100 protein-coding genes (1 of these 100 cut by a window edge) are annotated in these 114539 nt (G+C 40.5%); 94 read left to right on the top strand and 6 right to left on the bottom strand.

Going from position 1 to position 114539, the window contains the following annotated elements; translation table 11 throughout:
* From CRN97_RS07525 to CRN97_RS07515, 3 genes are all read left to right on the top strand, one after another.
* Window positions 1-281 (top strand): IS3 family transposase (locus tag CRN97_RS07525; protein WP_143483228.1); only part of this gene is annotated, 281 nt, incomplete at its 5' end.
* Window positions 282-458: 177 nt separating this feature from the next.
* A complete protein-coding gene (locus tag CRN97_RS07520) occupies window positions 459-1271 on the top strand; it encodes a TraX family protein (RefSeq protein ID WP_097076441.1) in 813 nt (270 codons plus the stop codon).
* Between the two features lie 72 nt (window positions 1272-1343).
* Window positions 1344-1766 carry a hypothetical protein gene (locus tag CRN97_RS07515; RefSeq protein WP_097076440.1) on the top strand — a complete coding sequence of 141 codons (423 nt, stop codon included), beginning with the start codon at window positions 1344-1346 and terminating at the stop codon, window positions 1764-1766.
* Window positions 1767-1813: 47 nt separating this feature from the next.
* Here CRN97_RS07515 and ybaK read toward each other — a convergent pair whose 3' ends face one another.
* Window positions 1814-2293 (bottom strand): Cys-tRNA(Pro) deacylase, encoded by a 480-nt coding sequence (ybaK, locus tag CRN97_RS07510; protein WP_097076439.1) that lies wholly within the window; start codon window positions 2291-2293, stop codon window positions 1814-1816.
* Between the two features lie 103 nt (window positions 2294-2396).
* On the opposite strand from ybaK, the gene CRN97_RS07505 reads away from it, so the two are divergent.
* The 27 genes from CRN97_RS07505 to CRN97_RS07375 all read left to right on the top strand — a co-directional run bounded on the left by CRN97_RS07505 (window position 2397) and on the right by CRN97_RS07375 (window position 36275).
* A complete protein-coding gene (locus CRN97_RS07505) occupies window positions 2397-3950 on the top strand; it encodes a methyl-accepting chemotaxis protein (RefSeq protein ID WP_097076438.1) in 1554 nt (517 codons plus the stop codon).
* Between the two features lie 177 nt (window positions 3951-4127).
* Window positions 4128-5045: an ECF transporter S component gene (locus CRN97_RS07500; RefSeq protein ID WP_074789500.1), complete on the top strand. Its 918-nt coding sequence runs from the start codon at window positions 4128-4130 to the stop codon at window positions 5043-5045.
* A gap of 72 nt (window positions 5046-5117) precedes the next feature.
* Entirely contained in the window at window positions 5118-6308 is a 1191-nt protein-coding gene (gene coaBC, locus CRN97_RS07495; protein ID WP_097076437.1) for a bifunctional phosphopantothenoylcysteine decarboxylase/phosphopantothenate--cysteine ligase CoaBC, read from the top strand.
* Between the two features lie 111 nt (window positions 6309-6419).
* A complete protein-coding gene (locus CRN97_RS07490; protein WP_097076436.1) occupies window positions 6420-7046 on the top strand; it encodes a class I SAM-dependent methyltransferase in 627 nt (208 codons plus the stop codon).
* 29 nt (window positions 7047-7075) lie between these two features.
* Complete coding sequence (locus CRN97_RS07485) at window positions 7076-7528, top strand: hypothetical protein (protein ID WP_097076435.1); 453 nt, start codon at window positions 7076-7078, stop codon at window positions 7526-7528.
* Window positions 7529-7618: 90 nt separating this feature from the next.
* A complete protein-coding gene (locus CRN97_RS07480) occupies window positions 7619-8638 on the top strand; it encodes an SPFH domain-containing protein (RefSeq protein WP_097076434.1) in 1020 nt (339 codons plus the stop codon).
* Window positions 8639-8722: 84 nt separating this feature from the next.
* Complete coding sequence (locus CRN97_RS07475; RefSeq protein ID WP_097076433.1) at window positions 8723-10585, top strand: hypothetical protein; 1863 nt, start codon at window positions 8723-8725, stop codon at window positions 10583-10585.
* Window positions 10586-10705: 120 nt separating this feature from the next.
* Entirely contained in the window at window positions 10706-11635 is a 930-nt protein-coding gene (locus tag CRN97_RS07470; RefSeq protein WP_097076432.1) for a hypothetical protein, read from the top strand.
* A gap of 201 nt (window positions 11636-11836) precedes the next feature.
* Window positions 11837-12223 carry a GntR family transcriptional regulator gene (locus CRN97_RS07465; RefSeq protein ID WP_033152230.1) on the top strand — a complete coding sequence of 129 codons (387 nt, stop codon included), beginning with the start codon at window positions 11837-11839 and terminating at the stop codon, window positions 12221-12223.
* Complete coding sequence (locus CRN97_RS07460; RefSeq protein WP_074789530.1) at window positions 12207-13106, top strand: ABC transporter ATP-binding protein; 900 nt, start codon at window positions 12207-12209, stop codon at window positions 13104-13106. Before CRN97_RS07465 ends, CRN97_RS07460 begins: the two co-directional genes overlap by 17 nt.
* Entirely contained in the window at window positions 13081-15048 is a 1968-nt protein-coding gene (locus tag CRN97_RS07455) for a hypothetical protein (protein ID WP_097076431.1), read from the top strand. The genes CRN97_RS07460 and CRN97_RS07455 overlap by 26 nt, the downstream gene beginning before the upstream one ends.
* 940 nt (window positions 15049-15988) lie before the next feature.
* Window positions 15989-16270: a flagellar biosynthesis anti-sigma factor FlgM gene (gene flgM, locus CRN97_RS07450; protein ID WP_074789536.1), complete on the top strand. Its 282-nt coding sequence runs from the start codon at window positions 15989-15991 to the stop codon at window positions 16268-16270.
* A gap of 17 nt (window positions 16271-16287) precedes the next feature.
* A complete protein-coding gene (locus tag CRN97_RS07445) occupies window positions 16288-16800 on the top strand; it encodes a flagellar protein FlgN (RefSeq protein WP_083380608.1) in 513 nt (170 codons plus the stop codon).
* 46 nt (window positions 16801-16846) lie between these two features.
* On the top strand, window positions 16847-18664 hold the full coding sequence (gene flgK, locus CRN97_RS07440) for a flagellar hook-associated protein FlgK (RefSeq protein WP_097076430.1): 1818 nt from the start codon (window positions 16847-16849) through the stop codon (window positions 18662-18664).
* Window positions 18665-18687: 23 nt separating this feature from the next.
* On the top strand, window positions 18688-20574 hold the full coding sequence (gene flgK / locus CRN97_RS07435) for a flagellar hook-associated protein FlgK (RefSeq protein ID WP_074789541.1): 1887 nt from the start codon (window positions 18688-18690) through the stop codon (window positions 20572-20574).
* A gap of 17 nt (window positions 20575-20591) precedes the next feature.
* Window positions 20592-22223 carry a flagellin N-terminal helical domain-containing protein gene (locus CRN97_RS07430; protein WP_097076429.1) on the top strand — a complete coding sequence of 544 codons (1632 nt, stop codon included), beginning with the start codon at window positions 20592-20594 and terminating at the stop codon, window positions 22221-22223.
* Window positions 22224-22238: 15 nt separating this feature from the next.
* Complete coding sequence (locus CRN97_RS07425; protein WP_074789547.1) at window positions 22239-22691, top strand: flagellar assembly protein FliW; 453 nt, start codon at window positions 22239-22241, stop codon at window positions 22689-22691.
* Window positions 22692-22693: 2 nt separating this feature from the next.
* Window positions 22694-22915, top strand: coding sequence for a carbon storage regulator CsrA (csrA, locus tag CRN97_RS07420; RefSeq protein ID WP_033152215.1), 222 nt, complete (start codon window positions 22694-22696; stop codon window positions 22913-22915).
* 772 nt (window positions 22916-23687) lie between these two features.
* The gene (locus CRN97_RS07415) at window positions 23688-24113 is read left to right on the top strand and encodes a flagellar protein FlaG (protein WP_083380610.1); all 426 of its coding nucleotides are present in this window, start codon (window positions 23688-23690) and stop codon (window positions 24111-24113) included.
* A gap of 11 nt (window positions 24114-24124) precedes the next feature.
* Window positions 24125-26596: a flagellar filament capping protein FliD gene (fliD, locus tag CRN97_RS07410; protein WP_097076428.1), complete on the top strand. Its 2472-nt coding sequence runs from the start codon at window positions 24125-24127 to the stop codon at window positions 26594-26596.
* Window positions 26597-26636: 40 nt separating this feature from the next.
* Window positions 26637-27050, top strand: coding sequence for a flagellar export chaperone FliS (gene fliS, locus CRN97_RS07405; RefSeq protein ID WP_033152210.1), 414 nt, complete (start codon window positions 26637-26639; stop codon window positions 27048-27050).
* 45 nt (window positions 27051-27095) lie between these two features.
* Window positions 27096-27578, top strand: coding sequence for a hypothetical protein (locus CRN97_RS07400; RefSeq protein WP_049960431.1), 483 nt, complete (start codon window positions 27096-27098; stop codon window positions 27576-27578).
* Window positions 27579-28711: 1133 nt separating this feature from the next.
* Window positions 28712-30193 (top strand): flagellin N-terminal helical domain-containing protein, encoded by a 1482-nt coding sequence (locus CRN97_RS07395; protein ID WP_097076427.1) that lies wholly within the window; start codon window positions 28712-28714, stop codon window positions 30191-30193.
* A gap of 142 nt (window positions 30194-30335) precedes the next feature.
* Window positions 30336-30833 carry a hypothetical protein gene (locus tag CRN97_RS07390; protein ID WP_033152206.1) on the top strand — a complete coding sequence of 166 codons (498 nt, stop codon included), beginning with the start codon at window positions 30336-30338 and terminating at the stop codon, window positions 30831-30833.
* A gap of 62 nt (window positions 30834-30895) precedes the next feature.
* The gene (locus CRN97_RS07385; protein WP_097076426.1) at window positions 30896-32761 is read left to right on the top strand and encodes a glycosyltransferase; all 1866 of its coding nucleotides are present in this window, start codon (window positions 30896-30898) and stop codon (window positions 32759-32761) included.
* A gap of 147 nt (window positions 32762-32908) precedes the next feature.
* A complete protein-coding gene (locus tag CRN97_RS07380) occupies window positions 32909-34063 on the top strand; it encodes a CgeB family protein (RefSeq protein WP_097076425.1) in 1155 nt (384 codons plus the stop codon).
* 160 nt (window positions 34064-34223) lie between these two features.
* Window positions 34224-36275, top strand: a complete 2052-nt coding sequence (locus CRN97_RS07375) for a methyl-accepting chemotaxis protein (protein ID WP_097076424.1) — start codon at window positions 34224-34226, stop codon at window positions 36273-36275.
* Between the two features lie 120 nt (window positions 36276-36395).
* On the opposite strand, the gene CRN97_RS07370 is transcribed toward CRN97_RS07375, so the two are convergent.
* A complete protein-coding gene (locus CRN97_RS07370; RefSeq protein ID WP_097076423.1) occupies window positions 36396-37673 on the bottom strand; it encodes a flagellar capping protein in 1278 nt (425 codons plus the stop codon).
* Between the two features lie 509 nt (window positions 37674-38182).
* Between CRN97_RS07370 and CRN97_RS07365 the strand changes: the two genes are divergently transcribed.
* Window positions 38183-40183 carry a right-handed parallel beta-helix repeat-containing protein gene (locus CRN97_RS07365; protein WP_097076422.1) on the top strand — a complete coding sequence of 667 codons (2001 nt, stop codon included), beginning with the start codon at window positions 38183-38185 and terminating at the stop codon, window positions 40181-40183.
* Window positions 40184-41390: 1207 nt separating this feature from the next.
* On the opposite strand, the gene CRN97_RS07360 is transcribed toward CRN97_RS07365, so the two are convergent.
* Genes CRN97_RS07360 through CRN97_RS07350 form a run of 3 tightly spaced genes read right to left on the bottom strand, consistent with a single transcriptional unit; the run spans window position 41391 to window position 44444 of the window.
* Entirely contained in the window at window positions 41391-41918 is a 528-nt protein-coding gene (locus tag CRN97_RS07360; RefSeq protein WP_097076421.1) for a serine O-acetyltransferase, read from the bottom strand.
* Window positions 41919-41971: 53 nt separating this feature from the next.
* Window positions 41972-43060 carry a glycosyltransferase gene (locus CRN97_RS07355; protein WP_179670706.1) on the bottom strand — a complete coding sequence of 363 codons (1089 nt, stop codon included), beginning with the start codon at window positions 43058-43060 and terminating at the stop codon, window positions 41972-41974.
* A gap of 4 nt (window positions 43061-43064) precedes the next feature.
* Window positions 43065-44444, bottom strand: coding sequence for an ABC transporter substrate-binding protein (locus CRN97_RS07350; RefSeq protein ID WP_097076419.1), 1380 nt, complete (start codon window positions 44442-44444; stop codon window positions 43065-43067).
* A gap of 69 nt (window positions 44445-44513) precedes the next feature.
* Here CRN97_RS07350 and CRN97_RS07345 point away from each other — a divergent pair, with 69 nt between their 5' ends.
* From CRN97_RS07345 to CRN97_RS07040, 61 genes are all read left to right on the top strand, one after another.
* Window positions 44514-45251: a ComF family protein gene (locus tag CRN97_RS07345; protein ID WP_097076418.1), complete on the top strand. Its 738-nt coding sequence runs from the start codon at window positions 44514-44516 to the stop codon at window positions 45249-45251.
* Window positions 45252-45268: 17 nt separating this feature from the next.
* Window positions 45269-45679 (top strand): FeoC-like transcriptional regulator, encoded by a 411-nt coding sequence (locus CRN97_RS07340; RefSeq protein ID WP_044938876.1) that lies wholly within the window; start codon window positions 45269-45271, stop codon window positions 45677-45679.
* 108 nt (window positions 45680-45787) lie between these two features.
* Complete coding sequence (locus CRN97_RS07335; RefSeq protein WP_074789575.1) at window positions 45788-46225, top strand: hypothetical protein; 438 nt, start codon at window positions 45788-45790, stop codon at window positions 46223-46225.
* A gap of 14 nt (window positions 46226-46239) precedes the next feature.
* Window positions 46240-47151: a hypothetical protein gene (locus CRN97_RS07330; protein WP_074789577.1), complete on the top strand. Its 912-nt coding sequence runs from the start codon at window positions 46240-46242 to the stop codon at window positions 47149-47151.
* A 30-nt stretch (window positions 47152-47181) separates the two neighbouring features.
* Window positions 47182-48051 carry a diadenylate cyclase CdaA gene (gene cdaA, locus CRN97_RS07325; RefSeq protein WP_097076417.1) on the top strand — a complete coding sequence of 290 codons (870 nt, stop codon included), beginning with the start codon at window positions 47182-47184 and terminating at the stop codon, window positions 48049-48051.
* A complete protein-coding gene (locus CRN97_RS07320) occupies window positions 48048-49331 on the top strand; it encodes a CdaR family protein (RefSeq protein ID WP_097076416.1) in 1284 nt (427 codons plus the stop codon). Before cdaA ends, CRN97_RS07320 begins: the two co-directional genes overlap by 4 nt.
* A 1-nt stretch (window position 49332) precedes the next feature.
* Window positions 49333-50682, top strand: a complete 1350-nt coding sequence (gene glmM, locus CRN97_RS07315) for a phosphoglucosamine mutase (protein ID WP_033152188.1) — start codon at window positions 49333-49335, stop codon at window positions 50680-50682.
* Between the two features lie 14 nt (window positions 50683-50696).
* A complete protein-coding gene (locus CRN97_RS07310; protein ID WP_097076415.1) occupies window positions 50697-50963 on the top strand; it encodes an HPr family phosphocarrier protein in 267 nt (88 codons plus the stop codon).
* Between the two features lie 32 nt (window positions 50964-50995).
* Window positions 50996-52681, top strand: a complete 1686-nt coding sequence (gene leuA, locus CRN97_RS07305; RefSeq protein WP_074789583.1) for a 2-isopropylmalate synthase — start codon at window positions 50996-50998, stop codon at window positions 52679-52681.
* A gap of 39 nt (window positions 52682-52720) precedes the next feature.
* On the top strand, window positions 52721-53581 hold the full coding sequence (gene rfbD, locus CRN97_RS07300) for a dTDP-4-dehydrorhamnose reductase (protein ID WP_097076414.1): 861 nt from the start codon (window positions 52721-52723) through the stop codon (window positions 53579-53581).
* A 280-nt stretch (window positions 53582-53861) separates the two neighbouring features.
* Window positions 53862-54947: a dTDP-glucose 4,6-dehydratase gene (gene rfbB / locus CRN97_RS07295; RefSeq protein ID WP_097076413.1), complete on the top strand. Its 1086-nt coding sequence runs from the start codon at window positions 53862-53864 to the stop codon at window positions 54945-54947.
* Between the two features lies 1 nt (window position 54948).
* Window positions 54949-56094: a UDP-galactopyranose mutase gene (gene glf / locus CRN97_RS07290; protein WP_097076412.1), complete on the top strand. Its 1146-nt coding sequence runs from the start codon at window positions 54949-54951 to the stop codon at window positions 56092-56094.
* Window positions 56095-56973 (top strand): glucose-1-phosphate thymidylyltransferase RfbA, encoded by an 879-nt coding sequence (gene rfbA / locus CRN97_RS07285; RefSeq protein ID WP_097076411.1) that lies wholly within the window; start codon window positions 56095-56097, stop codon window positions 56971-56973.
* 53 nt (window positions 56974-57026) lie between these two features.
* Window positions 57027-57608 (top strand): dTDP-4-dehydrorhamnose 3,5-epimerase, encoded by a 582-nt coding sequence (gene rfbC, locus CRN97_RS07280; protein ID WP_074789944.1) that lies wholly within the window; start codon window positions 57027-57029, stop codon window positions 57606-57608.
* 21 nt (window positions 57609-57629) lie between these two features.
* On the top strand, window positions 57630-60485 hold the full coding sequence (locus tag CRN97_RS07275; RefSeq protein ID WP_097076410.1) for a GH25 family lysozyme: 2856 nt from the start codon (window positions 57630-57632) through the stop codon (window positions 60483-60485).
* A 10-nt stretch (window positions 60486-60495) separates the two neighbouring features.
* Window positions 60496-61887: an exopolysaccharide biosynthesis polyprenyl glycosylphosphotransferase gene (locus CRN97_RS07270; RefSeq protein ID WP_097076409.1), complete on the top strand. Its 1392-nt coding sequence runs from the start codon at window positions 60496-60498 to the stop codon at window positions 61885-61887.
* A gap of 101 nt (window positions 61888-61988) precedes the next feature.
* Window positions 61989-63155 (top strand): glycosyltransferase family 4 protein, encoded by a 1167-nt coding sequence (locus CRN97_RS07265; RefSeq protein ID WP_143483255.1) that lies wholly within the window; start codon window positions 61989-61991, stop codon window positions 63153-63155.
* A 29-nt stretch (window positions 63156-63184) separates the two neighbouring features.
* The gene (locus tag CRN97_RS07260) at window positions 63185-64279 is read left to right on the top strand and encodes a glycosyltransferase family 4 protein (protein WP_097076407.1); all 1095 of its coding nucleotides are present in this window, start codon (window positions 63185-63187) and stop codon (window positions 64277-64279) included.
* Window positions 64251-65693, top strand: coding sequence for an oligosaccharide flippase family protein (locus tag CRN97_RS07255; protein ID WP_179670705.1), 1443 nt, complete (start codon window positions 64251-64253; stop codon window positions 65691-65693). Before CRN97_RS07260 ends, CRN97_RS07255 begins: the two co-directional genes overlap by 29 nt.
* Before the next feature lie 2 nt (window positions 65694-65695).
* Window positions 65696-67123 carry a capsular polysaccharide export protein, LipB/KpsS family gene (locus tag CRN97_RS07250; protein WP_097076405.1) on the top strand — a complete coding sequence of 476 codons (1428 nt, stop codon included), beginning with the start codon at window positions 65696-65698 and terminating at the stop codon, window positions 67121-67123.
* Complete coding sequence (locus CRN97_RS07245; RefSeq protein ID WP_074789605.1) at window positions 67116-68096, top strand: NAD-dependent 4,6-dehydratase LegB; 981 nt, start codon at window positions 67116-67118, stop codon at window positions 68094-68096. Before CRN97_RS07250 ends, CRN97_RS07245 begins: the two co-directional genes overlap by 8 nt.
* Before the next feature lie 178 nt (window positions 68097-68274).
* Window positions 68275-69441, top strand: a complete 1167-nt coding sequence (locus CRN97_RS07240) for a LegC family aminotransferase (RefSeq protein ID WP_097076404.1) — start codon at window positions 68275-68277, stop codon at window positions 69439-69441.
* A gap of 5 nt (window positions 69442-69446) precedes the next feature.
* On the top strand, window positions 69447-70493 hold the full coding sequence (locus CRN97_RS07235; RefSeq protein ID WP_097076403.1) for a sugar phosphate nucleotidyltransferase: 1047 nt from the start codon (window positions 69447-69449) through the stop codon (window positions 70491-70493).
* A gap of 19 nt (window positions 70494-70512) precedes the next feature.
* Entirely contained in the window at window positions 70513-72198 is a 1686-nt protein-coding gene (locus CRN97_RS07230) for a DUF2142 domain-containing protein (protein ID WP_097076402.1), read from the top strand.
* A 23-nt stretch (window positions 72199-72221) separates the two neighbouring features.
* On the top strand, window positions 72222-72461 hold the full coding sequence (locus tag CRN97_RS07225) for an acyl carrier protein (RefSeq protein WP_074789613.1): 240 nt from the start codon (window positions 72222-72224) through the stop codon (window positions 72459-72461).
* Window positions 72461-72874 (top strand): MaoC family dehydratase, encoded by a 414-nt coding sequence (locus CRN97_RS07220; protein WP_097076401.1) that lies wholly within the window; start codon window positions 72461-72463, stop codon window positions 72872-72874. Before CRN97_RS07225 ends, CRN97_RS07220 begins: the two co-directional genes overlap by 1 nt.
* Window positions 72875-72885: 11 nt before the next feature.
* On the top strand, window positions 72886-73620 hold the full coding sequence (locus tag CRN97_RS07215; protein ID WP_033152144.1) for an SDR family NAD(P)-dependent oxidoreductase: 735 nt from the start codon (window positions 72886-72888) through the stop codon (window positions 73618-73620).
* Window positions 73621-73653: 33 nt separating this feature from the next.
* Entirely contained in the window at window positions 73654-74277 is a 624-nt protein-coding gene (locus CRN97_RS07210) for a NeuD/PglB/VioB family sugar acetyltransferase (RefSeq protein ID WP_097076400.1), read from the top strand.
* 12 nt (window positions 74278-74289) lie between these two features.
* On the top strand, window positions 74290-75486 hold the full coding sequence (locus tag CRN97_RS07205) for a glycosyltransferase family 4 protein (protein WP_179670704.1): 1197 nt from the start codon (window positions 74290-74292) through the stop codon (window positions 75484-75486).
* Between the two features lie 21 nt (window positions 75487-75507).
* Complete coding sequence (locus CRN97_RS07200) at window positions 75508-76371, top strand: glycosyltransferase family protein (RefSeq protein ID WP_097076398.1); 864 nt, start codon at window positions 75508-75510, stop codon at window positions 76369-76371.
* Complete coding sequence (locus CRN97_RS07195; protein ID WP_083380618.1) at window positions 76361-77410, top strand: N-acetylneuraminate synthase family protein; 1050 nt, start codon at window positions 76361-76363, stop codon at window positions 77408-77410. The genes CRN97_RS07200 and CRN97_RS07195 overlap by 11 nt, the downstream gene beginning before the upstream one ends.
* A gap of 1 nt (window position 77411) precedes the next feature.
* Window positions 77412-78113, top strand: coding sequence for an acylneuraminate cytidylyltransferase family protein (locus CRN97_RS07190; protein ID WP_033152137.1), 702 nt, complete (start codon window positions 77412-77414; stop codon window positions 78111-78113).
* Window positions 78113-79276, top strand: coding sequence for a DUF6077 domain-containing protein (locus tag CRN97_RS07185; protein WP_097076397.1), 1164 nt, complete (start codon window positions 78113-78115; stop codon window positions 79274-79276). The genes CRN97_RS07190 and CRN97_RS07185 overlap by 1 nt, the downstream gene beginning before the upstream one ends.
* Window positions 79255-80802, top strand: a complete 1548-nt coding sequence (locus CRN97_RS07180) for a ComEC/Rec2 family competence protein (RefSeq protein WP_097076396.1) — start codon at window positions 79255-79257, stop codon at window positions 80800-80802. Before CRN97_RS07185 ends, CRN97_RS07180 begins: the two co-directional genes overlap by 22 nt.
* A gap of 11 nt (window positions 80803-80813) precedes the next feature.
* Window positions 80814-82067 (top strand): O-antigen ligase family protein, encoded by a 1254-nt coding sequence (locus CRN97_RS07175; protein ID WP_179670703.1) that lies wholly within the window; start codon window positions 80814-80816, stop codon window positions 82065-82067.
* The gene (locus CRN97_RS07170; protein ID WP_097076394.1) at window positions 82067-83146 is read left to right on the top strand and encodes a Gfo/Idh/MocA family protein; all 1080 of its coding nucleotides are present in this window, start codon (window positions 82067-82069) and stop codon (window positions 83144-83146) included. The genes CRN97_RS07175 and CRN97_RS07170 overlap by 1 nt, the downstream gene beginning before the upstream one ends.
* A gap of 60 nt (window positions 83147-83206) precedes the next feature.
* Complete coding sequence (locus CRN97_RS07165; RefSeq protein ID WP_097076393.1) at window positions 83207-84175, top strand: hypothetical protein; 969 nt, start codon at window positions 83207-83209, stop codon at window positions 84173-84175.
* Between the two features lie 1238 nt (window positions 84176-85413).
* Window positions 85414-86772 (top strand): sugar transferase, encoded by a 1359-nt coding sequence (locus tag CRN97_RS07155; protein ID WP_097076391.1) that lies wholly within the window; start codon window positions 85414-85416, stop codon window positions 86770-86772.
* Between the two features lie 9 nt (window positions 86773-86781).
* Complete coding sequence (locus CRN97_RS07150; RefSeq protein ID WP_044935128.1) at window positions 86782-87939, top strand: N-acetyl sugar amidotransferase; 1158 nt, start codon at window positions 86782-86784, stop codon at window positions 87937-87939.
* A complete protein-coding gene (hisH, locus tag CRN97_RS07145) occupies window positions 87940-88551 on the top strand; it encodes an imidazole glycerol phosphate synthase subunit HisH (protein ID WP_097076390.1) in 612 nt (203 codons plus the stop codon).
* A 21-nt stretch (window positions 88552-88572) separates the two neighbouring features.
* On the top strand, window positions 88573-89343 hold the full coding sequence (locus CRN97_RS07140) for an AglZ/HisF2 family acetamidino modification protein (RefSeq protein ID WP_097076389.1): 771 nt from the start codon (window positions 88573-88575) through the stop codon (window positions 89341-89343).
* A 15-nt stretch (window positions 89344-89358) separates the two neighbouring features.
* Window positions 89359-90582: a glycosyltransferase gene (locus tag CRN97_RS07135; protein WP_097076388.1), complete on the top strand. Its 1224-nt coding sequence runs from the start codon at window positions 89359-89361 to the stop codon at window positions 90580-90582.
* A complete protein-coding gene (locus CRN97_RS07130; protein WP_097076387.1) occupies window positions 90579-91739 on the top strand; it encodes a glycosyltransferase in 1161 nt (386 codons plus the stop codon). The genes CRN97_RS07135 and CRN97_RS07130 overlap by 4 nt, the downstream gene beginning before the upstream one ends.
* 17 nt (window positions 91740-91756) lie before the next feature.
* Window positions 91757-92719 carry a GNAT family N-acetyltransferase gene (locus tag CRN97_RS07125; protein WP_033152086.1) on the top strand — a complete coding sequence of 321 codons (963 nt, stop codon included), beginning with the start codon at window positions 91757-91759 and terminating at the stop codon, window positions 92717-92719.
* Complete coding sequence (locus CRN97_RS07120) at window positions 92716-93798, top strand: hypothetical protein (RefSeq protein WP_097076386.1); 1083 nt, start codon at window positions 92716-92718, stop codon at window positions 93796-93798. The genes CRN97_RS07125 and CRN97_RS07120 overlap by 4 nt, the downstream gene beginning before the upstream one ends.
* A 4-nt stretch (window positions 93799-93802) precedes the next feature.
* The gene (locus CRN97_RS07115; protein WP_097076385.1) at window positions 93803-94630 is read left to right on the top strand and encodes an NAD-dependent epimerase/dehydratase family protein; all 828 of its coding nucleotides are present in this window, start codon (window positions 93803-93805) and stop codon (window positions 94628-94630) included.
* 11 nt (window positions 94631-94641) lie between these two features.
* Window positions 94642-95601: a glycosyltransferase family 2 protein gene (locus CRN97_RS07110; protein ID WP_097076384.1), complete on the top strand. Its 960-nt coding sequence runs from the start codon at window positions 94642-94644 to the stop codon at window positions 95599-95601.
* A 1-nt stretch (window position 95602) separates the two neighbouring features.
* Window positions 95603-96163 (top strand): acyltransferase, encoded by a 561-nt coding sequence (locus tag CRN97_RS07105; RefSeq protein ID WP_179670702.1) that lies wholly within the window; start codon window positions 95603-95605, stop codon window positions 96161-96163.
* A 5-nt stretch (window positions 96164-96168) separates the two neighbouring features.
* On the top strand, window positions 96169-97578 hold the full coding sequence (locus tag CRN97_RS07100; RefSeq protein WP_143483254.1) for a hypothetical protein: 1410 nt from the start codon (window positions 96169-96171) through the stop codon (window positions 97576-97578).
* Entirely contained in the window at window positions 97575-98246 is a 672-nt protein-coding gene (locus tag CRN97_RS07095) for an acylneuraminate cytidylyltransferase family protein (RefSeq protein WP_097076381.1), read from the top strand. The genes CRN97_RS07100 and CRN97_RS07095 overlap by 4 nt, the downstream gene beginning before the upstream one ends.
* Window positions 98247-98263: 17 nt before the next feature.
* Complete coding sequence (locus tag CRN97_RS07090; protein WP_097076380.1) at window positions 98264-99823, top strand: aldolase catalytic domain-containing protein; 1560 nt, start codon at window positions 98264-98266, stop codon at window positions 99821-99823.
* A 21-nt stretch (window positions 99824-99844) separates the two neighbouring features.
* Window positions 99845-100984 (top strand): FAD-dependent oxidoreductase, encoded by a 1140-nt coding sequence (locus CRN97_RS07085; RefSeq protein ID WP_097076379.1) that lies wholly within the window; start codon window positions 99845-99847, stop codon window positions 100982-100984.
* Window positions 100974-101912: a glycosyltransferase gene (locus CRN97_RS07080; RefSeq protein ID WP_097076378.1), complete on the top strand. Its 939-nt coding sequence runs from the start codon at window positions 100974-100976 to the stop codon at window positions 101910-101912. Before CRN97_RS07085 ends, CRN97_RS07080 begins: the two co-directional genes overlap by 11 nt.
* A gap of 19 nt (window positions 101913-101931) precedes the next feature.
* Window positions 101932-102855 (top strand): dTDP-4-dehydrorhamnose reductase family protein, encoded by a 924-nt coding sequence (locus tag CRN97_RS07075; RefSeq protein ID WP_097076377.1) that lies wholly within the window; start codon window positions 101932-101934, stop codon window positions 102853-102855.
* Window positions 102848-104968, top strand: a complete 2121-nt coding sequence (locus CRN97_RS07070; RefSeq protein WP_097076376.1) for a hypothetical protein — start codon at window positions 102848-102850, stop codon at window positions 104966-104968. The genes CRN97_RS07075 and CRN97_RS07070 overlap by 8 nt, the downstream gene beginning before the upstream one ends.
* Before the next feature lie 2 nt (window positions 104969-104970).
* Window positions 104971-105759: a sugar phosphate isomerase/epimerase family protein gene (locus tag CRN97_RS07065; RefSeq protein ID WP_097076375.1), complete on the top strand. Its 789-nt coding sequence runs from the start codon at window positions 104971-104973 to the stop codon at window positions 105757-105759.
* Window positions 105756-106808, top strand: a complete 1053-nt coding sequence (locus CRN97_RS07060; RefSeq protein WP_097076374.1) for an acyltransferase family protein — start codon at window positions 105756-105758, stop codon at window positions 106806-106808. Before CRN97_RS07065 ends, CRN97_RS07060 begins: the two co-directional genes overlap by 4 nt.
* 2 nt (window positions 106809-106810) lie before the next feature.
* A complete protein-coding gene (locus tag CRN97_RS07055) occupies window positions 106811-107605 on the top strand; it encodes a glycosyltransferase family 2 protein (protein ID WP_097076373.1) in 795 nt (264 codons plus the stop codon).
* Window positions 107606-107730: 125 nt separating this feature from the next.
* Entirely contained in the window at window positions 107731-108330 is a 600-nt protein-coding gene (locus tag CRN97_RS07050) for a hypothetical protein (protein ID WP_097076372.1), read from the top strand.
* A gap of 144 nt (window positions 108331-108474) precedes the next feature.
* Window positions 108475-110187, top strand: coding sequence for a hypothetical protein (locus CRN97_RS07045; protein ID WP_097076371.1), 1713 nt, complete (start codon window positions 108475-108477; stop codon window positions 110185-110187).
* On the top strand, window positions 110187-111890 hold the full coding sequence (locus CRN97_RS07040; protein ID WP_097076370.1) for a hypothetical protein: 1704 nt from the start codon (window positions 110187-110189) through the stop codon (window positions 111888-111890). Before CRN97_RS07045 ends, CRN97_RS07040 begins: the two co-directional genes overlap by 1 nt.
* Here the strand turns inward: CRN97_RS07040 and CRN97_RS07035 are convergent.
* Window positions 111887-113086: a glycosyltransferase 87 family protein gene (locus tag CRN97_RS07035; protein ID WP_097076369.1), complete on the bottom strand. Its 1200-nt coding sequence runs from the start codon at window positions 113084-113086 to the stop codon at window positions 111887-111889. The two genes, CRN97_RS07040 and CRN97_RS07035, sit on opposite strands and share 4 nt — an antisense overlap.
* A 92-nt stretch (window positions 113087-113178) precedes the next feature.
* On the opposite strand from CRN97_RS07035, the gene CRN97_RS07030 reads away from it, so the two are divergent.
* Together CRN97_RS07030 and CRN97_RS07025 are read left to right on the top strand one after the other, a co-directional pair.
* Window positions 113179-114255 (top strand): acyltransferase family protein, encoded by a 1077-nt coding sequence (locus CRN97_RS07030; protein WP_097076368.1) that lies wholly within the window; start codon window positions 113179-113181, stop codon window positions 114253-114255.
* Window positions 114256-114428: 173 nt separating this feature from the next.
* Window positions 114429-114539 carry the beginning of a hypothetical protein gene (locus CRN97_RS07025; RefSeq protein ID WP_143483253.1) on the top strand. 1296 nt of this gene lie beyond the right edge of the window, so only the first 111 of its 1407 coding nucleotides appear in the window; it begins with the start codon at window positions 114429-114431; its stop codon lies off the right edge, out of view.

The following is a 114539-nucleotide window of genomic DNA, read 5'->3' as shown; positions in this document are numbered from 1 at the left end:
AGTATCAACATACTTACTATAGAACTGCTTTAAAGGAGCATGGTATTATCCAATCCATGTCTCGTAAAGGTAACTGCTATGATAATTGTATTATGGAGACATTCTTTGGAAGATTAAAAAATGAGATGTATTATGGCTATGAGAAAGATTATTCTTCTTTTGAAGAATTCTCAAAAGCAGTTGAAGAATATATAGATTACTATAATAACAAAAGAATTCAGGCAAAAACAAAATGGATGCCACCTGTACAATACAGGGTAGCATCCATGTGTTTAGCCTAGTTCATAAATATGTGTCCAGGATTCTGGGTACATATCAGAAATCCACGATTTTGAATCCTTTTTTTGTAGGGATGAAAAGATTTAGTACGTTATAACTATAGCAATATAGGAGAACGATAATCGACATTATTATAAAATTGAGCTAAAATATACTAAAGTGAGGAAAGGTTTATTAAAATGTCTCAAAATCAGCTAAAAATAATCGCTTTAGTTACAATGGTATTTGATCATATAGGTGCATTCATTCCAAATGCACCTATATGGTTTTGTTATATTGGTAGAATTTCAGCACCTATATTTATGTTTTGTAGTATTCAAGCATATATACATACAAAGGATAAAATGAAATATATTTTTAGATTGGGTGTGGCAGCTGTAGTAATGACAATTGGAAATTCGCTTTTGTATCTATGGTTTAATATAAATAGTATTAGTTGCTATCCTATAGAGAATAATTTTTTCGCGACACTGTATATAGGGACAGTTATTGTTTATATATATGATAAATGTAAAAGCAAGGTAGGTTTTTTTATAATAGTTATTCTTTGGCAAGTGGCTGTAACAGTGGGAACTGATTTACTAGATATTAATGTTTTAAGCAATTTTAAACATTTCAATGGAACAATATATGACTTGTTGAATACAGTACTAGGCGTGATGATACGATGTGAAGGTGGTCCGTTAATTGTACTATTATACTTTTTGATGTATTTGGCTGTAATAAACAAGAACAAAAATATGTTATGGTTAGTTTATTTGGGATTTGTGATGTTATTACAGCTTACCTTACTTAAGTTTTATAATCGACAGGGAATCATATTTTGGAGTTTGTTACCATTTGTGAAATATCAAGGATTGATGATCTTGGCGCTTCCGGTATTCTATTGGTACAACGGTTTAAGAGGAAGTAGAATAAAAGCATTTTATTATATATTTTATCCATTACATATTTGGGTTTTATATAGCATAGGCATTTTTAGTAAGATTTAGTTACTATACTGGGTTAGATATAAAAAAGAAAATGGGCGAAAGACATATCAACTTTAAATGGAGGAAGCTGTTATGATTAAACCAAATAGAGTAATTGTTATAGTTGGAATAGTAATTATACTTATGTTTTTGTTTTGTATCAAAGCGCTGGTAGAAAAAAACTCTGATATAAATAGTGCAGAAGATTTATTTAGCAATGAGTTTGACCAATTGCCAGACGCAATAGTTATTTATGGATTTGACGAGAAGGAATATGAAATAGATAGCGAGGAAGATATAGAAAGTATAGTTAGTATATTGAAGAATTATACATATATTGAGATGGCTGATGATGAAACCGTAGAAGGGTTTTATATGTTGGAATTCAAATATAGTGATGAAACAAAATCTATTGGTGTTAATGATTCATATGTTTCTTATGAAGGAAAACAGTATAAGGTGGCTGATGGTGATTTAAAACAAGTAGTAGATTTAATAGTTACTTATATGGATTAGCAGATATTTAGTATTAAGAGGAGTAATACCATTATGATATTACTCCTCTATTTTATAATATCCTCATATTCAACTCTGATAATTTTAGCAATATCTTCTACTGCAATTTTAACTTGGTGGCCAACCTTGCCAGCTGAAAAATAGATTTCGTCGAAGTTTTTGGCGGAGGCATCGATGACTGTGGTGAAGAATTTCTTCATGCCGATAGGAGAGCAGCCTCCGTGTACATACCCAGTAAGTGGGAGTAAATCCTTCTGTTTAAGCATTTCGATAGATTTCTCAGAGACAGCGCTGGCCGCCTTTTTTAAATCAAGCTCAGCTGCTACAGGAACTACGAATACATAGTGATTGCCAGTTTTGCCTGTTGTCACAAGTGTTTTAAATGCCTGGGCTGGGTTTTCTGAAAGCTTATCAGCTATCTCTTCTCCAGAAAGTCCATCGGCATTCTCAAGGGAAAAATGTTCATAAGGAATTTTCTTCTGATCAAGTAATCTCATTACGTTTGTTTTGTCTTCTTTTTTAGCCATATATATGTAAACTCCTTTTATAAAAACAAAAAAATACAAAAAATATTTTAAATCATAGGAATAAAATTCACAAAATGAAAAAATTTATGAATTATACTCTAGTATGACAGTTATTTCATGTGGTACAGTTAATAATATATCACATATTAGTATGGAGGACACAATAATGGGTGAGGCAAATGAAAACATGAGCATCCAAACAAGACAGATGTTCGAAAAAAACAGACTAGCTAGATATTGTGGAACAATCACAGCCATGGCATTGATATTTTTCAATGTTAGAGCACTGGTTGTGACAGGCATCAATGTGCTGGATATTGTCAGATTGACAGTGGCAGTACTTGATATCATTTTGTTCCAGGTTTGCTTTAGTGCATTTGGGGAGAAGTATCGTTATAAATATTGTGTAACATTATCAATGGTAGCGCTTTTCTTAATGACGATTATCCGTCCTAACGATGAGCACATGTATGTTTTCATGTATGCCATCATCCTTATTGTAATGATATACGGTGAGGCTGGAACAGTTCGAATTGGTGTTATTATTGCAAACTTTGGACTGCTATTATCGGGAATAAATGAAATTTTAAGAGGTAATCTTGAAGTAAGAGAGCTTATCACACAGCTTGTATTCAGTTTGATTGCATGTACAATCGCAGTTATCGTTTGTAAGCAACAGCGCCGCCAGACAACAGAGACTCTTGATACTATTAAAGAGCATGCAGAGGATATAAAAGAGACATCAGAAATAATTGTTGATTTGGCCGAGCAGCTCAATAAGAAATTTGAGGAAGCTAATGAAGTTTCTACAAACCTCAACGATTCTATGAACACAGTTGATGATTCAGTAGCAGAAATCGTTGAAGGTACAAAGAATATTGCAGAGGCTATTGAGAATCAGACAAACAAGACTGCAATTATTCAGGAAAGCATTCAGACAGTTGGTGAGGAAGCTACCACAATCGATGAGGTTTCAAGCCGAGTAGAAGAATCTGTAAATGAAGGTGTTGACCTTATCAACCAGCTTAAGAGCCAGGCTGAAAAGGTTGCAAATATCAATATCGAAACAAGCACAACCACACAGGCTCTTAACGATAGCATTCAGGATATCCAGGGTATCACAGAGACAATCCTTGGTATTTCAAGCCAGACAAACTTGCTCGCTCTTAATGCTTCAATCGAGGCAGCCCGTGCAGGCGAGGCTGGTAAGGGATTTGCAGTAGTTGCTGATGAGATTCGTGCACTTTCAGAAAGCACTCGCGAGGCTACAGAAGAAATCGCAAAGATTATCGAGCGCCTTACATCCGATGCTCGTTCAGCTGCATCTGCAATGTCAAAGTCAGCAGAGTATGCTAACAAGCAGAACGAACTTATTTCTGAGACAGGCACAAAGCTTGATACTATCAAGGAAGGTACTGATGAGCTTCGTAACGGAGTTGTTCAGGTTAAGTCTTCTGTGGATGAAGTTATTTCAGCAAACTCACAGATTATGGACAACATTACAAATCTTTCTGCAACATCAGAAGAGGTTGCAGCAGCTACAGATACAGTTGGATCTGTCAGCGAAAACGCAATGGATGCCCTCCACGATATGAATGATACTCTTGATGTAATCAATCGCATCGCTCGTGAGATGGAAGAGATGGCACTCAAATAAGAAAAGATATTACAGACCAGCTCGTCAGTCAGGGCTGGTCTTTTTTTGCCAGAAAACAGACATTGTTAAAAATTTATTGTTCTTCTGAAAAAAAGATGGTAATATATGGTTGCTACGCTTTACGCAAGGTTTTACTAGGAGGAGACCCGTCGAGGCTTCTACCAAAAGGAGGAACAAATGCAAAGCAGAAATTCTAAGACCTATGAGCTTGTGCTCACAGCGTTATTCACAGCCATTATTGTAGTAATGGCTTCAACACCACTCGGATTTATTCCACTTGTAGTTATTAATGCAACAACACTTCATATTCCAGTTATCATTGGTTCTTTATTCTTAGGACCAAAGAAGGGCGCATTTCTTGGAGGCGTATTCGGACTCAGCAGTTTCATTAAGAGTTCAATCGCACCAGCAGCATCAGCATTCATCTTTTCGCCTGTAGCTGCGTTGACAATGCTTCCACATGATTCAGTTGGAGCAGCACTCTTAATCGTATTCAAGAGTACATTCATCGCTATCGTACCAAGAATTCTTATCGGTGTGGTACCTTACTTCGTATACGTTGGTATCAAGAAGGCAATCAGCTCTGATAAGAAGGCTGTAGTTGGTTCAATTATCAATGCAGTTGTGTCATTCATTCTTGGATTTGGCGTGTTTGCATTCTTTAATAAAATGATTTCAGAAGGCGTACTTGGAATGTCAGTTTCAGTTGCAAGAGTAATCGGTATCGTTGTTGGTATCGCAGCATTCGCTGGTATTGAATACCTTTTCATGAACAAGGATGCAAAGGCTCTTGGCTTTATCACAGCTGGTATTGCAGGCGCAATGACAAACACACTTCTTGTTATGGGAAGCATCTATCTTTTCTATAAGGTTCCATACGCTGAGCTTTTACAGATTGACCCAGATGCTCTTATGGCAGTAATCGCTGGTGTTATCAGCTTCAATGGTGTTATCGAAGCAATCGTTGGTGCCGTAATTGTTTATTTAGTAGGCATCGTACTTGATAAGATTCAGCCAGCAGGTGTATATTCAGATAAGGCAATGAAAATCAAAGCTGTAGCTTCTGATGATTCAGCAAAGCAGGCAGCACTTTAATATAAACAACTAGGGAGAAATAAGCGTAAAGTAGCAATCTAGTTAGTAGTTTTCGGAGGTATTAAAAGGATTATGTTAAAAGGTAAATGTGTAGTCCTTGGAGTAACAGGCTCCATCGCAGCATACAAAATTGCAAGTCTTGCTTCGGCACTTGTAAAATTGGGAGCGGATGTAAATGTCATCATGACAAAGAATGCCACCAATTTCATCAATCCAATTACCTTCGAGACACTTACTTCAAATAAATGTTTAGTAGACACATTCGATAGGAATTTTCAGTTCAACGTTGAACATGTGGCACTTGCCAAGAGAGCCGATATTTTTATGGTGGCACCCGCTAGCGCCAACGTAATTGGCAAGATGGCCCATGGTATAGCAGACGACATGCTTACTACAACAATTCTCGCAGCAAAATGTAAGAAGCTTGTCAGTCCAGCTATGAACACAAACATGTTTGAAAATCAGATCGTTCAGGACAATCTCGAAACACTTCGTAAATACGGATTCGAAATAATCGATCCAGCTAATGGATATTTAGCATGTGGAGATACAGGGGCAGGTAAGATGCCTGAACCAGAAGTACTTCTTCAGTACATCATTCGAGAGCTTGCCCACAATCACGATATGGTTGGCAAAAAGGTGCTTGTTACAGCAGGCCCTACAGAGGAGGCAATCGACCCAGTTCGCTACATCACAAATCACAGCACTGGCAAGATGGGATACGCCATCGCCAAGGCTGCCATGGAGCGCGGCGCCGATGTCACACTTGTGTCTGGTCCAGTTGCAATTGAGCCACCTATGTTTGTAAATGTTGTTCCCGTACGAAGCGCTGCTGAAATGGCTGAGGTAGTTAAAAACGCGGCCGGGGAGTGCGACATTATTATAAAGAGTGCAGCAGTTGCAGATTACAGACCTATCAATGTTGCAACGGAGAAGATAAAGAAAAAAGATGGTGAAGCTAGCTGTATAGAGCTTGAGAGAACGGAAGATATTTTGGCATACCTTGGTGCCCACAGAAAAGAAGGACAGTTTATTTGCGGATTCTCAATGGAGACGGAAAACATGCTTGAGAATTCCAGCGCTAAGCTGAAGAAAAAGAATGTGGACATGATCGTCGCCAACAATCTACGTACATCGGGGGCAGGCTTCGGCACAGACACCAATGTGGTAACTCTTATCACGGCTGATGGTGCCAAAGAGCTTCCAATCATGACAAAAGAAGAAGTGGCACACGCCATTTTTGACGAAATAGTAGGGAGATAATAAAATGGGCAACCCTTAAGCGGGTTGCTCATTTTTTTGGTTGTTTACTTTTACAGGGTAAATTGATAAAGTGAACAGGTGAGAAAATGACAGACATAGAGGAGGCAGAATATGTTAGACAACAAAGGTTTTGATTTATGGGCAGATGGATATGACGAGGCAGTTGGACTATCAGAGGAGAGCAATGTTTATCCATTTGCTGGCTATAAGAATGTGCTGGGCTACATCTATGAAGTGATTATGGAAAAGCCTGGTGCAGCAGTTCTTGATATTGGCTTTGGAACAGCCACACTTACTTCTAAGCTTTATGAGAATGGCTGTGAAGTATATGGTCAGGATTTCTCGGCTCGTATGATTGAGCTTGCCCAGGAGAAGATGCCAGAAGCAAAGCTTTATCAAGGAGATATCACTAAGGGATTAGTGCCAGAGTTACATGAGAAGAAATTTGATTTCATCGTTGGTACTTATTCAATTCACCATCTTAATGATGAGCAGAAGATAGAGTTCATCAAGGAACTCCTTGGCTTGTTAAATGACGGCGGAAAAATCCTATTTGGAGATGTTGCTTTTGATACTCGTGAAAAGCTTGAGCAGTGCAAGGTAGAAGAAGGCCAACGCTGGGATGACGATGAAATCTACTTTGTGTTGGATGAATTGCAGCAGCATTTCCCAGGAATCAAGTACGAACCAAAGAGCTACTGCTCTGGGGTAGTGGTGATTGAGAAGGCATTTTCATAGAAGTAGATTCCATAAATAAGGGGGAGAAAATGTTTGATTTATTTTTCATAGTGCCCGTTGTAATGGTGGCGGGAGTGTGGCTTTACATATTGGTAAATGTGGGAAGCAATAGCAAAAATATATTGAGGGATGATATAGCCTGCGCAGACAGAAACACAGAAGATGCTGCCAAAAGATCACTGCGAGTTGTGAGAATAATGGGTGCAGTCTGGGCTGTAGTGGTTGCAGCAATTGTCATTTATTTTATGAACTCACACTCTCTAATTTTTGAATTTGAGGAGGGTGATCTATTCCTGTTGCTTATGGGGCTTTTCTTTACAGTTCTGGGATTTGCCTTGGGAAGGGTTTTTTCAGTAGGCAAAAATAACCCGCAGTATAAAGATATGAAGTTGGTAGGAAATATTTTTATGATTTCCTTTATGGGGGCAGGAATTATAATGCTGGCGATAGTTGTGGTGAATTGTGTTCAGCTGCCAGCTTAAGTGAAAGTTAAGTTAAAAAACTTGATGCATTTCTAATTCTAATGGACTACAATAATGACAATAGATGTTTTACAAAAGGGAGGACATTTTATGGCATTTTTAATTGTTGTATTAGTCTTAGTTTTGATTGCAGTTGGATTTGGAATCCGCATTGTACCACAGGGATACGTATTTGTCATTGAAAGACTTGGTAAGTATCACAACACATTGGTACCAGGTTTCCATGTAATCATTCCATTCATTGATCGTGTTGCAAAGCGTGTTTCATTAAAGGAACAGGTTGCAGATTTTCCACCACAGGATGTTATCACAAAGGATAACGTTATCATGAAAATCGATACTGTAGTTTACTTCAAGGTACAGGATCCAAAGCTTTACGCTTATGGTGCTGAGCGCCCAATCCTTGCTCTTGAAAATCTTACAGCTACTACTCTTCGTAACTTGGTTGGTGAGTTAGAGCTTGACCAGACACTTACATCTCGTGACAACATCAACTCAAAGATGCGTGTTATCCTTGATGAGGCTACTGATCCTTGGGGTATCAAGGTAGGCCGTGTTGAGCTCAAGAACATCATCCCACCGGAAGAGATTCAGCGTTCAATGGAGAAGCAGATGAAGGCTGAGCGTGATCGTCGTGAGACTCTTCTTGAGGCAGAAGGTCACAAGCAGGCTTCAATCACTCGTGCAGAAGGTGATAAGCAGGCCCTCGTTCTTAAGGCAGAAGCCGAAAGAGATGCTGCTATCGCAAGAGCAACAGGTCAGGCTGAGTCAATCCGTCTTGTATACGAGGCAGAGGCTCGCGGTATTGAAATGCTCAAGGAAGCAAACATGGACGAGAGAGTTCTTCTTATCAAGAAGCTTGAGGCTCTTTCAAAGCTTGGTGATGGCCGTGCTACAAAGATTGTAGTTCCTACAGATCTTGCAGGCGCTGCATCAGATCTTACATTCAAAACAGAGATGCTTGGCTTTGGCAACAACACTCCAGTAGACAAGGCTCCAGCATCAAAGCCAGTTGAAAAGAAGGCTGACCCTTGCTGCAATGACGGTGAGAAGAGTGCAACAACACAGCACTTTGCAACAACACACACAGATTTTGATGGACAGAACTAATCCTATAAATCATAAATAGAATGCAAAAAGCCGCACAGCACCGCTATGTTGTGCGGCTTTACAAATGTTTAAATGGAGAAATATATGAAAAAGAGTTTTATATGCCTGATGCTGGCTACATCAATGGCGTTTGCAATCACAGGCTGTAAGAAGGATGAGACTAAACCAGAGGTTTCCACTCAGGAGAAACAGACAGAGGAAAAGACTGAAACCACAACTGAAGAAGACAAACAGCTTGATGACGAGTATTATTTTGAATCGGATTATTACACTGATATTTTTTATACTGTAGACGCCGATGGAAATAAGATGAACACCTATGACAGAAGCGTTATTAAGAAGATTTTAAAAGACAACGGCTGTGATGAAGATGCAACGATTGAAGCAATACATGATGGGAAGCTGTACTTAAGACAGTATGCCACTGATGATAATGGAAACAGCACATATGAATTTATCGCGCTAGATTTAAGCACAGAAAAGGCTGATGTGTTCTTTGAAATGGAATCAAGCTATTGGTCTAATTACTCAGATTTTTATGATGGAAAATTGTACATTGCTGGCATAAACAATGATGCTGAAAAGTTCAAGGAATTCTGCTTTGTTCCATCTGACGATGGCAAGATGACTGAGGATAAGGATTCTGAGACAGAGATTGACGGATATTCAGTGGACACAAATGATAACGGCAGAGGAGACTGCATTGCAAGAGAAATAGATATGTTCGGCTATGTTGAGTTGTCCTCATATGATTATGAAAATAAGCGGTTTGCCACAATGGATGCCGAAGGAAACATCACTGAGCTGGATGCCCTTAATAGCAATGCCTCATATGTGATGGCCTACAATGACAAAGTTATTATTTATGACATCGACGATGGTGACGATTACAAAAGCACGTCATATGTCTACAATATTGAAACTGGCGAAGCAAAGCAGTTTGGCGATGCTGAGTCTGTAATAGTAGTTGGCGTGACAGATGACAAGGTATATTACGCTACCACAATCGAAACTGACCAGTACAATGTAACTACAAAAAAGATTACAGAATACGATGCGGTAGCAGATACCTATAGTGAGATGTACGAAAGTGAGTTTGCGCCAGGAGCTTCATATGTTGACAATGTAATCTTTAGAGCAGGAAAACCATATGTAATGAAGTTGGAAGGGGCCGATGTAAAATGGTACAGAGTAGATGGAGTTGACAAGCTTACAGATATCGACATATTAAGTGATACAATTCAAGCATACGAATACGGCACCATAATCTACGGAACAAGCAATTTTGTCTGCCCATATTGCGGCACACCTTTATATTCATGCTATGCAGAAGCATTTGTTCTTGATGGCAAGTACTCACCAGTGGCAGACCAGATTAATGCAAAGCTGAAAGAGCATATGGATGGAGAGGTTTCTTATGAGCCAGTGTCAGTTGGGGAAGCAGCAGAAACAGACTGCGAGGACCACAAGGAATATCCAGACATATACCATGAGACAGACACATATGATGTTTCAGGTGTGAATATCATAAATGACAGATATCTCATTGTGGACTTCAGCGGATATTGGTATGGTGGCGGCGCCCACGGCATGCCTAGCATGTACGAGTACATCTTTGATTTGCAGACAGGCGAGGAGCTGACATTTGCTGATTTCTATAAAGGCACTGAGGAAGAGTTTAAGACCTTGGTCGCTGAGAAGGTTCGCCAGGATTACTTGGAAAACAGCACAGACGGCGATAATGGTGGATACTTTGCAGCCACAGACCAGGATGCCTATGACACTGCGTACGAATATGCATCTATTAATTCAGGAAATGTTGCATTTCAGGATGATAAGGTCCTTGTATATTTCTATCCTTATGATTTAGGTTCATACGCAGATGGCTTCAAGTTCTATGAGTTCTCATACCAGGAGCTATTTGGAACAGCTACAATGGTTAGATAATCAGTTAAGTAGTAAAATTGTACTTATTCAAATGCAATGAGAGTATTATTGTACTACCTATTGACAAGCAATATAATAATTATTATGATGAATACAGTTCTTAGATAAGGAGAGAAAAATATGAACAAAGGACTTAGAAAGATTTACGACGAAGTAGGTCAGGCAACAGGTTTACGAATAAACGAACAAACAGATACATTAATGGGCGAGGCCGGCGGTTTCCATCTCAAGGTGGATATGACAAATAATAATTATATGGTCTACGCTTCAGTTCGCAAGAACGGACAGCTTCCAGACAAGGAATTGTTAAAGAGCATTTGCAAAGCAAATAAGGGCATGATGTCTCTTGGTGTTCAAGGTAATTATGTAATCGCTACAGTCAGAGGCATGACAACTAAAAAGGTCATCGCTTACCTTATCAACGCAATTAAGGCTTTGACTGAAGCATTCAATATGTACGGTTTTGAGGATGTTTGCGAATCTTGCGGCAAGCCTCACACAAACTTAGGCAGCTATTGCGTATCAGGTAGCGTGTCATTCCTCTGCGATGAGTGTTACACACAGGTGACACAGTCATTGCAGCAGAGTGAAGTAGAAATGAGCAACACAAAAGAAAGTGTTGTTGCGGGAGTTGTAGGAGCTTTTCTTGGTTCAGTTATCGGCGTGATAACAATCATTATTCTTGGTCAGCTGGGTTATGTAGCAGTTATTTCTGGTCTCGTTATGGGTGTATGTACTGTAAAGGGATACGAAATGTTAGGTAAAAAGATGAGCACAAAGGGCATCATCATTTGTGCAATCGTTATGATCATCATGACATACTTCGGAGAGAAGCTTGATTGGATGATTACCATGATGACAGAGGCAGACTTCTCATTATCAGAAGCTTCCTTCTATTTCTGGGATATTTTGGAATACGCAGATGCAACATCATCATTCATTGCTGATCTTGCTCTTGTATACCTCTTCACAGCAGGTGGCGCAGTTCCAACAATCTTGAATGTTATCAAGGCTAGAAAGCAGGCATTCACTTCTTATCAGATTGGATAAAATATTTTAGTGAATAGAAATTCAGTGAAAAATTATTCAGTAAAACGTATTAACGAAAGAGTCTATCTACTTAGTTAGATAGGCTCTTTTTTTATTACAATTTTTTACTTAACCCTTGACGAAAAAATCCAATCGTGCTATAAGTGTATTAGAACACGTAATACAGTGTCATACACACATACCTAGTAGGGGAGGTATTAGATGATTCAGTTAAACTACCGAGATTCGAAGCCTATATATGAGCAGATAAAGGACGGGCTTCGGCGCCTAGTAGTATCTGGTGCGGTAAAGCAGGATGAAAAGTTGCCTAGTGTAAGGGAGCTAGCTACCAACCTGTCAATAAATCCAAATACTATTCAGAAGGCGTATCGAGAGCTAGAGCAAGAAGGTTACATCTACACGATTGCGGGCAAGGGAAGCTTCGCTGCACAGCGAGCTGACGTTGCATCAGGGAGGAATGAAGAATTGATGAAAGAATTCGATGAGATTGTAAAAGAACTTCTGTATCTGTGCGAGGATAAGGACATCCTTATCAAACGTATTGAAGAGCTTGCGAAGGGAGGGACTGAACATGATACAGGTAAATAACGTTACTAAAAAGTTTGGCGATTTTGCAGCCCTCGACGGGTTAAACATGCATGTTGAGCGCGGCGCCATCTACGGTCTTGTAGGTCCAAACGGAGCTGGTAAATCAACAATTATTCGCCATCTTTGTGGTGTATATAAACAGGATGCTGGTGAAATCACAATCGATGGCAAGCCAGTATATGAAAACACTGAGTTGAAAAAGATTTTCACTGTAATTCCAGATGATATTTTCTATTTCACTCAGGCCAACACCATGGATATGATGAAATTTTACAAGGACATGTATCCAAAGTTTGACGAAGTACTATTCAAGAAAATCATGGATTGCTTCCCAGCTATCAACCCAAAGAAAATGGTTCGTACACTTTCAAAGGGTATGCAAAAGCAGGTTGCATTCATGCTTTCCATTGCAGCACGTCCAGAGCTTATGATATTGGATGAGCCTGTTGACGGTCTTGATCCAGTTATGAGACGTCAGATTTGGAGCCTTATCATGTCTGATGTTTCTGAGAACGGCCTTACAGTTTTGGTCAGCTCACACAACCTTCGTGAGTTGGAGGATGTATGTGACCATGTGGGAATCATGAATAATGGAAAGATTCTCATCGAGCGTTCACTTGATGAGTTGCAGACATCTATCACAAAGATTCAAATCGCATTTGACGGTGATATGCCTGCCCTCCCACCAGAAATAGAAGTGCTTAAGAAGATTACAAATGGACGAGTACACACACTTATTGTTAAGGGCGAGCCTAGAGCTGCCGAGCGTGCAATCGGTGCACTCAATCCACTTTTGATGGATGTGCTTCCACTTACATTGGAAGAAATCTTTATTTATGAGTTGGGAGGTGAGAACTATGCAGTCAAAGACATCATTTTTTAACATGGCTTTGTTTAAGAAAAATCTTAGTAGGACTTGGATAGTGGGACTGTTATACTTCATCGCCTTATTACTCATGCTTCCTATATCATTTGTGCTTACCATGGCTGATTTTGATAATTCATGGTATGTAGAATCAGGATATACACGTGCTATTATGCTTTATCAGCATATGCAGTATGTGCCAAAGGCAGGCCTGGCACTTACAGTAGCCATTGTAGCCACTGGAATTACATTCTGGTTCTTATTTAACAAGCGCGACAACTACATGATGCACGCATTTCCTGTTAGCAGAAAGAGCTTGTTCTTCACAGGATTTACAACCGCTTCACTTGTGAGCCTTGTGCCACTTGTGTTAAACAGTATTGTCATGACAATCGTTGCCTTTGTTGAAAAGGCGCAAGCCATAGATGCTATCTGGTATTGGACATTGATAGTTGCAGTTGCAACAGAGCTGTTCATCTCAATAGCAGTTTTCTCAATGATGACATCAGGCCAGATTATTACAAGCGTAGTATTCTACTTCATCTTCTGTTATTTATACACACTGATGGAAGTTGCATTTAGGATTACAGCCTCATTCCTGATGTTTGGTATGTCATCATCAATGTCTGATTTAAATACAACAATGTTGACACCAGCATTCTTCATTAGTGCAAATTGCGGAATAAATGCTGTTGTTGACACAGACGATTATGGCAAACTTATAGGCTTCTCATATGAATTGACTGGAGCCAAATATCTTGCTATTTACGCAGTAGCAGCAGTAGTGATTACATTCATCGCTTACATGCTTTACAAATACAAGAAGCTTGAAACAGTACACGATTTCATTGCCGTACCATTTCTCAAGCCAGTATTTACTGTTGGAATGTCATTCTTCATTTCAATGGTTGCAGGTGGATTTGTTGCAGAAATGATTAATGCGGCAAAAACACTTACATACAGCGCAAAGTTTGCTATCGCTATTGTAGCGGCCATTATAATTGGATGCATACTTTTCTACGCGACACAGATGATGATAGAAAAGACTGTACGAGTATTCTCTGCAAAGAAGTTTTTCTATTGCGCAGGCTACTCCGCAGCAGCATTGGTGGTTCTCCTTTGCCTCAGATTTGATGCATTCAACGTGGAGAACAAGGTGCCAAATGCCAATGATGTAGAGTGGGTTGGCTTCAGCTGTGATTACACAATGGTATTTACTGATGAAGACGAAATAGGCACAATGATTGAGCTTCACAAGAACTTCCTTGAGGACAAAAAGGAGCTTCGTGATGTAAACGTGCTTTACTCAGATGTACCTGGCAACTCATTTACAATCAAATACAAGCTCAAGAATGGCAAGACAATCATTCGTGACTACTCAGTTGTAGACACAGAATCAGAAGAGGTTAGCGCACAGTATGTTGCAGCTACAGAACCAATCCTTGATTTTGTAAATTCACCAATCCAGATTAAAGAGCATATCATCGGAAATATTTACAATGATTGCACAATCACAGAGATGAGCTTCAGTGGCTACCTCTATGATGAAAGCCTTGAAGATTATTACTCTACATACGTAGATTTTGATTATCTTACAGACCGTGAGAAGAAGGAGAAATTCGAAAGAGTTTACGAAGCATTATTGAAGGACGTAGATGATGGCAAAGTATTCACTACAAGCTTTGGCACTGACTACTACAATAACGAAGACAAACTATACAACGACTTCAGCTTCACAATTCAGAATAAGAAAACTCCATACTTCTCAGATACAGACTTCTTCTGGGGCTACGAATACGCAAACTCATATGTCAGATATGAGCAAAGCATATACGTACAGCTCTCACGAGACTGCACAAACACATTGCAGGCCCTAAAAGAAGAAGGCTTCTACACCGATGATGAGGAAATCCTCACATACGGCGAGTATAACCAGCGTATGGGTTATGACTACTATTAAATTGCTTACATCTTAATTCTCTATCCGATACAATTCTCTAACAGCCCCAGGGACCTCTCACCCCTGGGGCACTTATTTTGCCCAAATCCCTCCGCCCTCCGCCCCGCCTGGGTAACTGTGGGGCCCTCATCCCTCCCTATGAAGTAGATTGTAATGCCACGCCCACTGATAGGAGGGGATCTACCTACTTATTTACGATGACAGCGCAAGGATTATAGTTTTTCTTAGCATCACAAGGGTGCATTAAGTGCGTGTCCTTTAATTGGTTTTGCACTTCGAAGCCACTGTGGGTAGAGGGCAGACACTTGAAGTCTACGTATTAGTCTCCACACAAGGCTTAGGATAATTGCGCTCATACTCCGTTTGCCAAGAAAATTATGAAAGGGGATTTTGGATGCTTAGGCGCTGCCCTTTAACTCAGTCCGTTTCGTTGTCGGGCTCTCGGCGCCGTCCGTGGCGCCTCACGCCTATTCATCGCAAAATACCCCTTTCTAATTTTCTAGGCTCACTTCAAATGTCGCGGCAATTATTCCTAAGCTTGCTGTGGAGATTAATACTTATAAATAGTGTGTGTCTGCCCACTCTACCAACAGCGGCGTTAGAAGTGCAAAGAATTTAAAGAACACGCACCATAAAAAATGCGACACGTGATGCTTAGAAAAACATAATCCGCAGACGATGCAAGTAAATAAGTAGGTAGATTCCTGACGTATTAGTGGGCGTGGCATATATAAAGTGTCCCATAGGGAGGGATGAGGGCCCAGCCAACTAGAGGGGGCGGCGGGCCAAGTGCGATTTTTTCAGAAAAATTTGAAAAAAATTTAAAAATGCTCTAAAGTTTTGATTGGGAGCACCGATAAATGAATTGTAAAGAAAAGTGTATCTAGATTTAATGTGACATAAAACGACGTAAACACAGGGAGGAAAGGAGTGTGGCGATATGCGTATAGAGGCTTACAACCAGGTAGCTCAGCTCTATCAGACATCAAACACTAAAAACACATCACAGGCTGCAAAGCAAAGCAGCATGGGTCGCGATGAGGTTCAGATTTCATCTACTGGTCGTGATTATAATGTTGCAAAGGCAGCAGTATCTGAGGCTTCAGATATCAGAGAGGATCTTGTAGCTGATATTAAGGCTAGAATTAAGGCCGGCACTTATGAAGTTAGCACAGAGGACTTTGCTGATAAGCTTATGTCTCAGTTTGGTTCTATTCTTTAGTTTTGTGAGGGAAAAGCGTGGCTAGTTTACTGGATGAATTGATCCTAACTATGGATGGTGAAAGGTCGAAATATGAAAAGTTAATTAATCTTAATGGAGAAAAGAAGGATTCTATTATCCATAAGAAGCTTGACGTACTTGAAGCTATTACCATTCAGGAGCAGGCCATCGCAGACTCCCTGCTTAAACTGGAGGATAAACGCGCCCATTTGTTGAAGAGTATTGCTTCGGTAATGGGGCATGATGGTGAGCAGGTTACTGTTTCATGGATGATAAATAATCTGGCTAACCAACCTGTAGAGCAGGAAAGGCTTACTGTAGCACGAGATCAATTGGTAAAGGCTGCAGATGAAGTTCAGGTGCTGAATTTTCAGACTCAGAACTTGTTAAAGCAGGCAATTGAAATGGTGGAGTTTGATATTACTCTTATTAAGAGTGTGAAGCAGGCACCACAGACAGCAAATTACGGAAAAGATGCTACAACTACAGGCGAAATATTAGGTAATATACGATTTGATGCTAAACAGTAGGAAAAGGATGTCCTTAAAGTTTTAGTAAGACTTTGGAGGATAGACTATGGCTAATAGTTTTGGAAGCTTATATGTTGGGGCATCAGGCCTACAGTCAGCATCACATGGATTAAATACAACTGCAAACAACCTTTCTAACGTAAATACTGAAGGGTATGTACGTGAGCAGGTTGTTTACGAAGACAGAGATTACAGAAAAATAGGAAATGCATCGGTCAGCACACAGTACGCTGGCCTTGGTGTGCAGGTAGGAACAATCGTCCACGCTCGCGATATCTTTTTAGATAAAGCTTATCGCTCAGAGAATGGACGATATTCTTTTTATAGCGCTAGTTCAGAAGCAGTGCAGGAGGTTCAGACACAGCTTCAGGAGACCCATGGCGAGGCTTTCAAGCAAGCAATTGCCGATTTTGAAGAGGCATTTGAGGAGTTCGCCAAGGATCCTTCTGATACAGTTTATCAGAATCTTGTATTGCAGAAGGCTAGTCTTTTTTTGTCTAGAGCTCAGGCTGTAGAGGATGGATTTGAAGATTATCAGACTATCATTAACTCAAAGATTACAGAAGATTTAAATACAATCAATGATATAGGAGAAAAGATAGTCGATTTAAATAAAAGAATACAGGCAATTGAAGCAGCTGGTGTTGAAAAGGCCATGGACCTTCGTGATACCAGAGATTTGCTTTTGGATAAGCTTTCCGGCTTAACAAAAATGAGCTATAGAGAAGATTACAACGGTATAGTTCATGTGGATATTGAGGGCGTTGAGTTTATCGATGAAAACAATTTCTATGAGGTTGGAATTTTAAGAGATAAAAAGACGGGATTTGTTACACCATATTGGCCTCAGCTTTCAGATATTGTTAGTAAGGAAGATGAGTCTCTTAACACATATTATCCTATTTTTAACTTAGGGAATATTAGTGCAGAAAGAGATACAGATAAGGGCGAAATTAAAGCGCTTCTTCTTGCAAGAGGAGATAGTTGGAGCAATTTCCTTGGCTATTGTGATTCCGAGGGAAATCAAATATCATCCGCTGATTATGAAGATGGGATCTCAAATTCTATCATGATGAATTCAGAAGCAGAGCTTGATACATTAATTCATAGATTGGTTACAGAAATCAATGATTTATATAGCCCACTTACATCGATGTCATCAGCACTTGGAAATGTTTCAAATGTTTCTTACTCATATGTAGATGAAAATGGTAACCAGGTTAACGTAAACCCTACTGCAGATGAATGGAAAAATGTAAGAGTTCTAGATGAAGCAAACTGTTCAGTTGGTTCTGATGGAGAGCTTCCACCACGTGAGCTTTTTGTTAGAAACGGTTGCTCTAGATATACAGTAGCGACAGTTACATACACTGACGAGAACAATGTAGCTCAGACTAAGCAGGTTTACCTTTACAATGAGGAAGATTTAACCGACACAGCAAAATGTTATACTCTTAAATCTTTGACAGTTAACGAAGATTTGATTAAGCAGGAATCATACATTCCAAATAAGGTATATAAGGATCAGACACAGGTAGATATGAAGCTTGGTCAGAATCTTAGTGCTATTTGGAATAGGACAGATTTCAACTTAAATCCTAGCGATACAACTCCATGTGGATACAACGGATTCTATGTGAAATGGATTGGTGAAATCGCAAATACAGGTAGCGTATACTCTACTACCGAAAAATCATTGGAAGGTACAAAAGAAGAAATCGAATTTAGCCGACAGGGTGTTATCGGCGTATCTTCAGATGAAGAACTAACAATAATGATTAAATATCAGTCAGCTTATAACGCAGCTAGCCGATATATAAATGTAGTAAATGAAATGATAGAACATCTGCTTACAACATTGTAATTGTAGCAGGAAAGGAATAGCTTATGTCATCAACATTCTTTGGATTGACAATTGCATCTTCTGGACTAAACACAGCTCAGGCTCAGATTAATACAACTGCAAACAATATCTCTAATGTAAACACTAATGGATATAGTAAGCAGGTTGTAAACACTGTTGCAGCATCAGCGCTTCGAGTTTACCAGGCATATGGTACAACTGGTACAGGTGTTGAGGTTGAGTCTGTAACTCAGAGCCGTGATGCGTACTATGATGAGAAATACTGGAATAATAGTACGGCCTTGGGATTTTACGAGAAAAAACAGTACTACATGAATCAAATTCAGGACTATTACAATGAGACTAACAAGGATTCAGGCTTTACTACTATCTATACAAAAATGTTTAATGCCATGAGTTCTCTTCAGGGAAGCCCTGGTGATGATACAGTTAGAAAGCAATTTATTTCTACTGCGAAGCAGCTTACAGAATACTTTAATCAGTTATCCACAAAGCTTAAGGATTTGCAGAACTCTATCAACGATGAAATAAAGACAGCAGTGGATGATATTAATGCAGTATCAGAAAAGGTCGCTATCCTTACAAAACAGATTAATGTAATCGAACAGGGCGGTGGACATGCAAATGAACTCCGTGACCAGAGAGCCCTTTTAATTGACAAGCTTTCTAAGATTGTTGATGTTTCAGTAAAAGAAACTCCTGTAACAAACAGTAATGATCCAGACATGTATACAGGTGCAACCTATTACCAGGTATATATCAATGGTCAGCAGCTTGTAGATACATACGAATACAACAGACTTAGTGTAGTATCCAGACAACCTGATGAAATGTTTAATCAGTCTGATATTGATGGTCTGTATGAAATTGTTTGGGAAGATGATGGTAATAAATTCAATGCCACACCTAGTTCAAGCGGCGGTGAGTTAAAGGCAATGTTTGAGGTTCGTGATGGAAATAATAATGAAAACTTGCATGCAAACGTTCAGTCTGCAACTGCAACCTCTATCACTGTAACAAACCTTAGCATTACAGATATAAATGAATTTAACATGCCAAATAAGGGCCAGATAAGCACAAACAATATGTTATTTAGCTATCAGAGCTTTGATTTTACTACAGATTCTAAAGGAAATGTAGTTTCAATTACTTTTAATTTGGATACTGAGGATGCTATTACAGCCGATGTAGCAGCTACATTAACAGGTCGTTCACTTCAGGTTGGAGATGATGTGGACTACATGGGTATTCCTTATTATCAAAACCAGATGAATCTGTTCCTTAGAAGTTTCTGTCAGAAATTCAATCAGATTGAGCAGAGCGGTGTTGATTTGGATGGAAATGACATGACAGCATTCTTTATTGCAAAGGATGATATAGATTCTATTATTGAACATCAGATGCGAGATGAATTGGTGGATAAAGTATTGGATGCAAATGGAAACGTTGTATCTTCTACAGGTAAAACATTTTCAAATTCTGATGAGACATATTATCTGATGACAGCGGGTAATGTATCTATCATTAAGGAAACAGATAAGGATGCAAGAAAATTTGCAACCACAGTTAAGGAGAATTACACATCAGGTGTTGATGCAGCTGATCTTGTTGTACAGCTTCAGAAGCTTCAAAGTAAGCAGACAATTTTCAGAGGAGGCGGTGGTGATGCCTTTCTTCGATGTATTTATGCAGACGTAACTATCGATACGCAGGAGTGCCAGATTTTTACAACAAACTTTACAAACATCCAGTCATCAATTTCTCAGCAGAGAATGTCAGTTTCTGGTGTTGATGAAGATGAAGAGGCTTTGGACTTAATCAAGTTCCAAAATGCATACAACCTAGCATCTAAATGTATTTCCGTATTTTCCGAAATATATGATAGGTTGATATTGAATACCGGAGTTTAATTAAAGAGGTAAGTATTATGAGAGTAACTAATAAGATGATAATGAACAATTCAGCTTCGAATATTAACAGTGCTAAAGAAGTTGTTAACACTAGAAACAAGCAGATGACATCTCAGAAGAGAATTGATAAGCCATCTGATGATCCTGTAATTGCTGTTCGTTCGCTGAGACTTGCAACTACATTATCACAGGTATCACAGTATTACTCAAAGAATATTCCTGATGCAAATCAGTGGCTTGATATTACTGAGACAGCTCTCATTAATATCAGCAATGTTGCCACAGACTGCAAGACAATCTGCGTAGGAGGTTCTACTGATTCATATAACAGTCAGAGCGATAGAAAGACTATGCTTACTCAGCTTGAATCGCTTCAGAAGGCTCTCTTTGCAGAAGGTAATGCAGACTATGCAAACCGTACTGTTTTCACAGGATACAGAACAAACTCAAATCTTACATTTACAGAGGATGAGACACAGACAAAATATCGAATCGACCAGACTCTTAGCATTGAGGATTTAATGGAAGAGCACAGATATTATTCTGGAAATGTAGTTGTTCCTACAACAGAGGCAGAGGTTATTGCACCAAAGGATAATGCAACTTTGATTTCGGATATTACTGAGACAGACTATTACAGACTTCGCCTTAACTACAAGGATATAGAATCTGTAAATAGTATTAATATAAAGTACGAGGGCAATACCACAGATACACCTGATATATCTTTTGCGTTTACAGCAACAAACGGAGTATACAATGACGATACTTCCGGTGGAGCGTTAACATCCAATGGTTTTTCATTGAGGGTATACGAGAATGAAACTGATTGGGCTAATGCAGATACAACCGATAAGGTAAAGAAGGTTGAAAATAACGAAATAGTTTTCATTAGAGAAACAGGCGATATTATTTTTGGCGATACTGTTGCATCTACTCTTAAGACTAACAAAGCTGAACTTGCAGTGCAGTATGATAAGACAGGATTCAAAGAGGGACAGCTTCGTCCAGAGTATTACTACAACTGCACCAAGATGACTGACAGCACGGGCGCAGCACTTACATCCAACAATGAATACACGAAATTTGATGCAAATGGTAATGTAATCCACTTTGACATCGAATATACAATAGCTGCAAATCAGACTATCGCAATTAATACAGAGGCTTCAGATGTGTTTGACAGCTCCCTTCAGCGTGATATTGATGAAATGATGAATGCGGTTCAAAGAGTTATCTCTGCATACGATAAATTAGATACAATTAAGAATATGAAGAGTGAAACTCAGTACGCTTCAGATGAGGATCAGGAGTGGCTAGACAAGTGGCAGGATGCCGCTCAGAAAGAATTTGATTACTATAATAACAATATGCGAAAACTTTTTGACACAGAAATAGGCAATATTAAGTCATATTGTGATAAAATAAGTTTAGCTATAACTGATTTGGGTTGTAAGGAGCAGTCTTTAGACCTCACAAAGGTTCGAGTAGGTGATCAAAGAGAGACTGTACAGCAGTTACAGACGGAGAATGATGATGTAGATCTATCCCAAATCATCATCGACTACACAGCAGCTTACACCGCATATCAGGCTTCGCTCACCGCAGCAGGAAAGCTGGGTGATTCGACATTACTAAATTACATCTAAAAAGGAGAAGGGATAATGCAGGTAAAAACTAGACTGTTCGGCGAAATTGAAATTGCAGAAGAAAAAATCATCAATCTCATCCATGGTCTTATTGGTTTCCCAGACATGAAGAGATACACACTCATTTTCGACGAGGAGAAGAAAGACAAAGGCAATATCATGTGGCTTCAGTCACTTGATGAGACAGACTTTGCAATGCCAGTAATGCTGCCTCACGTGGTTAAGCCAGACTATGCACCTGAGCTCAACGTTGATGCACTTGAGCAGCTTGGAGAGCTCACAGCAGACAATACTTACATGCTTGTCACAGTCAGAGTACCAAAGAACCCTAAGGAAGCATCGATTAATCTTAAGGCACCTATCATCATCAACACAGACACAAACATCGGTGACCAGATTATCATCGAAGGCTCTGAGCCAGTACGCTACCTTATTCATGACGCAATACATGGAAAGGATGGTGAGTAACGATGTTGGCATTAACAAGAAAAACAGGCGACGCTATCATGATCAACAACAACATCGAGATTACAGTCCTTGAGGTTCGTGGTGATCAGGTAAAGATCGGTATTTCAGCTCCAAAGGAAGTATCTATCTACAGAAAAGAAGTATACTTAGAAATTCAAAAAGAAAACGAGGAAGCACAGGCAATCAGCATGGACGACCTGGAAGCACTCAAGAATTTACTTTAGTAATAAGGATAAATCCAGCAACTGCGGTTGCTGGATTTTTTATTTAAGTAGGAAATTTCTCCTGCGGAGAAATCTTTATTCATTCAATCATTGATGAGAGTAATGTGTAATCTCTCAATATATGCCTGAATTGTTAAGTGAAAAATTATTATGGATGTTTTTCACTTAAAAAGTCGTAGTACGGTTAAGTTTATTCTAGAAAAATATAAATAAACTTAAAATAGGTTAAATAATTTGAATTAAAATTAAGTTTATTTTTGGCAAGTGTATTTTCACTTAAATAATCATGGGATTGAGTTAAGTGAATATGACATTCTTCAGAATAAACTTAAGTAGCCTAAGAATTGGGACTGAAAAGTTAAGTGAATTTATAAATAATTATAAATACACTTAACGGCAAGTTGGACTTTTAAGTGGAAATAATCCAAATAGAAAATCCACTTAACTTTCACCCGAGAATTATATAAGTGAAATTTGAAAATGATGAAATTCACTTAACTCACGCCCCATGTCGCTAGCAAAACATTAAAAAACTCATCAAAGAGCCACCCCCAAAGGCTATCAAAAAGCCCATCAATTAAAAACATACATAAGCACATCATCATTCTTTTCTAAGAAAAAAGAAAAATTTTTAAATTCTCTATAAACTTTAATATCCCACCGGTCGATATAGCAATTAGAAAACTAATAATTTCCCATAGTACAAGGATGTATATTGTCCAAATGGAGTTTAGAATGGGACTAAATTCCCTTGGGCGTAAGGAGGAAAACAATGAAAATAGGCGAAGTAAGTAGTGCAGTTAGCAACTACCAGGGACAGGGAAGTTCAGCAAAAGCGGCGCCAGCACAAGCAGTGCAAAAAGATAATGCTATAGTTGATTTTTCAGCTGCTGTAAAAGAAAGCAAAGCTGCTGAATTAGAGAATAGAAACTATTCTACAAACCCTGAAATCGAAGATGAGGAAAATTCTTCAAAGCAGGCATCTTCTTCTTTGAAAGAAGCTGTAGAAAAGATTAACTCTGCACAAGGAAATGCAGAGGCTGTATTTGGTATCCATGAGGGAACAAATCGCGTAATGATTAAGATGGTCGACAAAAGGACAAAGGAAGTCATTAAGGAATTCCCAGCAGAGCAGACACTTGACCTTATTGCAAAGGCATGGGAGCTTGCAGGAATCATGGTCGATGAGAAGAGATAGGAGGTAGGGTTATGCCTATTAGATTATCTGGTTTGGCTTCGGGCTTAGATACCGAGGCGATTGTAGGTGCCCTCGTATCTGCATACAGTTATAAGAAAGACAAATATGTAAAGGCGCAGACAAAGCTCTCATGGAAACAGGAAGCTTGGAGCACCCTTAATAGTAAAGTATATAGTTTGTACACTAGCGTTGGTACTATGCGCTATTCTTCAAACTATACAGCAAAAAAGACAACAGTTAGCGATACTTCTAAGGCGACAGCAACAGCCAGTGGTACCGCTATTAATGGTACCCAGTCACTTGAAATCACTCAGCTTGCAAAGACTGCTTTTATCACAGGTGGAGAGCTTGATGGATCAGTTACTGGCTCATCAACTATGGTTTCACTTGGAATAAAGAACAGCAATGCATTAGATAAAGCAAGTATCGCTGTAAGAACAGGTACTAAGACTACAAACATCGAGATCGATAGCTCTATGACTATCAATCAGTTTGTAAATAAGCTTAATGAAGCTGGAGTTATTGCCAATTTCGATGAGAAGAATCAGCGTTTCTTTATCAGTTCTAAAACGTCTGGTAAGGAAGGTGATTTCTCTATTTCTGCAAATAGTTCACAGGGGCTTAGCGTGTTAAATAAGCTGGGATTGATGTCTAACACTGAAATTGAAGATATCACTAAAAGCACCAGCAACACTTTGGCTAAGAAGCTCTTTGATTTTACAACTGCAAAAAATTACTATGACCTGTCAGATACAAAGAGTCTGTTAGCAAAAATCAAGGAATATAAAAATGATTCATCAGCTACAGCAAACACTGAGTATGATGAAATTGTTTCATATATCGCAAGCGATACTGATAAATTTGGCGCAGTAGATTGGTCGACTATTTCAGAGGACGATTTATCTACATTAGCTACAAAGCTTTATAACTCTGCAACATACGACACAACAGGAACAAAGAGTACGGCTATCACAAGAACTCTTAAGTTTTCGGTTGGCGAAGGGGACGATAAAAAAGAGTACACATTCCAGAAGAATCTTGATGGCTGGAAAGAGTTGCTTGCAGAAATAGGTGACAGTACAGATGAAGATGTTGTTGACCTCAGAGATTATCTGAACAAGACATTTGCAGGGGAAGTGTACAAGACAGAGACCACAGATGCTGGAATTCAAGTATTGAAGTTTGGTACTGATGGCGAAATAGATTGGTCTGAGATTGCTGGTGACTCTGATAAATTAGAAGCATTGGCAAAGCAGATTTATTCTAAATCAACATATGATATTTCTGATGATGCAACCTATCAGGAGATTTCAAAGTCTATCAATGAAATCAGAGATGGGTATGTGGCAGTAGCTGAGGCAAAAGCTCTTCCAGCTACTACATCAGAAGAAATTGCAATCAGATCTGCTAAAATGCAGGCTGCTCAGGAGCAACTTGATGCTGCATTAGCTGACCCAACAAACCAAAAGTGGAAGCAATATGTAGAAACTAATTTTGGTGTAAAGAATTCAGCTTATGATAGTAGCTACAGCGACTTCTGGATTCAGAGCGATAACCTTGAGTTAGTCCAGAGTGTATTCTACAGAGTAGATTTGGCTGCTAATGTTACAGCAGGAAATATTGAGCTTGATAACTCAAATACTGCAACAAAGGTAAATGGCGATGATGCAATAATAAAATTAAATGAGGTTACATATACATCAAACACTAATTCAATCACTGTCAATGGCCTTACAATTGAAGCTTTGGCAAAGACTACAAGTGCAATCTCAGTAAACGTTTCCAACGATACTGACGCTCTTTACGACAAAGTTAAGGATTTCCTTACATCATATAACAACTTGATGAACGAGATGCAGAAGCTTTACAATGCAGATTCTGCAAAGGACTACGAGCCACTTACAGATGATGAAAAGGCAGAGATGTCAGAAAAAGAAATCGAGAAGTGGGAGCAGAAGATTAAGGATTCGCTTCTTCGTAGAGATACAAGTTTGAACGGTATCATTTCTGCAATGACTATGTCAATGATGTCAGTGTATGAGGTAAATGGTGAGAAATTATCATGGTCTACATTCGGTATCCATACACTTGGAACATTAAATGCAGAAAAGAACGAAGGCTATGCATACCATATCGATGGCGACTCAGAAGATAGCAAGACATCTGGTAATGAAGAAAAGCTCCGCGCAGCGTTAGCGGAGGACCCAGATAGAGTTATCGAGTTCTTGAAGCAGGTAACATCCGGTCTGTATAAGTCATTGGATGAAAAGATGAAATCTACAGCGGTTAAATCTGTTTACACTGTTTATAATGACAAGGAAATGGCATCTGAGTATTCAAACTACAGCTCATTGATTAAAACATGGACTGACCGTGTTCAGGACATGGAAGACGCTTATTATAAGAAATTTGCCGCAATGGAGTCTGCGTTGGCTACATTACAAAGCAATTCTTCTTCAATATCATCACTATTAGGTGGTTGATAGTAAGTAGATACAATATTAGATTTTTGGAGGCGGTACTATGACACCAACAAATGGTTATGATGCATATGCAAAAAACAGAATACTCACAGCTAGCCCTGCTGAGTTAACATTGATGCTATATGAAGGAGCAATCAAGTTTTGTAACATAGCAATCGTAGCTTGCGAGAATCACGATATTGAGAAAGCACACATCAATATCAGAAAGACAGATAGAATTATCGAAGAGTTTGAATTGACTCTCGATGAGAAATATCCTGTGGCAAAGGATTTCCATGCAGTGTATACTTATCTTAGGAGCTGCTTGAGACATGCCATGATCACCAAGGACGCAGCACAGCTCGAGGAAGTGCTTAAGCATCTTCGAACAATGCGTGACACTTGGAAGGATGTAATGAAGCTTACAGCCAATGGCAAAAAGCTTGATGGATCTTCAACAAATATTGCAGGTTAACAAACGGCCCCTCACACGAGGGGCTGTCTTTATGTGGAGGGAACAATGGATAACAGAGATTACGTAATAATGCTTAGAGAGTCGCTGGAAAAGAAGGCAGATATTCTTAGAGTTCTTCTTATTAGAAACAAGGAACAGGAAGCCATTTTAAAAGATCCTAATTCCACTCCAGACGATTTAGAGAAAAACATGAACATGAAGGCTGAGCTCATCGATAGAATCGTTATGCTTGACGATGGTTTTCAGCAGCTGTTCAACAGAGTGAAGGCTATCCTGGACGAGGACCGCGCTTCATATGCAGATGAAATCAAGCTGATGCAGGAACTGATTAAAAAGGTTACAGACCTTACAGCAGATGTGGAGGCTACAGAATATCGCAACAAAGAGTATGCTAAAACTCGCTTCGCCAATGTAAAAAAAGAAGCCCGCGAAATCAAAAGATCCGGCGATGTAGTTTCATCATATTATAAGCATATGATGAGTCCACAGACCACCGCCGATCCAGCCTTTTTGGATAAGAAAAAATAAATAAAGATTTTTGTTTTTCATCAGAAAAACAGAAATCGTAAATACCAAGAAAATAGATTCATCTATTTTCTTGTCCTGCAAAGCAGGATTCTTGCTGACAATTTCATTTTTCTGTCAGCAAGAAGTCATGGGTGCGGGAGCTCTTGACCGATGGGCTTCTGGGATTTATGTGGATACTAAGACCTTGCAGCAGTGCAAGGTCTTTTTAATAGGCATAGATGCTTGGTTAAGACTATTCTGTCACCCTGGTGAGGGAAAAAGTTAAGTGAAAATCTCAAATTCTTAGGCTTCACTTAAAAACTGAGGGAGCTGTTAAGTTTATATGAGAAAAAATGAAATAAACTTAAAATTGATTAAATAATCTGAGATAAAGTTAAGTTTATTTTATAAGTATGAGTTTTCACTTAATAAAATGTGATGAGTGATTCAGTTTATTTCTAATTCTGTAGAATAAACTTAACTTGCTCTCAAATCAAAGCAAAAAAGTTAAGTGGAATTATATAAAACATAAATAAACTTAACTGCAAGTCGCACTTTTAAGTGGAGATTATATAGATTTGAAATTCACTTAACTTTTAGCAGGATTCTATATAAGTGAAAATGAGGAATCATTAAATTCACTTAACTCAGGCATTAATAATGATAATCAACTATTTATTAGAGCTATTAGTCATGCCAGTCTCTGTAAAACGTTAAGTGAATTTACAAGAATATAGTGAATCACTTACTAATATATATTTACCCATCCAACCCCGCCGATTAACCTGTAAATTATGAGAATATAATGGAATTTATAGCAAATTTTACAAAAATTTTGTTATAAATTTTAACAATAATAAAAGTCGCTGAAACCCAGTAAAATCAAGGGTTTGGCGACTTTTTTATATTGTGCAAACAATGAGATAATTGGAACAAAATTAAATTTTTTTTCTAAAAGGGGTAAAGTTTTTTCGCCCCAGAACGATAAATAAGGTGTAAGGAACAATTGAACACAAAAACTTTACCTTACAAATCGAATTCGAATCTTTTTAAAAATCAAATTTAATAACCAGGCCAGACACGGATGTTGGGCTATCACAAAAACGGATTTAAATGCTAAAAGGATTTAGCAGAATCTCATGGAGGAATTTATTATGGTAGTACAACACAACATGCAGGCAGCTAATGCTTCAAGAACATTGAACATTACAACTGATTCTCAGTCAAAGAGTACAGAGAAGCTTTCATCTGGATATAAAATCAACAGAGCAGCAGATGATGCAGCTGGACTTTCAATTTCTGAGAAAATGAGAAAACAGATTCGTGGTTTGACCCAGGCTTCTACAAACGCATCTGACGGTGTTTCATCAGTACAGACAGCTGAAGGTGCCCTCACAGAAGTTCACGACATGCTTCAGAGAATGAACGAGTTAGCAGTACAGGCAGCTAACGGAACAAACTCAGAGTCAGATCGTGATGATATCCAGAACGAAATTTCACAGCTTACACAGGAAATCGATCGTATCGCTTCTACAACAAAGTTCAATGAGACATTCTTATTAAAGGGTGATATCGGACTTAAGAAGATGTATATTTCAGCTCATGATGCAGGTCTTGAAGGTACATTAGTACAGAACACAACAAGAGCTACATTTACAATGGAATCTCTTGAAGCTGGTGAGAAATATACAATCGGTGGTACACAGTACACAATCGGCGCTAAGACAAAGGAAGAGGCAGCAAAGGCTCTTCACCTTGAAGATAAGCATGATGAAGGTGCAGAAGGTACAGCAAATGAGTGGAGCTTAACAGCTGGTGATACAATTTCAATCGATGGAAAGACATATACAATCGTTGATGGATCTACATCAGATGTAGCTAACTCAAAGGTAACAAACGGATACCTTAACAACCTTATCGTTCCGGGATCTACTCTTAAATATAATGGTAACGAAGTAACAATGTTTGCACAGCTTGCAACAGATGGTTCAGGTATTGATAAGGCTAATGCAACACTTATCACAGCATCAGCAGCTTACAACATGGTAGCTATCGAGCTTAAGGCAGCTTCTTCAGTAGGAGCAACAGATGGTGCAGCAGATGTAGATAAAGATGGTGATGCATACACATGGACACCTAGAACAGTTCAGCAGACAAATGGTGTTGATACCAATAATACAACAACAATTAGCTTCTCAATCACAAAGGGCTTCGTAAACGTACAGAACGCTCTTACACTTAACCTTCATGTTGGTGCTGACGCTGCAATGTCAAACAAGATTAACGTTAACATCGAAGCTATGAACTCTAAGTCAATCGGTATCAACGGACTTAACGTTTCCGATGCAACTGGTAAGGCAGCTACATACGCAATCGACGCTATCGCAGATGCAATCCAGAGAGTTTCAGCACAGCGTGCAGAACTTGGTGCTATCCAGAACAGATTAGAGCACTCTATCAAGAACCTCGACAACGTAGTTGAGAACACAGAAGCAGCAGAATCTCGTATCCGTGATACAGATATGGCTGACCAGATGGTTGAGTACTCAAAGAACAACATCCTTCAGCAGGCTGGACAGTCAATGCTTGCTCAGGCAAATCAGGCTACACAGGGTGTTATGAATCTTCTTCAGTAACCTAAGGTTGAAAACCATAAATAAAATGTCCCCACCTCTTTCACAGGGGTGGGGATGATTTTAAAAAGAAAAATTGAATAGTAACTTTAAAATCGACTGCAACTCCTTCGAAAGAGGGATTTATAGAATAGAGGTAAGGCGTATGGCATATTTCACAAGAAACAAGATGTTAACAATGGTATTAGAGCTTTACACAGCAAACCATAGATTTGCACAGGGAAGTACAGGCGATGACGCAGCAGATTTACAGGTGCTCATCGGATGTCAGCAAAAAGCCTTAGTATTGGGAGAGTACTTGGAATCCATGGGAATGGATTACTCGGACATCGTTGAAAAGTTTGAAAAGTACTGCAATATGATATACGATATAAGTGAGAACCTAAGAGATACAAATCTTATTATTAGTCATAAAATTGATATCGAAATGGTTCTTAGTGAGATTCTTAGAGAAATCGAAAACAGAATAATCGAAATTAGAAGTATCGATGTATATGACTTCAGAGGCTTGGTCGAAGCACCTGGCGAAAAACTCATTGTTAGCAAGGAAATCAATCGCTTGATTGATAGTTGCCTGGGCAAGGTTGAAGGCCTCGTGGAAGGAGAGGAAATGTACCGACCACTTGTAATTGGAACATATTAATATTAATAAAGTAAGGCTCGTCAAATGACGAGCCTTTTAGTGATTAAAGGGTGGAACAATATATGAACAATAAACCAAAAACTAAATTGCTTACAATATCCCTGCTTTGCTGTGGCAGACCAGATACAACTGAGCGCTGCCTCAAGTCTTTGATGCCAATCAGAGAGGTAATAGATTCAGAAATTCAGGTTGTGGACACAGGCTGCAGCCCTGAAACTAGAGCGGTTATTGAGAAATATGCAGATGAAGTTTTTGAATTTGAATGGTGCAATGATTTTGCTAAGGCCAGAAACTTCCAGTTGGATCAGGCTAACGGCAAAATGTTTTTGTATATCGATGATGATGAGTGGTTCCTAGACTGCAAATACATCATCGAATTTTTCCAACAGCCAGATTGCACAAATTACAATATCGGCGGATATTACCAGCACAATTATCTCGATTTTGATGGCAAGGAATACCAGGATATCGAGGTGTGTCGTATGTGTCTGGTAACACCGGAAACTCACTTTGAAGGGAAAATACATGAATATATTTTGCCGGCATCAGGAAATGCTATGTTTATGGAAGCCTATGCTGCTCATTTTGGCTATGTATATGAATCGGAAGAGGATAATATAAAGCATTCCATGCGAAACATTCCATTGATTAAAGAGATGATGGAGGAGAATCCGGATAATCTCCGCTGGCCATATCAACTTGCACAGGAACTGAAGGCTATCAAAAAATATGATGAGATGTTTGATGTATGTGAGAATGCGGTAAAACAATCATTTGAGAAAAATGACACCGAGGATTTGCGCTATAGAGGCAGTTTTGTGTGCGGAATGGCAATAGCTCTTCATCAGGATGAAAAAGATGATGAGATGATTGCTTTGTACGAAAAAGAGGCGGCAAATCCAACCATAATGGAAGTGCCATTAGCATGCTTGGCTTTTTATGCAGCAGCAGCTTATTTTAAAAAGCATGATAATGACAAGTGCCTGGTGGCCTGCAATTATTATTTGAAGATGTGTGAAAAGCTCGCTCATGATAAAGTGGCGATGTATATCCAAGGAGGATTATTCTCCTCTGATACATTTGATACCACAAAAAACAATATGATTTATTGTTATATCATGACCATAGGCCTTGATAACAATGATTACGGTCCACTGACCCACTATTATAGAAAAATAGCCTGGGATTCAAAGATTGTTCGTTTAAATCGTGGCTTTATTGTAATGCTGCTTAAGAAAAGTTCTGAAGTGGGTTATAAGAAGAAAATAAGAGACGTATTAAATAAATTCTTTTCTTCATCTGGCTTTAGGGATATGATTGAAAACCAGATTGATAAATTGGCACCAAGCCTTAGTGAGCAGGAGCTTGAAAACATTGCAGCAGCGTTTAAAACAACTGACGGCGAGAAAGAAATTCGCCTATATATCGACATTCGCATACTGGAAAAGCAGTTTGCAGGCATCGAATATTGGGACAGCTATGATGAGCTTATAGAAGCCTTGGCTAACTACGGCAACATGGCTTTAAACTGGCAGCAGATGCATGACAGCTGGCTTCTTGAAGAGGATGATGACAAGCCATTAAACCACTCTACAAAGCTTGGCCAGGGCTTGCAGCAGTTTATTGGTGAGGCGGATGTGGATGTGACTGCCAGCCTAAAGATTCTCAAAAATCTCTTTGGTTTTAGACCAGCCATGACTGGGGCCCTTGGGGAGCTGTCTCGCCTTTACACAATGCGTATAAAGATTCGCGATGCAAAGCGCAACGACCCAGATAAATTCAACGAAATGTATAAGCTCGAGGAGACCATTCTGGCTCAAATTGCCGAGCTTGACGCAGCCGGACGTAGCGACGAAGCCGTAGCTACCTATAAACAGCTGGTAGGCATATTACAGGGCTCATATGGGGTGGATACGTTACATATATAGGACGGGCTCGTAGGGTATTGAGAGTTTACATATTTAGATGAGCTAGTAGACAGCAAGCTCTACTATTTCTCAAGTGAGATATGTTATCGAACGGAGAAATCAGTAGGCTTGTAGGCGTAACTAGCGGATTAAAGGTATGAGAACAATATGAAGATTTTGATGTATCGCTGGAAAGCATACAATTACAAAGACATTAAGCACACATTCGAGACTCTAGGTTATGAAGTTGAGGAGGTTTATCAGGACCTCCTCAATTATGATGTAGATGAAGAGTTCGCAGAAAAGCTTCGAGACATGATTAAGGCTGGAAATTATGACTTTTTCTTCACAGTGAATTACTTCCCTCTGATTTCAAATGTTTGCCAGGAGCAGGGCCTACGCTACGTTTGCTGGAGCTGCGATAACCCGCTGATTTCTATGTATCATAAGTCAGTTTTTAACGACGTGAATCGCATTTTCCTGTTTGACCTGACAAATGTAGAGGAATTCCGTGGCATGGGAGTGGAGCACGTTTATCATCTCCCACTGGCCGTGGATTGCAACAGACTTGATTATCTGTTCGTCAACTCAACAGATTTGGAGGCCTACAAAAACGAAATCAGCTTCGTAGGCTCTCTATATGAAAAGAATTCTTACGACAAAATGGAGTATACTTTGCCAGAGTATCTCCGTGGATATTTCGAGGCAACCATGGAAGCTCAGCGTGATTTGATGGGAGTCAACATCATCGACAGGATGCTCACCCCGGAAATCCTCATGGAGCTTGAAAACTATTTTGAACTGGAAAAATCGGAAGACTCGCTTTCGGACCTAAACCTAATATTTTCAGTAACAACTTTGGGCTTCAAAATAGCTCAAAAGCAGCGCAGACGAATCTTAATCGACTTGTCAAAACATCATGATGTGAGCATCTACACCAACTCATTTACCAGGGATTTGCTCCGGGTAAACTACAAGGGCAGCGTTGATTATTGGAGCGAGATGCCAAAGGTATTTAACCAGTCCAAAATCAATCTAAACATGACCATTCCAAATATCAAAAGCGGAGTGCCACTTCGTGTTTACGATATTTTAGGAGCCGGAGGATTTTGTCTGACAAACTTTCAGGCGGAGCTACCAATGTTCTTTGAAAATGAAAAGCACTTGGTTTGGTACTACAATAATGAAGATCTATACGAAAAAGTGGATTTCTATCTAAAGCATGACGGAGAGCGAGAGCGCATTGCAGCAGCTGGACAGGAGTACGTCAGGGAAGCCTGCACTTACGAAGCCAGAATCAAGGAAATGCTAGAACAGATATAGACTAAGAGCACATCGATAAGATGTGCTTTTTTACACTCAATTTTTATAAAAATGTATTTTCACAAAAAATTTATAATTATTACACACAATTTAATTATGCACATAATAAAATCAATATAGAAATTTTTCTTTATTTTAATGACTGACTAAGGAGGTTTCTATGAGTAAGGTGCAAAAAAAGTCTAATAAAAATCTAGCTGGTGGCATTAACCCAAAGGATAGCATTAAAACGAAACTAATTCTTTTGATGGCTGCTTTGGTGGCTGTGCCATTATTAATTTCTATCATTATCAGCTACAACAGCTCTACCTCGAAAGCGGAGGCGGATGCGCTGGAACTTTTAAATTCTAATGCACGAGTTGTTGAGGCAAAATTTGCTGAAATTGTTGAGAAAAATACATCCATGTTGGAGGCAATTGCAACTTCTCCTAGTACGATAGTTTTTGTTGAATCCTATGGCACAGAAGGACAGGCAGTTCCGGATTCTTCTGTGATGGGACAGCTTGACGCGCTAAATGAGTACATGAACGATGGCAATGAGAATATCATCATTAGCAAGGTTTCTGGCGACCAGCTGGTTCGTAGTGATAGAGCAGAGCTTACAAACATATCAGACAGAGATTACTTTGTTCAGGCCGTTACAACTGGGAAGCCAGCTATATCTGATGTTGTTGTCAGCAAGAGTGTTGGAAATAGAATAACAATCATTTGCGTACCAATTTACAACGAAGCCCACACTCAGGTGATTGGTACAGTTCAGCGAAGCTTTGACTTAAATGTGCTTCATGAATTCCTTGCTGAAAATGTTGGCGACGGTTACATCGCTGATACAAAAGGTATGATGGTTGCACATGCTCAGTTCGAAATCAGCCCAGAGGATGAATATGATTTAAGCGGATATGAGTTTGTTTCTTCCACTGAAACAAGTGGCCTGATTACATCAACATTTGATGGTAAAATCACATATATGTCCTGGGAACAAGAACCTATCAGTGGATACTATGTTGTGGTTTCAAAAACTAGAAACGAAATCATGGCATCAGCAATTAGATCAGCATTTATCATAGTGATAATTGGAACAATAATGCTGATTCTTGGTATAGTTATTTCCCTCGTAGTTGCAACAAGCTTCACAAAACCAATCATGGCAGTAACTGATACCATCACAAAGCTTGCCGATGGTCGATTCAAGAAGATTGACGGATATGCAAAACGTAAAGACGAATTCGGTGAAATTGTTCGAAGCACCAATTCCGTTATCGAAAAATTGGGAAGCATAGTTGCCGCTATTAAGCAATCGGCTTCAACAGTTACAGTTTCTTCCGAGGATTTGGCGGACATGGCAAATCAGATTGCAGCCACAACAGATACGGTTGCAAATGCAGTCCAGGAAATCGCAACAGGTGCTGTACAGCAGGCTGAGGAGATTCAGGAAGCAGCAGAAAATGTTGGCAAGATTACAGATGCAGTTGGCGGTGTTCAGTCATCCACAGATAATGTTGAAAGCCTTGCTGGCAGAATGAAGAAAGCATCACAGACATCCAGTAAATCACTTGTTAGTCTTCAGAATTCTAGTAGCGACATGACAGCTAAAATCGAGGAGATTGCCAGAACAATTTCTGCTACCCAGAATGCTGTCGCAAATATTAACGAGCGAGTTGAAGGCATTTCAGGCATTGCTGCTCAGACAAACCTCCTTTCTTTGAATGCTTCTATTGAGGCAGCTCGTGCTGGTGAAGCAGGTAAGGGATTCGCCGTCGTTGCAGAGGAAATTAGAAAGCTTGCCGACGATTCTGATAGCATGGCGCAGGATATTCGTACAGAGATGGATGAGTTGTTGAAGCAGGCAGAAGCAGCCGTAGAGGCAGCAAATCTTGTTAAGCAGGGCAATCTTGAACAACAGGAAGCTATCGGCGGCACACTTGAATCTGTAAATGGAATGCTTGAAGATATTGATGGAACAGTTGATGGTATTAGAGATATCGCCGGCGGTGCATCTACATGCGTAACCTCCAACGATGTTGTATCAGACGCTATGTCATCACTTTCAGCAATCTCAGAAGAGAATGCTGCTTCATCTGAAACTACAGGCGCATCTGTACAGGAGCTTTCTGCTACAGTTGCAAGCCTTGCTAATTCAGCCGACGATTTGAAAGACATCGCAATCAAGCTGAACCAGGAGATGGAATTCTTCAAGGATGATGCAGAATAATGGATAATCAATAATGGAAAATCCCCTGTTACATTCACAAGCCTTAGTGTTTCTCAATTCGACAACACGTCTCATTTGAGAAACCTAAGAGCTTGTGAATTACAGGGGATTTTTAATATCCTATAATCCGTAGTTCATCATCATACCGGAGTAAGCACTTGACGCATATGGTGCGCTAAGAGTCTTACCAGGATTCTTGTACTCTACAATCGATTTATCAACATAGTTCATCGGATTGATAGAGGCCTTCGATGCAGCTTTTGAAATTGAATTCTTAAGGTTGTTAAGAGTTTCAAAAGCGCTTTCTTTATTTTCGCTGTTAATCACATCGGATAAAACATCTTTATCTAAGTAGAGGTGATTCATAGAATCACTTTGAATTCCTACAGCGGCAAGCTCGCTTGCATCATTCTTTGCAATGGAAGATATCTCATTGAAAAGTGTACGATTCTGATGAGCTTCGTTGTACTTCAATCCAATATCAAGCATACCATTGTAGCTATCCAACAGCTGTGTAATTCCTTTTGAAAGAGCTTCAGTATCGTTCATAAGACCGATGCTAACTTCACCGTTGGATGGCCTCTTCAGAATAAGCTCGTAGGTCTTGTTTACTGTAAAGGTATTGGATAATGACTGATGCGAAACTCCATTCAGCTTGAAATCTGAATTGGAAGGCTGCTGTGTAACATTGTCAATTCCAAGGATGTTTAGCTCTCTCCAAGAGATTGATGATGAGATATTAAACAATGTGTTTTCATCATCTGCAACACCAGTAGACTTGGAAACAATCTGTATAGCCTTGCTTCCGGCTCTGTCATTTGAAAGTAACTTTGCGCTTAAGCCTACATCTGAAGTATTAAGCAAACGTACAATCTTATTCTGAACGGTAAGATTGGTTTCGTTCTTATTTACATTGAACTGGAACTCATATGAATGATTTCGAATATCCAAATCAAATGAGTACTGGCCCTCTTCAAAATCATGTCCCTCTGAGAGAAGGAAGTTGCCAGTGTTCACCTGAGGCTTTGCAAGCGCATCAACCTGGATTGTGAAATCCTCAGCACCATCCGTGCTATCGCCGACGTAAAGCACATCAACAGAATTTGGATCTGATGAAGATGCAATGCGCTTCTCTAAAACAGAAGAAATATCCTCGCCGGTGGAAGTCAAATTTGATACCGAAAGAGTCATAGCATTGGCGTGCTCTTTAATATCAATTGCAAACTGACCGATGTCCTCAGAATCATTTATCTTGTACAGAGGAGCTTCTTTGTTCGCCTTAACTATTTTGTTGTAAGTGTCGCGTAGTTCGCTTTTCTTATGAGATTCGTAGCGTGATCCTATGTTATTACCATAGGTCGTCATGAAATAATTATACGCAGCATCAATGCGTGCCATAAGACGCCCCTCCTTTCTTCCTTGAAAATTGAGTCATCGACAATCCTTTGTCTACGCCAGGGCAAAGATTTCGATATTTATAGTTACTATCATAATACCACAAGTCAAACTATTTGAAAACCCCATAGATTTAGATTTATTTTCAGATTATTCACAATATGTAGACACTGGCTAGCCTAGTACGCCTGTTACGTTCACAAACCTGATGAATTCTTCGCTCGACGACATGTCTCGCTTAAGAATTATCAGAGTTTGTGAACTACAGGCTTATAGAATAATCTGAAAAATACCTAGATGACTCTTTGAAATTTGAATGATAGTAACATGACAATATCTTTTCGTAAAGATGTGTTCAGAAAGTTTCTAGTAATCATCACCTGATATTCACAATATGCACGGGAGAATTTTCACAATGCGGTGGTTAACTATAACACGTAACGCGCTGAGGTTGGAGCGCAGATAAATATTGACCATTGGGGAAACCCGATGCAGATAACGGAGGACATAAAATGAGGAAAAGACTTACTGCATTAATGATGACTGCAGCACTTGCTTGTGGCTCATTGATAGCTTGCGGATCAGATTCCACAACAGCTTATGCCAGTGAAACTATCTATGGCGAGGTGACAGCAGTCAGTGATACGGGATTTACAATCACCGTAGGAACTTATGAAAACAATGAACTTACATTGGGTGAGGAAACAGCAGACATCACAGTTAGCGACAGCACAACTTACTCTATGGCAATGGCAGGCGGCGGTGAAGCTCCATCAGGTGATGGCGAAGCTCCTACAAAGCCAGATGATGCGGCAACAGAAGAGTCTACAGAGGAGACAACAGAGGAAACAACAGAAGAAACTACAGATGAAGAGACAACAGAAGATACAGAGGCTACAGAGGATTCTTCAGATGATACAGCAATGACAGAAGCTACAGTAGAGGCAGGCGCTGAGGCACCAGCAGCTGGTGAGGCTCCAGCAGGAGATAAACCAGACGGTGAAGCTCCTTCAGGTGACAAGCCAGAGGGCGAAGCACCATCAGGCGATGGCGAAGCACCAGCAGACAGTGAGGCATCAGCAGAGGGCGAAGCTCCATCAGGTGACGGGGAAGCACCAGCAGATATGGGAAATGCTCAGGCTCAAATTTCATTCTCTGACATCGAAGTAGGCACACAGGTTGCAGTTACATTCGATGCAGACGGAAATGTAGAATCAGTAGAAATTCTTGGTGGTACTCAGTCAGCCATGGGTCAGCCAGGTGGAAACATGACATCAGCTGCAGACATTACATACTCAGCATTATATGAGTACAATGCAGATGAGACTGTAGAGGGCGAGACAATCGCCTCTACAGGCACTGATGAAAATGCAATCCTTGTAACAGATGGTGAAGTTACAGTTAAGGATTCAACAATTACAAGAACTTCAGATGACAGCACAGGTGGCGACAATTCTAGTTTTTACGGAGTTGGCGCTACTCTTTTAACTACAGGTGGAACACTTACAGTTGACAATGTGACTATTGACTCAGATGCAGCAGGTGGTGCTGGCGTATTCGCATATGGCGATGGTGTGGCTTATGTATCTAATTCAACAATCACAACACAGCAGAACACATCAGGTGGTATCCACGTTGCAGGCGGCGGAACACTTTACGCTAACGACAACACAATTGAAACAAACGGCGAATCTTCAGCTGCAATCCGTTCAGACAGAGGCGGCGGAACAATGGTAGTTGATGGTGGTACATACACATCAAACGGTACAGGCTCACCAGCAGTTTACTGTACAGCAGATATCACAATCTCAAATGCAACACTTACAGCAACAGGCGCTGAGGCCGTATGTATCGAAGGTCTCAACTCACTTACACTTACAGATTGCGACTTAACAGGTAACATTCCAACAAGTGAGCAGAACGACTGCGATTGGAACATCATCCTTTACCAGTCAATGTCAGGTGATTCAGAAGTAGGTAACTCTACATTCTCTATGACAGGCGGCAGCATCACTGCAAAGAATGGCGGTATGTTCTACACAACAAATACAGAGTCAACATTCGTTCTTGAAAACGTTGACATCACATACGCTGATGAAAATGACTTCTTCCTTAAGGTTACAGGAAACGCTAACCAGAGAGGTTGGGGAACAAGCGGAGAGAACGGAGCACAGTGCACATTCACAGCTATCAACCAGGAAATGGAAGGCGATATCATCTGGGATACAATCTCAACACTTGATATGGAAATGACAGATGGTTCAGTTCTTACAGGTGCATTCATCGATGATGAGTCAGCTGCAGGCAACGGCGGCGACGGCTACGCAAATCTTACAATCGATTCTTCATCTAAGTGGATCGTTACAGGCGACTCAGTTCTCACATCACTTACAAACAACGGAACTATCGTTGATGAAGACGGAAACACAGTTTCAATCGTTGGTGCAGACGGCACTGTATACGTAGAGGGCACAAGCTCATACACAATCACAGTATCTGAGTACGCAGACTAATATATTCCTTTAAGCACATTTGAATTCTCTTGTGCTTCGGCCAGCATACGGGCTGGCCTTTTGCTATATATAAGGGGCTTTTCCTGATTTTATAGTAGAAATAAGAGTGGGGTTGCTATAAGAATCAAGGAAGCCCTAAAGCTATAGCAGAAATAGAAGATGAAATGCTATAAGAATTGGGAAAAACTTAAATCTATAGCAGAAATAGAATCCGGGTTGCTATAAGAACTGGAAAAAGCTTAAATCTATAGCAGAAATAGAATTTGAGTTGCTATAAGAATTGGGAAAAACTTAAATCTATAGCAGAAATAGAAACCGAGTTGCTATATGATATGGAAAAAGCCTGAGATTATAGCAGAAAGCTGAGAAAATCTGCTATTAGATTAGAGAATTGCTCAAACTTATAGCAAACACTACTAAAAAACAGCTAAAAGATTACTGGATTGCTCAAACTTATAGCAAATCCCAAAAAGAAAATGCTATAAGATTGCAGATTAGCCGAATCTTATAGCAAATGACTATAGATTTTTGTTTTTCATCAGAAAAACAGAAATCGTAAATACCAAGAAAATAGATTCATCTATTTTCTTGTCCTGCAAAGCAGGATTCTTGCTGACAATTTCATTTTTCTGTCAGCAAGAAGTTATATTTCGCGCACGATAGAAAAATATATAGTCCCACACAGCAGCTTATGACTATATAAAACAAGAAAAGCTGAAGATATATAGTAAAAATCAGCCTTCATAACTATATAAATCTAAAGAGTTTAAAAAGATATAGTCGTAAACAGTCAGAACACAACAAAAATGACTATATTTCCCACACAATAGATAAATATATAGTATTACACAGCAATTTGTGACTATATAAACAAGAAAAGCTGAAGAGATATAGTCCAAAAGAGCAAGTATTACTATATAAATCTAAAGAATTTAAAAAGATATAGTCCAAAAGAGTCAAGATGACTATATATACTAAAACTAATAAAAAGATATAGTCAGAAACAGTCAGATTACAACAAAAATGACTATATATTCCCACTCAACACAGAAATATATAGTCATATCACTACTAAATGCACTATAAAATTCAATAACATGAATAATATATAGTCAGAACAAAAAAAGGAGACTATAAAAGCCGAAAGATATGAAAATATATAGTCATCCTATCGAACCACGACGAATAACAATCGTCCGAGGCGCCACTATTTGCTCACCACATGCCCTGGATTTCCCACGACAGTGGCTCCGGCAGGAACATCGTGAACAACTACAGCATTGGCTCCGATGCGGGCACCCTTGCCTACAGTGATAGGCCCGATGATTGCTGCCCCGGCGCCGATGTCTACGCCATCTTCAATGACTGGAACGCCGCGACCGTTTGTGCCTATTACACAGCCCTGGCGGATTGTGACGCCACTTCCGATGACAGCATCCACATGAATGACGATGCATGAAAAATGATCAATCATGAACCCCGCCCCAATCTGCTTGATGTGGCTTGGAATATCGATACCATATTTAACAGCAACACTATGAAAGCGAAGCCTGGTGATGAAGGCCAGAGGCTTCATCCAGCTATGTGAATTCTGGTAGCAGAGCTTTCTGTACCAGTAGCTCCAAGCATAGCCAGGCTTCATTTTATAGGCTTTGAAACGGCCGATAAAAGTATCATCATTTGAATATCTTAAAAAATCACTTCTGAGTAATTCCTTGTATTCTTTTTTTGTCATAAATTATCTCCAATAATGATTGTTAAACAGCATTGCGACTGCCATCATACCTTCTATTGAAATGATCTGTAAATGTCTAGCAGCTTTCCACAATACTCATCGATATTATTATATTCCATGGCACGCTTGGTTGCACCAGAAGATTTGCTAGCATATAAATCCGCATCAGTCAAAAGAGATGTGATAGCAGCAACAAATTCCTCCTTACTATCACAAACAAAGCCACAGCTGTCATCCATGATTTTGACAAGGCCGCCGTTATTTGTGCTGACAACGGGAACTCCAAGAGACATAGCTTCTAAAGCAACAAGGCCGAAACCTTCCCACTTAGAAGGCATCATTAAAACTTCTGTGCATGCCATATAGTCATAAGAATTCTTTTTGAATCTTTCCAATACAACCACATCAGAAAGCCCTGCATTAGCAACAAATTGCTGAAGCTCTGGCATCAACTCGCCATCACCTACAATTCGAACTCGCTTCACTAGTCCGGCTTCAGCTAACTCTTTAGCAACCTCGAGCACAAGCATAGGATTCTTTTGCTCAGTAAGACGTCCCACAAATAGTAAATCACTGTCGTAGCACTGGAACTCCGCACCAGCCTCGGCCGAAGCGCCACCCGAACCTACGCTGAAAAGCTCCTGCTTCACCTGAGCCTTCACCCCATCCACAGAAAAAGGATTTCCCACGATGGTGATAGGGCATTTAAGCTTGCTGGTGTAGCGATACTCATCTCTGACAGCATCGGAAACCATCAAAATATGGTCGATATACTTGCAGGCCATCAAATAAGAAATGGTCTTATAATGAAATTTTTGAATCCATGGTGGATTGTTGTGTAGATGGGAAATGATTGGCACGCTGCCCTTAAGCGCAAAAGCACAAAGAACGCTGGCTGTGAAATCGTGGGCATGAACCACTGTCGGATGAAACTTTTCAACAGCTGTCTTTATTGAAGCAACATCGAGCTTATCGATGCCGTAGTAATTGTCGTAAAGACCGATAGATTTGAGCTTGTCCTCTATAGGACCATGAGGAGCCATATAAATGAACTCCTCACAATCAGAAAGACCTTTTATAATTTGACAGACAACATTTTCTGCCCCTGAATATATTTTGGATTTGATTACATGTAAAATCATGAATTTATTCTCCTGCAATAGAATAGCGGGCGGTATTGCTGCCGTACACATATGTGCTTAAAAATTCGTCAATTTCGCTGAATGACTTAGGAAATTCCATTCCAAACTCCTCAGCGATTTTTCCATTGTATAGCTTAACTGAATCATCTGAGCTGCCGTAGCCGATTTTGATTGTTGTAATATCGTCGCCGTTGAAGACACGTACTGCTTTTTTACCGGCGGCATATCCAAGTGAATATGGGTCAGAGAAAAGAGTTACAAGTGCATTTTCACCGATTGTTGTGTCGCCAGCAACAACTGTGACCTTTTCGTCTGTAGCGATTTCTCCGATAATATCCATCTGGTCTGTAAGCATGCTGCCAAATGGGATGTAGATTGCTGAACATTCATCGCATGCTTCTTGGATGCGAGACTCTAGAGTGATTTCTTCTTCCGATTCCTCAGATGAAGCACTTGTCGAATCAGTCGATTCAGCAGATTCTTCCTCGTACTCCGAAGTCTCATCATCGACCTTGCTTGATGTACGAACTACCTTGCCACCAGTCCAGAAATCTGACTGAAGGGCAACTCGTGTAGATGATGGTGAATTCAAACCTAAAACAGAGTCTTCGTTAAGAGCAACTACATTATTATCCATTCCCTCTTTTGCAGAGAATGCAACGAATTTACTAGGAGTCAAAGCTGTGGAATTTTGTTCTTCTTCCTCCAATGCATAATCTGTTGCTGTATCAGATGCTGGAATCAAATATTCCTTCCAAGGAATTCCGGCCTGATCCAGATATGCTTCGAAAATCTCGTTCTGATAGATGGCATCGGTGTCCTCTGGTGAGAAGAAAATGCCGACAGTCTGTAAATCGTCAGTTGCTTCTATCATAAGAGATACCTGGTCAACGATGCTTGGCTTGCTGCTGATACCAGTAACATTTTTGCCTGTAGTTTTGTCCCAGGATTTACCATCAAGGCTGGCGATTCTAAGTGTGCCCTTGAAATCGATAATTCCAGTGGCGATGATTGGAATGGTATCTGTAGCGGATGTAGCTGATGAAAGTGTTTGCTTTCCAGCGGTGAAAATCATATCAGAACCATTTTTAACAGCTGTGTTTGCAATATTGTCACTGCTTGCATCCTCTGATACGGAAGATGTAGTGATTACAAAGTGCTCATCACCGAGATAATCTGAAAGGGCATCAGAAAAGCCCTTTAGTAGATTTTCATTGTAGGTATTGTCTTCGGATAGGAGTGCTGATATATTATATTGATATGAATCCTCGGTGGATTCTTCATTAACTTCTTTTTCAGACTCGGATTCGTTGTTGCTTCCACAGGCAACTGTTGAAAGACCGAGAGTAGCAGCTAATGCTATGCTTAAAAATCTTTTTTTCATATTATTCCTTTCAAAGATTCAGTTACTAAATAATAATTAGAAATCCCAAATTAGTCAAATAGGAGTCTTATGAAACAATTCGACAAAGGTATTATAGACTTTTGCCTAGAGTTATTATATCCAAAACGATGTGTGGCTTGCGATAAAGTTTTATTAAAAATAGAAAAAGATATGGGAATCTGTAAGGGATGCGCACCAAAAGTGAAACTGGTAGGTGGCACTTATTGCATAAAATGCGGAGGACCAATCAATAATCCATCAGAAGAATTTTGTAATAATTGTAAAGAGAATAAGCATCATTTTGATCAGGCAAAAGCAGTATTTAGGTACACAGGCGGAATGAAGGAGGCCATGTATCGTTTCAAGTATTCTAATAGGAGATGTTACGGCAAAGTTTTTGCAACTCACGCATTAAAAAATTATGGCAGCTGGCTAATGGCAAATAATGTAGAAGCAATAGTACCAGTGCCCATGTATGGACCTAAAGAAAATAAGCGCGGTTACAACCAGGCAGTGGTATTTGCAAAGGCGTTAAGCAACGTAACAGGAATTCCTGTAGCAGATAAAATTGTGAAACGAGAAAGAGATACTGTTGCGATGAAGGAGCTAAACGGTACAAAAAGAAAGAAAAATCTGTTAAAAGCTTTTATACTAACGGAAAATGTTGTACAATTTAGAAAAGTACTTATAGTTGATGATATTTACACAACTGGCACAACGATGGACGAAGTGGCCAGGGTGTTGAAGAGCGGGGGAGTAAAAGAGGTATTTGGTATGTGCGTCTGCATTGGCGAGTGCAGCGACTAAAGTAGGAGGAATCATCTATGGAGGTACGTAATTGTAGAACTTGTGGCAGATTGTTCAATTATATAGGAGGCAATCCTAACATGTGCCCTGCATGTCGCGACGATTTGGAGAAGAAGTTCCAGGAGGTAAAGAGTTATATCCAGGATAATCCACGTGCTAGCATTCAGCAGATTTCAGAAGATAATGAAGTTAGCACAAATCAGCTTCGTCAGTGGATTCGTGAGGAAAGATTACAGTTTACTGACGATTCACCAATCGGTATCGAGTGCGAAAACTGTGGCGCTAGTATCAAAACCGGTAGATTCTGCGAAAATTGTAAAAATACTATGGCAAATTCTCTAGCTCAATCTATTGAAAAACCAAAGCCAATTGAGGAGCCAAAGAAAAAACCAGATAATAAAAATAAGATGCGTTTCCTTGAAAAATAGTGCATTAATTCAAATACCTGCTAGCAAAAGCTAGTGGGTATTTCTTTTTCAGCCAATTTTATGCTATACTCATTCTGTATTACTAGGTAAAAAGATGAGAGGATTGTTATGATAAATGAAGAGCGCGTAAAGCACATGACATCCATGGCCATTTTCGAAAAGGAATTAGGCCCTGAATATCAGCCTATGCTTCGCTACTCCAAAAAAGAATACATAGCTCTACATGGCTGGGGAGGATTCCTCGCCGGCACAGTATTTTTTGCGGTTATTTACGTAGGAATTGTTCTGTATATCGCCGGCAATGTCCTTGAAAATATCACCACAATGTACATACTACTTATGATTTTAATCGGGCTGTTGGCATATGCTTTGTACATCATAGTGCATGTTCACAACACCCGTCGCAGGGCTGCAAAGCAATACAGAATGGGCAAACGCCTTATCAAAGAATTGGCAGCCAAATATTCAAAGCTCAACCTCATGTACGAGGATGAGGCTCAACAGACCAAACCATTACTTGCTAGAAATAAAGAAGAAATATTCTAAAGGATCAATATAAAATGAACGCATTTATCAGATTACGAGATGACATTAGAAGATTCATTCTCTCTAGAGAAATGATTTTTTTGAAAATATGGAGCGCACTTATTGCCTTCGTAGGTCTTATGTGCATCAAATCCAATTTTGGTTACAATGATACAGTTAGCCAACTTTGGGTTTCTATTATCATTGCCATTATAAGTGCATTTTTCCCAATTCAAGGTGTTTCCCTCATTTTATTGTTAGTTTTATTGATTGATTTGGCAGAGCTTGGCGCTCAAGTTGCTCTTGTTGCACTAGCTTTGGTGGTCATTGGCTATCTCGTTTGTGCATATTTTAGAAGCAAAAATACTTACAATATGGTAATGGTTCCGGTGTGCTATTCGTTCCATTCGCCATATGTTATGGCACTTGGCACTGGCCTTATGTCAAATATCAACGAGCTTTGCTCAGTTATTTGTGGTACGGTCACAGCATACTACTTACACGTAATTAAAATTAATGCGGCCGCTATCTTGGATGAGACTAGCGATGTTTCAGTTTTTTCTTTATTAAACGAGCAGCTTCTTAAGAGCAAGATGTTCTACTTCTTCCTAGCTGCTATGGTCGCAATGTTTTTAGTTGTTTATTTACTTCGCCAGGCTAGCATTAATATGTCATGGATAGTTGCAAACTTTGCAGGCGTAGCCGTAGAGTTCATTATCATGATTGCAGGCTTTTTGCTCACTAGCCAAAAGGGAGAAATACCAGGGCTTATCCTTGGCAATATTATCGTCTTAGTTGTAGGTTTCATTTTGAATTACTTCATTCTTGATTTGGACTACTCACGAATTGAAAAGGTTCAGTTCGAGGATGATGATTATTACTATTATGTTACTGCAGTACCAAAAATCAGAATTGTAGAAGAAGAAAAAGAGGTAAAGAAAATATAATTCCCGTCAGGGTAGTAAGGAAGTGGATCATTGGTTGATTTTGTCAATGCTGTAGATGCCTTCATCGATGATTATTTCAATGTAAATATTCCAGATGTTTCCATTACAGATGTAATTGAAATTTTCATAATTGCATATTTCGTATATCACTTATTGGTATGGGTGAAAAACAGCAGGGTTTGGATGCTTATTAGAGGCGTCATTTTTATCATGCTGTTTTTTCTGCTTGCAGCAATCTTCCAGATGAACACAATTCTTTGGTTAGGTGAAAGATTCGTCTCAGTTGCTGTTACAGTTTTGATTGTGGTGTTCCAGCCTGAGCTTCGTCGAGCATTGGAGCAAATTGGTCGACGCAAAATCACATCACTTTTCACTTGGAATTTGCTTAAGCCAGGTGCAAAGAAATTTGATGACTCAACCATTACCGGTATGGTTTCTGCTTGCTATGAAATGGGAGCAGTTAAAACGGGCGCTCTTATCGTTGTGGAAAATGATATGCAGCTTACAGAATTCGAAAGGACAGGAATCAGTCTGGATGCTCTCGTAACCAGACAGCTCCTTATCAATATATTCGAGAAAAACACACCACTTCATGATGGTGCTGTTATCGTCAGAGGAGACAGAGTTGTTTCTGCAACATGTTACCTTCCTCTTTCAGACAATATGGCTTTATCAAAGGATTTGGGAACTCGCCACAGAGCAGCTGTTGGTATCAGTGAGGTTTCTGATTCCCTTACAATCGTTGTTTCAGAAGAAACTGGAACAGTATCATACGCAAGAGAGGGACGCATCGTTCGCGACGTCAAGGAGGATGAGCTTATTGCAGAGCTTAAGCGCATTCAGAATCCTGACGTAGAAGAGGATGGCACAGCCCATACTTCGGAAGGAGGTATGGCATGAAGCAAAAGATTATTAATGCCCTTACAAAGGACGTAGGACTCAAGATTTTAGCAGTTGTATTTTCTTTCCTGCTGTGGTTGGTAGTTGTAAATATTGATGACCCAACTCAGACCAGGACATTCACAGCTGTTGTTACAGTTACCAACGAGGATGTTCTTAAGAGCGCAGGAAAGCTTTATGAGATAAAGGATGGAGTTAACACAGTTAGCTTCCGAGTTACTGCAAAACGTTCTATCATTGAAAAGCTTTCTCCTTCAGATTTCTCTGCCACAGCAGATATGAACAGTCTGGAAAATGAGGAGCGCATCCCTGTTACAATTGCAGCCAAATCATATGCAAACTACATCACTATTTCTAGCAAGCAAAACTATCTGTATGTAGTTCTTGAGGATGAGCAGACGGAAAGATTCGTTATCGAAGCACAGACTACAGGCACAATCGAAGCTGGCCTGACAGTAGACTCTGTTTCAAGCAGTCCTACTGTCATCACAGTTACCGGTCCTGAGGATGTGGTTTCCACAATTGATAAAGTAGTTGCTTCTGCAAACATCACAGGTGTTACAAGCAACTTTACAGAAAGTGTTATTCCTAAATTCTATGATTCCGAAGGAAATGAAGTAGATTCAAAGGAACTCACACTTTCAGTGTCTACAGTTAGTGTTAGTGTTAATTTCTCTAACATCAAAACAGTAGATTTAGTAGTTAAAACAAGTGGCACATTATCGCCACATCTTACACTTGATTCAATAAAAACTGATCCATCATCAGTTGGCATAAAAGGTGAAGTTACAGCACTCAATGATGTTACATCTATCACCATACCTGATACAGTTATTAACCTTTCAGATTTGACAGGTTCATTTACCACCACGGTAGACATTTCGTCTTACTTGCCAGAAGGCGTCACTTTGGCAGATGGCTCGTCATCAAAGGTTACAATATATGTGTTGATGTCTGGCGAAACGGCTTCTACTGCAACAGTCAGCGCGGACAACATCTCACTTATAAACATACCTGAAGGACTTGCAGTTTCACTGGATGTTACTTCGGTACAGGTTAACGTGTTTGGTACAACAGATATGTTAGCAGCTTTAGACGCAACAGCTATCAAGGGCACTATTGATTGCACCAACCTTACAGTTGGCGAATCACAGACAGTTGTTGTTCAGTTTGAAAATATTGAAGGAGTCACCATTCAAAATACATCGGTGACAGTTACCGTTATCGAAGATACAACTAATAGCGATTCAACAGCGGCAACAGAAGATTCAGAGGAGTAATATGGGAAGATTATTTGGAACAGACGGAGTCAGAGGCGTTGCTGGCTCAGAACTTACTATTGAGCTTGCAAAGGCTTTAGGTCAGGCAGGCGCTTATGTACTCACAAAAGAAGCATCACATCAGCCTACAATCATCGTAGGATGCGATACACGTATTTCAGGAACAATGCTTGCTTCAGCACTTATGAGTGGTATCTGCTCAGTTGGTGCAAATGCAGTATATGTAGGAGTTTTACCTACACCAGCAATCGCTTACTTAACACGTAAGCACAAGGTAGATGCAGGAGTTGTTATTTCTGCCAGCCACAACCCAATGGAATTCAACGGAATCAAGTTCTTCAATGGCGAAGGCTTCAAGCTTTCAGATGCACTTGAAGACGAAATCCAGGAGCTCATCGAAAGCGATATGAAGGGCATCAGCCTTCCAACTGGTGCAGAAATCGGTAAGGTAGATTTCAGATTCGACCTTGGCCGTGAGTACGTTGATTTCTTAAAGCAGACAGTACCTATCGATTTATCAGGATTAAAGATTGTTATCGACTGTGCAGAGGGCGCTTCTTACAGAACTAGCGTTGCTTGCCTTTCAGAGATGGGTGCAGAGCTTATCACAATCCACAACAATCCAGATGGAACAAACATCAACTCAAACTGCGGAAGTACACACATGGATGAACTTAAGGCACGTGTTGTTGCAGAAAACGCTCACATCGGTCTTGCATTCGATGGCGATGCCGACAGAATGCTTGCAGTAGATGAAAAGGGACGTCTTGTTGATGGCGACCAGGTAATGGCTATCTGTGCAAAGCACATGAAGGATAAGGGCACACTTAAGAAAAACACATGTGTAGTTACAGTAATGACAAACCTTGGATTCACTTTGATGGCAAAGGAACAGGGCATCAATGTTGAGTCGACAAAGGTTGGCGATAGATATGTTTTGGAAAATATGCTTGCAAACGGTTATAATATCGGCGGCGAGCAGAGTGGTCATGTTATTTTCTTAGATGACAACACCACAGGTGACGGACTCCTTTCAGCCCTTCACTTACTCAGAGTTCTTGTGGAGACAGGCAAGTCACTTTCTGAACTTGCTTCTATCATGGAAGTATTACCTCAGGCCCTTGTAAATGCCAAGGTACCAAACCACAAGAAGGAAAGCTACATGGAGTATCCTGAGATTGCAAAGGCAATCGGAGAGCTTGAGGCTAAGTTTGCTGGCGAAGGACGTGTACTCATCCGTCCATCAGGCACAGAGCCACTCGTTCGTGTTATGATTGAAGGCAAGAATCAGGAAGAAATCGATGCAGATGCACATGCACTCGCTGAATTGATTACAAACACAATGCTATAAACTAGGATATTTGTATGGTTTCAAGAAAAGTAAAAATAGTTAATGCGACAGGCTTGCACTTAAGACCGGCAGGGGTCTTGTGCGAGACTGCCATGAAATATAAAGCTAAGGTTACATTTACAACTGATAATCATTACGAGGCGAATGCAAAATCAGTACTTGGTGTGCTGGGAGCATGCGTCAAAGCCGGCGAAGAAATCACCATCATCTGCGATGGCGAGGACGAAGCCACAGCCTTGGAGGATATCGTCAATTCTATCGAATCGGGATTAGGAGAATAACAGACAATAATTAAAGACTAGGAGGAAGAATAATGTTGAACTACAAGCGTTACAAAGCAAACCCAGTGTTAGAGTTTCCACAGCGTACATGGCCTAACAAGCAGATCACCAAAGCTCCAATTTGGTGCTCAGTAGACCTACGTGACGGCAACCAAGCCCTCGTCGAGCCAATGAATGTCGACGAAAAAATGGAACTATTCGACCTCCTACTAAAACTTGGCTTCAAAGAAATCGAGATTGGCTTCCCTGCAGCAAGCCAAATCGAGTTCGACTTTTTAAGACAACTCGTTAAGGAAAATAAAATCCCTTCAGACGTTAAGGTGCAGGTGCTTTCTCAGTGCCGAGAGGAACTGATTGACCGCACATTTGAGGCTATTCAGGGAATACCAAATGTTATTTTCCACATTTACAATTCCACATCAACTCTCCAGAGAGATGTGGTTTTCAATGCAGACAAAGAAGAGATTATCGAAATTGCCAAAGCAGGCACACAGATGGTAAAGGACAGACTTGACCGTTATAACGGCAACCTTCAGCTTGAGTATTCGCCAGAATCATTTACAGGCACAGAGGTTGAGTTCGCCCTTGATATTTGTACAGCTGTTCAGGATACATGGGATCATGCAACAGATGCACCTATCATCTTCAACCTGCCAGCCACAGTGGAGATGAACACACCAAATGTTTATGCAGACCAGATTGAATGGATGAGCACTCACTTCAAAGATAGAGACAACATCATCCTCTCAATTCATCCTCATAACGATAGAGGTACAGGCGTTGCTATCACAGAACTTGGCCTTCTTGCCGGTGCAGACCGCGTGGAAGGTACACTTCTTGGAAATGGTGAGCGTACAGGTAATGTAGATATTCTTACAATCGCTTACAACATGTTCTCTCAGGGAGTAAATCCTGAGCTTGAGCTTGATGATATAAAAGAAATCGTGGAGGTATGTGAGAGAGTCACAAAGATGCCTACCGATGCAAGACATCCTTATGCAGGCGAGCTTGTATTTACAGCTTTCTCTGGTTCACATCAGGATGCTATCAATAAGGGCGTTGCAGCAATGCGCAATCGCCAAAATATGTATTGGGAGGTGCCATATCTTCCAATCGACCCAGCCGATATCGGAAGAAAGTACGAGCCAGTGGTTCGTATCAACAGCCAGTCTGGAAAGGGCGGCGTTGCTTTCGTTATGGATACAGTTTACGGCTTCAAGCTTCCAAAGAAGATGCAGCGTGAATTTGCTGATGTTGTTCAGTACATTTCAGAAAAGCAGGGCGGCGAGGTTACACCTCAGCGTATTATGGAGGCATTCAAGTCTCAGTACTTGGAAAACAAGGAGCCACTCACACTGGAATATGTTGTTATCAAGGACGACAAGGATACAGACGATACAGTTGCTATTCTTGACTTCAGCTACCACGGGGAGAAATTCCACTCAGAGGCTGAAGGAAATGGTCCAATCGATGCTGTTAAGCTTGCAATTAAGCAGTGCGTACCAGAGCTTGACTTCTCACTTATTGACTACACCGAGCATACACTTGCTCAAGCACAAGGTTCTGGAGCAAAGGCTGCAGCATACATCGAGATGCGCGACGAGCGTCATGGCAACACCACATTTGGCGTTGGCGTAAGCTCAAATATTACTCGTGCCTCAATTCGCAGTATGTTTAGTGCTTATAATCGTCTTATAGCAAAAGCTAAAGACATTTAAAATAGCAAATAATTTGCATATAGTTAAAGAGGAAATAAAATGAGAAAGATTTTAGTAACAGGATGCAACGGCCAGCTTGGTCGTGCCATTCAGAAAGAGTATGGAAATGAAGTAGAGTTCATACTCACAGACGTAGTAGAGGGAGAAAAGATTTTTCCACTCAACATTATGGATTTGGAAGAAGTTCTTAGCTTCGTAGAAGATAAGAAGCCAGATGTCATCATCAACTGCGCAGCAGCTACAAATGTAGATGGCTGTGAAAAGGACTGGGATTTTGCTTATAAGCTTAATGCACTTGGCCCTAGAAACTTGGCTATCGCAGCTTCAAAGGTTGGGGCAAAGCTTGTGCATGTAAGCACAGATTATGTTTTTTCAGGCAATGAAACAAAGCCTATCACAGAGTTTGATCAGCCTGCACCAATCAGTGCTTATGGCAAGACAAAATACGAAGGTGAAAAGTTCGTTCAGCAGTTCGCAGACAAGTGGTTTATCGTCCGTACAGCTTGGCTTTACGGCGATGGTAAGAACTTCGTTAAGACTATGCTTTCTCTTGCTGAGACACATGACGAGCTTTCAGTTGTTTGCGACCAGCTTGGTTCGCCAACATCTGCAGTTGAGCTCGCTCGCATGATTCACCACCTTGAGCCTACAGAAAACTATGGTATTTTCCATGGCACATGCGAAGGTGACACAAATTGGGCAGATTTCACAGAGGAAATCTTCAAGCTTAAGGGCATCAATGTAAAGGTCAACCACGTTACTAGTGAGGAATACAAAAAGATGAATCCAGCTAGTGCTGACAGACCTCACTACAGCATTCTCGACAACTTCATGCTTCGTCTTACAAGCGGCTACAAGATGGCCGACTGGAAGGACGCCCTCCGCGAATACCTCGCATAAACCGTTAATGGACGCATGAAACCTTTTTCACGCGTTTAATAAATATATTATTATTAATGTGATTTAAATCGGGCAAATATCATAGACTAAAATACTTTTGTAGTTTCCATATATTTTATCTGACAGGCATTACGAGGCCGTCGGCACTTAGTGAGGACAAGGTCCGAACTTAGTACCGCTACGAGACGAGAATAGCGAAAGCGTGCCTAAAGATAATATATATGGGAACTATAAAAGATAGAATAACTATGGGATTTGCCCGCCAAAAAAGGAGATTAAAATGAGAACATATTTAGTGACAGGTGGAGCTGGTTTCATCGGCTCAAATTACATTCATTACATGTTTAAGAAATATGATAATGAAATCCGTATCATCAACGTAGATAAGCTTACATACGCAGGAAACCTTGAGAACCTCAAGGACGTTGAAAACCGCGACAACTATACATTCGTAAAGGCTGATATCTGCGACAAGGAAGCTATCCGCAAGATTTTTGCTGAGAACGACATCGATAGAGTTGTTCACTTCGCAGCTGAGTCACACGTAGACCGTTCAATCAAGAACCCAGAAGTTTTCGTACAGACTAACGTACTTGGTACAGCTGTAATGCTTAACTGTGCAAAGGAAGCTTGGGAGCTTCCTGACGGCACATTCAAGGAAGGCAAGAAGTTCCTTCACGTTTCAACAGACGAAGTTTATGGATCACTTCCAGATGATGACAACGCTTTCTTCTATGAGACAAGCCCATACGATCCACATTCACCATATTCAGCTTCAAAGGCTTCATCAGACATGCTTGTAAAGGCTTACATGGATACATACAAGTTCCCTGCAAACATTACAAACTGCTCTAACAACTATGGCCCTTACCAGTTCCCAGAGAAGCTCATTCCACTTATCATCAACAATGCACTTCAGGGCAAGGACCTTCCAGTATACGGTGATGGAAAGAACGTACGTGACTGGTTATACGTAGAGGATCATGCTAAGGGAATCGATATGGTTCAGGAGCAGGGTGAGCTCTTCCAGACATACAACATCGGTGGACACAACGAGAAGCAGAACATCCAGATTATCCACATCATCCTTGATACACTTCAGGAGATGCTTCCAGAGGGAGACCCACGTAAGGAGCTCGTTTCTGAGAACCTTATCAAGTACGTTACAGACCGTAAGGGACATGATCGTCGTTACGCTATCGCTCCAGACAAGATTAAGGCTGCAGTAGGCTGGTATCCAGAGACATGCTTCGAAGAAGGCATCAAGAAGACAATCAAGTGGTTCTTCGAGCACGAGGAGTGGATGAAGAACGTAACAAGCGGTGATTACCAGAAATACTATACAGATATGTATTCAGGAAAATAATATGAAAAAATATGATTATTTAGTAGTAGGCGCAGGGTTGTTTGGTGCAACCTTCGCCTACGAAGCTATGAAGAGAGGTAAATCAGTTCTTGTAATTGATAAGAGATCTCACATAGCCGGAAATATTTATACAAAAGAAGAAGATGGAATCAATGTGCACGTTTATGGCGCACATATCTTCCACACTAGCGACAAAAAGATTTGGGAATACATGAACCAGTTCGCTGAGTTCAACAACTACATCAATTCCCCAGTTGCCGTTTATGGCGACGAGCTTTACAATCTTCCATTCAACATGAACACATTCTCAAAGATGTGGGGCATCAAGACTCCTTCAGAGGCAAAGGCCAAGATTGCTGATCAGATCAAGGAGCTTAACATTACAGAGCCAAAGAATTTGGAAGAGCAGGCACTTTCTCTTGTTGGAACAGATGTATACGAAAAGCTCATAAAGGGCTACACACAGAAGCAGTGGGGACGTCCATGTGACGAGCTTCCAGCTTTCATCATCAAGAGATTGCCACTTAGATTTACATACGACAATAACTACTTTAACGATAGATTCCAGGGAATCCCAATGGGAGGCTACACACAGATTGTTGAGAAGATGCTTCAGGGCGCAGATGTTGTGCTCGAGCAGGATTTCTTCGACATGGTTGGCGGCGTTGAAAACGCACCAAAGTCTACAGAGGGAACTCTCAACGACGGTAGCCAGGTTTCTTGGAATAAGCTTGTTTTCACAGGCCAGATTGATGAGTATTACAATAGCTGCTATGGCGATTTGGAATATCGCTCAGTTCGATTTGAGACAGAAAAAATCGATTGTGACAACTACCAGGGCAATGCAGTTGTAAACTACACTGCAGCCGATGTGCCATACACTCGTATCATCGAGCACAAGCACTTTGAGTTCGGTACACAGCCTACCACAATCATTTCAAAGGAATACTCAAGTGAGTGGCAGCCAGGCGTTGAGCCTTATTACCCAGTAAATAACGATAAGAATAATGCAGTTTACGAAGACTACGCAAAGCTTGCATCAAGCGAATCAGGCGTTATCTTTGGAGGCCGTCTTGGTCAGTACAAATACTATGACATGGACAAGGTGGTAATGGCTGCATTGGATTGCGTAAAGGAGGAGTTTTAAATGAAAGGAATTATTCTTGCAGGCGGTTCAGGCACACGCCTTTACCCACTTACAAAAGCTATTTCTAAGCAGATTATGCCTATTTATGATAAGCCAATGATTTATTATCCATTGTCTACACTTATGCTTGCAGGCATTCGTGAAGTACTTATCATCTCTACACCAAGAGATCTTCCAGTATTCGAAGAGCTTCTCGGCGATGGTAGTCAGCTTGGTATGGATATTCAGTATGCCGTTCAGGAGCAGCCTAACGGACTTGCTGAGGCATTTATCATCGGTGCAGATTTCATCGGTAAAGATGCCGTAGCTCTTGTACTTGGCGATAATATTTTCTATGGCCAGTCATTCTCTAGAGTACTTCAGACAGCAGCACACCGTACAGAGACAGAGCCAGGCGCAACAATCTTTGGTTACTATGTTCGTGACCCAAGAGAGTATGGCGTTGTTGAGTTCGATGAGAACGGCGTAGCTATTTCTATCGAGGAAAAGCCAGCTCAGCCAAAGAGCAACTACGCAGTTCCAGGTCTTTACTTCTATGACAACTCAGTTGTAGAAATCGCAAAGACAATCAAGCCATCAGCACGTGGTGAGCTTGAAATCACAGCTGTTAACAACGAATACTTAAATCGTGGCAATCTTCACGTTGAGACACTTGGTCGTGGATTTGCATGGCTTGATACAGGAAACCACGACATGCTTCTTGCAGCTGCTGAGTTCGTCAGCACATTCCAGAAGCGCCAGGGTATGTATGTATCATGCATCGAGGAAATCGCATTCAAGCGTGGCTTCATCAACAAGGAGCAGCTTCTTAAGCTTGCTGAGCCACTCATGAAGACAGAGTACGGTAAATATTTGGTAGACGTTAGCAATGGTTTATAAAGACTAGCTTGTAACTATCAAGCAAAAAATTAGAAAGAGTATAGATAAAGAAAATGGCAATTACAGTTGAAAAGAATGTAAATGGTATTGAGGGACTCTGCGTCATCACTCCTAAGGTTTTTGGTGATGAGCGCGGATACTTTATGGAGACATACAACGAAAATGATATGAAGGCTGAAGGACTTGATTATGTATTCGTACAGGACAATCAGTCTGCAAGCAAGAAAGGCGTACTTCGTGGTCTTCATTTCCAGAAGAACTTCCCACAGGACAAGCTTGTTCGTGTAATCAAAGGTGAAGTTTATGATGTAGCAGTTGACCTCCGCCAGGGATCAGCTACATTTGGAAAGCACTATGGAATTCTTCTTTCAGAGGAGAACAAAAAGCAGTTCATGATTCCAAAGGGATTTGCTCATGGATTCTTAGTAGTCAGTGACTATGCAGAGTTCTGCTACAAGGTTACTGATTTCTATCATCCAAACGATGAGGGCGGACTTATGTACAACGATCCAGATATCGCTGTTCAGTGGCCAATCCCAGAGGGGATGACTGAGGCAGATTTAATCCTTTCAGACAAAGATAAGGTAAACGCATCATTTAAGGATTACTGCGCAGAGAGAAATATTAACGCATAGATTTTATTGGGAGATAATAAAATGGAAGAAATATGGGAGAGTGTAAAACTCTTTATAGCATCGCATAAAGCAGCAAGTATTGCTGTTGCCAGTGCTGTTGGTGTTACAGCGGCAGGGGCTGGTGGATATGGCATTTACAATTTGGTATCTGAAGATGAGGAGCCAGTTGAGGTTGTAGAGGTCACAGAGGAAGCGTCCAACAACGATGTCTATATCCCAGAATTTGTTAATGTAAAAATTACAAGTGAATCATTAGAGAAGGATTTGACAATTTACATCTCAGATGAAAATGATAATCCTATCACAGGAATTCCTTTTAATGTAAAGCTTATAACAGAAGAAAACGCTGATGGACTTCAATCTTATGTAGATGCTATCAAGGACATTGATGCTCAGATTGCTGAATATACAAAAGACTATGATTTTTCTACTGAGGATAAAGAAGAAAGCACAGGAGAAGGCGAAGAACTTCCTACAGATGGAGAGGAAATAGACTTCTCTAAGGATGAGGAAAAATCTGAAGAAACAGGCCAACAGGCCGCTAGTAATGAGGCTACATTGAATATACCTAATAACTCATTCCAGGTGATGCAGGTTCTTCAGGATAGAAATGCAGCAGTCACTGTAACAGATGAAAACGGTGATGTGGTTGAGACACAGACAGGAGATATCAGCACAGATCCACTATATCTTTTGTATCTTGATAAAGAGACCGCTGTTCAGGCATATACAGTAGCTGTTAATGAAGCAGAGGGCACCGTCTATACGGACGATGATATGGATGGTGTAATCACTCAGACAGACATGGAGCCTGGTGACTATGTACTTTGCTTAGTAAACGACTTAGACACAGAAGTTAGTTATGAGCCAGCAACATACAATATTGCGGCTAATGTAAAGGACAAGGTAGAGTTCAAGGTTCAGAAGGAAATCACAAAACAGATTAAGAAGGATGTGGCTTCTGAAGATGGACAGAAAGCTGCCGCAGCTGATGTACCTGTAGAGAACAAGCTCACAGATACAGTAGAGTTTGTAGAATCAAAGAAAGTAGAAAATGGTTCAGGCCAGGTAAAGCAAGCTGAAGCAGTTGCACCAAAGAATACAACAAATGGAAGTAAAGCAACTGAAAAAACAGGTGGAGTAAAGAAGGTAACACACGATGTAATCAAATCAACATCCCGTTATCTGAAGACAAAAGGTTTTGTCGCTGCAGCAAATAAACTTGATTATTATGATGCTGTTATGACAAAAGCTATGCAGGTTGCTACAGTTGATGATACAGAACAGAATAATTCGTCAGGAACTGATAAAGCAAATAAAGATAATCAGTCCGAGCAAAAAAAGACTTACACTGTTACAGTTAATTATGTTGATACCGACGGAAAAAGCATTCAAGGTGCTTCTGTAGAGACTAAGGAAGAGGGCGCAAGCTATTCGGTCAGTGCTCCAAAGATAGATGGTTATACATACTCATCTGTATCAGGAGAGACATCCGGCGTAGTTACTGCAGATGTTACAATAACATTCAAGTATACTAAAGACGTACAAGAGCAAACTCCGGTAACTCCAAAAACACATACTATAACCGTTAAGTATGTAGATGAATCAGGAAATGCAATTTCTGGATACAATGCAATCACAGAAACAAAAGAAGAAGGTGCATCATATAAGTATGAAGCTCCAACTATCAATGGCTATACATTGACTTCAAAAACGCCTGTAGAGGGGAAAGTTGGTACAAGTGATGTAACTGTTACATTTACATACAAGAAAACAACAACTTCCACAACAAAAGAAGAAGCATCTCTTGATATGAGTTACTCTGCTGGTACATTCACAATTGTAGCTTCAGCTAATGTTAATTCAGTTACAGTTAATGGAACAGCAGTTACTTTGACAAGTGGAAAGGGTACATTTAAGGCTACTAAAGATGGTGATTATACACTTAAAGGTGTAGCAAAATTCTCTGATGGAGTTACAGATAATACTTTATCAGTTACTTATTCAGTATCCGGATTTGGAACAAGCAAAGGTGATTCAACAGAAAAGCTTAAGGATGCAGCTGGCAACCAGCTCTATGTTGATGAGCAGTGTACAAAAGAAGCAACTGCAGCTGATTACGAAAAAGGCAAAAAGTTCTATTACAAAGAAGCTAGCTATACATACTATGGTTGGCAGTCAATTGATGGAAATACATTCTACTTCGACAAGAACGGTAATAAGGTAACAGGCACTCAGGTAATCCAGGGTGTTAGCTACGATTTCGGAACAGATGGCGTTTTAGCAAACAAGGGAACAGGTATTGATGTTTCTAAGTATCAGACAAACATCGACTGGTCACAGGCTAAGTCAGCAGTTTCATTTGCTATCATTCGTTGCGGATACAGAGGAATGTATGATGGACAGCTCCACGAGGATCCATATTTCTACAAGAATATGTCTGGAGCAAAAGCAAATGGAGTAAGCGTAGGTGTTTACATTTACTCAACTGCTCTCAACGAGGCAGAGGCTGTTCAGGAAGCATCAATGGCAGTAGCTATGGCTCAGAAGGCAGGCGGATGTTCATACCCAATCTTCATTGATATGGAGGATAAGGTACGTGGACAGGGCTCACTTTCAACAGCTCAGCGAATGGCAATTCTTAACGCATTCGTTTCAACAGTTCAGTCATCTGGCTATAAAGCAGGTGTCTACTGCAGTAAGAACTGGATGGTTAGCCTAATGGATGCAAATTCAATTCCAGGCTCATGTAGCGTATGGATTGCACAATACAATACACAATGTACATATTCTGGCAGAAAGAATATCTGGCAGTACTCAAGCAAGGGTTCGGTTCCAGGTATCAAAGGATATGTAGACATGAATAAGAGTTTCTAGTAGGAGTATTATGAATCATAACGTAAGAAATATAGAAACTGGCAAAAGAATGTTTCGCTTCGTAAGTAGCGTGGTTTTAGTCGCAGTACTAGCCACGCTCTTTGGCGTTATGTGGTATATGCGTTTACAGATGCTTATGTCACAGCGATTCTTGAGTATCGGTAACTATTTAATGATTGGCCTTTATGTGGTTTTGACAGTTCTCATGATTAACACATTCAAAGGCTTCAATATCGGAAGTGGAAGAATATCAATCCTTACAATGTCTCAGGCTATCGCCATGGGACTTGTAAACATGCTTGAATTCATCATCGTAATTTTGATGACACGTATCAAGCAGTTGATGTGGATGACATTGGCATACATCATCGTGCTTACAATTGCAGATGCTGTAGCGGTGCTTGTTATCACATATGTCAGCACAAAGCTTTATAGAGCAGTGTTCCCACCATTCACAATTCTAAATATCTATGGTGATTATCAGAACGACCTGGTTCGTAAGATGAATCGTCGTGCAGATAAATATCGTATTACTGGTGAAATGAGTTGCATGGAGCCACTTGATAAGATCATTCGCGAGCTTGAAAACTACGATGCAGTTCTTGTAAACGATGTTCCATCGGAAATCCGAAACGACATTGTAAAGGCCTGCTTTGCAACAGATAAGCGTGTATATTTCACACCAAAGATTTCAGACATCCTTATCAAGGGCGCTGAGGAGGTTAACCTTTTCGATACACCTCTTTACCTTTGCAAGAATGTTGGAATGGATGGCATTTCAGCTACACTTAAGCGTCTTGGTGATATTTTTATTTCCCTTGTCGGAATCATTCTTTCTTCACCAGTTATGCTTGTGACAGCTATACTTATCCACAATTACGACGGCGGCCCAGTCTTTTATAAACAGACTCGCTGCACTATTGGTGGAAAAGAATACAAAATCATGAAGTTCCGTTCAATGATTATTGACGCAGAAAAGGATGGAAAGGCACGTCTTGCCAGCGAAAACGACGATAGAATCACTCCAATTGGACATTTTATCAGAGCTACTCGTATTGATGAGCTTCCACAGTTCTTCAACATCCTCAAAGGTGAGATGTCAGTTGTTGGTCCCCGTCCAGAACGTCCAGAAATCATTGCAGAATACATCAAGGATGTGCCTGAATTTGCCTTCCGTACACACGTAAAAGCTGGTCTTACAGGCTATGCTCAGGTATATGGAAAATACAATACCACATCCTACGACAAGCTTAAGCTTGATATGATTTACGTTGAAAAATGTTCAGTATTTTTGGACATCCAGCTCATCCTTATGACCCTTCGTGTAATCTTTACAAAGGATGCCACAGAGGGTGTTGCCGAAGGAGCCGTAGATGCCAATGTGCATCAAAAGAATAAATAGGATGTAACTAACAAGCTAATTCCTCTCTGAAAGGAACATTTTAGTGACTGAAAGAGAGTGTATTGCTTGTTAGTGTAACATCCGAGAGAAAGACTAGGATTATGAAAAAAGCTTTGATGCATGCACACACTGCATACATGGTGACTCAATTCAATATTGATAATATAAAGATTTTGCAGGACCTTGGCTACACAGTAGATGTGGCTTGCTGTTGGGCAGATGATGATAGCGCACTTTCACCGGAGGCTATGAAGGCTCGCAGAAAGATACTTGATGACCTTGGCTGTCGCGTGATTGAGACAGCCAGCCTTAGAAAGATTTTCAACATTTCAGAGCTTTCAAAGGCTTACAAACAGCTGAAGCATGAAGTGGAAACAAACAAGTACGAAATTGTCCACACCCAGTCCCCAATAGGGGGAGTTATTTGCCGTTTGGCATGCAGAAAGGCTAGAAAGCTTTATGGCACAAAAGTTATCTATGCCGCACACGGCTTTCACTTCTTCAAGGGAGCACCACTTAAGAACTGGTTGGTGTTTTACAATGTGGAAAAGTACTGTAGTAAATTTACCGACCTGTTGATAACCATCAATCAGGAAGATTATAAAAATGCTCAAAAGTTTAAGGCCAAGGAAGTGGTTTACGTACCAGGTGCTGGCGTTGATACAAACAAATTTGTAGCCAGTGCAGACGGTCGCGAAAGAATCAGAAAAGAGCTTGGCATCGACGATGAAACAACTGTTTTATTGTCAGTGGGAGAGTTGATTCCGCGTAAGAATCACATGGAAGTTTTTGAAGCCTTGAAGCAAATGAAGGATGCTGGCAAAGACTACAAGATTAAATATCTTATTGCCGGAAGAGGCAAAATCGCTGAGGAGCTTCAGAACAAGATTAACGAACTTGGTCTTCAGGAACAGATTCAGATGCTTGGCTTTAGAAGCGATGTTGCAGATGTATTTGCGGCCAGCGATATTTACGTGTTCCCATCTCATCAGGAAGGACTTCCTGTTGCACTGATGGAGGCTATGTCAGTTGGCATGCCAGTTGTCTGCAGCCGTATCCGCGGAAACGTTGATTTGATTGAAGAAGGCGTTGGTGGATATCTCTTCGACTCCAAGGATGCGTCCACACTTGTGACAGCACTTGACCGAATGATGGCCAAAGCTGAAATCGATCGCAGAGCCATGGGCTCACACAATGTAGCCGTGATGGAAAATTTCGATAAGAATCACGTAAATGCGGTAATGAAAGAAATATATAGTAACCTATAAACGTAACTTTTTGCGGGGGTAGAAGTACTATGAAAGTTTTACATGTATCTAAGTCATCAACTTATAGTGGCATGGAAAACGTTGCGATTAATATAATCAACGCCATGCCAGAAGATATTCACAGCGTGTATCTCACAGCCACAGGCTCTGTTGAGACAAAGCTGCTGGAGCATGACATCGAATACATCGGTGTTGAAAAGGTTGATGAAAATGCTATCAAAGAGGCAATTGATGAGGTAAAGCCAGATATTATTCATGCCTATGAGTATGACTGCAGCCTCATGTGCACAAAGGTGACTGACACCATTCCAATCATCAGCCACATTTATTCAGTGCCAAAATGGGTTCAGAAAATTGGTCCTAAATCCGTGATTTATGGCGGAGCATGTAAGAACTTTACAAAGATAATTATTCCAAACAAAATCGTGGAAGAGAAAGCCTGGTTCAAGGACAAGATGGCAGGTAAAACTGTGGTCCTTGGTACACCTTTCAACGCTGTAAAGATTTTTGAAAAGGGATATTTGCCAGGCACAGAGATGTCAAAAGACAAGCTGGAAAAGTATAAGTCTGACCTGCTTTTCGTAGGATATCTCACAGATGACAAGAACCCTTACGAGTTTGTAAGAATTGTAAAAGAGGTCAAGGAAACTCATCCTGATATCAAGGCCATCATTGTTGGTGGTGGCGATTTGGGCAGTGAGTGCCTTGAATTAATTGGAAAATACAATCTTTCCGAGAATATAATAATGGTCGGCATGCAGCACAATCCATACATCTACATGAACCAGACAAAGATTCTTGTAGCTCCTTCCAAGTTTGAAGGATTCGGAATGGCAGCTGTGGAGGCAATGGCCTTTGGCAAGCCTGTGCTTGTCAGCAAAGTTGGTGGATTTCTCACCACCGTAAACGATGATTGTGGAAAAATATGCGGCACAGACAAGAAGCCTGTGGATAGAGATGCATTTGTTTCCAATATCAATGAGCTCCTGGATAACCAGGAGATATACAGAATGAAGTCTGACGGCGCCAGAAGACATGCCAAGGACTTAAATAATTTTGAAACATACATGGAAGAAGTAAAGAAGATTTATGAGGATGCTTACCAAACTGCTAGAAAAAATTAAAAGTGCAGATTTTATATTAGTGACTATTTCCACAGTTATCTGCTCGGGAATATCATTTATATTTAGCGTATACTCAAAGTCACTTGTTCCAGTAAAACCACTGGGTATTTACAGCACCTGCTTACTTGCTCAGACATATATGAATTACGCCCAGTTTGGCGTGCTCAACGCCTACAACAGGGATTATCCTCAGGCCCTCGGCCGCAAGGATTATGAAACAGCAAACAAACTCAAAAACACAGCAGCCACATTCATGCTGATGGTTTATCTCATCATTTTTGTGGTATTTGAGGCATGGGTTTTCTTTTACTATCGCGGCCGCGTTGGTGCTGATCAGTATCAGGCCTATTATGCCTTTGGTTACGCCATGTGCCCAATCATGATTCTACTGAAAAGCTTTGACGATATGTCAAATGCCACAGTCAGAATGAATGGAAAATACAATTATTCAGCAGCCATCGGATTCCTTCGCACAATAATTGCCTTCGGAATTGGTGTTGCTGCACTAAACGTAGTAGGTTACTACGGCCTTTACGCCATGACAATGTCATCTGCGTTACTTGGAATTATTATGTTCCGTAAGAATGCACTTAAGGGAGTTCGCCTAAACTTTGACTTTTCATATATGAAGGTCATGATTATTGGCGGCATTCCACTTTTAATCAACAGTTTGATTTGGACATTGGTTCAAAGCGTGGATAAATTCGTTATTCTTGGATTTTTGACTACAGAAGACCTGGGAGTTTACTCAGTTCCTTTGATGGGCTTCACCACTATGGTGCTTGTTCCACAGACAATTTCCCAGGTGTTTTATATAAAGGTCTCACATTTGTATGGGGCCAACAAAGATGAAAAGCAGCTCCTTGAAAAAGCTAGCTATTTCACTAACATCACATCAGTTATTTCTGGAGCAGCATGTGTCTGTGTATTCTTTATCATGCCGATTTTTGTGCAGATGTTTATGCCAATGTACACAGATGGAACTCCTGCAACTCAGATTCTTATCATCGGCGTTGCAATCTATTCCACAACCATGCTTTTCGGAAACATTTTCAGCGTACTTAAGCTGAACAAATCATTGATTGCAAACTCAGTTGCACTTTGCATTTTCAATGTGATTTTCTCAACCGGTTTGGTTGTGTTTGTAGAGCGAAGCATCAATATGGTAGCTATCGGCACTGGAATGAGCTATGCACTTTACTCATTGCTTTTGATGATTAAGCTTTCAAGAAAGTTCAACTATTCATTCTTGAAGCTTTTCGCGAACAGCTGGTTGCCACTTTTAGCTATCGTCATTCCTGGCGTGCTTTACTACATGCTCATAGAAAACATCTATGTTGCCGCAGCTTTGGCTTTGTTTACCATAGTATTAGTGTGTGGTATACTTACTAAGTTAATTTTCTTTAGGAGATAAAAATGCTTAACTTATGTTTTATGGGGCGCGAGGCCTTCCTCGACTACACCCCATTGATATTTAAGGATATAAAAGAAAAACATGATAGCGAGGCCAATGGTGTAATTGTTGTGCTGGATTCCAGAGAGAAGCAGTACGTTGAAAGCAAATATGGTGATGCAGTTACTGTTGTTGTCCTTTCAGATTTCATGAACGCCCATTGGGATGAATTCACTTTGGAAAAGCTTTGCGAGTATGAGAAAAAGTACGACGCTGCTCCAATGTGGAAATACATCTATACAGATAGATTCTTAATTAATAGAGATTATGATTATTGCGTGCACACAGCCGCTGGCTTGTTCGCATTTTGGGAGTATGTGTTCACCACATACAAAATAGATTTTTACTTTGATGAGGTTATTGCTACATTATTCAGCTATGCAGGATACCTTGTAGGCAAGAAGCTAGGGGCACATTATTATTCGTTGCTTCTGATGCGTTCCGTTGGAATGGATTTGACTCATCACTATATCTTGAACGAACCATTCGAGATGATTTACAACATGCCAGATGATTATCTGGACAGAGAATACACTGACGAGCAGCTCAAGCAGGCAGAGGAATATCTAGATTCTTTCGAGGAAAAGCATTCAAAGCCAGCTTTCATGAACTTCTCAGGCAAGGTGCCAAAGTTCAAGCCAAGCTTTTTGATTTTGCCACTGTTTTGGATTCGTCAGAGATTCTTCAATCCGCACACATTGGACAAAGGCAACTACATGTACTACAAGGACTACGAGACAGCCTTTGATCCATGGAAATTTTATAGAAGATATAAAAAGAGTAGGAAGTATTACAACAAGGCAGATTTATCAAAGAAGTTTGTTTACTATCCTTTGCATCTTCAGCCAGAGGCATCCACAATTGTCTGCGCTCAGAAATATGAAAAGCAGCTTTTCTTCCTGGACAATTTGGCAAAGTCAGTTCCAGCTGACACATTGATTTACGCAAAGGAGCACTATTCATTCCTTGGAAGCAGGGACAATAGCTTCTACGAGGAGCTTAAGAAATATCCAAACATTGTCCTTATCGACCCATGGGAGGATTCATTTGCTCTTATTAAAAACTGCCAGTGTGTTGCAACACTTACTGGCACAGCTGGTCAGGAAGCCATGCTTCTTCGCAGACCAGTCATCATGGGTGGCGACATTCTCTACAAGAATGCACCAGGTGTCATGCGCTTGGAAGATATTTATGACAATTATCTTGAGGCCATGGCAAGCTGGAAGCAGCCATCTCGAGAGGACGTTATCAAATATTTGGCAGCCTATATGAGCTGCGCTAGAGTCGGCAACACATATGTGCTTAGCGCCGACCGCTTAAAGCCAGACAACATTTCACTTATAGCAAAGTCTATGTATGATTATTTTTTAGAGGTAAAAGAAAATGAGTAAAGTTTTAGTTACAGGTTCTGATGGATTCATCGGATCACATTTAGTAGAAGAGTTAGTAAAGAAGGGCTACGAAGTTCGTGCATTCGTTTACTACAATTCATTCAACAATTGGGGATGGCTCGACACACTTCCAAAGGATATTATGGATCACGTTGAGGTATTCGCCGGTGATGTTCGCGACCCTAATGGTGTTCGTGAAGCTATGAAGGGATGTGATGCAGTATTCCATCTTGCAGCCCTTATTGCAATTCCATTTAGTTATCACAGTCCTGATGCTTACGTTGACACAAACATCAAGGGAACTCTTAATATTTTACAGGCAGCCAGAGATCTTGGCACAGCTAGAGTATTAGTTACTTCTACATCAGAAGTTTACGGAACAGCACAGTACGTTCCAATCGACGAGAAGCACCCATACCAGGGCCAGTCTCCATACTCAGCTACAAAAATCGGTGCAGATAGACTTGCAGAGTCATTCTACCGTTCATTCGACTTGCCTGTTACAATCGTGCGTCCATTCAATACATTCGGACCACGTCAGTCAGCACGTGCCGTTATCCCTACAATTATCACACAGCTTCTTGCTGGCAAGGAGGAGATTAAGCTTGGTTCACTCACTCCAACACGTGATTTCAACTATGTAAAGGATACAGCTCACGGTTTCATTGCTATGTACGAAAGCGACAAGACAATTGGCCAAGAAATCAATATCGCAACACAGAAGGAAATCTCTATCGGACAGCTCGCTGAGGAGCTTATCCGTCAGATTAACCCTAATGCAAAAATCATTTGCGACGAAGATCGCCTTCGCCCAGAGAAGTCTGAGGTAAATCGTCTCCTTGGATGCAACAAGAAGATTCTTGAGCTCACAGACTGGAAGCCACAGTACACATTCGAGCAGGGTCTCGCGGAAACGGTAGCATTTTTGCGAGAGAACATGGATAAATATAAAGTTGATATATACAATATTTAAAAATTTTAGATGAGCCCGTTATGTGACATATGTACTTACACAAGACCTTATTTTTCACTCGTTACTTAGATGGTCCTGAAAGGAGCATCTTATGTAACGCAAGTAGAAAAATCTAGAGCGAAAGCGTGTCTGTGGAAGTGCATATGGCACATAGAAGGGCGGACTAGAGGTATTAGAAATGTCAGATGAATTTATAGCCCTTTCGGTTCCAAACCTTAAGGGTAACGAATTAAAGTATGTCACAGATGCAGTAGAGACTGAGTGGGTATCCACAGCGGGCCCATATGTTTCAGATTTTGAGAAGAAGATTGCAGAGTATGTAAAGGCTCCAGGTGCAGTCAGCACACAGAATGGTACATCAGCCCTTCACATCAGCTTGCTTTTAAGCGGAGTTACTCGTGAAGATGCAGTTATCGTTCCAACTCTTACATTTATTGCAGCAGTTAACCCTACAAAGTACATCGGCGCCGAGCCAGTATTCATGGATTGCGACGATAGCCTTTGCATGGACCCAGTGAAGCTTCAGAAGTTCTGCGAGACAGAGTGTGACTTCACAGATGGTAAGCTTATCGATAAGCAGACAGGCCGCCACATCAAGGCTATGGTAGTAGTACATGTCTTCGGAAATATGGCCGACATGGAAGCCATCATGCCAATCGCTGAAAAGTACAACATTACAGTTGTAGAGGATGCAACAGAGGCTCTTGGAACATACTACACAGAGGGCAAGTACGCTGGAAAGTTTGCCGGTACAATCGGTGATTTAGGCTGCTATTCATTTAACGGAAACAAAATCATCACCACAGGCGGTGGCGGAATGATTGTTTCAAATGATGAAGAGCTTCTTGCTCACGCAAAGCATTTGACAACTCAGGCCAAGGCAGACCAGGCCAACTTCATTCATGATGAAATCGGCTTCAACTACAGAATGACAAACCTTCAGGCAGCTCTTGGAATCGCTCAGTTAGAGCAGCTTGAAGATTTCATCAAGACAAAGACAACAAACTATCATTTATACAAGGATGCAATCGATAAGATGCCAGGACTTCACGTTCAGGACTTCAGAGAAGGCATCCGCAGTAACTACTGGTTCTATTCAGTAGTATTTGAAAATGACGAGAAGGGCCGCGACCAGCTTATCGAAGCATTAAAGGAAGCGCATATCCAGTCTCGTCCAATCTGGGGTCTTATCTCAGATCAGCTTCCATATCAGGGAGCTCGCACATACGAACTTGAAAAAGCACCATGGTACTGGAAACGCGTTGTAAACGTACCATGCTCAACAAACCTCGATGAGGCCGGCGTACGCCGCGTACTCGACGTGGTAAAGACTTTTGCGGAGTAAATTCTATGGAAAATGTATTTATACATGAGGAAGATTCTGTTCTTCAGGCTATGAGAACATTCGATGCCAGTGGAAGAAGAACAGCCTTCATTGTTGATGACAATAACAAATTGATTGCGGCCCTTTCAGAAGGTGATGTTCGCAGATTCATTCTCTCAGGCGGAGATTTAAATGATGAGGTGCGCACAATCGCAAACTACAAGCCTCGTAGCCTTAAGGCCGATGAAAAGGAGGAGGCAAGAGATTTCTTGCGCCGCCACAACATCGAAGGCTTGCCAATCGTAGATGAAAATGGCGTTGTTATCGACACAGTCTTCTGGAGTGAAAATCATTATAAAAAGCAGGGCGAGTTATCTTGTCCAGTTGTTATGATGGCTGGCGGCAAGGGCACTCGTCTATATCCATATACACGCATTTTGCCAAAGCCACTTATCCCAGTTGGGGAGAAGCCAATTGCAGAGCTCATCATGGATAGCTTCGCAGAGTATGGCATTGGCAGAATGATTCTTGTAGTTAACCACAAGAAAAATATGATTAAGTCATATTTTGGTGAAGTGGAGAAGCCTTACACAATCGAGTATGTGGATGAGGACAAGCCACTTGGTACAGGCGGCGGTCTTTCACTTCTTCGTGGTAAGGTTGACGAGACATTCATCCTTACAAACTGCGACATTCTCATCGAGGAAGATTATTCCAAGATTTACGCTCACCACAAAGCTGAGGGCAACATGATCACTATGGTTTGCTCACTTCGCAACTTCCAGGTTGCCTACGGCGTTGTTGAATTTGGCGAGCACGGTAACATCCTTGATATGAAGGAAAAGCCAGAGTTCAGCTTCTTCACAAATACTGGTATCTACATCGTAGAGCCAGAGGTTTTGAAGTATATTAATGACGACGAATTTATCGGTTTCCCTGATATCATCAACCGCTTGAAGGATGATGGTAAAAAGGTTGGCGTCTATCCAATCAATGAAAACACTTGGATGGACATGGGCCAGCTTGATGAGCTTGGCAAGATGGAAAATCGCTTACGTGGAATTAACAAATAATAGATAGAGAGGATTATCCTTGGAAAAAATAAAGAGTTTCTTTTATCCAATGACAATGGATAAGGCGTTTAAACTGGGGACAGTTTTAATCAGCGCATTTGGAATCATCTTTTCAATTGTGTTCTTCTGCCTCAACGCTTTCGACACTTCAAAGACAAAATTTTACAATGGTTATTTTGCCCTTATATTGATTGTGATGATAGCACTCACTATCTACTTGGCTAGGTTTTTGCTTCTAGATAAAGAGTGGAGTTACTCAAAAATCTACCTGGTATTGGCGATTGGGTGGAGTATCTGCATGCAGTTGGTAATGCCACCTATCTCCGGAGCAGATGAGGTTCAGCATTTCTACAGTGCGTACCATTGCTCCAATATTTATCTAGGAATGAAAGACCACGATTTTGACACTACTCCAGGTAGCTACGGCAACTGGATTGAAGGCACATCTTATTTCTACATGCGTGCAGAAGATTACTACAGATTGCCTTATATCGATGTCACATTCCCATATCAGTATCAGATTTTGTCTGATGGCAATTGGTTCCATACCGATGACGATATGAAGGAATTGGTACAGTGTTATACAAAGCCTACACAGGCTAGGCGTTATCTGCTTTCCGGACTTGGAATAGCTATCGCAAGATTATTAGGATTCGGATTATCAGGCCTTGTATTTATGGGCCGTTTCATGAACAGCCTTACACTCGTGCTGGCTGGTTGGGTTTGTATCAAGCTGCTTCCTGTTGGAAAGCTGCAGCTGCTGATGTTTTCATTATTCCCAACTACATTACAGCTTTGTGCATCCTATTCTTACGACAACATGAGCATACTGTTTTCATTCATTTTGTTGACAGTCTGCCTGTATTTAAGTCAGGAAAAGACAAAGGTTCATGCATGGCATGTATATTTAATTGGATTGATTGTTGTAATCCTGATTCCAAACAAAATGGTTTATACCCTTTTTGCAGTATGGTTTTTTGCTATTCCACTTAAGAAATGGTGGACAGATGTTGCAAAGAGCAAAAAATGGTATGAGTATGTTTTGGCAGGAGCATTTATAGCAGGAGCCCTTGTAGTAATCAAGAAGTTCGCTGGAAAGTATAAATACCAGTTATATGATATGTTTGTCCTTTCTCACAACCATGCAACTATAGAGCAGGATGCAAGCCGTGCAGCATACAGTATGTACGATGTTATGGCAGATCCTATCGGCACACTTAAGTTTGCCTGGGAGGGAATCAAAGTAGATTTCTGGTACAACATCAACCATGTTATTGGTTCTGAGCTTGGTCATATCAAGCTTAATGCACAGGTACCTATGGCTTGCATTATTGTGATGCTCGTAGTTTTAATTGTTGGTTTGATTATTAATAAAGGCAATCGCCTTAAAAAGTGGCAATACGTTATTATTGGACTTGGCCTATTGGCTTGCGTAGTTGCTATTTTCGCAGGCTGCCTGGTTCGATTCACACCAGCTGAGGGTAGTGAGCGTATTCAGATATCTTACCGCTATCTAATCCCGGTTTATATGTGCATGTGCATTGCTCTGGGTTCTGATGCCAAGGAAAATAAAAAAGCATTAGCATTGATTTTGATTCAAAATGTAGCCCTTATGGTTGGCTTGTGCGGCACCATCTACTTCTTAATGCATTTAAGAGATGGCATGGCAGCACCAGAAATTTTGAACTCAATTGGAATATACTAATCAATTGATTTGGAGGAAATAAAATGACAAGAGAAGAAGTATTTGCAACATTAACAGATATATTTAGAGATGTTTTTGACGATGATGATATCGAGCTTACAGATGCAACAACAGCTGACGATATCGAAGATTGGGATTCGCTTGAGCAGATCAACCTTGTAGTTGCATGCGAAAAGAAGTTCAACGTTAAGTTCGACATGAAGGAAATCCAGTCACTTAAGAACGTAGGCGAAATGGTTGACACAATCGTAGGTAAGCTTTAATGAATAACTATACTTTTGATGAATTAACTGTGGGGATGACAGAGAGCTTCAAGGTGAAAATCACTGAGGAGATGCTCGATGCTTTTAAGGGCATCACAGGGGATGTCAACCCACTTCATAATGATGAGGAGTTTGCGAAGGCAAAGGGGCATCCAGGCCGTGTGGCATATGGCATGCTTACAGCAAGCTTCCTCTCTACATTGGCTGGTGTCTACATTCCTGGTGAGCGCAGCCTCATCCAGCAGGTGGAGACAAAGTTCGCAAAGCCAGTTTATATCGGCGACGAGCTTACAGTTACAGGCGAAATCGTAGAGCTTGTGGAAAGTGTCCAGCGCCTTGAATTAAAAGTAACCATCACAAATCAGGATGGAAAAAAGGTACTGCGAGGAACCATGGGTATCCTCGTGGTATAGAGGGAGATTAGATGAGAGAAAACAAGACATTATTCGTGACCGGTGCGTCCTCAGAATTAGGAACTGCACTTATTGAATTGGTGGCTGACAATTACGATACCATCGTGGCTCACTATCGCAGCAGCGCATCACGTCTTCTTCCATTAGAGGAGAAGCTTGGAGATAAGCTTGTTATGGTACAGGCAGATTTTGCTGATGCAATGTCGGTGAGAAAGATGCTTGATTTTATGGCTGAAAGAGAACTCAAGCCTGATCACGTGGTACATCTTGCAGCAGCCCCAATGGAAAATGAAAAATTCAAAAAGCTCGGTTGGTGTGATTTTGCAGCAGCAACTGAGACAGACCTTCGTCCAATAGTTGATATACTGGGCGATTTTTTGCCCTTTATGACAAAGCAAAAATATGGCAAGGTTATCTTCATGCTTACATCATGCACAGTTGGCATGCCACCTAAGTACAAGAGCGTTTACACCACTACAAAATACGCTCTTTTAGGCCTTATGAAGTCACTTGCTGTAGAGTACGCAGATAAGGGGATTACAGTTAATGGCGTCAGCCCAGAGATGATAGAGACACGCTTCCTTGATAATCTTCCAGACCTCATCAAGGAAATGAATGCAGCTGATATGCCTATGGGCAAGAACCTTACAGTTGACCAGGTTGTGCCTACACTTGCATTCCTTCTTTCTGACGGCGCGGATATGATCAGCGGCCAGAATATTGCTATTACAGATAGCAAGCACTAATAAACATTCGTAGAGAATTGAATTGGAGAAAATATGAGAAACTTAGTTATTGCAGGAACAGGCGGTGCCGGTAAAGAGACAAAGTGGCTGGCAGAGCGCATCAATGCAGTAAATCCAACATGGAATATTTTAGGTTATATAGATGTTGAGCCAGGCGAAGGTGTAGTTGGCGATGATAGCTTCATTACTGAAACTACCGAGGATTTGGATGTAGTCATTGCTATGGGTTCAATGGAGCGCAGAAAGTTTTTGTATGAGCTTTATAAAAAGAATCCTCATGTACACTTTCCTAATCTCATCGACCCATCTGCAACTTTGTCAGATAGTGTCGAAATGGGAGAGGGCAATGTTATCTGCGCAGGCGCTATCCTTACAGTTGATGTAAAAATCGGCAACCAGAATCTTATCAACTTCAACTGTACAGTGGCCCACGATAGCACACTTGGTGATTTCAATACACTCAACCCTAACGCCAACATTTCAGGAGCTTGCACACTTGGCAACCTTATCGAAGTTGGCACCGGCTCACAAATCGTACAGGGCAAGACAATCGGAGACGAGACCCATATCTGGGCTGGCTCTTGCGTTATCAAAAACACGAAGGGAAGATGCGAAGTCGTTGGCGTCCCAGCAAAAACCGTACGCCGTTTCGACTAGCGGGAGATAAATTTGAAAAAACATATTTTGATAATTTGCCAGTACTTCTATCCTGAGCAATTTAGGATAAACGACATGGCCTTCGAGTGGGTAAAGCGCGGCTACAAAGTAACAGTAGTCACAGGCATTCCAAATTACCCGGAGGGTAAATTCTACCCAGACTATGGCTGGTTCAAAAATACAAAAGAAACAATAAATGGAGTGGAAGTCCACCGCATTCCTCTTATTGCTAGAGGAAAAGGAAAGTTTGGCTTGGTAATGAATTATTTTAGCTTTCCATTCTTTGGCTTTTGGTGGAGCTTGTTCACAAAGATAAAGGCTGACGAGGTGTTTATGTTTGAAACATCTCCTATGAATCAATGTAAGGTGGGAGTGAGATATGCGAGAATGCATCACATCCCATGTTATTTGTATGTTCAGGATTTATGGCCTGACAACGTGGAAATGATTACTGGAATCCACTCGCCACTTGTGCTTAAGCCAATTGAGCGAATGGTTAGAAAAATCTATAAAGGTTGCACTCACATCTGGGGAACCAGCCCAAGCTTCGTTACAGAGATTCGCAAGCTTGTGGATGAAGATGAGCAGGATAAGGTTTCCTTTTGGCCACAGTATGCCGAGGAATTTTATCAGCCACAGCCAAAGAAAGAGCATAAAGGCTTCAATGTGATCTTCACAGGAAACATTGGTCAGGCTCAGGGCTTGGAAATCCTTCCATATGCAGCAAAAAAGATTCGCGACGAGGGAATCAAAAATATCAGATTCACTATAGTTGGCGATGGCAGAGCTAGAAAGTCATTTGAACACTCCATCACACAAAATGGAGTTTGGGATATGTTTGAATTTGCTGGCCGTGTAAAGCCAGAGGAAGTGCCAGCACTTCTTGCAACAGGCGATGCAGCGTTCATTTCATTTGCAGATGACGAGCTTTTTGCTAAAACAATCCCTGCAAAGCTTCAGTCATACATGGCCTGTGCAATGCCAATCATTGCCTCAGCCCGCGGCGAAACAGCCCGTATTATAAACGAGGCTGATTGCGGTATGTGCTCAGATATCGGGGATGCAGAGGAGCTTGCTGTCAGCATTGTTGCTATGAGTAAGCTATCACCAGAGCGTCTTGCGCAGCTTGGCGAGAACTCTCGCAACTACAACAAAGCCCACTTCGACAAGAAGACTCTCATGGATGAGATGGATGCATTTGTAGGCTAAAAATAACAAGAGGTAAGCAGTATGAAAGCTGTTTTAGGAACAGTTATATACAAGCAGGCGGAAGTTTTCCTCCAGGATTTACTCACATCCGTGGATAACCAGCAGGATAAAGACTTCGACTTGTTGATAACTAACGACAATTACACAGATGAGGATTTGATTAGGCTTAATGTGATTAATGACCAGCAGGATGCAAATCAAAACTTGGTCCATCTCAATGGCAAAGTCAATTTCCTCAACCTGCGTCCGCTGGGCTGCACCATCGCCCAGACTCGTATAGAGATGATTAAGAAAGCTAAGGCTCTAGGCTATGATTTGCTGGTGGTTTGTGATGCAGATGACACATTCGTGCCAACCAGAATTAGGGCTTTCAAGGAGGCCTATCAATTAGACAAATCATATGCTTTCTACTATAATGAATTAGTTACAGAGGACGGCAAAACAGTCCTTGAAAACATGCCTAAAACAGTTGATAGTGCAAGGCTTATTTCCCAGTCCAACTTCATCGGAATGGGCACTACAGCAATCAATCTTCACATGCTGACCGACGATTTCATGGCCACACTTTCAGAGGGAGATTGCCCAGTGTTTGATTGGTATTTCTTCACAAGGCTTCTTATGGACATTGGCCCGGGAAAGCTTGTTGACAATGCCGACACCATCTATCGCATTCACGATAGCAATCAGGTTGGCACCTCTCACAATGTGGAGCAGGAGTACCAAGTAAAGCTGACACACTATAAAAACTTGGCAAAGAGATATCCTTACTTCGAGCACCTGTATCAGGATTTGCAGAAGCTGGATATTGATTCAATAGATACAAGCCATGACCGCAACGGTTATTGGTGGAGCAATATTTTAATGGAGGATTCCTATGAGATTTAATTATCAGGATATGGTAGCAGGTGGCAAAAAGCCATACGTAATTGCAGAGCTTGGAGCAAATCACAATGGTGATATGGAGCTTGCAAAGACAATGATTAAGACAGCAAAGGAGTGCGGTGCTGATTGCATCAAGCTTCAGTCTTTCACAAAGAGTAATGTATTCTCAAAGAAGAATTACGACGACAACTATTTCTTAGGCGATGACTATCGCAACAGAACAGACTATACACTTGAGTCAATCGTAGAAGCTTACGCCCTTTCAAAGGAGCAGCATCACGAGCTTAAGGCATATTGCGACGAGCTCGACATCGACTTTACATCAACACCTTTCGACAAGGCTGGCGTAGATCTTCTTGTTGATGAGCTTCACGTTCCATTCATCAAGGTAGCTTCTATGGACGTTGAAAACGTACCATTCCTTAAGTACATCGGAAGCAAGGGCGTGCCAGTAGTTATCTCTACAGGACTTACAGGCATGGATGATGTTGTTAACGCTATCGCAGCAATCGAGGCAGGCGGATGCAAGGAAATCTGCGTACTTCACTGCGTATCAATCTACCCACCAGCAGACGAGCAGGTTAACCTCAACAACATCGATATGTACCGCATGGCATTTGGATATCCTACAGGATACTCTGATCATACATTTGGTGTGGTTGCACCTATCATGTCTATTGCAAAGAATGTTTGCATCATCGAGAAGCACTTCACAATGGACAAGAACATGAAGGGATGGGATCACAAGATCTCAGCAAACCCAGAGGAAATGAAGATTATCTGCGACGCTGCAGAGCAGGGCTACAAGATGATGGGAAGTTTCCGCAAGGTTGTAAACGAAAGCAAGCACCAGCGTGAGGAGTACAAGCGCTCAATCGTAGCAGCATGCGACCTCAAGAAAGGCCACATCCTCACAGAGGAAGACCTTGACTACAAGCGCCCAGGTACAGCAATCTCACCTAAGTTCTACGAAATGCTTATCGGCAAAGAGCTTAAGCGCGATATCGAAGCAGACGAATTATTCCAGTGGGGAGATTTCTAAGATGATTGCATTTATTCCAGCTAGAGGGGGCTCTAAGGGAGTCCCAGGAAAAAATATTAAAGAAATCTGTGGCAAGCCTCTTATCGCATATACGATAGAAGCGGCCAAGAAAGCAAAGGGCGTAGATCGCGTCATCGTTACTACAGATGATGAGGCAATCGCCGCAGTTGCACGCGAGTACGGAGCTGAGGTTCCATTCATGCGTCCAGCAGAGCTTTCAAGCGATACAGCATCAGCTATCGATGTTTATCTTCATGCAACAGAGTTTGTTATGAATGAAACAGGAGAGCAGATTGAAAAGTTCATGGTGCTTCTTCCAACAGTGCCTCTCCGTACAGAGCAGCACATCGATGAAGCATTGGAGCAGTTCAAAAAGGATGGTGCCACTACACTTATTTCCTTTGCAGAGGCAGAGGTTCCAGCTAGCTGGTATCACAAGCTCAACGAGCAGGGCCGTGTTGAAAACGCAGGTTTTGGCCAGGGCATTACCATGACAAACCGCCAGAACAACGAGACATACATCGTGCCAAACGGAGCTATCTATATCTTGGACTACAAGCTTCTTAAGGAAAAGCGTACATACTACTGTGACAACACAGTTGCCTATATCATGAAGCGCGAGGATTCAATCGACATCGATTATCCAATCGACTTTGAATTCGCAAAATGCCTTTTACAAAAAAGATTAGATGAGAATAAATAATGATTTTAATTAGAGCTTTAGCCTTCCTGCTACACTTCACACTTGTGCCTGTAGCAGTGGGCAGACTAATTACATACAGAGCAAAGAGTCAAATATTGAAAAGCCCGATTGTTCGTTACATTGCAGGATTCTTTAGCCTTCAGGCAGTTTTCTATATGCTGAATTTTGGGTTCTGCTGGTACCAGAACAAAACTATGACCACAAAGCTTATTGTGGGAGGCTTTCATAGACTGTCTATCATCTATTCGTTGATAGTAGTAGCGCTTGTTATTCTTTGGATCGTAATCGATGGCAAGAAATTCAAAACGGATTTAGGAATCTACAGGATTGATTGCAGAGAAACATTTGGAGAAATAAAAACAAACAAGCTTAATATCGTATATGCGATAATTCTAGCGGTTCTCATGTTGCTTCAGATTTATGCAGCATACCGCTACGAGATTAACGAATGGTCTTATGATGATTATGATGTTGTAGTTACTTCTGTAGATGATATCAACAGCGATATGATTACCAATGTAAACTTCATCACGGGTGAGGCACCATACACATCACCAAAGCGAGTGGCACAATCTTGGACTACTTATGTAGCTTATCTTTTTGTTGTATCATCATTTGATGTCACAACAGTTTGCCATACAATTTTGCCTGTAATTATGCTTTTGGTAGCATATGGTATTTATTATTACATGGCTAGATTCCTATTTGCAAAAGCTGATGATAGGTTGATTTTTATGATTATCCTATCGGTAACATACATCATGGGAATGTTTTCCCACTATTCACCAACCTTCCGTTTGCTTTGTGCATTGTGGCAGGGCAAAGCGGTGCTCACAGCAGTTGTAGTTCCGTTTATGATTTGCTTTTTAGCTAGAGCATTTGCTGAAGAACTTGATAAGCGAGTAGCACTGACTATTTGCTTGGTGTCACTAGGCGCATGCTCTCTTACAGTCACATCAGCGTTGCTTGTCACTATTATGGTGGTGGGAATGTTCGTTTTGATGTCAGTATACAACCGTAGAATCTATGGTATACGCTATTTGCTTGCCGGCCTGTTTGGGCCTTTTGTTCAGGCAATCATTTATGTAAGCGTAGCACTGTTACTACAAAGACAATGGGAGCCAAATTTCTTTTATAATTTATGGAATGGATTAATGTCATAACAGGAATATCAGCCACATTTTGGGGCAAGCTTGCATATGCATTATTGTTTGTAGTTGCTCTAGGGCTGATTCTATTCTTTGAAAAAGAAAAAATAAAACGATACACATTTCTATGGTATACAGGACTTGTGTTAGTTTTCATATATAATCCGTTGACCTTGATAATCGGAAAATGGATTCTCAAGGAAAATGCATTTGAACAATATTACTTGCGCTTTTATAGTGTGATTCCAGTGTTGATTATTGTGGCATATGGCCTGACACTTTTTGTAATGAGATTTCAGGGTAAGCAAAAGCTTATAGCACTGGTTGCCAGTCTGGCAGTAGTGTGTATCTGTGGCAGATGCCTTTACACTGAGGATTGGTTTACAAAGGCTGAGAATCGCAATAAGGTTCCTCAGGATGTTATCACCATCAGCGATGTATTTGCTGATTATGAAGGCGATACAATCCGTATCATGGCACCATTGGATGTCACAATTTATCTACGTCAAATCGATAGCCGATTCTCTATGCCATATGGCAGAGAAATTGATGATATAGCATACGAGCTTACAAATCCAACACCTAATCCAGAATCAGTAGCGAATTATTGCGCTGACAACAACGTGGATTATGTTGTTGTATCTGCGGCAGAAGATATCTTAAATACATATTTGAATTATGGGTTTGAGCTTTACGGCCGCACACCATATTATGCAGTTCTCACTCCAATCTACGGCGATTGGATTTTGACAGAGTACGATGACGGTTCAGACTTGCAGTGCATGTGCTACACAATGTACAACCAAAAGGACGGCACACTTATCGTCATCGACGGCGGTCATGGTGAAAATGACGATACGCTTCGTGAGAATATCAAGGCATTAGGTGGAGAGGTTGACGCTTGGATAATCACTCATTATCACATGGATCACATCGATGCTTTCAATGCAATTTACGAGGATCCACAGGGCATCACTATCGACCAGGTTTACATCACACCACTGGATGCTGATTTGTTCTACAGCGTAGCACAGGAATGGGATGATGTTGATTCTTTCAACAAGTTCCAGGAAATCACAGCAGAGGCAGACAATATCAATTATGTCCAAAGAGACGATGTTTTAACCTTCAGTGATGATTTGACTATCACTTTCTTCAATGCATTTGATGATGTGGTTGTAGATTGTCGTGAGGATATTCCAAATAACGATTCGCTAGTTTTTAAAATGGCTACACCAAATCGCAGCATTCTTATTTGCGGTGATTGCCATAGCGAATACATGGCAAACTATTTAGTTAAAACTTATGGTGATGAATTGAAGGCAGATATTCTTCAATGCGGACACCATGGCAATAATAGCATGCCTACTGAAACAGGTTTTTACGAGTTGGTCAATCCAGAAGTTGCAATCTTCGATACGACAGATGCAATCATGACCAGCCCTAACTATACAGCGGGAGCTTTGGCAGCTTATTTAAGCGAAGCCGGAGTTCGCCTTGTTTGGTTCAAATCAGCGCCAAACGTTTTTGTTTTTAATTAATGGAGATTATGATGGATAAGATTTACAAACATAAAAGGCTAATATCCATAATAATGGTGGCAGCCATTGTGTACGCCAGATGCGACCTTGGCATTGCCCTTGGAATGCAGTACGTATTGGCTAATGTTATTGCGAACGCTCTTGGGGCAGCATGGTGTCTAATTCTTTTTGTTAAGGATAAAAAGACAATAAAACAGGCTTTGTTTAATCCGGCTATGGCATGGTTATTGGCATTTTCGGTTTTAGTATTCATATACGGCCACTTTAAACTTGGCGTTTACACCGATATGTACAGCCGTCAGTACCACATTTTGACAGTTGTTCCGGCTATATTCATTATGATTATTCTCTTCCATAACAAAGAGGATATGCTTGATGTGATTTCTTGGGCAGGCAACATCGTCATAGTGGCAACACTTATTACAAGCCTTATCTTTGATCCGGTGTGGGGTGAATGGTTAGAAGGTATGACCTCCCGTGTAGGCGCTACACCAGCCGGCACATGTGTTGATACAGGAAATCTGCTTTTGGTTATGTTGATTCCACTCTTGTATCAGGTAATCATTAATAGACAGTTCAAAAAACATTTGCCAGGAGCTTTGCTTGCAATATTCCAGATTGTAGCATCTGGTTCAAAATCATCAGTACTTCCAATCGTGCTAGTATTTGCAATCATGCTTCTTGGTTCGGCAAAAGATAAAAAGACAGTTAGAAGAAACATTCTAATCCTTGTAGTTATTGCTGTGGCAGGTTCAGCAGCTATTATGTTGATTCCAGCGTTATATGGAATCATCGGAGATAGAATCGTTGAAATGTTTTCAGGAATCGGCGCTACAGAATACGATTTGCACACCAGCACAGGACAGCGAATGGCAGTTATAGCTGCGGTGAAGGAGCATTTCTGGGAACACCCAATTTTCGGCCACGGCTTCTATGCATTCAAGCAAATGCCATATTCATTGCTTGAAGAATATAGACCAAACGAAGGAACAGTTATTGCATACCGAAACATTCACACCCACATGAATTTCCTCGAGCTATTATTCTCTTTTGGAATCTTTGGGTTTATAATGTATTACTGGTTCCCAGTTTACCTAATCATTAAATCATTCTTTACCAAAAACAAAATGGCAAAGTTGATAATATTTTCATTTATGATTTCATTTGTGTTCATGGATTTGGGCATTGATATGTTCTATAAATACATGACACCATACTACACTTATTTAGTGGCGTATTGTTTGTTGAAACAGGAGGATAAATAATGAGATATGCAATTATCGGTTGTGGACGTATTTCACCAAACCACGTAGTAGCATCACAGAAAACAGGCCTTGATTTAGTTGCACTTTGTGACCTTGACCTTAAAAACACAGAAGACAAAATCAAGAAGTTCGATCTTGATGCAAGCTATGTTAAGCAATACACAGATTACAAAAAGATGCTTGAGGAGATGAAGCCAGAGCTTGTAGCAATCGCTACAGAGTCAGGTAAGCATGCTCAGATTGCTCTCGATTGTATCGAGGCTGGCTGCAACGTTATCATAGAAAAGCCAATCGCTCTTTCACTTTCAGATGCAGATAAAATCATCGAAGCAGGACACAAGAAAGGTGTTAAGGTTTGTGCTTGCCACCAGAACAGATTCAACAAGTCAATCCAGATGATTAGAGAAGCTCTTGAAAAGGGCAGATTTGGTCGTCTTTTATACGGTACAGCTCACATTCGCTGGGCTCGTGACCACGAATACTATGACCGCGCTTCATGGAGAGGCACATGGGAGCAGGACGGCGGAGCACTTATGAATCAGTGTATCCACGATATCGACCTTCTCCGTTGGATGATGGGTGATGATGTTGTTCGTGTCGTAGGTATGACAGACAGATTAAAGCACGACTACATCCAGGCTGAGGACCTTGGTATCGCTCTCGTTCAGTTTGCAAACGGCAGCTACGGTATCATCGAAGGAACTACAGACGTATTCCCTAAGAACCTCGAGGAGACACTTTACATCTTCGGTGATAAGGGTACAGTTAAGGCCGGCGGAGATGCTGTAAACCTTCTTGAAGAGTGGAATTTCTCAGATTACATCGACGAGCCAGAGCAGGTTAAGAAAGAATGCTCAGAGCTTCCTCCAAACGTATATGGATTTGGTCATACAAAGCTCTATCGTGATGTTATCGATGCTATCGAAAACGACAGAGAGCCATATGTAAACGGCGAGGCAGGACGTCGCGCCCTTGAAATGGTTCTTGCTATTTATAAATCAGCTGCAACAGGAGAATCAGTTGAATTCCCAATGAAGGATTGCAGCACAATGGACTTCGTAGGAAGATTTGATAAATAATTATAATAATTTTGGAATCCGGCTATTAAGGCTGGATTCCGTTGTATATGGAGAAAAGATATGCAGAAGGAATATGGTGGATGCTTGCCACTAGAAATCAATAAAATTAATACGGATTATTTCCCGGGATTTGACTATGTAGCGTTGAACAGTGGTCGTAATGCCATTGCCTATGCATGTCTTGCATTCAACTACAAAACTTGCTACATCCCATACTACACTTGTAAGACAGTAGAGGCTGGTCTTTTAGAGGTCGGCGTGGAAGCTCGTTACTATAATATTGATGAGCAGCTTATGCCTATCGCGCCTGAAGGTGGTTTTGATGACCGAGCCCTCTTCGTATATACGAATTACTTTGGCATTATGACCCATGTGATGCAGCAGGATATTATTGCAGAGCACAGTCATGTTCTTTTTGATAATACCCAGGGCTTTTTTACAAAGCCAATGCGTGGTACATTAAGCGCATACAGCTGTCGTAAATTCTTTGGGGTGGCCGATGGTGCTTTCTTAGTTGGCGCTGATATCCCTCGTTTGGATATTCCTACAGGTAATAGTGCCGATGCAGCAGGCTTTTTGTTGAAAGCAATCGAGGCAGGACCAAACGAAGCTTACGCTATGTCAAAAGAAAACGAGGAGCACATCAATGTAGAAGGAATGTGCTACATGTCAAAGTTGACAGAGACAATGATGTCAGGCATCGATTTGGCATCAGTAAACGAAAAACGTATTTCTAATTTCAACAAGCTTCATCAGCTACTTGGCCAGTACAACGAACTAAAGCCAGTTCTGGAAAATGGAGCACCTATGGTCTACCCATTCTTGTTTGAAAAGGAAGGCCTCAGGGAGATGCTTGTTGAAAATAAAATATTCGTTCCACGTTGGTGGAGATGGATTGAGGAATCCAAAGACACAAATGCATTCGAAAAGAAGCTTTCCAAGTACCTAGTACCACTACCAATCACACAAACATATGACGATGCTGATATGGAGTACATCGCAGACATTCTACTAAAAGGAATTCAATAATGATATCTTGCGCCCTGCGGGGCGCTTTTTTGTTGTCAGGGGAGGGGCTATGCTGCTGTGGAAGCTAATTGTAGGACAGTGGCTTGTTTGAGTTTGTTGGCTAGCCTGAAGAGTATGTTTCAACCTGCTAGCCACAGCATATCAGCCTTCGGCCCAGCGTCAAGAGCAAGGCCTACGGCGCTACGCCTCTTGACCCTAGCCCTCCAACTGATATGGGGTGGTCAAGCAGGTTTGAAATTGGGACTGTGGCAAAGCCACCAGTACCAGGGGAAGGCAGGAGACACGAAGAAATGGTAGATGCAGTGATTTTCGTGTCATGATTTAAAGCGAAAGACACGAAGATTCAGTGAAGCTGGAGATATTCGTGTCAATTTTTTAAGTGAGAGACACGAAGACTCTGAGGAAGCTGGAATCTTCGTGTCTATGAAAGAGAAAAAAGACACGAAGAATGAGCAAATATTGGAATCTTCGTGTCGGAAGAGGAGATTTTCGACACGAAGAATAAGAGAATTGTAGAATTTACGTGTCGGAGATGTGAATTAGAGACACGAAGAAACGGAGTATAGCGTAATCTTCGTGTCAGGGAGAGGTAATGGCGACACGCAGAATTGATGCTTTGTAGAATCTGCGTGTCGAAGGATTAGTCGGAGACACGCGGAAATGGAAAAAACAAAAATCTGCGTGTCTTCTAGAAGGGCGAAAAGCACGCGGAAAAGAGAAAAGGAGGAAAGGGCGTGTCTCCTGAAAGGACAAAAAACACGCGGAAAAGGAAGATTGCTGAATCCGCGTGTCTAGAAGAAGGAGAAGAAGCACGCCAAAATTTAGAAATAGCAAAACGGCGTGTTCAAGTAGCCTAAAATTGACACGCCGAATTGAAGGCACAGCAAAAGCGCGTGTCTGAGGCCTCCAAAACAGACACGCCGAATTAAAGAAAGCACCAATCCGCGTGTCCTGGCTTCTTCCTTGGTACTAGTGGCTCCGCCACAGTCCGAGTTTCAAACCTGCTTGATTACCGTATACCCATCAAAGGGCAGTGTGTCAATGACGCGAAGCGCCGAAGGGCATCATTGACTCGCTGACTGGATGGGTATCCTGTAACAAGCAGGTTGAAATAAACCCTGGGTTTTCCATATTAATAAAATGAGCATTTTAGCCCAGATAATGGTATAATGTTAAGGATTGCATTTTGTAATAAATTTATATAGACTACTGAATGTTGTTTCTAGGAGAAATAAGATTTGAAAAATAAGAATACTATAAGAAAAATAGAGAGCGTTATAGAGCTTGCCATCATGGCAGTTGCATACTATTTCGTTTGGAAATACATGATATTTGATAGGGAGTATTTCTTCCCATTCCTGGGCCGTGGTAAGTATGTGCTCATGGGAATATACTTCATACTGATGCTGGTAATCATTCATCTGTGTGAGGGCTTCAAGTATGGCATTTTGAAAATCGCAGATGTGTTGTTCTCACAGTGGATTGCAATCTTTATCGTAAATGCGGTTACATACTTACAGCTCTGCTTGATGGCAAACATCATGATTCCAGTGAAGCCAATGCTTCTTTTGACAGTTGGGGATTTCCTCCTCTCAGGAATCAGCGTATATATCTTCTTCGCAATATATGAGCGCCACTCAAAGGCTAGTAAGCTTTTGATGGTGTACGGAAATAAAGAATCAGTTGGGCTAAAGCTCAAGATGGACACTAGAGCAGATAGCTACAACATCAAAAACATCGTTAGCATCGATGAGGGCATTGATAAGATTTGCCAGATGCTTGCTGACTATGACGGTATCGTAATTTCGGATGTTAGTGCTGAGCAGAGAAATGATTTGTTGAAATACTGCTACATGCACGAAATCGAGACATATATCACTCCGAAGATTTCTGATGTTATCATCTCTGGTGGTGAGGGCATTCACCAGTTTGACACTCCACTTGTGATGATCAACACAACAGGCCTCACACCTGAGCAGGAAATCGTTAAGAGATTCTTTGATGTGATTCTTTGCGTAATTGCCGCAGTGGTTCTTTCACCACTTATGCTTATCGTTGCACTTGCAATCAAGCTTGAGGATCATGGCCCTGTTTTCTACAAGCAGGCCCGCGTCACAAAGGATGGCAAGGTATTCGATATCCTGAAGTTCAGAAGTATGGTTGAGGATGCAGAGCAGCGCCCAGCCACAGATGACGATGATCGCATCACAAAGGTAGGACATGTAATCCGTGCAACTCGTATCGACGAGCTTCCACAGATTTTCAATATTATAAAGGGCGATATGTCAATCGTTGGCCCACGCCCAGAGCGTACCGAGCATGTGGAGAAATACACAGCCGCCATTCCTGAATTCGAATTTAGAAACAAGGTAAAGGGAGGCCTCACAGGCTACGCTCAGATTTATGGTAAGTACAACACATCAGCTTACGACAAAATTAAGCTTGATTTGATGTACATTGAAAACTATAGCTTTTTACTTGATTTGAAGCTCATCCTCATGACTATCCGCATTGTCTTCAAGAAGGAAAGCACAGAAGGCTTCGACAAAGTGGTTAGCGCCGATGACATATTAGCAGATTTAGAAAAGCAAAAGTAAGAGGTATTTATGGCAATTTACATTCCTAAAATTAAGAGAGAATATCAGCGCTGTACTCAGTGTGTTATGGATACAACTGACTCCATGATTGAGTTCGATGAGCAGGGTGTCTGCGATCACTGTCGCAACTTCGAAAAGAATATCAAGCCATACTGGAATCCAAACAAGGAGAACAGGGAGGAGCTTGAAAAGGTAGCAGCCCAGATTCGTAAAGACGGAGAGGGCAAGGATTACGATTGTATCCTTGGTATGTCAGGCGGTGCAGATAGCTCGTACCTTGCATATATCGCAAAGGAAGTTATGCACCTTCGTCCACTTATCTACGTTGTAGATACAGGATGGAACCTGAACGTAGCTGTTGAAAATATCGAAAAAATCGTCAAGGGCATGGACCTTGATATGTATACAGATGTTATTAACTGGAAGGAGATGAGCGACTTCCAGCTTTCTATGTTTAAGTCAGGAATCAGTAGCTGCGATGCTCCTCAGGATCACGCAATCTTTGCATCTCTTTACAACTATGCTGTAAAGCATGGCATCAAGTGGGTGCTTACTGGCTCCAACAACAGTACAGAGTTCGTTCGTCCGCCAGTAGAGTGGATCTACATGAACGACCTTCGTATGTACAAGGACATTCACAAGAAATTCGGCAAGCGTCCACTGAAGACATACCCTACTTGCGGCATTCTCAAGTATCGTTTGCTTTACAAATACGTGTATGGAATGAAGCGTTTCTATCCGCTTGATTACGTAGTCTATGACAAGGCTAAGGCCGAGGAATTTTTACACGAGAAATATGGCTGGACCAAATATGAAAACAAACACTATGAAAACGTATTTACCAGATTCTTCGAGGGATATTACCTTCCATACAAATTTGGATTCGACACCAGAAAGAATGTATTCTCAACTCAGATTTTAGCTGGCACAATGACTCGTGAGGAAGCTCTTGAAAAGCTAAAGACAAATCCATACGACACAGATCAGATGGAGCAGGATAAGGAATACATCGCAAAGAAGCTTGGGATTTCAACTGAGGAATTCGATGAAATCATCAACTCCCCAGCCCACACCCCAGACGACTACAAAAACTCTATGTGGATGATTCGTCTCGGAGTAAAGATTTGCCAGATTTTAGGAATTGAGAAACGTAACATGAGGTTTTAAATGGTAGCAATAATTAATTACGGTTTGGGAAATTTAGGTTCCATTGCCAATATGTTGAAAGTAATAGGCGAGAAAAGCGTCATCACTGCCGACCCAGAGAAAATTAAGGCAGCAGATAAAATTATCCTGCCAGGCGTTGGCGCATTCGATGCCGGCATGGGCAAGCTCAACGAAACAGGCCTTGTAGATTTAATTAAAGAAGAAGCAAGAAACGGCAAGCCAATCCTTGGCATCTGCCTTGGCATGCAGCTCCTTGGAAATGGTTCCGAGGAAGGTCAGCTTCCTGGCCTTGGTCTCATCGATTTCAGCTGCAAGCGCTTCGACATCCCAGCAGAGATGAACCTCAAGGTTCCTCACATGGGATGGGACATCGTAGAGTTCAAAAAGAACGTGCCACTTTTAGATGGAATAGAAGGTCGCCAGAGATATTACTTCGTCCACACATATCACGCTGTTTGTAAAAACGCTGAGGATGTTATGATGACATGCGACTACGGATACGAATTCGCCTGCGCAGTCAACAAAGGCAATGTGTACGGCGTTCAGTTCCATCCGGAAAAGAGCCACGACTTCGGAATGAGACTATTAGAAAATTTTGTTAAGAAGTGCTAGCAATAGCCTAAAGGAAAAATTATGTTTAATAGACCAAGAATCATCCCAGTTCTTCTTATTGATGATAGGGATTTGATAAAGACAATAAACTTCAAAAAGCCAACATACCTTGGTGACCCAGTCAACGCACTGAAAATTTTTAACCGTAAGGGTATCGACGAGATGGCAGTGCTTGATATTTCTGCCAGCAAAAAGGGCTTGGAACCAGACTTTGAGCTTCTTACAGATATGGCGTCTGAAGCCTTCATGCCACTTTCATATGGCGGCGGAATCAAGACTTTAGATCAGGTTAGAAAGCTTCTTGCTATCGGCTACGAAAAAGTTGTTTTAAACACAAGCCTTGTTGAGGATGAGCAGCTTGTTAAGGACGCAGTTGCACTTGCTGGCTCCCAGTCGGTAGTTGCATCAATCGACGCCAAAATCGTAAACGGCCAGTATAAATGCGTTATCTGTGATGGCACAAAGGTCATCGACATGAGCCCAGTAGAGCTTGCAAAGCATGCCGAAGAGCTTCGCGTTGGAGAAATCTTCCTTAACTCAATCGACCGCGATGGAATGATGGAAGGTTACGATATCGACCTTGTAAATCAGGTGGTTAACGCCGTAGATATTCCTGTTACAGCCTGTGGCGGTGCAGGTGGCATCTCTGATCTGAAGGATGTTATTGAAAACGGCCATGCTCACGCAGCAGCAGGCGGAAGCATGTTCGTATACTACGGCCGCCTCAAGGCAGTCCTCATCACAGCTCCTACCGAAGAAGAGCTCACCGATGCAGGGATATACTCTGAGTAAATCAAGGACGAGACCATGAAGATTCTTTTATTAGATGTTAACTGCAAATACAGCTCCACAGGCAAGATAGTGTATGACCTATACCGCCGTCTCAACGCTGATGGCCACGAGGCTCGCATCGCCTACGGCCGTGGAGATGTCATAGATGAACCAGGAATTTACAAATTCGGCGTGGATTGGGAGACAAAAAAGCACGCATTATTAGCTAGAATCACTGGCAAAAACGGCTGCTACTCACCAAAGTCCACAGCAAATCTTATCCAGTACATAAAGGATTTTCAGCCGGATTTGATTCATATACACGAGCTTCACGCATACTTTGTAAATATCACAGAGTTGCTGGAGTTTTTGAAGGAGCAGCAGATTCCTGTAGTGTGGACATTCCACTGCGAATACATGTACACAGGTAAATGCGGCTTTGCATACGAGTGCCAGGGCTATAAAAGCGGATGCGGCAACTGCCCATATCTTCGTCAATACGTAAGCTCACTGGCAATCGACAAAACAGCTCAGCTTCTTGCTGAGAAAAAGGAAGCCATGGATGGTTTGAATCTTAAGTCAATCGTCACACCTTCTAAATGGCTTGCAGACAAAACAAAGGAAACATACCTGTATGGCAACAACATTCAGGTTATACATAACGGAATCGACACCGACGGGATTTTCTATCCGAGACCAAAGGACGACGCTATCCGCAGCCAGTTTGGCATTCCGGCTGATGCTAGGCTCATCCTTGCAGTTGCACCAAATATCATGGATGTGCGAAAGGGCGGCCAGATGGTGGTTGATTTGGCAGAGACTATGCCGGACACACATTTCGTGCTTGTAGGGGCCGATGAAACAAAGCGCCACTCAGCAAATGTGCAGCTGATTGCTCGCACCAAGGATCAGGACGAACTGGCTCGTTGGTATTCTGAGGCAGATTTGTTTATAATATGCTCGAAGGCGGAAAACTTCCCAACTACATGCATAGAGGCATTGTGCTGCGGCACGCCCGTTGTAGGATTGGATGAGTGCGGCACAAAGGAAACCGCACCTGAGCCTTATGGCACATTCGTCCGCGTGGATATTGCTGGCGATGCAGATATGAAATATGCTGCTACATTAGAGGCACTGCAGAAAGCAATCAGCACACAGCTTGGCCGTGGCCTCACTGCCGAGGAAATCCGCAATTACGCGGTGGCAAATTACGACAATGCGGTAATGTACCGTAATTATTTGGAGATTTACAATAAATGAAAGTTTTACATATAGGAATGCCTTCTCATTTTACAGAGGGCATGTTGTATCAAGAAAATATGCTTATAGCCATGAATCGTAAGGATGGCCATGATGTAACAATTATCACTGATGTTTATCATTACGAGGGCAGCAAGCTTGTGAAGGGCCCAGAGGAGGATAGAATCCTTGATAATGGCGCCCGTCTTATCAGACTTGAATACGACAGAGTTTTCAATAGCGACCTTTGGACAGAGAAAATCCAAAAGTGCCGCAAGCTTAAGAAATATCTTAATGAAATCCAGCCAGACACTATCCTTTATCATGGTGTGTGCGGATTCGAAATGATGGATGTGGCAGATTACTGCAAGCATCATCCAGAATGCTTGTTTTTCATGGATAGCCACGAGGACTACACAAACTCAGCTATGACACCACTCAGCAAGGCATTCTACAAATTCATCCATGGCCATTTCGTTCATAAGGCATTGCCACAGGTTGATAAGATTCTCTACCTTGGCGTGCAGATGAGAGATTGGCTCAAGGATATCTACGGTATTCCAGATAACAAGATGGAGTTCATGGCCATTGGCGGAATCATTTACTCTACTGAGCAGCAGCGCGAAGCTCGCCAGAACATCATCAACAAATACAGCCTTCCGCAGGACGCCATCATCATGGCTCACTCAGGAAAGCTTTCAGCAGGCAAGCGTACAGCAGAGCTTTTACAGGCTTTTTCACAGGTACAGGATCCACGCCTTGCCCTATTTGTATTCGGTTCCATCCCAGAGGATATGGAATCAACCCTTCGCCCGCTTTTGGAGTCTGATAATCGTATCCGCTTCATGGGTTGGAAGGTTAATAAAGAAATCGAGGAGTTCCTTGCAGGCGTTGATTTGTACTGCCAGCCAGGCGGCCAGTCATCCACATTCGAGACTGCTATGTGCTGCGGATGTGCCAACATGACATATCCACACGAAACCTACAAGGATGCTACATACAGCGATTGCAACGGCGAGAATTACTTCTTCGTTGAGACAGTTGACGACATGGTAAACGTATTCAAGAGCATCACAGAAACGCCAATGCTTTTGGAGCAGACAAAGGCCAAATCATTTGCATTTGCAAAGCTTCAGTTTGATTACGAAGTAATCGCAAGAAGAATCTACACAGCTTAAAAGCTAAAGAGGATAAAATGAGTAATAAAGAACAGTTTGAAAAATTTTGCCAGGACAATTACGTGTGCATCTATTCAAAGCCATGGTGGCTTGATGCGGTAGTTGGCCCTGAGAATTGGGATGTATGGCTCTATGAAAAGGGCGGCCGCATTTGGGCTGCTATGCCATATTATCTTGAGCAGAAAAATGGAATAAAGCGTATCACTAAGCCACCTCTTACACAGACAAATGGCTTGATTGTCAGCTATCCAAAGGACCCACAGTCATTGGCAAAGCGCGCCAGCTATGAGGAAGAAATCTGCGACGCTGCCATCGAGTTTATCGAGAGCATGGGCCTCGATATTTACGAGCAGCAGTTCCAGTACAAGTACCAGAACTTCCTTCCGTTTTTCTGGCACAGATATAGCGTAATCCCTCGCTACACTTATGTTATCGAGGATACATCTGATATGGAGCAGGTTGATAAAAACATCAGCAGCAAATATAAAAATATGATTCGTAAGGGTGAGAAAAACGTTCACCACTTCGGCACCATCGACGCTGATACATTCTACACCGAGCATGAAAAGATTTTTGCTCGCCAGGATTTACCAGTTCCATTTTCAAGAGAGCAGTGGCATCGTATATACGAAGCGGCTTACGCCCACAATGCAGGCGAAGTTTTTGCAGCTCTCGGTGAGAACGACGAAGTTCTTTCACTTAGCTTTTTAGTTTGGGATGAGGAAAGCCTTTATCTTGATGCAGGTGGCCCAATCCCAGAGCATTCAAGATTACAGACATACGACGCACTTGTCCACAAGTCAATCGAAAAGGCCCACGACCTTGGCCTTAAGTTCGACTTCGAAGGCAGCGTTGTAAAGCAGATAAATCACAGCTTCCGAGAGTATGGCGGCAGACCAGTGGAATACTATCGTTTCCGTAAGGTCTTCAATCCAGAAATCATCCGTAAGGAAGCAGAGGAAACTATTGCAAGATTATGATGAACACAGAGTTTGATTACAAAGTAGACTTAAAATCCAAGAACATTCTTATTATCATGCCAAAGTTCTATACTTATCAGAATGAGATAAAGAAGGACTTGGTGGCACGTGGTGCCAATCCTCATTTTTATGATGAGGAGCCTGAGAAGACAAAGTTCTTGATTATGAAAAATATTGAGAGCATCTTCCATAAGCCAAACATCTTTGATAGGTTCAATAAAAAGCTTACCAATCAGATTTTGGCAGAGATGCCGGCAGGCGGATACGATTATATGCTAGTTATCCGCGGCAATGTTCTAAACGAATTGACTATCCACGAATTAAAGCTCCACGCTTTAAAGGCCAACGGAAAATCTATCTATTATTCATGGGATTCTTTCGAAAATATGCGCCACAAAGGCGAGCTTGGTCGACTCTTCGATTGGAGAGGCACATTCGATTCGGTAGATGCAGCTAATTCCGATATGGATTACAAGCTTCTTCCGCTTTTTTATTCAGATGAATTCGATGCAAACAGCATGGATGAGGTGCAGGAATACAAGTACGATTATGTCAGTGTATCAGCCTTTTTCCCATTTCGATACAGATATTTCAAGGCATTCAAGGAAGCCAACAAGGACAAAAATCTTTGCCTTAAGCTCTACTTGAATCCTAGCGTATATCGCGGCAAAAAGCTGAAGGACCCTAAGCTTGTAAAGAATCTTGATATGGATATCGTAAGCTTCGAGCCATTCAGCCCAGATATCATCCGCGATATGGTAAAGCATTCCAAGGCTGTCATCGACCTTGCTCACGAAAAACAGCAGGGATTGACAATGCGTACAATGGAAACCCTTGGAATCAAGCGAAAGTTGGTAACAAACAACATTTATTTACGTGACTATGAGTTCTATAATGAAGACAATGATTTAGTCATGGAGAACTTACCAAGCAAGTGCGATGAGGCAGAAGCTTCCGGCGATTACTCGGATTTCGTCCTTCCGGATGCGGAATGGCTAGACAAGCCATACGCGGATAACGAAACCGTGCGTCGTAAATATAGTATTCACTCATGGATAGATAATTTGTTTGAGGTATAAAATTATGAAGTATTTAGTAACAGGTGCAAATGGATATATAGGGCAAGGTGTGGTTAAGACCATGCTTGATCTTGGCGCAGAGGTCGTTGCTACGGATTTCCACACAGACGATGTTGACCCACGCGCGAAGCGTATAGATGCGGATCTCTTCACACTTGAGGACCCATATGGCTATTTCGAAAAGCCAGATGTTGTAATTCACTTGGCTTGGCGCGACGGCTTCCGCCATGCTTCAGAAAACCATATGAACGACCTTCCACATCACTACGATTTCATTTCAAAGATGTGCCGCGCCGGCATCAGAAAGATGTGCGTCATGGGCACCATGCACGAAATTGGCTTTATGGAAGGCTGCATCAAGGCAGACACACCATGTGCACCACAGTCACTTTATGGTATTTCAAAGAATGCCCTTCGCCAGGCTACAATGCTCCTCTGCAAAGAGACAGGCGTAAAGCTTCAGTGGCTCAGAGGCTACTATATAGTTGGTAACGCTCACAAGGGATGTAGCATTTTCTCTAAGCTTACAGCTGCAGCAGAGGCAGGCGACACCACATTCCCATTCACTACAGGTCAGAATCAGTATGATTTCACAGACTACGATTTATTCTGTGAGCAGGTTGCTAAGGCAGCTATGCAGGATGAAGTGCTGGGAATCATCGAGTGCTGCACAGGTAAGCCAATGAAGCTTGCAGACCGCGTAGAGAAATTCATCGAAGACAATGGATTCTCTATCAGCCTTGCTTATGGCACATTCCCAGATCGTCCATACGATTCAAAGGCTGTATGGGGTGATAGCTCGAAGATAGATCAAATTATGGCTTTATATTAAGGAGAATATTTATGAAACCAATTTTATACATAGTAATTCCATGTTACAACGAGGAGAAAGTTCTTCCTATTACAGCCCCTATGTTCCTCGATAAAATCAAGGAGCTTGTTTCGAATGACAAAATCGATGACAAGTCACGTGTAATGTTCGTAAACGATGGTTCTAAGGACACTACATGGGAAATCATCAAGGATCTTGCAAAGCAGGACGAGCACTTCGTTGGCATCACACAGAGCCGCAACCGCGGTCACCAGAATGCAGTTCTTGCGGGCCTTATGGAAGCAAAGGAGCTTTGTGATATCACTATCTCTATCGACTGCGATGGCCAGGATGATATCAACGCTATGAACGAAATGGTAGATGCATATTTAGATGGATGCGAAATTGTCTACGGTGTTCGTAACAGCCGTGCTACAGACACATTCTTCAAGCGCTTCACAGCTGAAAGCTTCTACAAGCTTTTAAATGGCATGGGTGCCGAAGTTGTTTTCAACCACGCTGATTACAGATTAGTTTCAAGCCGCGTGCTCAACGAATTTGCAAACTTCAAGGAGGTCAACCTTTTCCTTCGCGGAATGTTCCCACTTGTAGGTTTCAAGAGTACTAGCGTATACTACGCAAGAAATGAGCGTATTGCTGGTGAGAGCCACTACCCACTTTCAAAGATGCTTTCCCTTGCATTTGATGGTATTACTAGCTTGAGTGTTAAGCCTATCCGTATGATTACAGGCTTTGGTGTGTTCGTAGCGTTCATCAGTCTTATCCTTTTGATTTATTCAATTGTTCAGCATTTCCTTGGAAATACAAATGCTGGTTGGTCAAGCATCATGGTTGCTGTTTGCTTTCTTGGTGGTATCCAGCTCATCTCGCTTGGAGTAATCGGTGAGTATGTTGGAAAGACATACATGGAAACAAAGCAGAGACCACGCTATATTATTAGCGAGCGTACATACGATAAAGAAGAGAGATAATATGTCATTTATTAAGAATATCCTTAAATCAATTAGATATATGTGGCTGTACGTTATTCGCTATCATAAGTTCGAAAGGGTGGGAAAGCATACGGTTATGTTTAAACCACTTCGAATAATGGGCGGAAAATACATCAGTATTGGTGATTATTCTTATATACTGAATGGGCTTAGAATCGAAGCAATTGATAGATTCAACGACCAGAAATTCACTCCACACATCCAAATCGGTGATAGGGTGGAAATCGGTCAGAATTGTCACATTTCATGCACACATAGCATTATTTTGGAGGATGATGTAACTCTCGCTCCTAATGTTATGCTGAATGATTCTACGCATGGCTACAGTATCCCGGACAAATCGATTGAGCATCAGGATTTATCAGGTGCCCCAATCAAAATTGGTGAGGGCAGCTTGATAGGATATGGTGCAGTAATTCTTCCAGGTGTAACAATTGGCAAGTATTGCTTCATCGGTGCTGGAAGCATTATTGCAAAGGATATTCCAGATCACACTGTAGTGAGCAATCATTCGAATCTAGTTATGAAAAGCACGGTATAGAAGTAATGAAAGAACCAACAATAGAAAACTTCCTCGCCTTCGAGAGGGAGCATAAATGTAACCAAATAGAAATTGAAGGCATGCATGTGTGGGCTTTATACAGATACGAAATTCACAATGCCATCAAAGCTGAGACAGTAGGTCGTACAGAGGGCGATGCCCAGGGCTTTACCAAGTCAGAGCTAATCAAAATGGCAATCAATGCATTAAAGCCTTTTATATATAAAAATGTGGATGTTTTATTCATCGGAAATGGACGTCGTACCAAGAATGCCGACACTGGCATCTATGAGGACATCTATTGCGATGAGATAGCAAAGAAGTACAACAGCGTAATTCTTGAACATCCAGAAAACCATGGACATTGCACACCTAACGGCATGGACAATGTCTATTTTACTGATAGGGTGGCATTCCAGACCAACCTTGCAGTAAAGCTTTCAAAGAAATTCAATACGAAAGTTCGACAGCGACGCACAGCAGCTGTTACAGAAAAAATCGGCCCAATCCTAGACGCAGTTAAAGAGGAGTTTGGCCCAGATTTAAGAGAAAAGCTTATTCCTGATATCGTAGATAGAATGTACTACATCGATATCACTAAGAAATATTGTGGTAAGATTTTGGATAAGGCTAATCCAAAGCTTATTATTGAAATCTGCTATTACGCAATGGAAAGCTACGCTATGAGTATGCTTGGTCACGAGAGAGGAATTCATACTGCGGAATATAGCCACGGCTTCGCATTTCCTACTCACACACCAATGCAGTACAATCCAGAGGACCATCTTACGGAGCTTCCAGATGACGAGCTCATCTACAGTGAGACACAGCTTCCAATTGTGCACCTGCCAGACAATGTAAATATGATTACAGTTGGCTTCCCATTCTTCGAAAAGCAGAGAGCCCACTACCAGGCAGAAAATCCAAAGGATGACAAAACCATCTGCTTCATTTCCACTCTTGCAGAGGGCGAACAAATCAGCAAGGTGGCAGCTGCAGTGGCAGATATGATTGGAGATGAATACCGCATCATCTACAAGCTCCATCCACTGGAGTTTGGCTATTACAAAAAGCGTTATCCTTGGCTTGTAAACGACAAACTCGATGTGATTGACAACAATGAAAATCACATCTTCAAATACCTTGCCTCAGCAAGCGTGGTTGTCAGCACCCGCACAGCCTCAGTTTGGGAAGGCATCGGCTTTGGCTGCGACACCATCCTTCTAAACTATGGTGACACCGCCGTAAATATGGAGTATTTTATTAAGGAAAAGAATGTACCGCTGGTTGATACAGCAGAGCAGGTTGTGGACCTAATCAAAACAGGTCGTGCCGGCAAAGTGGATCCAGATGGTATGTTTGAACCTAACGCATTTGCGAATATAAGTAACTACATAGAGAGGTATATAAAATGAAAACAGTAGCATTCGTACCTATAAAAATGAATAACGAAAGATTACCGGGCAAGAATACTAAGTGCTTTTCAGACGGCACACCCCTTGTTAGAGTCATCACTGAAAAGCTAGCAGCCCTCAAGGGTGATTGCATCGATGAAGTTTACTGCTATTGCAGCAATCCAGCTATCAAAGAGTATTTGCCAGAGGGAGTAGAGTTCCTTGAGCGCCCTACATTCCTTGATGACAAGTTCTGCAAGGGCCGTGCAATTTACGAGGAGTTTGTTAAGACAGTAGAGGCTGATGTTTACATTCTCTGCCATGCCACAGCACCTTTCACTACTACAGAGCACATCAAAGAGTGTATCGAGGCAGTGCAGGCAGGCAAGGCATCATCTGCTTTTGCAGGCCAGAAGCATCAGACATTCTTCTGGAAGGATGGTAAGCCATTCAATTTTAATCTTAGCAATCCACCACGTACACAGGATATGGAAGCATTCTACACAGAGAACCCATCTCCATACGTATTCACAAAGGAGTGCTTCGCAGAGACTCACGCTAGATGCGGTCTCAACCCATACATCGTTGAGTGCGATGCAGCAGAGTGCGTAGATATTGATAATGCTGACGATTTCGAGTTGGCAGATGCAGTATACACATTCCTCAAGTCAAAGGGAAAGTTAAAGTAAGAAAGTAAGGTTTTTTTATGGAACAGCACATTAGATTATTAGACTGTACTCTTCGTGACGGTGGCCACATCGTTCAGGGTAAATTCGGAGAGTCAGTTATTAAGAATACAATTAAAGGTCTTGTAGAGGCAGGCGTAGATATCATCGAGGTTGGTTTCCTTTGGGACAGCGTCAATGACAAGGACACAGCCCGTTACTACACAATCGAGGATGTTAAAAGAATTTTGCCAGAGGATAGAGGTCATTCTCATTTCTCACTTATGGCAGATTTCATCGATTTGGAACACTTGGAGCCATGCGACGGCACTATCGAATACATCCGTCTTTCATTCAAGAGATGGCGTCTCGACTGGGGCCTCAAGACAGCCCGCATCCTTATGGACAAGGGATACAAGGTCTTCATCAACCCAGTAAACAACAACGTTTATTCAGACAAGGAATATATCGAGGTCCTTGAGAAGGTTAACGAGCTTCACCCATACGGTTTCTCAATCGTAGATACCTTCGGTGTAATGCGTGTTAACGACCTTTCACACAGATATTATTTGGTAGAAAACAACCTTCTCCCAGATATCACAATCGGTGTTCACTTACACGAGAATCTTGGCTTGGCATACAACCTTGCTCAGCATGTAGCACAGATTGCAAATCCAACACGAAACATCGTTATCGATGGTTCACTTCTTGGAATGGGCCGTGTGCCTGGCAACCTTTGCATCGAGCAGATTGCAGACTATATGAACGAGCAGTACGGCACAAGCTACGCTCTCGAACCAATCTATGATGCAATCGACGATTACATCGCACCAATCAAGGCACGCGAGCCATGGGGCTATGCAATTCCATATGCTCTTTCTGCAAAGTACTACTTACACCGTACATACGCAGAGCATTTGATCAACAAAAAGCGTCTCAAGACAAAGGACATTCAGCGTATCCTTTCACAGGTGGATCCTTCCGAGGCAGAGACATTCAACGAAGAATACATCGACAAGCTCTACATGGAGTATATGGATGTTAAATATGATGATAAGGCTGATTTAAAGAACCTTTCAGATATTCTTGCAGGCTACAAAAACATCCTTGTTGTGGCTCCAGGCGAAAGCCTCAAAACATCTGCGGATAAGATCGCAGCAGCAAAGACAGCCGACACATGCACTATCGCAGTCAACTTTGTGCCAGAGGCAGGTGCAGATATTATCTTCCTTACAAACACAAAGCGCTACGATAGCATCAAGGATAAAAAGGGCGATAGCAAGCTTGTTATTACTTCAAACCTTATGCGTGATATCGAAAGCTACGATGCAGCAATTGCTTACAACGAGCTTGTATATTTCAATGATGAATACAATGATGATTCCACATTGATGCTCATCAACCTTCTTGTTAAGCTTGGCGTAAAAGAGCTTAGCTTCGCAGGCTTCGATGGCCGCAAGAACGGCAAGCTTAACTTTGTGGACAATTCACTTGATGGACATCAGGATAACCCTGAGCGTAGCCAGAATACAAAGCGTATTTTAGACACCGTATTTGCAGATGTTAAGAAGACTTTTATTACTGAGAGTGAATATAAATAATAGATTTAGGTAGGGAACGATATGGGTTCTGAGCGATTTGATAAAATAATAATTGGAGCAGGATTATACGGGCTATATTCTGCTCTGTTTTGCTGTAAAAAAGGCGAAAATATATTGGTGCTGGAGTATGATCCGGCACCATTTAAAAGAGCAACATATATTAATCAGGCCCGAGTTCACCAGGGATATCACTACCCAAGATCAATATCTACTGCAGTGAAATCTGCAGGATATTTTGAACGCTTTAATCGTGATTACGATTTCTGTGTAAACAAGGAGTTTGACCAAATCTATGCAACATCTAGTCAGTACTCATGGTCAGACAGAAAGCAGTTTAAAGATTTTTGTAAGGCTGCAAATATACCTTGTGAAGAATTGCATCCAGGAAACTATTTCAAAGATGGTATGTGTGATGGAGTTTTCAGAACTCGTGAATACACATATGATGCAATGATTTTAAAAGATTACTTCTTAGATAAACTCTCCGAGTACCCTAATTCATGCACTATCAAATACGGAGTGAAAATCACAGCTATTGAAAAGAATACCGACACATACCTCATTCGCACAGAGGATGGTAACGAGTACGAGTCAGGATTCGTTTTGAATTCGACTTATGCTAGCACAAATCAGATTCTTGATATGGTTGGATATGAAAAGTTTGGAATAAAATATGAACTATGCGAGATTATTCTCTGCAAGGTTAATGATAAATTAAAGGATATCGGATTTACGGTAATGGATGGCCCATTTTTCTCAATCATGCCATTTGGTAAAACCGGCTATCACTCACTTACATCTGTAACATTTACACCTCATACCACAAGCTATGATGGAGTACCAACATTCGAGTGTCAGGCAAGAAGTCAGGGCTTTTGTTCAACAAAGAACTTAGGCAACTGTAATGACTGCCCAGCAAAGCCAGTATCTGCATTCCCATATATGTCGAATCTGGCTCGCAAATATATGCTTGATGATTACGAATTCACATACGAAAAATCATTGTTCTCAATGAAGCCTATTCTTATGAGCTCAGAGATTGATGATTCAAGACCAACAGTAATTAGACAATATTCAGAGGGGCCAACATTTGTAGCAGTACTTTCTGGAAAGATAAATACGGTTTATGACCTTGATGAGGTGTTAAGCAATGGAAAATAAAGAGAAGAATTTTATATCAGCAGTTATTTACGTTCATAACGCTGCAAACAGAATCGAAAGATTTCTTACTACAGTTATCAATGAGCTTGAGGCTAATTTTGAGCATTCAGAAATCATTTGTGTAAATGATTCCTCAGATGACAATAGTTTGGATGTTATCAAAAAGGTATCAAATCAGGCAAAATCTACAAGCATTTCAGTAGTAAACATGAGCTACTTCCATGGCTTGGAGCTTTCGATGAATGCCGGCGTAGATATGTCAATCGGCGATTTTGTCTTTGAGTTTGACAATACAAATCTTGACTTTGACCCTTCTATGATTATGAGGATATATCGTCATTCATTGGAAGGATTTGATATTGTTAGTGCATCTCCAAATAAGAGATTAAAACTGACTTCAAGACTTTTCTATAATGTCTTTGATAAGTTTGCCAATATCAAATACGAAATGTCTACAGAAAGCTTTAGAGTGCTTAGCCGTCGTGTTATTAATAGAATCAGCTCTATGAACAAGACTACACTTTACAGAAAAGCTATGTATGCTAATTGTGGCTTAAAGACTGACACAATAAAGTACGATGTTGTAGATAAAACAACGGAGGCTATTGATAAAAGAGAACGTAATTATCGTTCAGGCTTAGCTGTCGATTCTTTGATTTTATTCACAGAGGTGGGGTATAGATTTTCAAAAGTAATGACAATGGCAATGATATTCATTACATTGTTTGTTGTTGTGTATACAGTTGTTGCATACTTTACATTAAATCCAGTAGAAGGCTGGACAACAACGATTTTATTCTTGTCAGTTTGTTTCTTTGGTTTGTTTGCAATTCAGACAATCATCGTAAAATACCTACAGCTTCTTATAGACATGGTATTCAAACGCAAGAATTACAGCTTTGAAAGCGTAGAGAAACTGACAAAGTAATTAGAGAGGAAGAAGATATATGAAAGCACTCGTTGGTTATACGGGTTTTGTTGGAAGCAATATATATGCAGCAGGACAGTTTGATGCAGTATATAATTCTAAAAATATTCAGGATGCATTTGGTACTAATCCAGATTTATTAGTATATGCAGGTCTTAGAGCGGAAAAGTATTTAGCAAACAATGCACCTGAAAAAGATATGGAGCAGATTCTTATTGCTCAGGACAACATCGCAAAGATAAATCCTAAGAAGCTTGTTCTTATTTCAACAATCGATGTTTTTAAAAATCCAGTTGGAGTAGATGAAAACTCAGATATCGACACAGAAAATCTTCATGCTTATGGATTAAATAGATATAAATTGGAATGTTGGGTGAGAGAAAACTACAAGGATGCACTCATCATCAGATTGCCAGGACTTTTTGGTAAAAACATCAAAAAGAATTTCATTTTTGATTACCTTAATGTAATTCCTACAATGCTTAAGGAAGAAAAGTTCAATGAGCTTGTAGCAAAGAACGATGTGTTAAATAAATATTATTCGTTGCAGGATAATGGATTCTATAAAGTTAATGTACCTGATTCTGAAAGAGAATCCTTGAAGAAAGTATTTAGAAATCTTGGATTTTCTGCCCTCAACTTCACTGATAGCCGTAGTGTTTATCAGTTCTATAATTTGGGACGTCTTTGGGATGATATTAATACGGCTCTTGAAGCAGGAATAACAATGTGGCATCCAGCGACTGAGCCAGTGTCTGCAGCAGAGGTGTACGAGTACCTTACAGGTCAAACATTTAAAAATGAAGTTGCTGCTTCACCTGCTGATTATGATTACAGAACTATTCATGCAGAAGTATTTGGTGGAGCAGATGGATACATCTGCAATAAAAAACAGATTTTAGAAGATATAAAGAGATTCGTGGAGGCTTATGAGAATGAATAAAAGGTATTTAGGTATTGCGATAAGTACATTTATAATGTGCTTTTTCCTTTTGTTGCTTGGTCCGCTAGACCATTTTTATCACGGCTTCTATGAAGAGGAAGTTGATATAAATCTTATTTCAGATGAAGAGAGAATAGGTTTGGCGCAGGTTACAGATCCCACATGTGAGATTACATTTTCTCCTCAGAAGAATCACTTCGCAGGGTTTGAAATATTTCTTACCAGCCAGAATCCAGAGATTGGTGGGACACTTAAAGCTACTATCACTAATGATAAAGGCAAGATTGTAGATACAGAAAAAATTGATCTTGGTGAAGTATATGATTCAACATGGTATAAGGTTTTCACAAAAGCTAAGCTTAAGCAGGGCAAAAAATACATCTTGACTTTTGATGTGGCTGAAGGTGCAAACATACCAACATTTATTCAGGTTAGTGAAGATTATCTTCAGAAAGAATATATCAAAGGTAATGCGCTTGTTAGCTTTGCATACAGCGAACCAACATTTTCATTCCAGGATAAGGTGATTATTTCTCTTGCAGTAATTGCACTATGGTTATTCGTCGTATCTTTATTCATGAACAAAGAGCTGATAAAGAAATACATGAGAGTTGTTTCATGTTTCCTGATTCTATCATGTAGTTTGACATGGATATATATGTATAATTCTATCGATAGTAAGAATACTTCATTTGATGGATACCAGGTTGATTCAGAAGGACTTGTATCAGGGATGATTGCATCAGATAGGGATGGAGTACGTTTTACTGATAAAACAAAAAGTGGTTACGGCCTAGGCTGGTATTATGATTATCTTGGAAGAGTGGATAATTATGAGCGCGAATTCCTTACAGATGATAGTTGGTATAAAGGCTATCACAGATCTGAGCACATGGTTGTAATTAACACAAATGTATACACTGCAACTGTTGCCAAGCCAGGAAATTATATTCGCTTCGCTAATGGTGAAGAGTGTCAGATTGTAAACAGCACAGATGATGGAAATAATATTCTAATAACATTACAGTCAGATAGATTATTATCGTATTTACGAAATGGTGGGTTAGCTAAAGCCGTATTTTTAGATGCTAATCACAACGAGATTCCAAAGGGGTTCTTGGTTGCATATGAAAGTCAGTATGGTCTACATGGAAAGATATTCAAGCGTATTGCAAGACATCTTGATGAAGAAGATGTTATAACAAACTTGCATCTCATTTGTTCGCTACTTACAGCAATGGTGTTTGCACTTGTAGTAATCCTAATTGCAAAGAAATACAATTACTTGCTTGCAGCATGCTTCTTCGCAACATTCCTTCTTTCACCATGGGTAACAAATTTTGCAAGAAACTTATATTGGGTAGAGTTTACATGGTTTGCTCCAATGGCTGTTGGCTTAATATGTCTCCTTAAGTTGGAATCAAAGAAATGGAGAATAGGTTGCTACATAGCGGCATTCCTTACTATAACAATCAAATGTCTTTGCGGATATGAATATATATCTGTAATTATGATGGGCTTGATTTCATTTATGTTAGTAGAATTCTTCAACGCGCTTATAAAGAAGGATTCAGAGCTTTCGAAGCTATTGTTTAAAGCAATATTTATTATTGGAATCGCGGCATTATTAGGATTTATTGCAGCTATTCTAATCCATGCACCAATTAAGGGCGATGGAAGCATTATTGCTGGTATCAAAAACATCATTAAAGAGGATGTTCTTAGAAGAACAAGCGGTACAAACCTTAATGACTTTGAAAGTGAAAATTGGCCTGCTATGAATGCTTCAGTTTGGGAGACATACAGCAGATATTTCCATTTTTCAACACAGGTGATTACAGGTATTGATGGCAATTTATTTGCAGCACTTTGCATTATTCCATTGGGAATATTTGGATATGATTATCGAGCAAAGAAGGAAATCAATTACAGACAGATTTTCATGTATATTGTGTTCTTCCTTACATCAATTTCATGGTTCTGTTTGGCAAAGAATCACTCTTACATACATGTTCACATGAACTATGTGCTTTGGTATTTTGGCTTTGTTCAGGTATGCCTATACATAATTATAAATAGGATTGTAAAATTTAAATCAAATTTGGGAGAGTAAAAATGCATTTATCTATATCTAATATTGGTTGGACTGTAGAAAATGATAATAAGATTTATGAAATGATGCGTGAGAATGGTTTTGATGGAGTAGAAATTGCTCCCACCAGAATCATTCTAGAAGCACCATATGATCATTTAAATGAAGCTAGCAATTGGAAAAAGGAGCTCAAGAACAAATATGGTTTTGAGATTTCTTCTATGCAGTCTATTTGGTTTGGTCGCAGCGAAAAACTTTTTGGAACAGAGGAGGAGCGTGAAGCTCTTCTTTCCTATACAAAAAAAGCAATAGATTTTGCTGAAACAATAGGTTGTAAAAATCTGGTTTTTGGTTGCCCACGCAATAGAAATTTTCCAGAGAATGGAAACATGGATGTTGCTGTCAGCTTCTTTAAAGAGCTTGGTGATTATGCTTATGCACACAACACAGTGTTGGCTATGGAGGCAAATCCACCTATCTACAATACAAACTTTGTAAATACAACTGCTCAGGCGATAGATTTAATTAAGCAAGTGGATTCAAAAGGTTTCCTACTCAACCTTGATATGGGTACAATGATTGAGAATAACGAATCAATAGATGTACTCAAGGACAATATTAGGTTTATTAACCATGTGCATGTCAGCGAACCTGGCCTTAAGCCTATTGAAAAACGTGATATTCACAAAGAACTAGCCCAGTTACTTAAAGAAAAGGGGTATGATAAATATGTTTCCATCGAAGTGGGAAAGCAAGAGGATGTTGAAAAACTTGCTGATATGATGGAATACGTGAAGGAGATATTTGGATGAACACAAAGAGATTGACAGTATATGACTGGGTAAGATTTCTAGCAACTGTATTTATTGTAATTGCCCATAGTACCTATCTTGGAATGGAAACAACATACGGCGGAGTTGTTTACGAGGCCCCAGCGAACCTTAGTCCTATGTATTTTTCTGTGGGATTAGAAAACCATAGATTTATTGCATCATGGGTTTCTTTGTTTGTTCTGCAAGTGTTCTTTATGGTTTCTGGAGCAATGCTTGCAATCAAACCACTTGCCAGCTTCACTAAGATTGTAAAAGGAAAAGCTAAAAGACTTTTAATTCCATACTTTTTGGTCGGTTGGCTTTATATGCTTCCGGTGAAAAAGATAGCAGGATTCTATGATAGCGACGGATTTATAAACGCATTAAGAGGATTTATTACCGGAGAGGACAGTGGACACCTTTGGTTTTTGCCTGCATTATTCTGGGGAATAATTGCATTGGTAATTATCCTAAAAGTATTACAAAGATTGAGAATTGAAAGTCCATATGCGGCTCTTATAATTGCAGGTATCATTTATTTTGTATATGATTATTTGCCATTTGATGTACTTGAATTAAAATCAGGTTTAAGTTATTTGCTATATATCACAATTGGATATGTCTTTGAAATTGAAAGACAAAAGTTTGAAAGATTAAACTTAAAAAAAACATTTATAATCTTAGCAATTGTGATAATCCTTGAGCTGTTGGATATAAATTTCCACGTGTTAAATCTATTTGCAATAGAGATAGTAGGAGCAATTCTTACATATATCGTTGCAGATTTATTAGATAGAGCAATTCCAAAGATTCACGACACAAAGGTATGGAAATATATTGTGCGTAATATTTTTTATGTCTATTTATTCCACGACCCATTAAACTACTTGATTTTAAAGTATACATTCAAAAATAATATACTTACATCAGGTGTAGGATGTATCTTTTATACGCTACTTAGAACGATAGGTGTATTTGTATTATCACTCGCTATCGGAGAATTAGTAGTGATTGTAAAGAAATATATTGGAATGTTTTTAGAGGATTAAAGATGATATATGAAAGACAGGCTGGTGTGCCAAAGTTTGAATGCACAGAGTATGAACCAAAGTCAAAGGATTATGTAGTACTCATCCCTATTATTAACGAGGGAGATAGAATACACCAGGAACTTAAAAGAGCACAGGAAGGACGTGTTTCTGACTATGCAGATATTGTAATTTGTGATGGCGGGTCTTCTGATGGTTGTACAGCAGAGGACAAGCTTAAATCTTTGGATGTAAATACCCTTCTTGTAAAGCAAGATACGGGCAAGCAAGGTGCTCAGCTTAGAATGGGAATGTGGTGGGCTCTTGAACGAGGATACAAGGGCATTATCACTATTGATGGAAATAATAAAGACAGCATAGAGGATGTACCTAAGTTCATTGAGAAGCTAAAAGAAGGATACGACTTAATCCAGGGCTCACGTTTTATTAAAGGCGGAAAAGCTATTAACACACCTTTTATTCGTCTTATTTCGGTTAAAGCTATACATGCTCCAATTATTTCTCTTACAGCTCATCAACGATTCACAGATACAACAAATGCTTACAGAGCATATTCAGATCGATATCTCAAGGATGACCGTGTTCAGCCATTGAGAGATATATTTATGAGCTATGAATTGCTTGCATATCTATCTGTACGTGCAACACAATTAGGCATGAAAGCATGTGAGATTCCAGTTACTCGTGCTTATCCAAAGGAAGGAAAAACTCCTACCAAGATTTCTTTCTTCAAAGGCAACAGTGAATTGATGAAAATCCTCCTCAGAAATGCTAGAGGAGCATATAATCCTCAGTAGAGGTACTAATTCATTCAAATTTCAGATATTTTTACTTGATTTAGCTATTCTTATGGTATAGACTCAAAACTAGGATATAATCCACGTATTGTGGATATAATTATTTTTCAAGGAAGGTATCAATTATGAAGAGATTTAAAATTGCAAAGGTATTATCTCTTGCTCTTGCAGCTGTATTTGCAGTTTCAGTATTCACTACAAATGCATTCGCAGCAACAAACGCAGAGACACACAAGAGAGACCTTACAGCAGAAGAAATTGCTCTTATCGCTACAGTATTCGATGCTGACTACTATGCAAAGCAGTGTCCTGATGTAGTAGATGCTCTTGGAACAAGTGATGCTCAGACATTATTTGCTCATTTCTTAGGCTTTGGTCTTTGGGAAGAGCGTCAGCCAAATGCACAGTTCAATGTAGATGTATATGCTACTAGAAACATTGATCTTCACAAGGCTTTTGGTGATGACATTGTTGCTTACTATGTTCATTATGCATCTCATCCAGAAGAGCAGGCTGGCAGAGGTATCAGCACACTTGGTGATGCAATGAGACGTCATGCAGCAGTATACAGTGTATACGATTTTGTTGTAGGACAGGAGCAGCCTAGAGAAGGTGCAATGAAGATTCAGACAGAGAACGTTACACAGTTCAACTATATGTCAGATAACGACATTATCTCTTATTGGAACGATGAGGGAATCTTAGCTGCAATTCTTGCACAGTAATAATTCAATTACTATAGAGAGTCAGTTCACAGTGTGGGCTGACTCTCTTTTGTTATGTGCAAATCTATTCAACCGTTATATTTTATGATAAAATTAGGGCGCATAGTGTATTTGCAGTAATAAAAGAATGGAGAATAGTTAATAATGGAAGAAACTTCTAAGGTGGGGAAAATCTTTAGAATATTAGTGACTATAGGCATTGTCGCATGGGCAGCCTTCACTTTAAATACAGGATTTTATGTAGATGAAAATGGTCTACTTACAATATACAAAGGCATTTATCAGGGGCAGCATATGTTCACTGATAGCTGGGAATCTTTGCAAACAGGTGGCTTTTTAGCATGGCCACTTCTTGCTCTTTATTATCAGGTGTTATCACCTTTATTTTTATCCGTTGGAATTAATATAGGTTTGGTATTGTATATGCGAATTGTCTATATGGTAGTTCGCGGTCTTATTGCACTTTACCTTTTCTACACTATCAAAAACACAAAATATGAAAATAGTGCTTATTACGCAGCCCTTTTCTATTTTATGTTTGTTGTTACATGGAAGAACTTTTCTTACAAGTCATATTGTGAGATGGCTGTAATGATGATTATCTGTTTTATGATTAGATATTATGAAACAGAAAAGGTACATTATTTTGTACTAATGGGCATAGCCTGCTGCGTCGGTATTCTTGGATATCCAACTATGATTATTATGGCAGTATTCATTGGTTGTGCAATTATATTTGGAATGTATAAGGGACAGATTCCAGCCAAGGCACTTGTAGCGTTTGTTATCACATGCGTTGTTATAGGTGGAGCGTTTATCCTTTATTTACAGCTAACTACAGGGGTGCCACAGGCTGTTTCGGAGCTTCAGTTCCTTGGGGATCAGGACTACGAAGAAAGTGTTATTGTGCGTCTTGGCAAGCTTCTTCTTAGCTATGCAGCTCTTGCGGTTGTTGCTTACTTCCCAATTGTTGTAATCAATATTATTAGAAAAGCTAGATATTTTTCAGAATATGCAGAGGCAGTTATTCTTAACATATATTGGGTAGCGTTCTTACTTGGTATATGTTTGCTTAAGTGGGATAGCGTTTCAAACTCAAGATTTGTATATGCCTGCATTATTTTGTTCTTCTGGTTACCATATTTCCTTAGGGATAAAGAAAAGTCTACATATACCAGAATCGGTGCATATAATAGCACTCTTGGAAATGACAAAGGTATCCTTTGGATGATGTTTACTGTCTCAGTTGCAGCTCAGCTTATTTGGTGCGTATCAACAAATCAGGATATTTCTGTTCCAGGGCACATGTCAGTATATGCAGTTATAGCAGTACTAATCATTGCTGCAGATGATGAAATGGAAATGATAGGCTTGGTGAGATTTGTAATTGCAGCTGCCATATTCTTCCTTTGCTTCTGGGTTGCAGAAGGCAATGGCGGATACTCAGATGTTACTAAGGAGCGCTGGATAGTTACAGAAGGTGAGCTGAAAGGAATTGCTCTCCTTCCAGAGGACTACATGGCTAATCAGTCAGTATACAATCTTGTGAGCCAGTATGTCGGTGAGGATGACTATTTGCTTGTGGCATTTGGAAGTAATAGCACAGGCTATCTCAATAGTGTGGCTCATCAGGGCACATATTCAGTGTACGCTCGCACACAAAAGAACACAAAGCTTTTGGATTACTACACAATGCATCCTGATAACATGGCTGATTATGTTTTGATTGATCAGTCTAACGTAAAATATGAGGCATTCCGCGAAGGCGAGACAGGTCTTTTCCTTCTTAATACATACACAAAGGAAATTGCTACAGATGGTAACTTCGTATTATTAGGACGAGGTGATGCTCAATAATGAAAAAACTATTAGATAGAAATCGTATTTGCATTACCATAGCGTTGCTTGCGCTAGTATTTATAGCAAGTCTTCCGGCTTTCAGAAGTGGGATTTACCAGGGGCATGATTTAGATTTTCATTTAGGACGAATTCAAGCCATAGCTCAGGAGCTACAAAAGGGCCAGTTCCCTGTTCGCTATGAATCCGAGGCCTGGTACGGTCATGGATATGTAAGTACCACATTTTATGGGAATATATTTTTGTACATTCCTGCATTCATGTATTTGACAGGTCTTCCAGTGTGGCGAGCTTATAACATATACGTTTTATTAGTAAACGTCGCAACTGTGCTAGTGGGCTTTTATAGCTTCAAAGGGATATATAATTCTAGAAAATGGTCCCTTATAGCAACCACTCTTTACACACTATCAGGCTATAGACTATCAAACCTATATGTACGTACTGCTCTTGGTGAATATACTGCCATGATATTTGTGCCACTTGTAGCATATGGAATATATCGCATTTACGGTAAAAAAGACGACAGACGCAATAATGCTATTAAACTAACAATGCCACTTATAATTGGCACTACAGGACTGATAGAGAGCCATATACTTACAACAGAAATAGTTGCAGTGTTTGTTTTCATATTTGCTATTGTCAATTTCAAAAGGACTATTTTAGTTATAAAGGAATTACTAATTGCTTTGCTTGCTGTGCTAGGATTAAATGCGTTCTTCCTGGTGCCATTTATTAGCTCGTATTCATCCATGAAGCTGTATATTAACGGCGCCATGACTCAGACTAGCATAGAAGGTGATGGTCTGTATCTAAGCCAGATATTCGGCCTTGTAACAATAGGACGTGGAAGCAATTGGCCATGGTCCACAGATAACGAAGGATTTCTAAATCTTGGATTGTTAACAGTGCTTTGTTTTGTGATTATCGCAATTACGATAATCATTACATTGGTAAAGAAGGATTGGATCGCTAAGGAACATTCAAAGTATAGATTCAAGCTGGCGATGACAATGTTTGGATTTGGCTTGATTTCAGCTTGGATTTCTAGTGTATACTTCCCTTGGAATTTATTCGCTGGCGAAGGCACATTTGATAAGCTGATGAGTTCGGTTCAGTACCCATGGCGTTATTCAATGTTCCAGACATTTTTCTTTGTAGTGGCTGCTGTATATTGCTTGAAGCTCGTAGGAACTAAGCTTTCTGATAGAACAGATGCAAAGATAGTAGAGTTTAATCTGCTTAGACGAATAGATAAGTTTTCCATGGTGGTGTTAACATTTGTTGGTCTAGTGGCATTAGCTACAACGGCAGTATTTGATTACACACTTTCTTATGGAAATATCACGGTGAATTACGCCGATGCCCCAGCTGATTGGGCAGATAATCTTTATCTTCCAGATGGAACTGATAGAGGTTTGCTAGAAAATACAGATGCCAGCGTGGATAAGGAATCCGGCAGGGTAACAGTTCCAGTTTTGGCATACAATAACCTTCATGTCTACGATGAATCAGGAAATGAATTGGAGTGGACCGCAGGAGACAATAACTGTATTCAAACAATGTACGATGGCGATGCGAACAATCTTACAGTGAAGTTTGTGGAGCCAATAGGCTGGAGATTCTCAGAAGTTATATCATTATTATCACTTGTAGCAGTAATAATCTTATATAAGAGTAAAAGAAAAGCAGAGGTTTAAACCTCTGCTTTTTCGATACCTATTAATTCTTTATTTAGAATAATCATATATGAAATGTATAGTATCAAGTTTACCACTGAAAGGAACCACTCGTTTGTGGTGTTGTTAAAAAGATAAGCTCCGTAAGTTGTAAGAGATAAACATGTCAATCCGACTGCAAGTGGAATAGTCTTAGCAACCATTATCGCAATTACGATAGCAAGGATTTCGTAGCTGAATCCGTATCTTTCGTGCATCGCTGGAAGGAAGAAGATAGTTGTGTATGTCATAATGAAAGCCATAATAACAATATTCTTACCAGTAAACTCTACCGCCTTCTTAACCCATGCATAAACTAAACAACCAAGGACAATTACTGTAAAGGCCATTGCGGCATGCTTTAGAACACCATAAGCATCCTCGCCGGTGAAGTTTGTTCCATCTGCAAGCACGCGCCAGAATGTTGGATAACCATTGGCAAGTGACTGGTGTAGGCTGGTATTATCTGTATAGATGTGAATCATCTCACTGATTGTTCTGCCCTGTACCAAAGAAGGAAGCGCTAATACAACCATCATCACAGGAATGAGGAAGAAGTATAAAATGCTGAATCTTCTCTTATAAAAATAATAGAAAAGGAAGAATGGCATTACAAAAATTGCTTGGAATTTAAAAGCAAAGGCAACTCCGTAGAAAATAAATGTAGGTAAGTATTTTTCTTTTCTAAGGAAGATAAGTGCCATTACAATCCAAAAGCTGTAAATGGAATCACACTGTCCCCAAGCTGCGGAATCCATAAATACAAGTGGTGAGCAGCTAACAAGGATAAAAGCTAGCAATGCAAGCTCGCGCTTTTTATTAGAAGCTAAATCGTAAACTAAATATGCAATAGCTCCTGCAAGAAGATAATCAAAAATGCAGCTGAAAATCTTGTAGCAGTATAGGGCGTTGATTGGAAGGTAAGTGAAAACAGCTATGAAGAACTGATAAGTGAAGCTGTAGTTTAATCCTTCCACTGGAGTGCCAAGTCCGCCGAGCCCGCCATTTGCTTTAATGGCGTCGTACCATGGAAGCAGGCACCACATAGCATCTGTAGTTAAGAAATCCTTTAAAAAGAAGCGGATAGCAATGCTGACGATAGTTGCCGCAATAAAGACAACAATCATAATATGATCTGCAAGCCACTTGAGGGCTTTTTCTTCAAATTTGAAAATCATTAAAAACTCCTTAAGATTATTCTGTTAAATTACTAAAGGAAATTATATAATAAAAACGTATTATTTAAAAGTAAAATGGAATAAAGGTTAAAATGAAAGAGAAAAGACTAAGTCAGATTGAATTATTGAGAATACTGTCAATGGTAATGATAGTTGCACACCACGTGATTGGTTGCGCAGCTACTCAACTAGAAGGAAGTACATATTTTTCTTATCCGGCGATTTATAACAATATTTATATATTGGATGTGGGTGCAATGTTTGGAGGGATAGGAAATGATTTGTTTATATTAATTTCAGGTTATTTTTTGGCATCTAAAGAGGAATTGAACCTAATAAATACAACTAAGAAGTTGTTTTACCAAATTGGATATTCTACAGTGGTTCTTGTAATAGGGTCTTTTATTTGGTATAGAATAACAATGGCAAAAGAGTATTCTAATGTTTTACTAGCAGATGCTTCTAATTTTAATAGCATGTACTGGTTCGTTGGATATTATTTTCTTGTTCTTCTGATAGGTAAAGTGGTTTTAAATAAGTTTTTAAACAAAATTGATAGAAAGCAATACCTTGAGCTGTTGTTAATACTATTTACAGTGATATCAATTGGGTGGATTGGAGATTTACTTGATGGTTTAACGAATGGGTTAAGATTGCTATGTACAGGGGTATTTTTATATAGCCTTGGAGGATATATAAAAAAGTATAATCCGTTCAATAATATTAGATGGTATGTAATATTAATAATATGGGTGTGTTTAGGATGGTTTCTCTACATAACCTCTTATAATACTCGAATAACACAACTGGAAACATATGTTAGAAATCAAAGTGAAGAAACTTTTGTTCCAGAGCGTATATTTTATGGGAACTATCATATATTTGTTCTTATTTCATGCATACTACTTTTTGAGATGTTCAGAAGAATGAACATTAAGACAAGTACAATTGTTGACTTTTTTGGAAAGTCGACATTCATGGTATATTTAATCCATAGTAATATTGGATTCAACTATATTTATAGTGAAAAGAATTGGATGGAATTATTGTATTACCGTCCTTTTGGTTTTATTGTTGAAATCTCAAAATACACATTATATACATTCCTTCTGGGTGTATTTGCGTATGGAGTATATTGCGTAATCCAAAGAGTCTTAACAAAGAGATAGTTAAGGCTCTTTTTGATATTGAAATATAGGTATGATATAATTTCTGTACTTATGCAAAAGTGAAAATAAGGTTATCAATATAAATATTGGAGCATAAAATGCAAGAGAATTTTATAAAAATAAGGGCAAAATTGATATTAGGGATAATATATTTTGTATTAGTGATTCCGCTTATGTATTCAATATACTATTCTGTTCCGGCCAGCGATGACTTCGCTATGGCCCTTGGTAGGGATGCTTATGGTAATCCAGTGGCGGAATTTTTCAAGGCGGTGGGGTTCTTC

Origin of the sequence: Pseudobutyrivibrio ruminis DSM 9787 (assembly GCF_900218035.1) — a bacterium.
GTDB lineage: Bacteria > Bacillota > Clostridia > Lachnospirales > Lachnospiraceae > Pseudobutyrivibrio > Pseudobutyrivibrio ruminis.
Note: the sequence above shows the minus strand (reverse complement) of the source record. Positions and strands in the feature narration are given on the sequence as shown.

Coding starts and splice junctions, on each gene's coding strand:
- CRN97_RS07520 (WP_097076441.1), top strand. CDS start 459: ATGTCTCAAAATCAGCTAAAAATAATCGCTTTAGTTACAATGGTATTT.
- CRN97_RS07515 (WP_097076440.1), top strand. CDS start 1,344: ATGATTAAACCAAATAGAGTAATTGTTATAGTTGGAATAGTAATTATA.
- ybaK (WP_097076439.1), bottom strand. CDS start 2,293: ATGGCTAAAAAAGAAGACAAAACAAACGTAATGAGATTACTTGATCAG.
- CRN97_RS07505 (WP_097076438.1), top strand. CDS start 2,397: ATGACAGTTATTTCATGTGGTACAGTTAATAATATATCACATATTAGT.
- CRN97_RS07500 (WP_074789500.1), top strand. CDS start 4,128: ATGCAAAGCAGAAATTCTAAGACCTATGAGCTTGTGCTCACAGCGTTA.
- coaBC (WP_097076437.1), top strand. CDS start 5,118: ATGTTAAAAGGTAAATGTGTAGTCCTTGGAGTAACAGGCTCCATCGCA.
- CRN97_RS07490 (WP_097076436.1), top strand. CDS start 6,420: ATGTTAGACAACAAAGGTTTTGATTTATGGGCAGATGGATATGACGAG.
- CRN97_RS07485 (WP_097076435.1), top strand. CDS start 7,076: ATGTTTGATTTATTTTTCATAGTGCCCGTTGTAATGGTGGCGGGAGTG.
- CRN97_RS07480 (WP_097076434.1), top strand. CDS start 7,619: ATGGCATTTTTAATTGTTGTATTAGTCTTAGTTTTGATTGCAGTTGGA.
- CRN97_RS07475 (WP_097076433.1), top strand. CDS start 8,723: ATGAAAAAGAGTTTTATATGCCTGATGCTGGCTACATCAATGGCGTTT.
- CRN97_RS07470 (WP_097076432.1), top strand. CDS start 10,706: ATGAACAAAGGACTTAGAAAGATTTACGACGAAGTAGGTCAGGCAACA.
- CRN97_RS07465 (WP_033152230.1), top strand. CDS start 11,837: ATGATTCAGTTAAACTACCGAGATTCGAAGCCTATATATGAGCAGATA.
- CRN97_RS07460 (WP_074789530.1), top strand. CDS start 12,207: ATGATACAGGTAAATAACGTTACTAAAAAGTTTGGCGATTTTGCAGCC.
- CRN97_RS07455 (WP_097076431.1), top strand. CDS start 13,081: ATGCAGTCAAAGACATCATTTTTTAACATGGCTTTGTTTAAGAAAAAT.
- flgM (WP_074789536.1), top strand. CDS start 15,989: ATGCGTATAGAGGCTTACAACCAGGTAGCTCAGCTCTATCAGACATCA.
- flgK (WP_097076430.1), top strand. CDS start 16,847: ATGGCTAATAGTTTTGGAAGCTTATATGTTGGGGCATCAGGCCTACAG.
- flgK (WP_074789541.1), top strand. CDS start 18,688: ATGTCATCAACATTCTTTGGATTGACAATTGCATCTTCTGGACTAAAC.
- CRN97_RS07430 (WP_097076429.1), top strand. CDS start 20,592: ATGAGAGTAACTAATAAGATGATAATGAACAATTCAGCTTCGAATATT.
- CRN97_RS07425 (WP_074789547.1), top strand. CDS start 22,239: ATGCAGGTAAAAACTAGACTGTTCGGCGAAATTGAAATTGCAGAAGAA.
- csrA (WP_033152215.1), top strand. CDS start 22,694: ATGTTGGCATTAACAAGAAAAACAGGCGACGCTATCATGATCAACAAC.
- CRN97_RS07415 (WP_083380610.1), top strand. CDS start 23,688: ATGAAAATAGGCGAAGTAAGTAGTGCAGTTAGCAACTACCAGGGACAG.
- fliD (WP_097076428.1), top strand. CDS start 24,125: ATGCCTATTAGATTATCTGGTTTGGCTTCGGGCTTAGATACCGAGGCG.
- fliS (WP_033152210.1), top strand. CDS start 26,637: ATGACACCAACAAATGGTTATGATGCATATGCAAAAAACAGAATACTC.
- CRN97_RS07400 (WP_049960431.1), top strand. CDS start 27,096: ATGGATAACAGAGATTACGTAATAATGCTTAGAGAGTCGCTGGAAAAG.
- CRN97_RS07395 (WP_097076427.1), top strand. CDS start 28,712: ATGGTAGTACAACACAACATGCAGGCAGCTAATGCTTCAAGAACATTG.
- CRN97_RS07390 (WP_033152206.1), top strand. CDS start 30,336: ATGGCATATTTCACAAGAAACAAGATGTTAACAATGGTATTAGAGCTT.
- CRN97_RS07385 (WP_097076426.1), top strand. CDS start 30,896: ATGAACAATAAACCAAAAACTAAATTGCTTACAATATCCCTGCTTTGC.
- CRN97_RS07380 (WP_097076425.1), top strand. CDS start 32,909: ATGAAGATTTTGATGTATCGCTGGAAAGCATACAATTACAAAGACATT.
- CRN97_RS07375 (WP_097076424.1), top strand. CDS start 34,224: ATGAGTAAGGTGCAAAAAAAGTCTAATAAAAATCTAGCTGGTGGCATT.
- CRN97_RS07370 (WP_097076423.1), bottom strand. CDS start 37,673: ATGGCACGCATTGATGCTGCGTATAATTATTTCATGACGACCTATGGT.
- CRN97_RS07365 (WP_097076422.1), top strand. CDS start 38,183: ATGAGGAAAAGACTTACTGCATTAATGATGACTGCAGCACTTGCTTGT.
- CRN97_RS07360 (WP_097076421.1), bottom strand. CDS start 41,918: ATGACAAAAAAAGAATACAAGGAATTACTCAGAAGTGATTTTTTAAGA.
- CRN97_RS07355 (WP_179670706.1), bottom strand. CDS start 43,060: ATGATTTTACATGTAATCAAATCCAAAATATATTCAGGGGCAGAAAAT.
- CRN97_RS07350 (WP_097076419.1), bottom strand. CDS start 44,444: ATGAAAAAAAGATTTTTAAGCATAGCATTAGCTGCTACTCTCGGTCTT.
- CRN97_RS07345 (WP_097076418.1), top strand. CDS start 44,514: ATGAAACAATTCGACAAAGGTATTATAGACTTTTGCCTAGAGTTATTA.
- CRN97_RS07340 (WP_044938876.1), top strand. CDS start 45,269: ATGGAGGTACGTAATTGTAGAACTTGTGGCAGATTGTTCAATTATATA.
- CRN97_RS07335 (WP_074789575.1), top strand. CDS start 45,788: ATGATAAATGAAGAGCGCGTAAAGCACATGACATCCATGGCCATTTTC.
- CRN97_RS07330 (WP_074789577.1), top strand. CDS start 46,240: ATGAACGCATTTATCAGATTACGAGATGACATTAGAAGATTCATTCTC.
- CRN97_RS07320 (WP_097076416.1), top strand. CDS start 48,048: ATGAAGCAAAAGATTATTAATGCCCTTACAAAGGACGTAGGACTCAAG.
- glmM (WP_033152188.1), top strand. CDS start 49,333: ATGGGAAGATTATTTGGAACAGACGGAGTCAGAGGCGTTGCTGGCTCA.
- CRN97_RS07310 (WP_097076415.1), top strand. CDS start 50,697: ATGGTTTCAAGAAAAGTAAAAATAGTTAATGCGACAGGCTTGCACTTA.
- leuA (WP_074789583.1), top strand. CDS start 50,996: ATGTTGAACTACAAGCGTTACAAAGCAAACCCAGTGTTAGAGTTTCCA.
- rfbD (WP_097076414.1), top strand. CDS start 52,721: ATGAGAAAGATTTTAGTAACAGGATGCAACGGCCAGCTTGGTCGTGCC.
- rfbB (WP_097076413.1), top strand. CDS start 53,862: ATGAGAACATATTTAGTGACAGGTGGAGCTGGTTTCATCGGCTCAAAT.
- glf (WP_097076412.1), top strand. CDS start 54,949: ATGAAAAAATATGATTATTTAGTAGTAGGCGCAGGGTTGTTTGGTGCA.
- rfbA (WP_097076411.1), top strand. CDS start 56,095: ATGAAAGGAATTATTCTTGCAGGCGGTTCAGGCACACGCCTTTACCCA.
- rfbC (WP_074789944.1), top strand. CDS start 57,027: ATGGCAATTACAGTTGAAAAGAATGTAAATGGTATTGAGGGACTCTGC.
- CRN97_RS07275 (WP_097076410.1), top strand. CDS start 57,630: ATGGAAGAAATATGGGAGAGTGTAAAACTCTTTATAGCATCGCATAAA.
- CRN97_RS07270 (WP_097076409.1), top strand. CDS start 60,496: ATGAATCATAACGTAAGAAATATAGAAACTGGCAAAAGAATGTTTCGC.
- CRN97_RS07265 (WP_143483255.1), top strand. CDS start 61,989: ATGAAAAAAGCTTTGATGCATGCACACACTGCATACATGGTGACTCAA.
- CRN97_RS07260 (WP_097076407.1), top strand. CDS start 63,185: ATGAAAGTTTTACATGTATCTAAGTCATCAACTTATAGTGGCATGGAA.
- CRN97_RS07255 (WP_179670705.1), top strand. CDS start 64,251: ATGCTTACCAAACTGCTAGAAAAAATTAAAAGTGCAGATTTTATATTA.
- CRN97_RS07250 (WP_097076405.1), top strand. CDS start 65,696: ATGCTTAACTTATGTTTTATGGGGCGCGAGGCCTTCCTCGACTACACC.
- CRN97_RS07245 (WP_074789605.1), top strand. CDS start 67,116: ATGAGTAAAGTTTTAGTTACAGGTTCTGATGGATTCATCGGATCACAT.
- CRN97_RS07240 (WP_097076404.1), top strand. CDS start 68,275: ATGTCAGATGAATTTATAGCCCTTTCGGTTCCAAACCTTAAGGGTAAC.
- CRN97_RS07235 (WP_097076403.1), top strand. CDS start 69,447: ATGGAAAATGTATTTATACATGAGGAAGATTCTGTTCTTCAGGCTATG.
- CRN97_RS07225 (WP_074789613.1), top strand. CDS start 72,222: ATGACAAGAGAAGAAGTATTTGCAACATTAACAGATATATTTAGAGAT.
- CRN97_RS07220 (WP_097076401.1), top strand. CDS start 72,461: ATGAATAACTATACTTTTGATGAATTAACTGTGGGGATGACAGAGAGC.
- CRN97_RS07215 (WP_033152144.1), top strand. CDS start 72,886: ATGAGAGAAAACAAGACATTATTCGTGACCGGTGCGTCCTCAGAATTA.
- CRN97_RS07210 (WP_097076400.1), top strand. CDS start 73,654: ATGAGAAACTTAGTTATTGCAGGAACAGGCGGTGCCGGTAAAGAGACA.
- CRN97_RS07200 (WP_097076398.1), top strand. CDS start 75,508: ATGAAAGCTGTTTTAGGAACAGTTATATACAAGCAGGCGGAAGTTTTC.
- CRN97_RS07195 (WP_083380618.1), top strand. CDS start 76,361: ATGAGATTTAATTATCAGGATATGGTAGCAGGTGGCAAAAAGCCATAC.
- CRN97_RS07190 (WP_033152137.1), top strand. CDS start 77,412: ATGATTGCATTTATTCCAGCTAGAGGGGGCTCTAAGGGAGTCCCAGGA.
- CRN97_RS07185 (WP_097076397.1), top strand. CDS start 78,113: ATGATTTTAATTAGAGCTTTAGCCTTCCTGCTACACTTCACACTTGTG.
- CRN97_RS07180 (WP_097076396.1), top strand. CDS start 79,255: ATGGAATGGATTAATGTCATAACAGGAATATCAGCCACATTTTGGGGC.
- CRN97_RS07175 (WP_179670703.1), top strand. CDS start 80,814: ATGGATAAGATTTACAAACATAAAAGGCTAATATCCATAATAATGGTG.
- CRN97_RS07170 (WP_097076394.1), top strand. CDS start 82,067: ATGAGATATGCAATTATCGGTTGTGGACGTATTTCACCAAACCACGTA.
- CRN97_RS07165 (WP_097076393.1), top strand. CDS start 83,207: ATGCAGAAGGAATATGGTGGATGCTTGCCACTAGAAATCAATAAAATT.
- CRN97_RS07150 (WP_044935128.1), top strand. CDS start 86,782: ATGGCAATTTACATTCCTAAAATTAAGAGAGAATATCAGCGCTGTACT.
- hisH (WP_097076390.1), top strand. CDS start 87,940: ATGGTAGCAATAATTAATTACGGTTTGGGAAATTTAGGTTCCATTGCC.
- CRN97_RS07140 (WP_097076389.1), top strand. CDS start 88,573: ATGTTTAATAGACCAAGAATCATCCCAGTTCTTCTTATTGATGATAGG.
- CRN97_RS07135 (WP_097076388.1), top strand. CDS start 89,359: ATGAAGATTCTTTTATTAGATGTTAACTGCAAATACAGCTCCACAGGC.
- CRN97_RS07130 (WP_097076387.1), top strand. CDS start 90,579: ATGAAAGTTTTACATATAGGAATGCCTTCTCATTTTACAGAGGGCATG.
- CRN97_RS07125 (WP_033152086.1), top strand. CDS start 91,757: ATGAGTAATAAAGAACAGTTTGAAAAATTTTGCCAGGACAATTACGTG.
- CRN97_RS07120 (WP_097076386.1), top strand. CDS start 92,716: ATGATGAACACAGAGTTTGATTACAAAGTAGACTTAAAATCCAAGAAC.
- CRN97_RS07115 (WP_097076385.1), top strand. CDS start 93,803: ATGAAGTATTTAGTAACAGGTGCAAATGGATATATAGGGCAAGGTGTG.
- CRN97_RS07110 (WP_097076384.1), top strand. CDS start 94,642: ATGAAACCAATTTTATACATAGTAATTCCATGTTACAACGAGGAGAAA.
- CRN97_RS07105 (WP_179670702.1), top strand. CDS start 95,603: ATGTCATTTATTAAGAATATCCTTAAATCAATTAGATATATGTGGCTG.
- CRN97_RS07100 (WP_143483254.1), top strand. CDS start 96,169: ATGAAAGAACCAACAATAGAAAACTTCCTCGCCTTCGAGAGGGAGCAT.
- CRN97_RS07095 (WP_097076381.1), top strand. CDS start 97,575: ATGAAAACAGTAGCATTCGTACCTATAAAAATGAATAACGAAAGATTA.
- CRN97_RS07090 (WP_097076380.1), top strand. CDS start 98,264: ATGGAACAGCACATTAGATTATTAGACTGTACTCTTCGTGACGGTGGC.
- CRN97_RS07085 (WP_097076379.1), top strand. CDS start 99,845: ATGGGTTCTGAGCGATTTGATAAAATAATAATTGGAGCAGGATTATAC.
- CRN97_RS07080 (WP_097076378.1), top strand. CDS start 100,974: ATGGAAAATAAAGAGAAGAATTTTATATCAGCAGTTATTTACGTTCAT.
- CRN97_RS07075 (WP_097076377.1), top strand. CDS start 101,932: ATGAAAGCACTCGTTGGTTATACGGGTTTTGTTGGAAGCAATATATAT.
- CRN97_RS07070 (WP_097076376.1), top strand. CDS start 102,848: ATGAATAAAAGGTATTTAGGTATTGCGATAAGTACATTTATAATGTGC.
- CRN97_RS07065 (WP_097076375.1), top strand. CDS start 104,971: ATGCATTTATCTATATCTAATATTGGTTGGACTGTAGAAAATGATAAT.
- CRN97_RS07060 (WP_097076374.1), top strand. CDS start 105,756: ATGAACACAAAGAGATTGACAGTATATGACTGGGTAAGATTTCTAGCA.
- CRN97_RS07055 (WP_097076373.1), top strand. CDS start 106,811: ATGATATATGAAAGACAGGCTGGTGTGCCAAAGTTTGAATGCACAGAG.
- CRN97_RS07050 (WP_097076372.1), top strand. CDS start 107,731: ATGAAGAGATTTAAAATTGCAAAGGTATTATCTCTTGCTCTTGCAGCT.
- CRN97_RS07045 (WP_097076371.1), top strand. CDS start 108,475: ATGGAAGAAACTTCTAAGGTGGGGAAAATCTTTAGAATATTAGTGACT.
- CRN97_RS07040 (WP_097076370.1), top strand. CDS start 110,187: ATGAAAAAACTATTAGATAGAAATCGTATTTGCATTACCATAGCGTTG.
- CRN97_RS07035 (WP_097076369.1), bottom strand. CDS start 113,086: ATGATTTTCAAATTTGAAGAAAAAGCCCTCAAGTGGCTTGCAGATCAT.
- CRN97_RS07030 (WP_097076368.1), top strand. CDS start 113,179: ATGAAAGAGAAAAGACTAAGTCAGATTGAATTATTGAGAATACTGTCA.